The organism is Pedobacter cryoconitis, from assembly GCF_014207135.1.
In the GTDB taxonomy this organism is placed as follows: Bacteria; Bacteroidota; Bacteroidia; order Sphingobacteriales; family Sphingobacteriaceae; genus Pedobacter; species Pedobacter cryoconitis_D.
In genome coordinates, this window is the sequence record NZ_JACHCC010000012.1 from 115,343 (window position 1) to 230,685 (window position 115,343).

The following is a 115,343-nucleotide window of genomic DNA, read 5'->3' on the forward strand; positions in this document are numbered from 1 at the left end:
CAGCATCTGACTGACCATTCAATAAGGCCAGATCCGTAATCCATTCGTGTAGTTTACGATCTGTGTGATGATCTGGCGGAGGGAGGATCAGTGCTATTGTTTCACTAAGATCCCCGACGCTATGATAACATTCTGCAAACAACCATGCCGGAATACCACTTAATTCAACAGCCCATTCCCTTATCAATGCAGTTGGTACAGGTCTTCGTGGCTTTTTACCTGTAAACATCGCAATGACATAAGGTTTATCCTTTTCATCTGCTGTACTGAAATAGCTAATCAGGGCCGCGATTTTATCGTTGGTCTTGTTGCTCATTTCAAGCTGCTGTATCAATTCTGCAAATCTTTTCAAATCAAGTCTCTTTTAGAACCTCTTCTTCTTCATTTCCATAACGGGTGACTACTTCCCGGGCGGATATCCCTTGTTCATTCAGATATTTAGAGAAGGGCGAAACAAAACCATGGGTTACATAAACCTTCCCGGCCTCAGTATTTTTAATGGCGGTAAGAAGACCCGGCCAGTCGGCATGGTCACTCAAGGCAAATCCAGCGTCAGCAGATTGCCATCTGCGCCCGGCTCTGACAGACATCCAGCCAGAACAAATTCCAGTCGAAGGATTAAGCAGGTTTTTCATCCATTTGCCATCAGCAAGAGCAGGAGGGACAATAACTATCCCTTTTTGTAACTCTTCTTTTTTTATATCGGGAGTAATTTTTATCGTCGCCGGAAGTTTAACCCCCGCATGAATGAAAGCTTCATTCAGATTAGCAATTGACTGATGGACATAAATAGCCTGATCACCAGTTAGATTTTTAATCAGCCGCTGTGCTTTCCCAAGACTGTAGGCAATCAGCACACTGGTCTTTAACTGATTATTATTATCTGTAACCCAGTTTCTGATCTGTCTGAAGATTTCTGCCTGCGGTTGCCATTTATAAATAGGGAGCCCAAATGTGCTTTCAGATACAAAAGTATGACACCTGACCGGTTCAAATGCGGTACTGATTCCATCGTATTCTGTCTTGTAGTCACCCGAGATTACACAGATTTCACCCTTGTATTCCAGTTTTACCTGTGCAGATCCGATAACATGTCCTGCCGGAAAGAGACTCAGTTTAACGCCATTAATACTGATTTCCTTTCCATAAGGTAAGGTTTGTACTGGTAAATCAGCTCCTAACCTCTGTAGCAGGACTGGTTTGGTCAGATCGTGACATAAATACCCTTTGTTACCTGGTTTAACATGGTCCGAATGACCATGAGTAGTTACAGCGAGATTCACAGGCTGCCAGGGGTCGATATAGAAATCTCCCTGTTTACAATATATGCCTTTATTGGTGAATGTGATTAATGCCATCGGGTGATACAACAAAGCTGAGACTCATAAGTTTGAATAATCCAGCAAAGCAGATTCGATCTGAATGCCATAAAAAAGGGGATGATAGCTTAGCCATCATCCCCTTTTTTATGAATTAATTCAATTATTTGCCTCCAGGAGGGCAATTTTGCTGAAGAAATTTAGTGTAAGTTTTAGCCAGATGCTGACTGGTCCCGCTACCTTCATTGATTGAATGGGTACGGTTAGGGTATGACATTAACTGGAACATTTTCTGATTTTTGATCAGTTCATTGATCAGCATTTCAGCATTCTGATAATGTACATTGTCATCACCAGTACCATGAACGTAAAGTAGGTTTCCCTGAAGATTTTTAGCATAAGTTACCGGTGAACCTTTAATGTATGCCTCTTTGGTTGTTAAAGGAGAACCCATATAACGTTCCTGATATACATTATCATAAGTCAGCTGATTTCCCACTGCGGCAATTGCAATACCTGTTTTGTAAATCTGAGGATACTGGAACATCAGGTTAAGCGTCGAAGATCCGCCTCCGCTCCATCCCCATACAGCAACTCTGTCTTTGTCTACAAAAGGCCAGTCCAGGATTTTTTTAGCTGCCATGGCCTGGTCACGGATATTTAAGGTACCGATACTTTTATAAATTGATTTGCGGAATTCGCGGCCTTTTGGAGCGGGCGTACCTCGGTTTTCTATCGAAATATAGATATATCCATCCTTAGGCATGTTTCCAGCATAAAGGAAGTTGTAGCCTGCACCGTAGGTATCTAATACTGTTTGTGCTCCAGGTTCACCGTAAACATAAAATACAACCGGATATTTTTTAGTCTGATCAAAATTGTCAGGTTTTTTCATCCAGCCATCCAGTTCTATACCATCTTCAGTTTTTACTTTGAAAAATTCCACCTTATTTTTTGGCTGCTGAATTTTAGCCAGCTGATTAGTCAGACTCCCTTCCATTGTAAAAGGGTTTCCTGTATCTAATCTCATCCATTCACTGATAGGGTAAATGTTAGCACTCTGATAAGTGTGGTTGGCAAATATGCCATTTGGAGAGATATCATAACTATGAGTTCCCGGGAAGATAGAAGGGGTAACCCTTTCCAGTGTGCCTTTTCCATCAAGCTTTGTTTTATACAGGTATTTCTGAGTAGCATTGTCTGGCGAAGCAATAAAATAAAAAGTGTTATTCTTTTCGTCTACCAGACTGCTTTCAATGACGTCATAATTTCCTTTGGTAATCAATGTTTGTTTCTTACCGTCTTTACTGATGCGGTACTGATGGCGCCATCCGTCTTTTTCACTCACCCAGATAAATTCCTTTCCATTATTGAGCCATTGCCATTCAGGCGCTGCGTCAATCCATGCTTTGTCAGTTTCTGTGTAAATGTTTGTTATTGTTCCTGATTGCGTATTGGCTACAAATACGCGGCTGGTATTCTGCTCCCTGTTAAGCTGCTGAAGAATCAGATCCTTTGTATTAGGTACCCAGTCCATTCTTGGGATATAATTCTGGATTTCACTACCAGGAACCTTTACCCAGGTTGTTTGCGCTGTATTTACATTCACTACCCCAATTTTGCAAGCTGAAGGATCTTCACCTACAATCGGATATTCAACCGGTACAGTATAAGGATATATTGAATCTGTGTTATTGATCATCAGGAAGTTTTTAATTTTCCTGGCATCGATTTGCCAGTAAGCAATTGAACTGCCATCTGGGCTCCATCTGAAGCCATCCCTGCAATCAAATTCCTCTTCATATACCCAGTCAAAAGTTCCATTGATAATTCTGGCTGTGCCGTCTGTGGTCAGTGCTTTGTCAGTTCCGCTGGCCAGATCTTCAACATATAAATTATGTCCGCTTACATAAGCTACTTTACTCGCGTCCGGAGATAATTTAGCAAACATCAGAGATGAAGCGGGTTTGTCCTTTCCAATCTGTGTCAGTCTATTGGTTTTTAAATCTGCCAGCCAGTAATCACCGCGGGTTTCATAACGCCATACTTTTTTACTATTAGTGTAAATCAGCGCTTTTGTACCGTCAGCTGAAAGTACAAAATCTTTTATCCGGATCGGCTGGCTCTGGCCTGCAGGGGTAAGCAAAGAATTGCTTATTAATGTTTTAGTTTCGTTTTTAGGTAAGGTGATTATTGCAATACCGCCATCCGAAATCTGATAATAACCATTTCCGTCTTTGGTCCAGTTGATTCCTTCTTTATTTGGCTGTGCAAAGGCTGTAGCTGCACAGAAAGAAGTAATCAATAAGACGAAGGTCAATTTTAAAATAATGAGTTTCCGCTTCATTTGATTTAATAAATTTAATTTAGGTAAGAGTTTAATACTCTGTCCGGATAAGCTGATTTTTTCTATAATTCGTATAGAATTTCAGGTGTTTCCTGCTTCTCAAATGTAATACATTGTTTGTTATCGTTAAAGGAGATTTCATTGTTTAGCAGAAATTGATAGAATATTTCGTTTAAGATTCTTTTTCCATGTAAATACCTAATTCACTTTCTATATTGTTCGGGCTGGCTTTTAATGCAGTGATAATTCTTTGTTTTTCATCCTCAGTTTTATTCTGGCTCAGTTTTTTACTCGCCTGAAAAGAAGTAACTTCAATTTCAAAGGCGACAATTCCATTGAGCATTTTTAATTTGTAAGCCTCAGGCAGGCTATTCCACTGAGGAAGATAGTCAGCTTCGTAATTATGAATAGTTTTTTCTATAATCTTCATAGTCTGTTCCCTGTCACTGATCACCTTTGCTTTTCCATAAGCATGGACTGCAATATAATTCCAGGTTGGAACATTCATTTCTTTATCATAATGTTTGGGAGATATATAAGCATGTGGTTCTGTAAAGATTACCAGGGTTTCATGTGCTGAAAGCTCGGTCCATTGCTGGTTTGCTTTGGCAAAATGCGATGTCAGTATTGTTTTTCCTTCTTTTTTGCTGATCACAAAAGGCAGATGACTTGCATTGGGCCGGTCATCTTTCGTAGTCACAATGGTTGCAAAGCTATATTTACAAATGAAATCAATAATTTCATTTTCATCAGTAGTCAGGTTCAGTTTAGAGATATACATAGCCAGTAATTAGGGGGAGAATATTAAAGATAACGATGTTTTTCTTTTATAAATACAGGATAAACGACATTTGATATCATAAAAAAAGCCTTCTGTGATTATCAGAAGGCTTTTTTTATTGTTTTTATAATCTACTGACCACCCATTGCTCTTAGCGCTTCCATGGTTGTCACTTCGTAGTTTGCTGGTACTTCCAGTGAAACCGGACCAACTTTATCTTCTGTCAGGTCTTTAATAGTTACTATAGCTTTCACATTGTTCTGGATACGTGTGAATTTGATAGGAGTTCCTTTTACATCTTTGAATTCAGCACCAATAATTCCTAATGGTAACTGGATTTCAGTAGTAGCCCAAAGTTCATATGGAGTGCCTTTGTCATCTTTATAAGTATACTTCTCTGTGTTATAGTTTCCTATTTTTTGTTTTTCACCAGTAGCTTTGAAATCACTTAATACAGGTGTTTTACCCATAGTCTGTTCGGTCTCTTCTTTAGTGGTTTTTACTGCATATTGTTTTTGCATAGGGGGGATATCAACTAATACCAGTCCATTTTTGTTAATCCCATCAGAGAAGATAGTGATTTTAGCAGGTCCCTGCTGTATTTCGATTTTAAATATATCTCCGCTGAATTTAAATTTAGTTTCTGCAGGAAGCTGTGAAGCCATCGACTGCTGATCAGGAGTCAGTTCATAAGTAATGCCATAGGTAAGTGTACCTTCATTTACCTTTTTCTGTGCATGGGCAATTACCGCCGTGCTGATTAGTATTACTGCCAGTACACTTGTTTTAATCGATTTTAACATATTTTTAGTTTTTATAGTTTACCATTTAATTTTTTCCTTGCTGATAAAAGAAGCGATACCTTTTTTAAAGTCTTCACTTTCTCTTACCCTTGCGTTGATCTTTACGGCCAGGTTCAGACTTTTTTCCAATTCTGGGTTAGTTGTCTGTCCTATAAGTTGTTTCGTTACCATCAGTGAGTTTCCTGAAGTTTCCTCACATAGCTTTAGCGCAAAATCCTGTACCCTCTGACTAATTTCTTCTTTATTTGTTACATAAGTAATCAAATTATAAGCCAGAGCCTGTTCCGCTGAGAATAAATCGCCACTCAGCAGTATTTTTTTTGCAATTGTTTCACTTGTTTTACGCATCAGAAAACAAGAGACAATGGCCGGGACAAAACCTAGTTTGACCTCTGTATAGCCGAAATTAGCTTCCGGTACGGCAAAAGTAATATCGCAAACTGTCGCTAATCCGCATCCTCCTGCAATTGCATGTCCTTCTACCTGTGCAATAACAACCTTGGGTAAATAATAAATTGTTGTAAAAAGCTTCTTCAGGTTCTCACTGTCCTGAACATTCTCTTCATGTGTATTGTTTTGTAATTGCTGCAAATAAGCCAGATCCGCACCTGCACTGAATACTCCACCTATTGCTTTTAATATAATGACTTTCACTTCATCATCATCAGAAGCCTTTAGCAGTGTTTTTGTAAGGGCGCTTACCAGTTCCGGGTTAAATGCATTCCTCTTATCAGGACGGTTCAATGAAATGGTCGCAATACGATTGTCGACTGTATATAGTACAAGAGGTGATGTCATGAATGGGCTTATATTTTTTGTTTTATATAAATCAAATATCCCTTATTTTTTCTTAAAACCAGTGTTGAACTCCTAAAATTTATAGTGTCTCTTTGATAATTCTGAATAGCATAACTTTTATTTGTTGCATCAATCCATAATTTGTTGAAACTCACGTCTTGTCTGAATTCATCCATTTTGATCCTTGGATTTCCGTGGATCCAGACGGCATTAAACAAAGGCCTGAGTTTTATTCTTTGTCCATTAAAACTGCTGTCGAGTAGTAAAACACGATAGTTCCCAAAGACCAGCTGGTGCTCATTTATAGTCAGACCATATTGGTGGATTGTGGTGTTCCACGGAATACAAATAACCGAGCGGATACCCGACTGATCCAGTGCAGGCTGTATATGGAATTTAAAAGCTTTATCTCCCGTCTTTAAATCAGTGACCAGTATTGCATGTTCTCCATTGATGAATCCCGCTGCGTAATTCCTGTTCAGGCTGAAGAGGATTATCTTTTGCTGATGCCGCGCAATGATTTTATCATTTATCCTAATACCTTGTAGGGATGCTAAAGACAGTAAGGAAATCGCTAAGAAATGCTTCTTTTTATAAGTCAGGGAAAAGAAAAGAAAAAACAGGAATGAACAAAGCAGAACCAGTCCGGTCCTGGATAACCATATAGCGCTGATGCCTGAGTAGGGGAGAGCTGCAATTTTTTCGAGTCCACGGTTCATCAGTATGATTAAACATTCAAACAAAGGTGAAATCCAGTATAAGTGAAATATTAAGAGGAAGATACCTATGTACATTAAAAGTATAACTGGAAGTGTAATGAACAGATTACTGATGATGAAATAGACTGGAAACTGATGGAAATAGTAGCAACTCAAGGGAAAAGTAAAGACCTGTGCTGCGATAGAGATTGATATCAGATTCCATAGTTTTTGTACCAGCTGATACCTGGAACTAACCAGTTGCTGTAATTTTGGCTGTAAATAGACCAATCCCAGGACGGCCATATACGAGAGTTGAAAACCTACATCCCAAAGCAAAAACGGGTTGTAGAATAACAGGCAGAATGCCGAAAAGAATAAGATATGATAGCTGTTTGTTTCCTGATGAATTGCTTTTCCCAGCACATAGACAGAAAGCATGATTGCGGAGCGTAATACTGAGGCTGAATATCCTGTCAATAGCGTATAAAACCAGATTGTGCAGAGGACGAGTATAACTTTGACCCATTTCATGAACCGTTTGCTGTTCATCCATCCCAATAACCAGTTCAGCACAAAGTAGATAATCCCCACATGCATTCCTGATACTGATAATGCATGGATGGTTCCTGTTCTGGAATAAGCAGCTAATGTTTCTGCATTCAGATCTGCACGATAACCCAGGATCAGCGTAGAGGCTACTGCAAATGCATCATCATTTTTGATCAGACGCCGGTACTGGTTTACCTGCTGTTTCCGGAGTTTCAGGGCAAAGCCGATCAGGGCTGTTCCGCTGTACTGTTGCAATGGGATCAATTCTTCAGGAAGAAGGAATATCTGGTAGTGAATATGCTGCATAGCCAGCCAGTATCTGAAGTCAAACTCCGCAGCATTGTAAGGTGGTTCTATCGCACGATATGCTGCCGGAATTAAATAAACTTCACCATAATGAGGGACCGTCGGGTGGAAGCTGGCTGACCGGATAGTGACGAGTATCGTGCCGCTCGATCTCTGTTTTTTATTAACCGTATAAACATTCATTACGCTTGCTTTGAACCTTATCATACTGCCTTGCTGCTGTGGCTCACTGCTTATAGATATCTTCAGAAATTCGGCTGGTGAACGTGAAAAGTTGTTGGAATTCTGAGTTTCGTCTGCACGCTGGTATGTCTGAATTCCAAACGTAAAAAAGAGTAAATTGATCAGAACTCCAATAAGTTGTTTATGATTATATACTTTAAGTAATCTGTATAATAGGTTGAATATTAATAGTAAAATAATCAGTATAATTGTGATTTGAAGTGCAGGCAAATTTAATTTGGTATAATCTGTTCCTTGCAAAACCCAAATTCCTATGCAAAATGGGAGCAGAATTCTTCCAAAAACAGCCGTTGTATTTTGCATGGTATTCAGAACTGATAACGTAGCTGAATCTTGAGTTCAGACTTGCTGTTGCCAGAGATTTCATCCAGTCCCGTGCCTATACTGGTCTTACCAGGATAGTGATAAACCGCATACCTGCACCATGCCCTGAGCTGTCTGGAAAACCTGTAACTTACATTGAGAAATGTCCTGATCCCTTCACCACTGTAAACCCCGGATCCTGTTCCATGCAGTACATCATCTTCGTATGCGTAAATCCTGCTGTCAGCCGAAGCAGTAGAAAAGAATGCTATCCTGAGATTAGTCGAAAACCGTGAAGAAAGTGGATGGTAGTCCACATCCTGATAAACCATATATCCATATTCGATTGTCCGTTTACCTTTTCCGTAACGGCTGATTTCGGTCCGGGTTTGCAGTTCAGTTTTTTTATTCAGTTTCCATCTGGCCTCTATCCTGTAATTATCTTTCCTGACTTTAACCAGTGGGTTTACAGGCAGGGATGTTCCTTCATTCTGTTCATAATGTTTTGTCTTCAGACTCAGTGTAACTAAGAATGCTGGATTTGGTTTGGAATTTAAGCTGCCTGTGAGCTCGTATCCGGAAGAAATATCGTCAACTCTGTACTTTGCCCATGGAAATCTGAAGAAGTCGCCAGAGGCTGTTATCGTCCATTTCTTTGAAGGACGGATATGGATACCTCCATAGAGCCCCTGTTCATTTGCTGTGTTTGCCCCTTCTCCAAAACCTTTATTGTAAAAGCTGACATGTTCTTTTGCATAACTTCTGTAGAGTACGACCAGAGACACTACCGGAGAAAGGCTGGCCATGGCCCCGTTTAGTGTAGCTGTGCCACCTGGTCTGCTCAGGGCAGTCTCACCGAAAAAGTAGATGTTTTTGAAAGTATAGTTATAATGGATTCCAAGATTATTCAGTTCGCTGCCTTTGAAACTGTATTTCTTATAAAGCTGACTGCCGGTAATAAATTCATGCTGATAATCCGAGAAGGAAGTCGTCAGACCGATGTCCAGATTATTGTTGTTGTATGTTAAAGCTGCACCATAAAACAAGAGGGGTAAGGTTCCCTTGTTCCGGTTTTCGGCAACCGTCCGGTGTAAACCATTTGTGCTGATAGCCGACAAAGTATAAGTTCCTTCTGTCGTTTGTTTTAATGCAGCATCTAAATTTCTAATTGATATAAATGAAGTTAATTCTATGTTTTTTAATATGGTATAAGTAACACCTGCCCCTCTGAAAAAGGAATATTCATTTGCTGAAGCATAAGGTTTGAGCCCGGTGTCCTTTTTGGCTACCCCTGCCACATCATCACCTTTTCCAAAGGAAGAGCCAGACCAGAGGCTCAGTCCTTGTCCAAACTGAAGACTATAATCTCCTATGATTATCTTTTTAAATCTACCGGTTTTATAGCGGGCAAGACTTCCCGATATAAAGTCAAAGCCACTTTTCACCGGCTCACGGAAAAAGGTCTCACCCGGATCTTTCTCTGCTATAATGGAAAGTGTCAGCAGGTCATTATAGTTGTACTTGTATTTGAACAATAGTCTGGCTGGGCTACCCAGGTACCGGCTTCCTGATTTCTCTTTAAATCCCTTTTGTTTTTCAAGTAAAGACCCGTATCTCAGTAATAACTCACTGGCACCTTTAGTCAATTTATTCAGGTCATAGTTGTTTACCTCCCTGACTATAACAAAAGGCAGTAGCCTGGTGATCGTAAGACTGTCAAAACCGTCTACTGATTGAAGTTCCAGTATGTCTTTTAGTTTTCCGTTTTTTCTGAGCCAGGTGAAAAAACTGCTGATTTGTAAAGGAGAGAGAAGGAAGAGTTCTTTGAGCTGATCGCGGCTTGCGCTATTCAGATCCAGCGGATGTTGACTATAGAAAGAGAGACGTTCTGTCAATTCAGAGAGGTCGTCGTCGTCTTCCGTAAAAACACCCGTTATGGCAGAGACGATTTCTTTGATTCCGGTTTCTTCCTGTGCCGAAGCCTTATAGGAGAGACTGAAAAAGACCAGGGTTATAAATAGTCCGAATGCAGGTGCAGGAAGCCGGTCACCTGATAATTGGAAACATTGAATCGGAGAGAAAATTAGCTTTGACATCATTATGCCAAAGTAATATCTATCCGATTAAATTAGTTAACTTGTTGATTAAATTTCTTCGTTTAGTTTTAATAAGAAGTCTTTTAGCTTCTCCAGGGAAGCTATAATCTTCTGATTCTCTTTAACGTCCGCACTGTTGTTTTTTAAATGATCTTTTGCACCCTTCAGTGTAAAACCTTTATCGTCCACCAGGTGGAAAATGATCTTTAAATTCTCAATGTCTTCAGGTGTAAAAAGGCGGTTCCCTTTTTTGTTTTTCTTAGGTTGCAGGACGTCAAATTCCTTCTCGTAAAAGCGGATTTGTGAAGCGTTTACACCGAACATTTCAGTCACCTCACCCATCGTGTAATACATTTTATTAATTTCCCGTTCCTTGTAAGGCATACTTCTGTGTTGATATTTAGTAGATTATAGCTTTTATGTAAAGCATTCAAATGTAAAGGGATTTTAGTAGAATACCGCAATAAAATTTTAATTTTGTTGGATAATTCTACTACGAATGACAGCAAAAGAAATCAGACGCGCTTATTTAGCATTTTTTGAATCGAAACAACATCATATTGTTTCATCCGCACCGATCGTTGTGAAGAATGATCCTACACTGATGTTTACCAATGCCGGTATGAACCAGTTCAAGGACATCTTCCTGGGAGAGGCCGTGGCGAAGTATCCAAGAGTAACCGACACGCAACGTTGCTTACGTGTTTCCGGTAAACACAATGATCTTGAAGAAGTGGGGATTGATACCTATCATCACACCATGTTCGAGATGTTGGGTAACTGGAGTTTTGGAGACTACTTCAAAAAAGAAGCTATTGCGTGGAGCTGGGAATTATTGACGGAAGTTTATGGTATCCCTAAAGATAAATTATACGTTTCCATTTTTGAAGGAGACGAAAAAGAAGGGCTGCCACGGGACACCGAAGCTTACGATCTATGGAAACAGTATGTACCTGAAGACAGGATTATACTTGGAAATAAAAAAGACAATTTCTGGGAGATGGGTGACATGGGGCCATGTGGGCCATGTTCTGAAATCCATGTGGATTGCCGTCCGGATCACGAACGTGCAGCCAGCAGCGGAAAAGATCTGGTGAATGCCGATCATCCGCAGGTTATAGAGATTTGGAATAACGTGTTTATGCAGTTCAACAGATTGAAGGATGGTTCGTTACAGCCTTTACCTGCACAACATGTTGATACAGGTATGGGCTTTGAACGTTTAGTTCGGGTGCTTCAGAATAAAGCTTCAAATTATGATACTGATGTTTTTCAGCCACTGATTCAGTTCATCGCGAAAAAGTGTGGTATAGCTTACGGAGCTGAGGAGAAAACTGATATTGCTATGCGTGTAATGGCCGATCATATCAGGGCAATTGCCTTTGTGATTGCCGACGGACAGCTACCTGCAAACAATAAGGCGGGGTATGTGATCAGAAGGATTTTAAGAAGAGCTGTGCGGTATGCTTATACTTTCCTTAACCTGAAAGAACCTTTCTTAAATCAGTTAGTACCTGTGCTCGCAGAACAGTTCGTGGGAGTTTTTGAAGAATTGGTTTTACAGCAGGACTTTGTACAGAAAGTGGTTTTGGAAGAAGAGGTTTCTTTCTTAAGAACACTGGCTACAGGAATTCAGCGTTTTGAAAATTATACGGTTAAGCAGGCAGAATTCCTGATGTCCGAAAATGCAATCGATCTGGAGAAATCTTTTGAAGATGCCTGGGTTTACAGTATACTGAAAGACCAGATGGTGATCTCAGGTGAGTTTGCTTTTGAATTACAGGATACCTACGGATTCCCGATTGACCTGACCGAACTGATGGCCAGGGAGAAAAAGTGGACGGTAGATATGGATGAATATCAAAAGAGCCTTCAGAAACAGAAAGCCAGATCAAGGGCAGCAACAGCAATTGATACAGGAGACTGGATTACTGTACATGATGATCCGGAGACGGAGTTTGTCGGTTACGATCAGCTTGAAATCGAAACAAAAATCTTAAAATACAGACAGGTTACTGCAAAAGGAAAAGAGCAATATCAGATTGTATTACAGAAAACACCTTTCTATGGAGAAAGCGGTGGTCAGGTAGGAGATACCGGGCGACTGGAGGATCACAGCAGGTTGTTCTCTGTTGAGATTACAGATACAAAAAAAGAGAACGGGGTGATTGTGCATTATACAGATTCATTACCTGAAGATGTAGATGGTCAGTTCTGGGCTGTTGTCGATGAAGATAAGCGTGTACAGACGAATAATAACCACTCGGCGACCCATTTACTTCATGCAGCATTAAAAAGCGTCCTGGGGGATCATGTGAATCAGAAAGGTTCTTTGGTTAATGCTGACTATCTCCGTTTTGATTTTTCTCATTTTGCAAAGATCACAGATGCTGAGCTAGCTGAAATTGAGCATATCGTCAATCAGCGGGTAAGAGCTAATATTCCTTTGAAAGAGCAGAGAATGGTTCCATACCAGGAAGCACTTTCCAGTGGAGTGACTGCTTTGTTCGGAGAGAAGTATGGCGAAGTAGTCAGGATTATCACCTTTGACGACAACTATTCGAAAGAACTATGTGGTGGTACACATGTACAGGCAACTGGCCAGATCGGGTTTTTCAAGATCATATCTGAGAGTGCTGTAGCTGCAGGTGTAAGACGTATAGAAGCTATTACTGCCGACCGTGCAGAGGAATTTGTTTTGGAACAGAATCAGGAAATCAGTCAGTTAAGAACTTTACTTAAAGGGAATAAAGATCTGACTGCTGCGGTGAATGCCTTGATTGAAGAAAATAACAGGCTTAAAAAAGAGGCTGAAAAAGCTGTGATTGAACGTTCTGGTAATCTTAAACACGAAATTGTTCATCATATGAAGACAATCAACGGCATTAACCTTATTGCTGTGCATGTTGATCTGCCAAATGCTGACGCAGTCAAAAATCTGGCTTTTTCAATTAAAGATTTAGTTGATAATCTGTATCTTGTATTTACCACTTTAATTGATGATAAACCAGGAATCAGCGTAATGTTATCCGATAATCTGGTTGCAGAAAAAGGTTTAAATGCTTCCAATATTGTCAGGGAACTGGCTAAGGACATTCAGGGCGGTGGCGGCGGACAGCCTTTCTACGCTACTGCCGGTGGAAAGAATAAAGATGGATTAAGCAAAGTTTTAGAGAAAGCTGCGACTTTAATTCAATAGGATCATCTCTGATCATGGTCATTTGGCCGGATAACTAATTGAAAAGGTTATCCGGCCATTTGTATTTTGAGGGTTTTTAAGAACAGAGACTGCGATTTGAGTAAGTACATGCTGATCTTTCCGGGCTTTGTACCAGTATTGTGTTCGGTGCTGGAATAGGGTTGGTATAGCTCTGGGCTATACCAACCCTATTTCAGCACCGAACACAACACAGAGAATAACCAGACGGTAACCTTATTTTACAGCTTTATTTTTTGTATTCTCACTGCATTTAAGATAGCCAGTAAAGCGACTCCAACATCCGCAATTACAGCTTCCCATAGTGTGGCCACGCCGCCAGCTCCCAGGATCAGTACAATAATTTTTACGCCCATTGCCAGAGCAATATTCTGCCATACGATACTTTTGGTTAGTCTGCCTATTTTGATTGCAGTTACAATTTTTGAAGGCATATCGTTTTGTATGACAATATCAGCTGTCTCAATAGTCGCGTCACTTCCTAATCCGCCCATTGCTATCCCAGCGTCAGCCAGTGCAACTACCGGAGCATCATTTATTCCGTCCCCGACAAATGCAATATGACGTCCTTCCTGTTTAAGCGCTTCTACCTTTTCAACTTTGTTTTCAGGTAACAGATCTCCGAAAGCACGGTCAATGCCCAGTAATCTTCCCATCTTAGTTACAACGGCCTGTTTATCGCCGCTAAGCATGACAGTCCGGATCTTCATCTCATGCATTTCCTTCACCGCCTGCACAGCATCTTCTTTTAATTCATCAGCAATAGTTATAAAACCGGCATAACGGCCATCTATAGCTATAACTACTACTGTATCTTCCTCTTTTGCGGCTTCATCAGCATAACTGATGTTAAACTGATCGAGTAATCTGGTGTTACCAGCCAGTATCTGTCTGCCATCTATTAAGCCCTTAAGGCCTTTGCCTGGAACTTCTTCAACTTCACCGATTATGGTATTCTGTAATACATCGCCCGCCTGTAAAGTAACTGCCACTGCAATAGGGTGAGTTGACTTACTTTCGATAGCAGCTGCTAAACGAAGCAGTTCTTGTGTGTCTCCGTTAACAGCTACTATACGCTGTACCTTGAAAACCCCTTTGGTCAGCGTTCCGGTTTTATCCATCACCACTGTATTGATGGTCGTCATCACATCCAGGAAATTAGATCCTTTAAACAAGATGCCGTTTTTTGAAGCTAAGCCTATTCCGCCAAAATAACCCAGAGGAATAGATACCACCAAAGCACAAGGGCAGCTGATTACCAGAAAAACAAGGCCACGGTATAACCAGTCTGCAAAAACATAATCAGTAACAAAGAAATAGGGAAGGCCAACGACAAGTACGGCTAAAGCAAATACAATAGGCGTATAGACCCTGGCAAAGCGGGAGATAAACAACTGAGTTTTCGATTTCCTTGCGGTTGCATCCTGTACCATTTCCAGTATCCTGCTCAGTTTACTGTCTTTAAATAGCGTAAGTACTTTGATTTCAACAGCAGTGTTCAGGTTAATCATACCAGCTAATACACTTTCCCCTTTTGTTTTAGAGTCTGGTTTACTTTCCCCGGTCATTGCAGAAGTATTAAAAGTTCCTTTTTCGGAAACCAGTTCACCATCTAAGGCAACTTTCTCTCCTGGTCTTACCTGGATCATTTCGCCAATCGCCACTTCCGAAGGCGCAACTGTAACTACTTTTCCCGCTCTGATCACGTCAACTGTATCCGGGCGGATGTCCAGTAACGCCTTAATACTGCGTTTTGCGTTGGCTACGGCAGTGTCCTGAAACCATTCACCTATCGAATAGAAAACCATTACTGCTACACCTTCACTATAAGAGCCAATCGCGAAAGCACCAATAGTCGCTACACTCATCAGGAAAAATTCATTAAAGAAATCCAGGCGTAGAGCTTTTTTTAAAGCCAGTTTTAAGACGCCATAACCAGCCAGCAGATAAGCTGCGCCAAAAATAAGCAAAGACACTAGATTAGTTGGTTTAATGGCGAAACCATATTCCAGGGTAAGCATGATTGCTAATATAGCCAGGGACGACAATAGAGGTAACTGACCTTTCCAGCCAGAGTTCTCACCTCCGCCGTGATCATGGTCATGATCGTGATCGTGATCGTGGTCGTGGTCGTGATCATGGCTATGATTGTGGCCATCATGTTTATGCACATGTGGTTTATGTTCTGCTTTTTGTACCGCTTCGGATTTTTCGATTACAATTGTTTCTGTATCACAGCAGGTCCCTATATTTTTTTCGTCTATCATAGTAGATTTTGTCAAGGTTTTTCAAGCTAAGTTTTTTAGCTCAGTTTCGATGAACAAAAGTACGATTAATGACAGCGCAATAGCATTGCAAACTAGCGGACGCACTTGTTGCAGACACCTTTGACGATCAGATTGACCTCTTCAGACTTAAAACCTTCCGGTAATGCAATTTGTGGGATATGGTGTTTAGGCAGGCAGGAAGTTTCCTTGCAGGTATTACAATAAAAGTGAACATGCAGGTCATGATGATGGCCTGCTTCGCAATCATTCTCGCATAAAGCATATTTGGTCGCCCCCGAACCGTCATCGATACTATGGACCAGACCTTTTTCTTCAAATTTCTTTAAAGCACGGTATAAAGTAATCCTGTCTGAAGGATCCAATCCTTTCTCCAGATCAGTCAGACTGATTGCGGCTGTTTGTTTCAATAGGAAATCCAGAACCAATAACCGCATTGCAGTAGGGTTGATGTCTTTTTGCGTCAGGATATTCTCTATGTTTTCAGTCATGATCAGATTTTGTTGTTGCAGGACGTGAATAGTTCAAAAAAAAAGTACCGCGACCCAAAGATCGCGATACTTTATAAAACTGACAGATTATTTCAGTAAATTATTCGTAAAATCTGTTAACCCCGTTCTCTGTTACCTCTTCCGTTACCATGGTTCCCTCTGTCTCCATGATCGTTTCCTCTTCCCCAGCCGTTATGGTTTCCATTATCCCTGTGACCATTTCCTCTGTCCCATCCGTTATGATTACCATTGTCTCTGTGGCCGTTTCCTCTGTCCCAGCCATTATGATTACCACGGTTATAATTTCTTCTGTCTACAGTGCGGTAATTATTTGTTACATACTGTGTTCTGTAATAATTATGTCTTCTCCACGGATTTGCATAGTTGTTGATGACTACTTTTCTTCCACCATATAAATCGTAACCTCTGTATCTCGAAGGTAGTGAACGTGCATATATCCATCTGCTTCCACTTAAATAAACAAACTGTCTCGTTGGTACACAATAATAACTATCCACATCAGGCAGGTAATAATAATCTACATGATTGTAGCCCCTTGGGCCCCATTGCGGTTGTGAACCAATGTTAATACTCAAACTCACCTGCGCTTTAGCCGCTGGTGCAGCTGCAAGGGTGGCAATCCCGATAGCAACTATTAAAAGTAATTTTTTCATAATAACTCAAATTTGTGTGTGTATATGAATTGTCAAAGTTTGTGCCAGTATTATAATTGCTCCCTAAATCTGCTGGCATAAACTTATTTGGTTATATTTGTGAGACAGTAATTCACCATGTTTTTTAATTTATTGCCTTTAAATGAGTACGAAAACTGCTATTTCTCCCTCAGCATATGAATTGGTATCCGGCTTAGAAATTCACGTTCAGTTAAATACACAATCAAAAATATTTTCTTCGGACAGCGCTGCGTTTGGCGCTAAACCCAATGCCCATATTTCTCCCGTTTCACTGGCTTTACCAGGTGCATTGCCAAAAATGAATAAAGAGGTAGTGGGGAAAGCAATCCGGATGGGACTTGCTCTTCACTGTACTATTAATCAGACGAACTACTTCGACAGGAAAAATTACTTCTATGCCGATCTTCCCAAAGGTTATCAGATCACGCAGGATAATAAACCGGTTTGTCAGAATGGGTACATTGACCTTGTACTGAGTGATGGCTCGACAAAAAGGATAGGGATTAACCGTATCCATATGGAAGAAGATGCTGGTAAAAGTCTGCACGATCAGGATGATAACTATTCTTTTGTTGACCTGAACAGAGCAGGAGTACCCCTGATCGAAATTGTGACAGAACCAGATATCCGTTCTGCTGAAGAAGCTTCAGTTTTACTGACCGAACTGAGAAAACTGGTAAGGCACTTAAACGTAGGTGACGGGAATATGGAAGAAGGTAGTTTTCGCTGTGATGCCAACATTTCAATCCGTGAAAACGGAACTACAGATTTTGGTACCCGTTGCGAAGTGAAAAATCTGAATTCTATCCGTAATGTGCGCAGGGCGATGGAGTTTGAATTTAATCGCCAGCAGGAGATCATTTCGGGCGGAGGTACAATTATTCAGAGTACGCTTACTTTTGATGCCGATCAGGGAACGACCGCACCAATGCGGACTAAAGAGATGGCTAATGATTACCGTTATTTTCCGGATCCCGATCTGCCACCTTTATATATATCAGATGAATGGCTGGCTGCTTTAAAAGCAGAAATGCCCGCATTGCCCAATGAAATTACAGCAAAACTTAGGGCAGATTTTGGTCTGAGTAATGCTGAGGCCGTTCTTTTTACAGAAGATACTGCATTGCTCGATTACCTCAATGCAGGCCTGAATCTGGTCAGAAGTCCTAAAAGTCTGATTAACTGGCTTACCGGGCCGATTAGGGCATTATTGAATGAGCAACACCTGACTATATCCGGATTTGAAGTTAAACCTGCACAGCTTGCTGCAGTCATTAATCTGGTCGAAGACAAAAAAATAACGCAGCAGATTGCTTTGCAGCAACTGATCCCGGCTATTCAGAAGGCCCCCGGATCAGATGCAGCTGATCTTGCCGGACAACTCAACCTGCTGATCGTGGAGAACAATAATGAGCTTTCTGATTTCGTTGATCAGGTAATAGAAAAGTTCAAACCACAGGTGCAGGCTTATAAATCCGGTAAAAAAGGAGTTCTCGGACTTTTTGTAGGCGAGGTGATGAAGCTGGCCAGGGGTAAGGCAGATCCACAGAAGATCAATGAACTACTGCTTGAAAAATTAAAATAACAATACCTTTATAAAGTATAAGGATAATGAAGACATTAATAACCACACAAATGAATAAGATAGCCACTCTTTTAGTCGTATGCGCTGCATTTGTTGCCTGTAAAGACAATACCAAATTTGAAATCAGCGGTAAGTTTGAACATGCCAAACCACAGACAAAAGTTTATTTATATGGAATTAATAAAGCCAGTGAGACAGCATTGGATTCCACTGTATTATCTAATAAGGGAGAATTTAAGTTTAGCAGAAGTACTCCTGAAGTAGATTTCTTCAGAATCAAGATTGACAACAGTGAATACATGCTGATTGCGAAAAATGGTGATATGATCAAACTGGAAGCAGATCTGACAGATAAGACATTAGCCTATAAGTTATCTGGTGCTGCCGAAGCAGATAAACTGGAAGAGCTGAATAAAAATAAAAATGAATATGTTGCTAAAATTGCAGCTATACAGGCACAGTTCGAAGAGAATGTAACCAGCCAGCCACAAAACAGAGAGGCGATAGCCAACCAGATGAGACCTGCTTTAATTAAAGAAAATGAAGGTCTGGTAAATTATATTTTGAAATTCGCGATGGACAATACCAATTCACTGGCTGGATTTTATGCCATTAATTCTTTAAACCCGAGTGATTATGAAAAGGAATTAATTGCCTATTCAGAAAAAATCAAAAGCAATTTTAATAAAAATGAAGCTGTCACAGACTTTCTGGTAAGAATGGCGAAATTAAAATCTGTACAGATTGGTCAGCTTGCTCCCGATTTCACCATGAATACAATCGATGGTAAAACCGTTAAACTATCAGATTTAAGAGGTAAATACGTTTTACTTGACTTTTGGGCTTCGTGGTGTCAGCCATGCAGACAGGAAAATCCAAATGTCGTAAAGGTTTATAATAAGTATAAAGACAGAAAGTTTACGATCCTTGGTATATCCCTGGATAAAGACCCGGTTGCATGGAAACAGGCAGTAATTGCTGACGGATTGACCTGGACACACGCCAGCGAATTAAAAGATTTTGAAAGTCCTACAGTAAGAATGTATCAGGTTGAGGCTATTCCAAGCTCATTTATACTGGATCCTACAGGTAAAATTATAGCTAAAAACCTTAGAGCAGAAGAACTCGATCAGTTTTTGAATAAAACTTTACGTTAACCCTAATTCAATGTTAAACTATGAGGTGTCGTTAACAATTTGTTAACCCATGTTTAACCTAGTTATGCAAATGATTACTTAATTTCGTAACAAATATTTAAACACATGAGCGCCGTAAAACAAAAGATTCTGATAATTGATGATGAACCTGATATTTTAGAGTTAGTTGAATACAATCTTAAAAAAGAAGGTTACCAGGTTTACCTTGCCAGTAACGGACAGGATGGGATAGCGGTTGCAAAGAAAGTGCATCCTGATTTGATTATACTGGATATCATGATGCCTAAAATGGATGGAATTGAAGCCTGTCGTCTGATGCGTGCTATTCCTGAATTTAAAAACACATTTATGGTTTTCCTTACAGCCAGAAGTGAAGAGTATTCTGAAATTGCTGGTTTTAACGTAGGTGCAGATGACTATATAGCTAAACCAATTAAGCCCCGTGCCCTGGTTAGCCGTATTAATGCGATCCTCAGAAGAAACGTAAGTAATGACGAGATTTCAGAAAACAAAGTTGAAATCGGTGATCTGGTTATTGACAGAGAGGCATATCTTGTTTATCAGAGCGGGCAGAAAGTAGTATTGGCAAAGAAAGAATTTGAATTGCTGTATCTGCTGGCTTCTAAACCTGGTAAGGTATACACCCGAGAGTCTATCCTGAAAAATATCTGGGAAGATTCAGTAGTGGTAACTAACCGGACTATAGATGTGCATATCCGTAAGTTAAGAGAAAAATTAGGAGAAACCTACGTCGCAACTGTAAAAGGTGTGGGCTATAAATTCGAACTTTCTTAATCATTTACATTCTTATTTCAAATGGTATGGGATGAAATTGTACTTTTGTACTGTTTTATAAATCCACACCATTGAAATATCCTTCATTCAAAGACCTCATTTTATTCGAAGACGATAATCATATCGTTGTTAATAAGCCGCCATTTGTAGCCTCATTAGACGAGCGTGGCGGCTCCGGAGAAGTTAATATACTTCGCCTTGCCAAGCAATATTCGCCTGATGCACAAGTTTGTCACCGTTTAGACAAAGAAACTTCAGGCGCTATTATAATTGCTAAAAACCCGGAAGCTTACCGTTCTGTATCTATGCAGTTCGAAAAACGAAAAGTTAAAAAGACGTATCATGCCGTTGTTGACGGGTTGTTTACCTTTAATGAACTTTTTATAGACCTGCCGATCTTAAATGACGGAAACAGGAGTGTAACCATTGATCGTAAAGAAGGGAAACGGGCAGAAACCATTTTTAATTCCATCAAATTTTACAGGCATTATACCTTAATGGAATGTAAGCCAATTACAGGGCGTATGCACCAGATCAGGATTCACCTGGCTACCCAGCGTGCTGCAATTTGTGGAGATACACTATATAAAGGTAAACCTGTTTTTCTTTCCAGTATCAAAAAAGGATACCGCATTGCGAAAGATGACGAGGAACAGCCTATTATGAAACGTTTTGCCCTTCATGCAAAACATGTGATATTTAAAGGACTGGATGGTGAGGACATTGAAATCGATGCGCCTTATCCGAAGGACTTTGCTACGCTGATTAAATTATTAGATAAATTCGATTGCTAAATACCCAATAGAATGTACGTAAGACTGGTCAACTATCTCGATACCCTCAATCAATACCGAAGGACAAAAATTTCCAACAGAAATTTCCTCGTGATCGCGGCCCTGATAGTTGGCGTTTTAGCCGGACTTGCTGCCGCGCTGCTGAAAACCATTACCCATCATATTGAAGATTTCCTGCAGGATGGTTTTCACTGGCAATACAAGTACTATTTATTCCTGGTATTCCCGTTTATAGGGATATTACTTTCTGTGATGTACGTCAGGCGTTTTATCCGGAAGGGGAAATTTGAAACTGGTTTAACCCCTTTACTCTACACGATTTCCAAAAAATCAAGCAGGGTAGAACCCCATAATATCTATTCCCAGATCATCACTGCTGCGTTAACTGTAGGTTTCGGTGGTTCAACCGGGCTGGAAGCACCAATTGTAACCAGTGGAGCTGGGATTGGTTCTGTCGTAGGACGCTTTTTAGGGCTCTCTTACCGTGAAACTACCATGTTGCTGGCCTGTGGTGCTGCTGCGGGTATTGCGGGCGCATTTAACAGCCCCATAGCAGGGATAGTTTTTGCTATTGAGATCCTTTTACCTGAATTTACGATTCCGGCATTTATCCCACTTTTACTTTCTTCCGCTACAGCAGCCGTAGTCGCCCGTTTCTTTTATAACGAGCAGCTGTTTTTCCTGGTTACTGAAGGCTGGAAATTTGGTTCACTGATCTGGTATGTGGTACTGGCTGTTCTGATTGGTCTTTTCTCCATGTATTTTACCAAAGCCAACTATTTCATCAAGGGAGCGTTTTATAAAATCAAACATCCTTATCAAAAAGTAGTAGTAGGTGGTATTGTACTGGGCGCCATGGTATTTTTATTTCCTACTTTATACGGGGAAGGTTATGTGACCATTAAAAATCTTTTAGGTGGAAATTATACTGCTGTAATTACCAATAGTATATTCTCTGCTTATAGTAATATTCCTACAGTTGTTATTTTATTTACTGCGATTACTGTCTTTGCCAAATCCGCTGCGACCCTGGTTACTTTAGGTGCCGGAGGTAACGGAGGTATTTTTGCACCCAGTTTAATTATGGGTGGGCTGATTGGTTTTCTGCTTGCCTTTACCATCAATACCCTGGGGATTGCTCACGTGAATGTTTCTAATTTTATTGTTGCTGGCATGGCCGCTTCCCTGAGCGCGATTATGCATGCTCCGTTAACAGGGATATTTCTGATTGCTGAGATTACTGGCGGATATGTTTTAATGGTGCCTTTAATGATTACTTCAGCACTGGCTTACCTGATTAACAGAAGCACCAATAAATATTCAATTTATACCAAGCCACTGGCTGAAAGCGGTGAATTGATGTCCCACGAAGATAAGGATACCACTGTGCTGCATATGATGAAGCTGAAATACCTGGTAGAGAAGGATTATCTCGTGTTAAATGAAGAGGAGACTATTGCTGAAAAACTGCCTGAAATCCTGCAGTCTAAAAGAAATATATTTCCGGTAGTTGCTGAAGATAAGTCTTTCAGGGGGCTGATTTATGTGGAAGACGTCTTGAGAAAAGCAATTAATAATCCTTCTAATGTTGATTTAACAGTCCTTGACCTGATGCAGGCAGCTCCCGAACTGGTTTACATTAACGATTCCCTTAAAGTTGTGCTGAAGAAAATGGAAAAAGAGAACGCCTGGTTATTACCTGTTCTGAATGAACAGGACGAGTACATCGGTTTCGTTTCTAAAACAGCAGTGTTTAATAAATATAGATCTTTATTGAGCCGTCAGGCCGATTATATGGAGTAATCAGCTCTTTTGATTTCGAAAACCATCAGTGCTGATTTTTTTTCGATTTCTTTCGTAGCCCTTCACAAGTCTTTTATCCCGTAAATAAGCATACATTAGAGAATAATTTAATTATCAATATTAGAATTCTCTAATGTACATACACATATAGATTATGCGGTCTATCTTTGTTGAAAAAATGCTATGAAGATTTTAGTGATTGAAGACGAGCCCAAAGTTGCAGCATTTATAAAAAAAGGGCTTGAAGAACAGCTTAATCTTGTTACGGTTGCTTATGATGGTAATATGGGCTTAAAAATGGCCCTTGAAAATGACTATGAACTCATTATACTCGATGTTGTTTTACCATACATTAACGGACATGAGGTTTGTAAACAAATCAGACAGTTTAAGAAAGAAGTACCTATTCTGATGCTTTCCGCATTAAATACAGTAGATGATAAAGTTCAGGGTCTGGAAAACGGCGCCGATGATTATCTGACTAAACCTTTTCACTTTGCCGAATTACTGGCACGTATCAAAGCCCTGGGCAGACGCCGTGACCAGGTGTTGCCGGGCACCATTTATAAAATAGATGACCTGGAGATGGACTGTTACAAAAAAACAGTTATCCGTAATGGGAAAGCTATATTCCTGTCCGCTAAAGAATTTACCCTGCTTGAGGTACTGATGGCCAATAAAGACCGTGTGCTTTCCAGGGTTTATATTGCCGAAGCAGTCTGGGGAATTTCGTTTAACAGAGGTACTAACCTGATTGATGTTTATATTAACTATCTGCGTGCAAAAGTAGACAGGGGATATGCGAAACAATTAATACATACTGTAATTGGTATGGGATATATCATTAAAGACTGATCATTTTGCAAAAGCGGGTACACCTCATGAAAGTTAAAAACAGGCTATCTCTGCAGTTTACATTTATGTTTGCTATCCTGTTGCTGGTAGTATTAACAGGTATCTATGTATTTGTCGAGCATAACCGCGTAAAATCTTTTATCACTAAATTAGATGAGCGGGCAGTTATTGTAGCCCAGTTCTACCTCGCAGAGGACAATTTATCCAAAGATACTTTCAGAAAAGTCAGTCAGAAATTCCCACAGTCCCTTTCCAGCGAATCCATCCGGATCTACGATGATAAATTTCAGCCTAAATTTATACCTGAAGGTTCTGTTGGCTGGAAACGCAGTTTCCTTTCACAAGTAGTTAAAAGAAAGATTCTCCATGCCAGACAGGGTGAAATGCAGATTACCGGAATCTACTATCCGGATAACTCGGGGAACTTCATTATTGTCGTTTCGGCAATTGATGAAAGAGGTTTGCAGGATATGGAACAGTTAAGACTGATCATCTCCGTGTTTTTTATCACTTCCCTTTTCATTACATTTTTTATCGGCCGTGTTTTTGCCAATATCTCCATTTTTCCAATTGTAAAGATAACAGACAACCTCAAAAGGATCAGGGCATCAAGTTTACATCACCGTTTACCTATCAATATTTCAAAAACAGATGAAATTGATAATCTGTCTTCTACTATAAATCAGCTGCTCGAACACCTGGAGCAGTCTTTCGAAAACCAGAAATCTTTTGTGGCCAATGCCTCACATGAGCTCAGGACACCTATTACCTCCATTTTGGGAGAAGCAGAGATCACTCTGGTTAAAGAGCGCAGTCCCGCAGAATATAAACACACCCTCGAAGAAATCGTCAGCAGTGTGGAAAGACTGAATTACATTATTGACAGTTTAATGGAGCTGATGCAGACCAATCTGGATAATAAAGATTTCCAGTTAATCCGCGTTGATGAGCTGATCTGGGAGATTGTAGATGAACTGGCTTTCAGGACACATGTTGAAAATATAAAGGTGGCATACGATTTTACTATAGAACAGTCCAGGATTACCTTATTGGGAAACCGACAGCTGCTGTTTATTGCCATTAGTAATATCCTTAAAAATGCGGTTAAATTTTCAGAAGACAAAGAAGTATACTGTACAGTGAGTAATAACAACAGCCATGTGATTATTACTATCAAAGACAGTGGAATTGGGATTGCCGAGAGTGACCTGAATAAAATATTCCAGCCCTTTTACCGCTCCAGCAATGCAATGGGTTTTCCTGGTTATGGGATTGGGCTTTCACTGACAAATAATGTAGTCCGGTTACATAACGGAAGCATCAATATCAAATCCGAGCTGGGGCAGGGGACTGTTTTTCAATTATATTTGCCTTTAAGTTAAATATTAGGCTGGTATTAGAGAAGTTTAATGTGCTTTTAATAACTATATAATGGTAAATTTAGTGTGTTTTGATATACTTAGCCTAATTTTGTCTCAAATTAATAGAATATGCAATTGAAATTTGTTCGTCCTATATTTCTTATAAATCTATGTCTGTTTTCAAGCATTGGTTTGTTGAAAGCGCAGGATGGTGTGCGTGATACTTTAAGAATAGATATTAAACAGGCCGAAGAGCTGTTTATCAAAAACAACCTGAGCCTTATCGCCAGTAAATATAATATTGATAACGCCAAAGCACAGGTCATTACAGCCCGGTTGTTTGATAATCCCCAGGTTGGTTTTGAAAATGTATTATACAACCCGGATACAAAGAAGTTTTTAGATATGAGTAAGGATGGCGGACAGCAGGCTGCTAATATCTCTCAGCTCTTCCAGACAGCCGGAAAACGTAACAAGAACATACAGTTAGCTAAAATAGGAGTAAAGCAGGCAGAGTACCAGTTTTTTGATATGCTGCGTACATTGAAATACACTTTGAGAACAGATTTCTATAAAATCTATTTTCAGGAGCAATCTGCAAAAGTGTATGCTAAAGAAATTAATTCCCTGGCAAAAACCCTGGTTGGTTTCCAGCAGCAGTATGCTAAGGACAATATCGCTTTGAAAGAGGTCCTTCGTATTCAGTCTCAGTTATATACCCTTCAGTCAGAATTAAATGATCTGAAAGACGGTATTGATGATGTACAAAGTGAATTTAAACTGCTGATCCGTACCGATGCGAGAAAATACATCATTCCGACACTGGACTTTAATCTGGATGGTAAAAGCGTTTTACAGCAGGTTACCTACACTAATTTGCTGGATTCAGCTTATACCAATCGTTATGACCTGAAAGTCTCACAATCAGCGGTAGACTACAGCAACCTGAATTTAAGACTTCAGAAAGCAATGGTAGTGCCCGACATTACCATGTCTGTCACCTACGATAAACAAGGTAGTTATATTAAAAAGTATACCGGATTAGGTATCAGTATTCCGATTCCATTGTTTAACCGTAACCAGGGAAATATCAAACAGGCCAAAATTGCGATAGACGCGAACAAGTTAGCCGTAACCCAGCAGCAGGAACAGATTCAGAGCGATCTGGATAACAGTTACCAGAGTGCTGACAGGCTGGAAAGACTGTATAATAGTTTTGATCCCAAGTTTAAGACAGATTTTAACCATTTAATTGAAGAAGTCTACAAAAACTATCAGAAACATAATATCAGTCTGCTCGAGTTTCTGGATTTCTACGACTCTTATAAAACCAATACGATACAGTTGAATAATCTTCAGTTAAACCGTATCAGTTCGTTAGAGCAATTAAACTACATAACAGGTACTCATTTTTTTAATAAATAATATAATTACTATGTACAAATATAAATTTCTAGCTATTGCAGCTGCTTTGGGTACTTCTGCATTACTATTTCCGGGCTGTACCCGTCACACTGAAGAAAAACCAGTGGATACCAAGTTTCAGGTTACAGACAGCCTGCTGAATAGTTTGCTGATAGATACGGTGAAGCAGGCCAATGCACTATCTGAAATTACACTGACCGGTTCAATTGCACCTGATGAAAACAAGATGGCTAAAATATATCCTATGGTCAGTGGTATTACAGAGAATGTACATGTGTTGCTGGGAGATGTGGTTACCAAAGGCCAGACCCTTGCCGATATGCGCAGTGTGGAAGTCGCAGGTTTCTCTAAAGATATGATCAGCTCTGAAGCAGATTTACGCAATACTAAAAGGATACTGGAATCGACCGAAGATATGTATAAAAGTGGTCTGGCTTCCGGTAAAGACCTGGAGCAGGCAAAATCTGACTATAAGAAAGCTGTGGCAGAAAATAAACGTGCGGGTTCAGTGATGTCGATTAACCAGACCAATAGCCGTGGTTATGTGATTAAAGCACCAATCAGTGGTTATATTGTGGAGAAGAACATTACCAGTAATATGCAGGTACGCGCCGATAACAGCCAGAACCTGTTTACTATTGCCGATTTATCATCTGTGTATATCCTGGTTAATATTTATGAATCAGATATAACCAGTGTACAAACCGGTTACCCGGTTAAAATTACCACCTTGGCTTATCCTGGCAAAGTGTTCAGCGGTAAAATCGATAAGGTCTATAATATGATTGATCCGGACATGAAAGTGATGCGTGCACGCGTTAAAATTGATAACCCGGGTAACTTGCTGAAACCTCAGATGTTTGCCAATGTGGTAGTCAGTGCAAAATCCGATCAGGATCTGCCGGTAATCAATACCAGGGCTATTGTGCTCGATAATGACAAGAATTATGTTGTTGTAAGAGATGGAAAGGCAAAAGTACATATACAACCAATTACGATAAGCAAACGTCTGGAAGACCGTGCTTATATCAGTGCAGGTTTGAAACCAGGTGATCAGATTATTGCTTCGCGGCAGTTATTTCTGTACGAATCTTTGAAAAAGTAATTGATCTTAACAACAAACACAGATGAATAAAGTAATTAAAACTGTACTCACATTTGCCCTGAAGAATAAACTCTTTATATTCTTTATGACATTTTTGTTGCTGGTTGGAGGCTATTTTAGCTTTAAAAGCATCGCTATTGATGCATTCCCCGACGTAACCAATACTTCTGTTACCATTATTACCCAATGGCCAGGCCGGAGTGCCGAGGAGGTCGAGAAATTCGTGACCCGTCCCCTTGAGATCGCCATGAACCCCGCAGAGAAGAAAACAACTATACGTTCATCCTCTCTGTTTGGGCTTTCAGTAGTTAAAATAACCTTTGAAGATGATGTAGACTATGCTTTTGCCCGTCTTCAGATTAACAATCATATCAGCGGTGCTGATTTACCCGATGGGGCAAAACCTGAAGTAGAACCTCCTTACGGACCTACTGGTGAAATCTTCCGCTATACCTTAAGCAGTAATAAAAAATCAGTACGTGAACTGAAAACGCTCGAAGAATGGGTTGTAGAACGCGAAATACGTTCAGTTCCTGGTGTCGCAGATGTGAATAGTTTTGGTGGAGAAACCAAAGCTTATCAGATTACGATTGACCCTGAGAAAGCGGTACAATACGGTGTAACACCTTTACAGGTATTTGATGCCGTATCCAAAAGTAATATTAACGTCGGTGGAGATGTGATAGAGCAGAGCGGACAGGCTTATGTAGTGCGTGGTATCGGTTTACTGAATAACATCAGCGAAATCAAAAATATCATTGTAGATAACGTAAAAGGAACTCCGATTTTTGTTAAAAGCATTGCCGAGGTTTCAGAATCGAGGCTGCCGGCACTGGGTCAGGTTGGCCGCGACGGAGATCCGGATGTGGTCGAAGGCATTGTCGTTATGCGTAAGGGAGAAAATACAAGTGAAGTGATTAAGAACCTGAAGGTAAAAATCAACGAACTAAACAGTACTATTTTACCTGATGGCGTAAAAATCAATACTTTTTATGATCGTGAAGACCTTGTTGATTTTGCTACACACACCGTGTTGCACAATATGGCAGAGGGGATCATTTTTGTAACCGTTATCGTATTCCTGTTTATGGCAGACTGGCGGACAACAGTAATTGTTGCCGTAGTCATTCCATTAGCTTTACTGTTCGCTTTTATTTGTCTCAAATTAAAAGGAATGTCAGCGAACTTACTCTCGATGGGGGCGATTGACTTCGGGATTATCATAGATGGGGCCGTCGTGATGATGGAGGGTATCTTTGTGGTACTGGATCATCGGGCCAAAAAGGACGGCATGGAGAAATTCAATAAGCTGAGTAAGCTTGGAATGATCAAAGAAGCTTGTCTGATAAATGGTAAAGGTATATTCTTTGCAAAATTAATCATCATCATCGGGTTGTTACCTATTTTCAGTTTTGAAAAAGTAGAGGGAAAAATGTTCTCTCCGTTGGCCTGGACTTTAGGTTTCGCTTTATTGGGGGCATTGATTTTAACCTTCACACTGGTACCCGTAATGGCAAGTGTATTGCTGACCAAAAACGTAAGAGAAAAACACAATATTTTTGTAGAATGGATTACCAGAAATTCCATGCGGTTCTTCAATTTATGTTTTAAAAGAAGAAAAGTAGCCTTCCCGATTGCGATCATTGTATTGGCAGTCAGTTTATTCTGCTTTAAGTTTTTAGGAACAGAGTTTTTACCTCAGCTGAATGAGGGCTCTATTTATGTAAGGGCAACCGGGCCGCTCAGTACTTCACTCGAAGAGTCTGTAAAACTGGCCAATGATATGCGTAAAACCTTCAGAAGTTTTTCAGAAGTGAAGCAGGTTATTTCCCAGACCGGTCGTCCCGATGACGGAACAGATGCGACAGGTTTTTATAATATTGAATTCCATGTTGACCTGTATCCGCAGGATGAGTGGAAAAACAAAGAGAGCAAAGCCGAATTGATCGAGCGGATGCAGGAGAAGCTGAAGTTCTTTCCAGGGATAGATCTGAACTTCTCTCAGCCTATATCTGATAACGTAGAAGAGGCCGTATCAGGAGTGAAAGGTTCTATCGTAATCAAATTATTCGGGGATGACTTTAAACTGATTGAAGCTAAAGAAGAAAAGATCTTCAAGATTATGAAAGGAGTAAAGGGGGTAGAGGATTTAGGTATTATGCGTAACCTCGGTCAACCAGAATTACAGATTAATCTGAACCAGGAGAAAATGGCCCTTTATGGGGTAACTACTGCTGATGCCAACGCGGTGATCGAAACAGCTATTGGTGGTAAGGCAGCAACCCAGATTTATGAGGGAGAACGTAAGTTTGACTTACGTATCCGTTACCCTGAAAACTTCAGGAATAATGCTTCTGCCATCGGCGATTTACGTGTGCCAACTTTATCCAATAACAAAGTGCCTCTTCGTGAGATTGCGGACATTAAGAAATTGGTAGGCCCGAGTATGATTTACCGGGATAAACATAAAAGATATGGTGCAATTAAGTTCTCTGTACGTGGACGTGATATGGGTAGTACCATTAAAGAAGCCCAGGATAAAGTGAACGCAGAAGTAAAACTGCCTAAAGGTTATACCATGGAATGGGCTGGTGATTTTGAGAATCAGCAACGTGCCACCACCCGTTTGACACAGGTAGTACCTATCAGTATATTGCTTATTTTCTTTGTCCTGTTTATCCTGTTCGGTACCATCAAAGATTCATTACTGGTCTTAAATAACGTTCCTTTTGCCATTGTCGGCGGCGTATTTGCTTTATTACTTACAGGAATTAACTTCAGTATATCATCGGGTATAGGATTTATCGCGCTGTTCGGAATTTGTGTACAGAATGGAGTAATCCTGATTACGAAGTTTAAATCCAATATCAGGGAAATGCGCTATAATCACCCCGAATGGACATTCATTGACGCTTTGAGACTAGGTGTTGAATCAAGGATCCGTCCGGTTGTGATGACCGCAATGATGGCTGCCATTGGATTGTTACCAGCAGCGATGTCAACAGGTATTGGTTCGGAAACATCTAAACCACTGGCAACAGTAGTTATCGGTGGATTGATTTCAGATACGCTATTTAACCTATTTATATTCCCTATTGTATTCTACTGGGCATATCGCAGGAAACTGACGAAAGTTTAGACTTTCAGACAGTATATGAGGTGTCCGGGATTTCCGGACACCTTTTTTTATGGATCAGGAATTCCATATTCCGGTAGCCACAGTTCTGTTCACATAAGCACTGCAATTTGCAGGTTCCCTGTGAATTGCTTTTTGAACCCCATCACCCAGACGGGCATTTCTTCCATCCATGACCTGTGTAAACAGATAAGATAACACATAGCTATGAATACTTTTGGCGTATGATCGGCATAAGTGCTTTTGATTTCTGTTAAAATCTCTAAAGATTAATCATAATCCTGTAATGAAACTACGGAAACCGGAATTAGTTACAGTCTATAAATTTAAAACTTTAGTTTTGCAAAAAAAAACCGACGCTCAACTCCCAATGAACAAGAAGAAGCCATTAGTTAACATACCTCCTGTACCTGCTGTATTATTATCGATTATTAGCGTACAGGGAGGTGCGGCAATTGCTAAAGGTATATTTCCTGTACTTGGGGCTGCAAGCACCGCATTAATCCGGATTGGGCTTTCAGCAGTTATCCTGATGATGGTCAACCGTCCCAACCTGAAATTGCTGACTGCAAAACAATGGAAGGCAGTTATTCCCTATGGGATATGTCTGGGTGCGATGAACCTGGTATTTTATCTGGCCATTAAAAGAATACCATTGGGCTTAGGGGTTACACTCGAATTTGTCGGACCATTGATGCTGGCTATATTTGGCTCGAAACGGATCGTGGATTATTTATGGGTTTTGCTGGCAGCTGCTGGAATCGCTCTGATTGCACCCTGGGGAAACAAAGGAATTGACCTGATTGGTATTTTCCTTGCTCTTGCGGCCGGAGGTTTCTGGGCAAGTTATATTGTATTGGGGGGCAGGATCTCTAAGCTGATGAACGGTGGGGATGCGGTTACAGTAGGGATGTTATTCGCTACGCTTGTTGTTCTCCCATTCGGTATCGGAAGCGGGGGATTGGGGCAGATGACACCTGTTTTGTTACTGCTTGGTATAGCTCTGGCGCTCTTATCAAGTGCAATTCCGTTCACACTCGAAATTAGTGCATTACGTCAGATGCCAGCCCGCACATTCAGTATTCTGATGAGCATTGAACCAGCTGTCGCTGCATTAAGCGGGCTGGTGCTTTTAGATGAACATCTGAACCTCTATCAATGGATTGCTGTTGCATTAGTGATTATTGCCAGTGCCGGCGCGACATTGACGGCTAAAAAAGCCTTACCTGCCGAACCTGTTATTTAGCAGGAGAATTTTCCAGACGTTTTCCCATCCAGTACGCAATCAATAAATTGGGTATCCAGCAAAGCCAGGAGACAGTTCTGTAGGCCGGAGTGAAATCATGCATTAAAAAAACAAGCAGCGGAAGCCAGATCCTCAGTGTTACTGCTGCAAAACAGGCTGCATAACTGTATAACATCATTTGCTGATGCAGCAGGACCTGTTTCCTGATGATATAGCTATAGGCAAGCCAGGTTGTGCCCAGCCAGATGATACCCAAACAGGTAAATCCTATGGAAGTGATCAGCCCTCCTGTCGCGTGATAGGCAATTTTCAGGCTGGCCACCGCACTCAGCAGACTTGCTATCACATAGATCTTTCCCGTTTGCCGGTGTAATTTTATATTTTTCTCTCTTAAGTTCCGGCTGAATTGTGTCCATCCGATTAATAAGGCAATTCCCCCTGCAACGATATGGATATAAAAAGCAATATTCCAGAACACGTTACTTAAAAGTTCCGCATCCTTAGATTTCAGCAGGGCAAACTTTCTGTCCAGGACGAAATACAATGTAGGGTAAAGACCAATTAAAATACATGCGAGGGCGAATACCAGCCAGATTATCTTTTTAGTTCTCATTTTTTATGCAGAAAATTTTCCTGTTCTTTTTTTAACCTGTCATTATATGCACTATTTACGTATGCATCATTGATACGTCTGTGTCTTTTGTAGTAATTCTTAAGTATTTTGTCCCTGGCCAGTAAAGAAAGAGTCTGTAAAGAGACTGGTTCGTAATTATCCCCGTCAGCACTTTTCCGGGAAAATAAATAGGGTGGAAGAGCTGAGAAATAAATTGTCCATTGCTCATTTTCCAGGGTACCATATAAAATATCAACTTCATCCTGCGAGGCTTTGAGATCTTTATGCTGGATTAACAATAATAAATAACACTTGTCCCTTTTCTGATTAAAAAAGACAGCATCATCTACTTTCCAATTGCTTTTTCTGAGTTTTTGAACACCTTGCAGATCTGAAGAAATCCATGTACGGAGACTGTGCTGTGTACTGAGCTGTACCTGATGATAAACGTCCGTTTTTTTGAAAACATCCAGCTGGGCATTATACAATGCCCTTTTCTGATCGGGATTAAGACAACCTGCAAGACCTGTAATTGAAATCAATACTAACAGGTACTTTCTTTCAAACTTATGGAGCATCGGTTTCCGGTTTATTAACGGTTCAGTGTCAAGTTTTTATACAGGTAATTTAAGAAGATATATTAACTAATTGAATTGAAAAGAAATTAAAATTTTAAACAGGCTTTAAAACGATTACAGAAAGGTAACACCCGATTGTTTATAGAGCTCAAATGCTTTGTGACTGATGTCTTCTTCAGTAATCAGATAAGAAAGTTCTTCCAGACGGCATACCGCATACGGATCTTTGGTATCCAGTTTATTGAAATTGCAAAGCACAGCTACCTGGTCAGAAGCGCTGATCATTGCCCTTTTAAGCTCGGCTTCTTCTTTATAAGTTGCTGTAACACCTTTTTCATCTATAGAGCAGGCACCAAGGAAAAAGATATCTGCACGATATTGCGCTGCACCTTTTACGGCCTCCAGCCCATATAAGGTTTCTGTTGCACTGATAAATTCTCCTCCTAATACTATGGTTTTGATGCCATTGTAATGCGCCAGAAGAGGGATAATCGCCATATTATTCGTAATAACAGTCAACCTGATATCTGTTGGGAATAAAGAGACAAGCGTATAAACCGAAGTCCCTCCATCCAGGAAAATGGTTTGTCCATTACTGATCAGACTCAGTGCTTTCAGGGCAATGACCTCTTTATCCTGGCTCAGGTATCCGATCCGTTCTTTAAAAGTAAGGGGGTTTTCAGCTCTTGGTATAGCGCCCCCACGTACTTTGGATAACAGACCATTTTTTGCAAGTTCTTCAATGTCGCGTCTGACCGTATCTTCAGAAATATTCAGCGCAGTACTTAGACTACTGAATTCTACAATTTTTTCCTGATCAAGTTTACCCAGTATATAATTAAACCGCTGTTCCTTTTTCATTGATCAGAATTTTTTAAAATAGTAAGATACACTGACTACCAGTAATAATAGTGCAATACAACATAAAGCAATAGGGAGGGAGCTGAAATAGGCAATTAATCCAATTCCGGCAGGTCCTGCCAGTGAACCTGCGTAACCCATTGTGGTCACCGCAGGTAAGGATACTGCTGCAGGTACGTTTTTTAATTTGCCGGCAGCACTGAAGAAAACAGGGACAATGTTCGCGGCACCCAGACCAACCAGTGTAAAGCCGGCCAGGGAAAGCCATCCCCATGGACTGGTTACTGCGACGATAAAACCTGTCGCCGAAATTAGTGAACCGAAACAAACGATCTTTTTCGGCTGTAATTTATCTACAAATTTGTCTCCTAACAAACGCATGGCTGTCATGGCAATAGAGAAAGCGGCATAACCTATCCCAGCAATAGCAGGGTCGAAGTTTTTAATATCCTTTAGAAATACTGCACTCCAGTCAAGGATAGAGCCTTCGGCAAGAAAAACGACAAAACACATCAAACCCAGGAAAATTACAGTGGATCCCGGCCAGGAAAATTTCACTTTTTCCTGATCTTCCGTTACCGGTTGTTCAGGCAGCAGATAATGATACTGGCTCAGCGCAATAATCAGTAATAAAACAGAGACTACGCAGGCCGCAATAAGCGGAGATAAACCGGATTTGATCATCCCACCAATAAAAAGCGGTCCCAATATTCCCCCCAGGCTATATAATCCATGGAAAGATGACATAATATGCTGCGTATAATGCCGCTCAATCTGAATGGCCTGGGCGTTCATGGCAACACCTATCGCGCCTATAGCTGCACCAAAGGAGAATAATGTTGCACCCATCGTTACTGGGGTATTCATAATTAAAAGCAGGGGAAGAATGATTGCAATCAGGAAACTTGCCACAAGGATTGTTTTTTTACTTCCAAATTTATGGATGAGAATCCCGGTTACAGGCATTATGACCAGTGCCCCGGTACCAAGCATCAATAATAGCAGGCCCAGGTTGGCATCATTAAATGCCAGACGGTCTTTAGTATAAGGGACCATAGGTGCCCAGCTGGCGGTTCCTAAACCAGAAACCAGAAAAAAAAGCATGGTCGATCTGCGTGCAGCAATCAGCGTTGGTTTTATTATTTCACTCATAGTTATGCGAAATTAAGCAAATTTGCATAATGTTGCAAAACAGAATAGTGATTTTAAGTATTCAGCGTATAGAACTCTCTTGTAGTATGTTTTAATGCATGCAAAGAATTGATTTCAGTGACAATGAAAAGAAGTAAAGACATTTTTATCGGATCAGACGGTTTCTGAAAACCGGGGATGGCAAAATGCGGCATTTGCTTTTCGTTGACTACCCCTCGGTAATGCTCATAAATCCCTATACTGTTGAGGTTTAATGTTGTCAGTAGTTTGAGGATCTGGTAGTTGTTGGTATCGTCGTCTTTGCCATGCAGATAAACCAGTAGTTCCTTCTGCACTTTTAAAACATAACTATAAACTGAAAATGAAATTTCATCATCCGGATACTGATCTTCAAATCGTAAAACAGCTATCAGGTGAGTAACGATTGTAGCATTGATACTTCTTTCCAGTAGTGACTTCTCTATGAAAATATGATTTTCTCCCTGTTGGGACTGATGTTGTTCTATGAAACTGTCAGGAACTTTTCCTTCCATTTTAAAGAAATCCTTTAACTGCGTATGCAGCAGCAGGAGTATAGTCACGCAAGCATTATATAGTCTTTGTAAAACTACTCTTCCTTCATCCTCATCATTTGCATCTTCCGGGAGATTAGTTAAGAACTGGTGGAGCTGATCTATCATGACCACCAGTGCATGCTGATGATAATGGAAATAATCTGTTAAAAATATAGCTTCTTGTCTGAGACTGATTTCTTTGAATGTATCACAGATGCGTTCGGTCTCCAGTGCAATATTTTCAATAAAATTATGTTGACTTTTCATCCAGCTTTCAAGCCTGTCATACTGAAGTAAGGCATTGACCATCGACTTGAATTGCTGCAGTTCATATTTCATGGTATTTCTGACGTTTATTGAAAAATTGAGTGTTAATTTTTAGTTGTTCCTTTTTCAGGTGCTTCATAAGCCCATTGTATGATATGGCGAATGGTTCTGACAATTTCTTCTCTTCCTGAAGGAGCATTGATATCAAGGCCACAAATGGTACCTCCGTTAATTTTGGCTTGTAAAACCAGGTAATAAATACCTGAAACCAATAAAGCACTTACACCTCTGAAACTAATCCCGGAATCTTTAAAATGCGGATCAGTCAGTTTTAACAGGCTGGCCCCAATATTTCCCCTGATATTACATATGCTGGCTATCAGAGAGCTTTTAGAAGTCAGTTCTTCTAAAATAAGACGCTGCATATCTTTTTCTTCATAAAAGAAAGTAAACTGGCGTTCCAGGATAGCGGAAATAATTTCCCTGGCTCTATCAGGAGTTTGGATGTCGTTAAATTCCTGCATTTTACCAGCAAACCTGAGCCAGTAATCTTTTTCCAGTATATAGGCTTCTACCAGAGCGTTCCCATCTCCGAAATAGCGATAAATGAGTTTTTTGTCTACACCAGCCTTGTTTGCAATTTTGTTCACACCTAAACCTGAATATCCTTTTTCTGTGATAATTTCACCTACTGCCTGCAACAATTTTCTTTTAGTTTGCTCTTTGTTCCTGTGTCTGACATTATCTTTACTTTCCATAGCCGGTAAGGGGATTGATTCACGCTTAATTATTCAATAATCTGCCGCTTGGAGCTACTGTTTTTTTGACATGAATGGCCCTGATCAGACTTGCTATAGGTGAAATGATTCTCATCGGAAGGAGTTAATGATGTTTCCTAAAAGGCAATATAGTGCATATTTTATTCAAAAGTGGTGACTTAGCATTTTTTTTACTATTTAGGTCTTTTATCGGTTTATTTAAAATCTGGCAAATTATTTTGTTCATGTATTCCCGGAAAAGACTGAAATTTTATTCTCTGTATATCTATTTACCAGGCTGAACTATTCAGTAAAAATAATCTAATAAATTAGTAAATGGGTGATTTGAAATTAAATTCAAAAGAAATTAAGAATCCGATGAATTAGGGGTTAATCCAGTGTATGAATGGAAAACAATATTTAATATACGCAAAGTAAAATTTATCCGTTATTTTGTACGATGAGACGATTTTTTACCTTTAAGACGATGATTTGCGGAGTTTTTATACTGACCGCTTCCCTAAATAGTTCTGCCCAGAAAAATGAGCTGAGAAAAAAACTACAGACGATTGTTCACGCGCATAATTCGACCATTGGTTTTTCGCTGGTAGATCTTCAAAGCGGCGATACGCTTACAGTGAATGGCGGACAGCATTTACCGATGCAGAGTGTTTACAAATTTCATCTTGCCCTGGCAGTTTTAAATCAGGTTGATCAGGGAAAATTACAACTGGATAAAAAGATACTGATTAAAAAAAGCGATCTTTTACCAAACACCTGGAGCCCGCTGAGAGACAAATATCCTAATGGAGAGGTCGAGGTGCCGTTATCAGAAATTTTAAGTTATACAATTTCTCAAAGTGATAATAATGGTTGTGATATTCTATTCCGCCTGCTGGGAGGACCTGCCCAAGTTAACCGGTATATCCATAGTTTAGGGATTAAAGAAGTCTCGATTGTGGCTACTGAAGAACAAATGCACAAGAATGAGCAGGTACAGTTTACCAACTGGACGACGCCACGTGCAGCTACACAGTTGCTGAAATTATTTTATGGCAAGAGTTTACTTTCCGAAACTTCACACGAATTTTTGTGGAAAGTTATGGCAGAGACTACTACAGGCCCGAACAAAATTAAAGGATTACTTCCTCCCGGTACTCCTGTTGCCCATAAAACAGGAAGTTCCGGAGCAAATAAAGCCGGATTAACCGCTGCATCAAACGATATAGGGATTGTAACATTGCCTAACGGAAAACATTTTGCAGTTGCAGCATTTGTATCGATGAGTAAAGAAGATGAAAAAGCAACTGATCTGATTATGGCCGAACTCACTAAAGCAAGCTGGGATTATCTGAACACAAAGAAGTAGCAGAACAGTAGACAGCTATTTAAAACCGTTGATCAGTTTAAGCTGATCAACGGTTTTTTTTTGAATGAAGCGATCGCATCATATGGCTATGTTAAATGTCATGCAGTTTATAAGAATTATATGATTGAATCGCTACTTTTATGTTCTATGCAGAATAGCTGGACAGAAATCAAAAATCAACTGGAGAAAATTTCGTCAACTGTTGCAGATAGTTTTAACAAACCTGCTGGTGACGAAGAAATTGCGCTATTGGAGATGCATTTGAAGCAATCACTGCCAGGTTTTTTTAAAGAATATTTAAAAACTTTTAACGGGCAACTGCATAACGAATTTAAACTGCCTTTTGTTGGGTACAATTGCCTGTTAAGTATAGCCGAAATCATTGATATCTATAAAAGGCTGCTAGACTTATTTGGAGATGAACCTAAAATTGATTGGGTTCAGGAGAATAAAGTTCAACCAGTTATCTGGGATAAATCCTGGATTCCATTTACAGCTTCTGAAACAAATACTAAAATTGCTCTCGATCTTAATCCTGGTATAAATGGTGTTTATGGTCAGGTTATTCAACTGTGGCCAGGCCAGGATCTGGAAGGTGATCATATTGTGATTGCAAGTTCATTTGAAGAGTTTAGTGAAAAAATATTAAGTTATCTAAAGGAAAAAAAATACAAATTGGAAGAGGGAAAAATGACCTTTACTGACAATTGGATAATATAGTTTTATGAAAAAAGGAAGTTTACTACTAATGGTACTGTCGCTAAGTACGTCCTTATACGCCCAAACAAATGACTTTACCGGGAGTTATAATGGCACAAAACCAGAGATCGCGATGGAACTGCTGATCTTACCCGGGAACAGGTTTATTTATTCATTGAGCTATGGGGCTGTTGATCAGTTAATTCTCGGTAACTGGAAAGTTGAAGGACAAAAAATATTTCTTCAGGAACAGAGAGATGATACAGAGCCATTTGTCGTATATGGTCGGAATAATGAACAATTAAAAAAAGGTAAACTCTTTATTTTTAGAGAATACGCGCAAAATACCGGGATTGGTTTTAGTTTCACTGATACTTTTACGACGGATAGTTTTAAGCTGTTAAACAGCAGTACACAGTCCTATTTTAACCATGTCAACCGTTTGAACGTAATTTCAAAACCGGTAACCAGTTTTTTCCTTTCCAATCCGATACGTGGAACTTCAGGCAGGAGCGCTGTTTATAATTTTAATCCGCCCACAGAATGGAATGAATTTTTATTGCTTTATGATGGAAATACAGACAGAGAATTGTTTACAGCCAGTTTTGTCCTGAAGGAAAATGTATTGTATAGTATAGGTCCGGAACAAAATGAAAGTCGTTTTGGTGCTAAAGAAGCGCTTCCTGCCGACTTCGATAAGATCTATTCCAGAGCCGCTTTAGGGAGACCTGAGTCCATTTCTCTACCAGATAGTCTTGATAATATTCATACCTATCATACACTGAAACCGCTCAAACATTTTATTTCTGTACTTCATATTCCTGAAACCGGAGCTTATTTTGAGACTAAAGATAACGATATAGCTTCTCCGGTTACTGATAATGTAAACCCGGCGTCCAATCCTCAAAAAAAACGTACGGTTAAAAAGAAGCAATAACCGATGGAATTATAGATTGACCTTCTTTTCAAAAATAAACCGAAAACCAGATATGCTGACCAAAACCAGAGGGATAAACCCCTTGAAAATAACCTGTCTTGCCACTTTATTTTTAATTTTTCTATGTTGCACCAAAACCAGGGCAGATGAGGCTGTCAGGGCAGGTGTGGTCCATATCAAAGGAAAAATCAATCAGCTTAATCAAAAAGCCAGAAGTTTGAACAGAGATTCTACCAATCAGGCTATTGCTTATGCTTATGAAGCCTATTTACTGGCTTATGAAAACAAATTTAAAATACAGGAAGCTGATGCACTGAGTGTACTGGCCGAAGGATATTTATACAATGATATTTACGATCTGGCTTTAGAATATGCCTTTAATGCGCTGGAAATTTATAAAAAAGAAGGAAATCAGAAACAGATTGGTGCCATCTATACGCTACTGGGCTGGATTTACTACGACGTAGAAAATGCAGAACTTTCCCTGAAATACCATACCCAGGCCTATGAGTTGTATAAAAAGACAGGGAATGAAGCTCAAAGCGCGACTTCCTTAAACGGGATCGGGTTAACCTATCAGTTGCGGAACGAATTCAAAAAGGCAGATGGTTATTTTAAACGAGTACTTTCTATCGCCGGTAAGTATAAAAATAAAGCATTGGTCAGTGCCGCTTACAATAACCTGGGGATAGGCAGTAATAATACCAATGAATATCTGCAGGCAATTAACTATTTCAATCTTTCCCTGCAGTTTTCTACCGGCAATCTGCTGTCGCTGGCAGAAGTGAATAACCAGATGGCTTTTTCGCTCATCAGGCTGGGCCGGTATCCTGAAGGTCTGGAGGCTTTAAAAAAGGCCAGGGGATACATAGACCGGTCAACCTCCAATTCAAGAAAGGAAAACCTGCTTGATAATTATAAAGTATTTTCACAGCTGTATAAACTTACCGGCGACTATAAACAGGCCTATATCAATATTGATAAGTACAATACCGTAAGAGAAGAGTTCCTCTCTAAAAATAAGGTAAATGCTTTAATTACCCTGACGATGAAGCGCGAAGCCCAGGAAAAGGAGCGGGAGATCAAGGCACTTTCTCTGGAGAAGAGCCTTAAATCCTATCAGCGCAATACGCTGGCTATTATTATTGTCCTGCTATTCATTATCGGATTTCTGTTATATAATAAACTGAAGACCAGACAACGAAAAAAAGCCGAACTGGCAGAGATAAAACAACAGCTTATTCAGAAAGAACTCGAATTGACTGTTTCAGATAAGATGGCACTTAATAGTAAATTAGCTTTCAATAATACTGAACTGAAAAGTTATGCCCTTTATTTATCCCACAGAAATGAGCTGATTACAAGCTTTATAGAAGACCTTGGTGCAATTGCACATAGCTGTCAGGAAGAGTTATCTTCCAGATTACAGAAGGTGATCAGTAAATTCAGATATGATATCAATATTGAGAAGTATGTAGAAGATTTCAATTTACAGATTGAAGCAAAATACCAGGACTTCTTTTATAATCTGAAACAAAAATTCCCGACATTAACTCAGAATGAAATCAGGTTATCGGCCCAGATCCGTTTGAACCTGACTATTAAAGAAATAGCTTCATTGAACAATATCTCAGTGAAGTCGGTCGAGATGGCCAGGTACCGTTTACGCAAACACTTCCTGCTCCCTCAGCAGGAGAACCTGAACGATTTCCTGAAATCATTTTAAACCCTATCCAGGGTATTTAAATGGCCGTTGTAGAGGTCGTGTAGGGGTAAGCTCCCGGCGATGTAGGGGTGGTAATATCGTTTTTAGCATCCGCTAATATTAGGTTTGATTAATCAACCAAACCAAATATTATGATTAAAAATTTACGATGGCCCATCCATTTATTATTGGGGCTGTTTGTTGCCATGTTTGCAGTAACATCAGCATTCGCACAGCCCGGTTTAATTAAAGGACAGATTCTGAATGAGGCTGATCAGCCCATTGGCGGAATTAATATAACAGTTAAAGGCACTACAGTCAGTACCAGATCGGGTGCCGACGGGAGTTTTTCGATCAGGGCTTCAGCAAAAGATATCCTTGTCTTTTCGGCAGTCAGTTTCAAAACACAGGAGATCCAGGTTTCCCCCGGTCAACCGATACTGGTGAAATTGCTCATGGACATGAAAGGGCTCGACGAAGTTGTGGTAATCGGTTACGGTACCCAGCGCAAGAGTAACCTCACTAGTGCAGTCAGCTCTGTCAGCGGAGAAAAATTACAGCAGGTAGCTTCAAGTAACCCTATCAATGCTTTGCAGGGCAGGGTTGCTGGTCTGACAGTCAGCAGTCCAGGAGGAAATCCCGGACAGGTAGCCGATGTCCGTTTGCGGGGGATAGGTACTTTTGGTGCCCACCAGCCCCTGTATATTATTGACGGGGTCCCCGGAGATCCCTATTTTCTGAGTAATACAGACATTGCTTCGATGGAAGTACTGAAGGATGGCGCGGCAGCCTCTATTTACGGTTCAAACAGCGCAAACGGAGTTATTCTCATTACCACTAAAAAAGGTAAGAAAGGAGCGCCCCTTATTGATGTTTCGAGTTATTACAGTATAGTTAATCCAACTAATAAATACAGTTTTCTGGATGCAGATGGTTATAAAAAAGTGCATACCCAGATGTATACCAATGCAGGCATACTGCCAGCTGCTTTTCCAGCTTATCTGACCCAAAGTAGTACGGCCAATACAGACTGGCAGAAACTCATTAACCGTCAGGGGATTTCACAGAATTACAATGTAGGACTAAGTGGAGGAGGAGATTATCTGACTTATGCCCTGAGTGGTGACCTGACAGATGATAAAGGTACTTTTATCGGGTCCAGCTTCAACAAGAAATCACTGAAGTCGAGGAATGATTTTACTAAAGGCATCCTCACTGTCGGAAGTAATATTATTTATTCGGAAACCAGTACACAGGCCGCTAAATTTGATACCAAGGACAGCTATTTCCAATCACCCTTACTACCTGTAATGGATAGTAATGAGAAATACGGTTATGCATTGACAGTAAATGGCTTGCCTAAATTTCAGAACCCCATTGCTGCCGATCATTTCCTGGATGGGTATACTAAAACCAAATATCTCGCCGGAAATATCAGGATCGGTCTGAAATTGTATAAAGGTTTAACTTATACGGCCAATCTCAATTATATCAGTAGTCAGACAGAGGATTATGCCCATAATCCGCCATACCGTGCCAATGCGAATGACCCTTTGGTTTCATATCCAAAAGTATATAACAGGATCTCAAATTATAAAGAACAGCTGATGGAGCATTTGCTGAATTATGATATTGATTTTGGTAAACATAGCATTAAAGCAGTGGCAGGTTATACTGCACAGGAAAAGACCAATAGATTTTTAAGTGCCACGGTAGATGGAAAAACTATTATCAGGACTGTGGTGAATGGTAAAATTGTAGAGACTGAAGTGCCGGGAGGATTCAGTGACCCTAATTTCAATACCATTACAGCCGGTTTGGGCGGAACTTTTAATGCTGCCGGTTCAAACAATAAATATGTACGTCTTTCCACTTTAGGAAGGATCAGCTATGCCTATGACCAAAAATACCTGTTGCAGGTTTCGGCCAGAAGAGACGGTTCATCTGTATTTGGCGAAGACAGACGTTACGGTGTATTTCCTTCAGCATCAGTAGGCTGGAATATCTATAAGGAATCTTTTATGCCAGAATGGAAATGGCTTAATAATTTGAAAATCAGGGCGAGTTACGGAGAGTTGGGGAATGAAGGCGGACTAGGGTTCTATGATCATCAGGCTTTAATTACCACTGCCAATACCTGGTCAGGTGGTTATGTCCAGGGATCAGGATCAACACCATGGCCTGGTTCTGCGAGTTACTCTTTGCTGAACAGGGACCTCCGCTGGGAAACTATTAAATCCCGGAATCTGGGACTGGATTTTGGCCTGTTCAATAATCAGTTAACCGGTGCCCTGAATTATTTCAATAACACAACCGATGGATTACTGATAACCAAAGAAGTACCCCCATCATCAGGGCTGGATAATCCAATCCTGAATGTTGGTAAAATCTCGAACAAAGGATTAGAACTTGAAACCAACTACAAATTCTCCCGGAATGACTGGCATTTTGACCTTGGTGGAGCATTCAGTCTGCTCAGGAACAAGGTGTTGAGTTTAGCCAACCAGGATCAGGTTCTCTATGGTACAGGTTTACGTTATGGAACCGATCATATTCCTACCCAGACCAGAGTAGGAAAAGAAATCGGGGCTTTTTATTTATATGAAGCAGAAGGGATCTTTCAGTCGGATGCCGAAGCTGCCAACTACAAAAATGCCAAAGGACAGGTTTTGCAGCCTAATGCTAAAGCAGGAGATATTAAATTTAAAGATGCCAATGGCGATGGAGTGATCGATGAGTCTGATAAAACCTATCAGGGATCTGGTTTTGCCAAATACGAATACAGTCTGAACCTGGCCATCAATTACAAAAACTTCGACTTGTCACTTTTCTGGCAGGGGGTAGGCGGCAATAAGATTTACAACGGGAACCGTTTTGAACTCGAAGGAATGGATGCTGGCAGAAACTTCCTGACCACGACACTCAATGCCTGGACACCACAAAATACGCAGACAGACATGCCACGTGCAGTGCTTGGTGATCCAAACAGAAATGCACGTGAATCAACCCGTTTTCTCGAAAATGGGGCCTATCTGAGACTGAAACTAGTGCAGTTAGGTTATTCCCTGCCTCAAACCTTGCTGAAAAGGATGAAGATTAACAGACTAAGAGTCTATCTCAGCGGACAGAACCTGATTACCTTCACTAAATATACAGGTCTTGATCCCGAAATCGGCACATTCAGCGCACTGGACACTGGTGTAGACAGGATGATGTACCCTCAGAACAAGAGATTACTTGCAGGTCTTCAACTGACTTTCTAACCTAAAATATTATCAGATGAACACTCATAAAATATATATACTCTGCTGTATCTGGCTTTTAGCCATAGGCTGTAAAAAAAGCGAACTGAATCAGCAGGTTCCAGATCAGTTAACGGTAGATAATTTCTGGACAACCAAAGACCGGGCACTTTCAGGGCTTGCGGCCGCTTATTCACAGCTGGAAGGATTTGTGGCCTGGGACAATTATGTAGAGGCACGTTCGGTAAGAGAGTTCTACAGAGAGGACTATGTTATTCCCGGATCAGATGCCTACAATTATCCCTGGTGGACTGAAAATTACACTTTTGAATTTACTTCCGGAAACTATGCCATTGATCTGCTCTGGCGGGAAAACTACAGGGGAATCAATTTTTCCAACCAGGTGATTGACCATGTCGGTGCCATGAGTAGTAGTTCTATTGACGATGTCAGTAAAAAACAGATTATCGCCGAAGCAAAATTTCTGCGGGCTTATTACCACTTTAAACTGTTGAATAATTTCAGTCAGCTAATCATCAGGGATAAGGTCCCAGCCTCAGAGGCAGAGTTATCCAAAGCTTTTTCTTCCAGGGCCGAAGTCTACGATTTTATTCTGAAAGACCTGAAAGATGCAGAGCCCGATCTGCCTTTAAGATCTGCCAGGCCAGCTACCGAACTGGGCCGGGTGACCAAAAATGCTGCACAGGCTTATTTAGGCAAAGTTAATCTCTACCGGGCCGGAGACGACAAAGCGAATGCTACGGCTTATCTTAAAGAAGCACATGACTGGTTACAGAAAGTGATTCTTTCCGGTCAGTATTCGCTGGATCCTAAATTCCTGGAGATGTTTAACGGGGTAACCAAAAACAGTCCGGAATCACTTTTTGAATTGCAGCAGTCGGCCGATGCGACCAGCGGAGCTTATTACCGTTCTTACCTGAGCGATTGGGTAGCGGCATCCGAAATTGGAGGTTATGGCGAGATTTATGGAACACCACGTTTACTCGCTGAAATGCTGAAAGAAGGTAAAATTGCCAATGGAGCTTATGATACCAGAGTTTATCAGACCTTATATTTTAATGACCCTTACTTCAATGACAGTAATAACCCGCAGGTTTATGGAAGTACTTATGACAGTCAGTTCGGCGCGGGTGCCCAGACCATCGCCTTCAGGAAGTGGATTCCGGCAACGCCCGACAGGATAGGGATGGCCAATGCGATTAATTTTCCGCTGATGCGTTATGCCGATGTGTTGCTGATGTATGCCGAAGTTTTAAATGAGCAGGGGAGTTCAGAAGCTGTGAATTATATCAACCAGGTCAGACAAAGGGCAGGTTTACCCGGTGTAGCAACAGGGGACAAACAAACCGTATTTAATCAGATCATTCATGAAAGAGTCATGGAATTTACACTGGAAGGCAGTCGTTTTTATGATTTAAGGCGCTGGGGTTTACTCAGTCAGAATATGCAGGCCGCTGGCAGAAAATTCAGTATGGATAAAGCATTTTATCCGACACCACTGAAAGAAGTCATTAACAATCCGGATGTCAAATAAAGTCCCTATGAATTTAAACAAACTGATTCTCTTGCTGAGCTGTTACCTGTTTTTAACACCAGGTAAACTGCATGCGCAGCAAGCAGACTGGGAGAACCCGAAGGTCCCCTCATTAAATACAGTATATCCCCATGCCTGGTTTATGCCGGATCAGCCAATGATCCGGTCACTGGATGGTTTATGGCGGTTTAAGATCGTTCAGAACCCTTCTTTAAGACCAGTGGGTTTCTTTAAAAATACAGCACAGACTAAAAACTGGGCGACCATTAAGGTCCCTGCGCACTGGCAGACTGAAGGTTTTGATAAATACATTTTTACTGATGTGGAATATCCTATACCACCCAATCCGCCTTTTGTTCCCCGGGATTATAACCCTGTAGGGTCCTATCAGAAAGATTTTACTATAGATCCTTCCTGGAAAGGCAAACAGGTTTTTATTCACCTTGGAGCAGTAAACTCATTTTTTTATTTATGGATTAATGATCAGTATATGGGCTTCAGTAAGGATAGTAAAACGCCATCAGAATTTGATATTACCAGGGCGTTGAGGAAAGGTAAAAACACAGTATCGATGCAAGTGTTCAGATTTAGTGATGCGACTTACCTTGAAGGGCAGGATATGTGGAAACTAAGTGGCGTGGAAAGAAGTATCTTTCTGATTGCCAGACCAGGGTTCCATCTGTTTGATTTTAAGGTGAAGGCAACGCTTGATAAAACCTATAAAGACGGGCAACTGGAGCTGGATGTTAAATTTAACAGGAAACCAGGGCAAGATGAGGCTAAGGGAAAAGTTAATATTTCCCTGGCAGACCCTTCGGGTAAACTGGTTTATCAGTCCCATCAATGGATACAGCATTCGCAGCAGCTTCATTTATCAGAAAAAATTGAAAACGTGAAGAGCTGGAACGCAGAACATCCAGAATTGTATACTTTAAAAATTGCGCAGTTGAATGCAGCAGGGCAGATTGTAGAAAGCCTGACGCACCAGGTTGGTTTCAGGACAGCAGAGATTAAAAATGGCTTGTTTCTGATTAATGGAAAGGCTATCAAGATCAAAGGGGTAAACCGGCACGAACACAACATGATTACCGGAAAAGTGATCACTGAAGCTGATATGCTTCAGGATATAAAGATCATGAAACAGCTGAACATTAATGCGATGAGGTGCAGCCACTATCCGAATTCCGAAAAATGGTATGCGCTGTGTGACCGCTATGGACTATACGTGATTGATGAAGCCAATATAGAATGTGATGGGATGAGTTTAACCCCTTTGAAAACGCTATCTGATAAACCAGACTGGAAGAATGCCTATCTGGACAGAATTACGCGGATGTGGGAAAGGGATAAAAACTTTACCTGTATTATTACCTGGTCGCTGGGGAATGAAAGTGGTTTCGGAGAGAATCTGATTGCCGGATATAACTGGTTGAAAACAAAGGACCAGACCCGCCCTGTACAATATGAGGTGGCCAAACCAGACCGTTATTCTGATATCTATTGTCCGATGTATAAATCGGTCACGGTCATGGAAAATTATGTGAAAACCTGGCGCGAAAGACCGATGATCCAGTGTGAGTATGCCCATATGATGGGAAACAGCGGTGGTAACCTGAAAGACGACTGGGACCTGATCTATAAACACCCACAGTTGCAGGGTGGTTTTGTCTGGGATTTTGCAGATCAGACTTTTGCCCGTAAAGATGACCAGGGAAATCCGATCTGGGCCTATGGCAGAGATATGGGAAAAGTGGGTTTAACCAGTGATACCAGTTTTTGTGCCGATGGTTTATTGAATGGAGACCGTAGTTTCCACCCTCAGGCCTACGAATTGCAAAAAGTATATCAGAATATCAGCTTTGAAGCGACAGATCTTAAAAACTATACTTTTAAAATAAAGAACCGGTTTGATTTTTCAACACTGTCAGCCTATGGCCTAAGGTGGTTTATTAAAGGAGATGGTCAGTCTGTAGCTCAGGGTGAAATTCCAGAAACAGCCTTATTACCACAACAGGAAAAAGCGATCAGACTGAACGTTCCGGATTTTGTTCCAAAACCAGGGACTATCTATTTTCTGACTCTGGAAGCCTATTTAAAAGAAGCCTCTGCTTTGTTACCTGCTCATTTTGTGGTTGCAAAAGAACAGTTCAGATTACCTGTAGCTGTGCCCTTTGTTCCGGCATTGTCCCAGCATACCGAAAAACTGAATATAGAAACTACCAGCGATCAGTTAATTTATCAAAGCGGCGAACTGAATATTGGGTTTAACCAGCGTACAGGTTTACTGGAAAGCTATGCTATTGCTGGTCAGCAATTGATTAAAAACGCATTGGAACCCCATTTCTGGCGTGCAGCGACAGATAATGATATCGGAAACAGTATGCAGATCAACAGTAAAATCTGGCAGACTGCCTTTCAGACAGCACAATTGAAATCTTTCAAAAATGAGCTTCCATCACCAGATAAAGCAGTGGTTATAACTGTGCATTATCTGCCGGTAGTTGAGCTGACCTGTACCACTATTTATACCATTCATAGTGACGGGGATGTAGACGTAAAATATCAGATGAAAGCCGGTGCAGGCAACTTTCCTGAACTGCAAAGGGTAGGGATGAGGGTAATTCTCCATCCTGAATTTGATCAGGTGAGCTGGCTGGGCCGGGGACCTTTTGATAATTATTCGGACAGAAATTATGCCGCCCATACTGATCTATATCAGATGAAAGCAGATTCTTTGTTTTTCCCTTATCCACGGGCACAGGAAAGTGGTTACCGGACTGGCGTGCAATGGGTTGCCCTGTTAAATCCTGCGGGAGTAGGTCTGATGGCTATAGGTGAACCTGAAATCAGTACCGGAATACTCCATTTTGATCTTCATAAACTGGATTTTGATAAAAATGCCCCGCAAAATGTTCATGGAGGATCGATGACTAATGATCCGTTGATCTGGTGGAATATCGACAGCCGGCAGACAGGCCTGGGCGGTGATAACAGCTGGGGTGCAAAAGCTCATGAGCAATACCGGCTTCCTTACCAGGATTATACTTATTCCTTTACCCTGAGACCTATATTCAAAAACCAGGTTCTAACAGAAAGAGCAAAAAAATAGCATAATATATTTGATGAAGCGATTATTATTTGTTGTACTCAGCTTTAGCCTGAGTACAACTTTCGGACAGAACCAGAGAGATTTATTTCCTGACGTATTAAGATTAGGTTACGAGGTTAAGACACCCACGCAGATTGAAGCCAATGTGTTTTCAGATCTGGGTGCCTGGCATGCTTATACTTTGCCTTCAGCCCCAAAAGATTATGGGGCATTTATAGGCCCGATGGTGATGGATATGAATGGGCAGTGGCTGGCAAATACGCTGGCGAAACTCAGATTCAGCATTGACGGTGAAGATTCGGATCCTGGTCAGGGGAAGATCAGTCAGCATTATTATCCGGGATTTTTACAACAGGATATCCGGATGGCTGATTTAAGTATCAGTTTACAGCTTATTTTTGTATCAGACAGAACAGCCATGATCCGGACGAGGATTACCAGCCAGTCTTCGAAACGACATAGAATCGGGCTGTCCTGGTCTGGTTCCTGTCTTTTAAAGGATACCCATTTAAAACAGCAGGGAGATCAGATCTGGATAGATTTTAACCAGGGACATAGTTTCCTGCTCAATTTTCCTGCAAAAGATAAACTCAGTTATCAACTGACAGGCAAAGGATATACTGCAGTTTTACCTGAGCGGATATTGGAACCGGGTGAAGTTTTTGAGACTACCCATACAGAAAGCTATTATCTGGACAAAGCAGAAATTCCTGTCAAAGCAGTAGCTTATAACTTTAACCAACAGTTTCTGGATAACCAGAGCCGTTGGGATCAATATCTGGATAGTTATTTCAATGCACCTGGTGTAAAACTGGCTGATAGTATTCAGCGCAGACTGGCTGTTAAATCTATTGTAACCCTGATGACCAACTGGCGGAGCAAAGCAAAAGATCTGCTGCATGATGGTGTGTTCCCTTCTTTGAATTACCAGGGTTTTTATGGGTTCTGGAGTTGGGACAGCTGGAAACAGGCAGTCGGTCTCAGTTATTTCTTTCCTGCACTGGCCCGGGAAAATATGCTGGCTATGTTCGATTATCAGGATCAGCACGGAATGATTGCGGATTGTATTTATACCGATCAAAAGGAAAATAACTGGCGCGATACCAAACCTCCACTCGCTGCCTGGGCAGTATGGGAAATTTATCAGCGCAAACCAGACAGGAAGTTTCTCGAAAGGATTTATCCCAAACTGGTCAGTTATCACCGGTGGTGGTACAAGAACAGGGATCATAATCAAAACGGACTTTGCGAATATGGATCTGCAGACGGGACAAGAGTAGCAGCATTGTGGGAAAGTGGAATGGACAATGCAGTCAGGTTTGACCAGGCTGTATTATTACAGAACAATGCCAGTGCCTGGTCGCTGAACCAGGAGTCGGTAGATCTCAATGCCTATTTGTATGCAGAGAAGAGTTACCTGGCAAAAATAGCTTTGACCCTGGGACTGGATCAGGATGCAGCCAACTGGAATGCACAGCTTTCTCCTTTAAAAAAGCTGATCAATGATACTTTTTATCAGGAGGCAAAAGGGTTTTATTATGATAAAATGCTGGATGGGAGTTGGGTAGAGGTGACGGGTACCGAAGGATGGATACCACTATGGGCAGGGATTGCAAGTCAGAAACAGGCTGCTTCGGTACTGAGGATGATGGAGAAAGAAAATAAATTCAATACCCCTGTGCCAATGCCAACCTTAGCTGCAGATCATCCGGCTTTTGATCCGTTAAAAGGATACTGGAGAGGTCCAGTGTGGCTGGATCAGGTTTATTTTGGGTTAAATGGTCTGCATCAGTATGGCTACGATAAGGAAGCTTCAGAATTTTTAATTAAGTTACTACAAAATGCAAATGGGCTGACAGGCAGGGAAGCGATCAGGGAGAATTACCACCCGGTAAGTGGCAAGGGCTTGAATGCCATTAATTTTAGCTGGTCAGCAGCACATCTTTTACTCATGCTTAAAGAAAATACGTTATGATACTTTCCGCGAAATATATTCAGGAACTACTACACAAATATTATGCAATGGAGGTTTCCGTTGAAGCCACAACTGGTTATGAAGATCAGAATTTTCTGCTAAAGGATCACCAGGGAAATAAGTTTATCAGTAAGGTGACGACCGATGACAGCCAGCTTTATTTTCTGGAAGCACAGCTCAGAACAATGGAGCATCTGGCAGCTTCACCTGTCGGTTCATTTATACAGAGGGTAGTGAAAAATACAACGGGGGAGCATTTGACCAGGATTTCTGAAAACGGAATCAACCTGTCTATGCGGGTATTAACCTATCTGGAAGGTGGTCTTATTGCAGATCTGCTGATTCCACAGGCTGAGATTTTTGACAGCCTGGGTTATCTGCTGGGCAGTATGGATAAACATCTGGAAGGTTTTGTACATCCTGCGGCCTACCGTTATAACGATTGGGATTTAACGCAAGTGCTGGACTGCCGGGAAAATCTGAAATACATCAAAGATCATGAAAAGCGGACTTTAGCGGCCTATTTTCTGCTTCAGTACGAAATGGAAGTTTTGCCTTTACTTCCGCAATTAAGAAAGGCTGTGATCCACAATGATGCCAATGATTATAATCTGCTGATCAATAATGGTCAGGTTACCGGCATTATAGATTTTGGGGATATGGTAGAAAGCGCGCTCATCAATAATCTTGCGGTGGCCTGTACTTATGCCCTATTCAGACAGTTTGAACCCCTGGAAGTAGCGGAGAGACTGGTTAGTAGTTATCATCAGGTGTATCCCTTAACCAGGCCGGAGCTATCTGTCCTGTATTATCTGATCGCTGCAAGATTATGTAAAAGTGTAACAACTTCTGCTTTCCAAAGAACGAAAAGCGAAAATAAACATCATTTTGTATCAGAAAATGATGCCTGGATTTTGTTATACCAATGGATTAAAATTAATCCGCTACAAGCCCATAACCGCTTTAATCTTTGTTGTGGCTATCCTTCTGTTTTTGGGGAAGATGACGGTTACAGCAATTTAAAAGAACAAAGAAAAATGCATATCGGGGCCAATCTCAGTATCAGTTATCAGAAGCCGCTTAAAATAATCAAAGGCGCTTTGCAGTATTTATATGATGATCAGGGTAATACTTATACAGACTGCGTCAACAACGTAAGTCATGTCGGGCATTGTCATCCACGGGTGGTGATGGCGATGCAAAAACAAGTGGCCAGGCTGAATACGAATACCCGTTATTTACATGATAGTCTGGTTCAATATGGAAAGATGATCACTGATACCATGCCTTCTAAACTTCAGGTCTGCTATTTTACCAATTCAGGGAGTGAAGCCAATGATCTGGCTATCAGGATCAGCAGAATGATGACCGGTCAGAAAGATATCATCGTGCTGGACCATGCTTATCACGGAACCTCAACTGTTGCGATGGAACTGAGCCCTTATAAGTTTGATGGGCCTGGAGGAACGGGACAACAGCCCTATATCCATAAAGGAATGAACCCAGATCTTTATCGCGGTCATTACCGTTATGGAGATGAAGACGCCGGACAAAAATATGCAGCGGCTATCGGCGAAAAGATTGATGAACTGAAAGAAAAGGGGACTGGGATAGCTGCTTTTATCTGTGAGACCTTATTAGGTGTAGGCGGGCAGATTCCTTTACCTGAAGGTTATCTGAAAGCTGTTTACCAGCGCGTCAGAGAAGCGGGAGGCTTGTGTATTGCTGATGAAGTACAGGTTGGATTTGGCAGAGTGGGAGAGCATTTCTGGGGTTTTGAATTACAGGATGTTGAACCGGATATCGTGGTTCTGGGCAAACCGATAGGAAATGGCCATCCGCTGGCTGCGGTAGTCGTTACTGCCGAAATTGCGGCGGCTTTTAACAATGGGATGGAATATTTTAATACTTATGGAGGGAACCCGGTTTCTATGGAAACAGGCATTGCAGTTTTGCAGGTTATACAAGATGAACAATTGCAGCAAAGAGCAAGAGAAACTGGTGATTATCTGGTGGAACAGCTCAGGGAACTGATGGAAAAATACCCGCTGATTGGGGATGTCAGAGGAAAGGGTTTATTTGTTGGTGTGGAACTGGTCAGAGACCGGGAAACCCTGGTTCCAGCGGTTCCTGAAATCAACGAAATTGTAGAACAGATGAAAGACCGGGGATTCTTGTTAAGTACCGATGGGCCTTTGCACAATGTGTTGAAAATCAAGCCTCCGATGCTGTTTAACCGCGAAGATGCAGCTTCATTTGTGGCTCATTTAAATGATGTGCTGCATGGCTATTCATAGGGCTTTTGCAAAAAAAACAATTTAGGGTGTAATAAAATAAGGAGTCTGCTGACTAAGGTTTTAAATCAACAGAATCATGAAAACAAAAAGCTTAATTATCCTGACTATCAGCACTCTTCTACTGATGAGTGTCACCTTGTATGCTAAAGCCGATCCAGCTGCCTTTCAGGTAAAGGTGACCGGTAAAGGCCAGCCTATGTTATTTATCCCTGGTGCTACCTGCAGTGGCGAGGAATGGAAAGAAACCGTTGCACGTTACAGTAACCATTATCAATGTCATGTTTTTACACTGGCTGGTTACGCGGGTGCTGCACCGGTAGAGTCAAAAGATTACCTGGATACCTATAAAACCGAAATCATTAAATACATCCGGGACAAAAAACTGAATAAAGTAATTCTGGTCGGTCATTCGATCGGTGGTTTTTTGTCACTTTGTATCGCTTCGGAAATGCATGACCACCTGGAAAGAGTAATTATAGTAGATGCAATGCCCTTTTTTGCAGCAGCGTTTAACCCGAATGCCAAAGCCGGATTTAATGAAGAAATGGCTAAAAATATGCTGGCAGGTTATGATAAAATGGATACGGAGAAACTGAGATCCAGTCAGCGGGGTATAGCTAAGTATTTATGTGCCGATTCTACTCAATGGGCAAAAATAGCAGAATGGGGAGTCCAGTCAGATCACCGGACTATGGCCTATACCATGAGTGAAATGCTTGGAAAAGATATCCGTCAGCAAATCTCATCCATTCAGGTTCCTGTACTGGTCCTTGCTGCTTTTATGCCAAAACCAGGTTCTCCTTTATTTACCAGCGAACATGTAACTGATATTTTTACCAAACAGTATCAACAATGTAAAACCTGCGTCATTCACGTAAGTCCTTCAGCGAAACATTTTATTATGTATGATGCACCTCAGTGGTATTACCAGGAAATTGATACTTTTATTAAAGCGGGCTAAATATCTTAGATCAAACCTATGTTAGCTAAACAGGAAATATTGTTTAATGAGTTGGTTAAAGCACATCATGCCAGTATTTACCGGATCTGCCGGGCATATCTTTATGATGTGTCCCATGCGGATGATTTATATCAGGAAATCTTGTTTCAGGTCTGGAAAAGTCTGCAGAATTTTAAAGGGGAATCAAAAGTTGGTACCTGGATCTATCGTATAGCCGTAAATACAGCAATTAGTTTTAACCTGAAGAACAAAAAACAACAGTTCGAATCCTTACCGGATTTTATCCAGGTACCATATGAAGAAACACTTCAGCAAAAACAGGAGCAGGAAACCCAGCTGGATCAGCTGCGTTACTGTATCAGTCAGTTGGAAACACCTGACAGGCTGGTAATTTCTTTAGTACTGGAGGATAAAAGTTATAAGGAAATTGCAGAAATCACAGGAACTAATATTAACAATGTGGGGGTTAAGATTAACCGTATCAAAGCGCGTTTAGTTAAACTCATGGAAAATAGAAAAGGAATATGAATTTTGAAGATCTGCAGAAAAGCTGGCAAGGTCAGCCTGTAAATGTCATCACAGATACCAGTAAACTCAAATCTTCTCTGCAAACCAGGTGGGAGAAGTATCAGTCTAAGCTGTTTAAACAAAAGGTGTATGGAAGTATTTTGCTCCTGGTTACACTGGTTGGAATCGGATGGGTTTATCTTGCCTTTCACGAGCTGTTCAGATGGCCCTTTACTGTAAGTATTGCTGCGATGTATGCTTTAATACTGGTTTATATTTTTGTAAGCTGGAAAAGTTATGCGTTTAAAAAAGAAAATCTGGAGAGCTCCAGTGCAGGATATATCAGTTATCAGCTGGATAAATTAAAGTGGCAACGCAAAACGGTTACTTTATACACCTGGATTTACCTGGTTTTACTATGGCTATCTCTGGTGATGTATATATCAGAAGTCGCGGCTAAAGGAACGGTCTTTTTTCAGTGTATGGCTGTACTGGTTGTTACAACTTACATTCTGGGTGTACACTTGTGGTACAGATATAAAAAGCAAAAGAAAGTGCTTTCTGAAATTGATGAAATGACTGCTGATCTGCAACAGATCAGGCAAGAGTTAACGGATTAAACCTGATGCTCCCGCCAAACGGAAAAATTTGACGGGTAGCCAGATTTATAGCGGTGGCCATCAGAAGGCTGTTGAGGTAATCAACTCCTTCAGACTTTCAAGGTTTCCCTTTACTGCATCCATTTTTTGATAAGCCAGATCATAGGCATCCTGGCCCAGGAAAAGATGTAAAGGAGGATTGGGCTCGGTAGCTACCTGAATAATAGCTGCTGCGGCTTTTTCAGGATCTCCCTGCTGGTTGCCGTCAATCAGGTTCTGATGCTGATCCTGTGATTCGCGAACTGATTGGTAAGCATCTATCTGATGTTTCGGTACATTTAAAGAATCTGTAGACAAGAAACTAGTGCGGAAATATCCTGGTGAAACTATAGTCGCATGAATGCCAAAAGGTTCGGCTTCGGCGGCTAAGGCCTCAGTGAAACCCTGAACTGCAAACTTTGTCGCACAATAGATTCCAAATCCCGGGAAATAACCTGTAAAACCACCTATTGAAGAGATATTAAAAATGTGTCCGGACAACTGTCTGCGCAAATGCGGCATGACCTTGCGGATTACATTTAATGAGCCGAATACATTGATGTCAAAATTTGCCCTTGCTTCTTCGTCACTCAATTCTTCCAGACTGCCTGCCAATCCGTAACCAGCGTTGTTCACCACGACATCTATACGGCCGAATTGTTGAATTGTTTGGGCAATGGCCTTTCCGACACTATCTTCAGATCTCAGGTCGACATTTAAAGGCAGGTAGTTCGCAGAAGGTTTTGCATCGGCACCTTCATTGAGCTCTTCGATACTTCTGGAGGTCGCAGCCACCTGGTGACCCTGATCCAGTAATTGTTTGATTAAGGCAAGACCAAGACCTTTGGAGGCTCCGGTTACAAACCATACTTTTTGATTATCCATTTTGATTTTTTTATAATACAAATGTATCTCAAAGCAACAGGCAGGTGTTTACATAATTCAAGCCATTAATTGCAAAATTCAAACCATCAGGTTAGGAGTCTGTTTAAGAGCCTGCTTAAAATTCAGAATCTTTTTCCAATGATCACCGAATAGCACCGCAAATTCATATATTCAAATCGATTTATGATTTCGGGAGAAGATGATAGAAATTATTGGGAACAAATGCGGCTTGGTGACCAGGACGCTTTGTTTGGTTTGTATAATAACCAGTATTTTCATTTAATCCGTTTTGGTCTGAAAATCAATCCTGATGATGAGCTGGTAAAAGACTGTGTAAATCAGGTTTTTCTGAATCTCTGGGATAAAAGAGCGAAGCTGAACCCGGTGGAAAACGTAAAATCATATCTGATGACATCGCTTAAAAGATGTATGCTCGATCAGCTGGCCTATATTGACCGGACAAATCACGCCCTTCATCAAATGGGTGAAACCAGCGAATCCAATGAGCTTTCCTATGAGGAGATCATGATTGGTGTACAGCAGGATGAAGAGCTGAAAAATAAATTGAAAATCGCAATCGGACAACTTACGCCAAGACAGTTTGAACTGATTCAGCTTAAATTTTTTGAGGGACTCAGTTATGACCAGATCGCAGAGCGAACTTCTCAGACGGTAAAAACCGCTTATAATACGGTTTACGACGCTATCAAAACACTTCGGAAGATCCTTAAGTAATGGTCGGGGAAATCCCACCATCGGACTGTGTTATAACTATGCTGAGGCCACGTTTTCCCTAAGGCAAAAGGTGGCCTGAACGTGGGGTAATGGTGGCCTAATGGTGGCCTCATCTCGAACAGTACCCAGAGCTCCTGTTTTTTATTTGAAAAAAACATCAGATTTCCTTAGGAAAAATCTCCTGTTTCTCCGTCTGTAAGATAAAAAGAAGATATGATGTTTCCGGAAAATGATTTTTTAACAGAAGAATTGATTTGTAATGAGTCTTTTCAGGACTATTGTCTGGGAAAAAGTCTGGAAAATCATGTTTTATGGGAAAACTGGATTAGTGCCCGTCCTGAAAGAGCTGCTGATATTGAAAATGCCAAACAATTAGTCAATATACTTGCCGTCAAACAAGGTAGCAGATTGGAACAGGTAAAAGAACTGAAATCGGGACTTTTACAAAAAGCATCCTTTCAGCATTTACTGACCAGGAACGATCAACTGAAAATACCAGTTCAGATCCGTCCACGTTTTTATAAATACAGTGGTATTGCAGCTGCAATTGTGTTTTTACTGGGGTCTTTGTTTTTTATGCTGCATCGTAACTTAACGGTGAAAGAGAGTCAGTCTGCAAGTGCATCTTATTTTGCCTCCGGGAACCAACCTCGAAAAACAATTGTGCTGGCCGATGGGACGGTAATTACCCTAAACAAACACAGTGAAATCCGTTTGGCAGCTAATTTCAGTCCGGCGCAGAGAGAATTATGGCTGAGTGGCGAAGCATTTTTTGAAGTCAGACATGATGCCGCTCATCCCTTTACTGTACATACTTCATGGAATGATATCAGAGTGTTAGGTACAAGTTTTAATGTCAAAGCTTATCCTCGGACCAGTGCTATTGAAACGTCCCTGATCCGTGGTAGTGTTCAGGTTGTCTCAAAGCAACATCCGGGTTATTCCGTTCTATTAAAACCTGATCAGAAACTGGTCTACCGGAACCTGCCGGCAGGTCAGCAGGCAGATCTTAAAAAGATATTTGCCGTATCCGTGTTGCATGGAGCTCATCCGGCTCACAGTACTGAAGAAACGGCATGGGTACAAAACCGGATGACCATTGATAACGAGCCATTTGCAGAAGTTGCAGCGAAACTTCAGCGCTGGTATGGAATCGAAATCGTCATTCAGGACGAACTGGTGAAAAATTACCGGTATTCCGGAACCTTTGAAAATGAGAGTATTACCAAAACTCTTGAGGCCCTGCAGGTTGCTTATCCTTTTGAGTTTAAAGTTGAACAAAACAGGATAGTCATCAATAAATAAGCAGCGGACCACAATAAGCTAACCACCAATACAATTTATATCAACAAACCTTAAACCAACCAATATGAGAAAAACCTTACTTCTTACGCAGTCTGGTAAGTTTTTAGTCAGCAGCAGAATGTTGCTGCTGACTAAACTTACCGGCTTTATCTTACTGATTATGTGTATGCAGGTCTCCGCTTCGGGATTTGCACAGCAGAAAATCAGTATTACGGCAGAGCATACCAGCATCCGTAATTTATTAAAGACAATCGAAAAACAGACGGATTACCGCTTTGTTTATAGTGACCGCATCTTATCAGGTGATGAAAAAGCTTCTTTAAATGTGCATGATGTTTCGCTGGATGAGGCTATGCAACTGATCTTAAAACAGACAAACCTGACCTATATGCTTAAAGAAAGTAACCTGGTCGTTATTTATTCAGGGAAAAAAGGGCAGGACATTGTTGTTTCAGGTCGTGTAGCAGATGAAACTGGTTTGCCAATACCTGGTGTCTCTGTCCGGTTAAGCGGCACATCGGTCATAACCAGTACAGATAGTGAGGGGAAATTTTCCATCCGTGTTCCCGATCATTCGGCTATGCTCGAATTTTCTTATGTAGGTTATGTCAGACAAGTAGTTGCTGCCAGCGGGAATGTCCTGCAGATTGTGCTCAAAACGGACAACAGAAATTTACAGGAGGTGGTTGTCACTGGTTATACCAATTATAAACGGACTCAGTCTGCCAGTGCAGCAACTTTAGTTTCTGCCGATAAAATTAACGATGTACCGGCACTGACTTTTGACCAGATCCTGCAGGGGCGTGTAGCCGGAATGAGTGTGATATCCAGTTCCGGTCAGCCTGGACAGAGTGCAGCAGTGGTTATTCGTGGGGTAGGTAGTATCAATGGTTCTACAGATCCTTTATACATTATGGATGGAACACCGATTGAAGCCAGTTATTTTCAGACGATTAATTCGGCTGATATTGAAAATGTAACGGTATTAAAAGATGCCTCTGCAAAAGCACTTTATGGGTCAAGGGGATCTAATGGTGTAATCCTGATTACCAGTAAAAGAGGAAAATCGGGTAAAATACAGGTTCAGTATACCTCTCAATATGGTTTTTCTAAACTGACTGAACCCAAATTCACGATGATGAATACCACGCAAAGACTTGCTTTTGAAGAAGGTGTCGGCGTAGATTTTGGAAGAACACTCGGGCCGGGATGGACTTATTCTCCGAAAAATCCTGATTATATTTCTGGTACAGCTGCTTTCAGACAAACCGCAGATCATATTCTGGATAGCCTGAGACATATCAATATTGACTGGAGAGATGAGTTTTACCAGCAAAGTAAATTCCAGGAACAGCAGGTGAGTGTGAGCGGAGGAAATGAAAATGTCCGGTTTTATAATTCCCTGAACTATTATAAACAGGATGGTATTGCCAGACGTACCGGTCTGGAAAGATATGCACTGAAAAGTAACCTTGATTTTAAATCAGATAAATTTTCCGGAAATGTCAACCTGAATATTGGTTATTCTAACCAGAGTTTCACTGAAGGGGAAGGCAGCAGCAGGGGTGGGACAGCTATGTCGGCTGTTTATTATGCCTTGCCTTATGAAAATCCTTATGCACCCGATGGTACTTTGATTCATCCGGGGAACCAGGATAAATACTTCATCCTGGATCAGCGCGAAGGCAGTCAGGCACTGGAACGTTTACTGAATTCTTCAAGTAAAACTGACCAGTTAAAATCTATTATTGGGGTGGGCCTGGCTTATCAGTTATTGCCAGAGCTGAAAATTACCACCAAAGCCGGAATAGACTATAGAAATTCAACTGACCAGGCTTATATCAATCCCGACTCTTATTACGGGTCAATCAATAATTCCAATACGCTTGGCGGAAAAGGAAGATTTGATGAAGGTACCCGGAGAAATTTCAATATCAGTTCTACTACAGGGTTGACATATGCTAAAACATTTAATCAGAAACACGATTTTGAAGCTTCTGCTTTTTATGAATACAACTATAATAACTATAATGCTTTTGGTTTCTCGGGCTTTGGTTTAGACGGCCGTCTGCCGGAAACACCGGCAGGAATTACCAATAGTGCAGATTACCTGCCTAACGTAAATGGTTCAAAAACAAGCAGTGCCCTGGCCTCATTTATGGGCGTGGCAAGATATACCTATGATAACAGGTATACACTGACCGGAAGCTATCGTTATGATGGTTCTACCAAGGTGGCTCCTCAAAACAAATGGCGCGGGTTTTACTCTGCCGGAGCTAACTGGAATGCGAAAAATGAGGTTTTTCTAAAGCAGAATGAGCTGATCTCAGATTTGAGTTTCAGAGTGAGTTACGGTACTTCAGCGAGTCCTTTCGGAACAGGCGATTTCCTGTATCTTCCAGCCTATAGCACTAATGTAAGTTATGGAGGGGCACCAGGGATCAGCCCTACTGCTGCGGGCAACCCTAATTTTGACTGGGAATATGTTAAAGAATTCAATACAGGTTTTGACCTGACTTTATTTAAAAGCCGCAGATTACGCTTATCGGCCGATTATTATAACAAAATTACCAACAACATGTTCATCGATCAGCCGCCTTCGGCTACTTCCGGATTTTCTGTGCTGAGTTTAAGTACGGGTAAGATGAGAAACAGAGGTGTTGAATTTGACCTGAGCGGTGATGTGATCAAAACCAGGGATTTTACCTGGACGCTGGGCGTGAATGCAGGTTATAATAAAAATGTAGTGTTGCACGTATCAGATGTGGCTGATTCTTATCCGGATGGTGATACAAGGATTTTACAGGTAGGTTTACCTTATGGATCATATTATGCGCCACAATGGGCAGGGGTCAATCCGCAGACAGGCGAGGCGCAGTATTACAATAAGGATGGCAGCATTACCACCACCTACAATTCCAATACGCAGAGTGTGGCTAAATCAGGCAGTTTATATCCTTCCTTTACCGGTGGTTTTAATACAAGTTTAAGCTGGAAAGGAATTACCGCCAGTGCCTTGTTCTCTTTTGTATCCGGGGTATCCAGATGGAATAATGAAGATTTTTATAATGAAAATCAGCGTTATGCGACCAGTAATCAGTCGATCAGAATGCTGGATGACCGGTGGATGAAACCAGGCGATGTGAAAACCCTGCAACGTTTTGACATTCCAAGGAATTTCACTTCCAAAGATATTCAGGATGCTTCGTTCCTGAGACTCAGAAACGTGAATATCAGTTATACCTTACCTAAGGCTTTATTGGAAAAGATCAAAGTGGTTAAAAATTTAAAGGTTTTTGTACAGGGCCAGAACCTGGTGACCTGGACTAAATGGAGAGGGCTTGATCCTGAAAATAACGGAGTGGCCGGGCTTTTCCAGTATCCTAATGCAAGAACATATACTGCGGGAATTAGTGTTAACTTTTAAAATTACGACCATGATTAATCATAACTATATCAAATATACACTTATACTTTCTTTGTCGGTACTGCTGTTTTCCTGTACCAAACTGGATGTCAAACCAACAGACATTATTGATGCCAGCAAAGCTTACAGAAACCTGAGTGATGTAAATCTGGGTTTATTAGGGGCTTATGCTAATTTAGATTATACGTTGATCGGAGTCAATTCTGTGGTCTCAGATGAGGTCATGCTGCCTACCGAAAATACGGTCAGTAATACCGATGCCCACCGGTGGCTTTATACGCCTGACAACGGTTCAGTAACTTCGGCTTATCCGGGTTATTATGTTACTATTGACCGGGTAAACAGGACGCTTGCCGGGCTGGACGGAATAACCGTTGCTGCGGCTGACCAGCCTTTGAGGGATCAATACAGAGGTGAACTGCTGGCACTAAGGGCATTCTGTCATTTTGAATTACTCAGGATGTATGCTTCGGCTTATCAGAGCGGTGCCCTGGGAGTTCCTTATATGAAAACGTCTGTAATCAGTTACCCTGCCCGTGATCCATTTGAGGTAGTAGTCGCTGATGCTAAAGCTGATCTTGTAGCAGCTAAAGCGCTGCTTCCAACTTCTTTTACTGATAATACCCGTTTAACCAAAACAGCAGTCTCTGCGATCCAGGCCAGGTTAGCTTTATATGCTAAGAACTGGGCTGAAGCGATTACTTATGCGACAGAGGCTATTAATCAATCGCCGCTGGCAACTATAAACCAGTTTCCTGGAATCTGGACAGATGTGGCCAATAATGAGGTGATCTGGAAATTGAAAAGAGTACTCGGAGACCCGCGTTCAGATAACCTGATCGGGGAATTATATTACCGTCAGTCAGGAGGGATTGTACTGTATGCCCCTTCTTTTAAACTGATTAACACCTTTGATACCTCTAATGACGTACGTTATGCAGCCTATATCAGGTTTGATGATACCAGAGGTGTCAATACTTCCAAATACCTGGTTAATAAATACGCAGGGGCAGCAGCTTCACCAGGTCTGGCAGATATTAAACTCTTCAGAACAGGTGAAATGTACCTGATCAGGGCAGAAGCTGAAGCTGAAACTTCGGGAGATGCCGCCGGGGATATCAATGTTTTACGCAGTGCAAGGATTAATGGTTATAATCCTGTAACTTTCAATGGTAAAGATGATTTAATCAATGCAATTTATACGGAACGGTTCAAAGAATTAGCTTTTGAAGGTCACCGGTTCTTTGATTTGAAAAGAAGAAACCTGCCAGTACAAAGGTTACCTGAAGATGCGATCAATACTTCTGGTGCAGTTACCTTATTACCTTCACAGGCACAATATGCTTTGCCTATTCCTGCACTGGAGATTTCCGTTAATAAAAACACAGTTCAAAATCCTAAATATTAAAAACCAAACACATGAACCAAAATTTGAAATTGCTCACTATACTAATTTTATGTTTAGTGGCTAATGTAACTTTCGCACAGGAAAAATATGTCATGGTCATTCACGGCGGTGCCGGAACCATTACGCGGAAAAATATGACCCCGCAAAAGGAAGCAGCCTATATCGCTGCATTGACCAAAGCACTGCAAACCGGTTATGATGTACTGAAATCAGGAAAAACGAGTCTGGATGCAGTAGAGGCTACTATTCATATCATGGAAGATTCTCCATTGTTTAACGCTGGAAAAGGTTCTGTGTTTACGCATGACGGACGTAATGAAATGGATGCAGCGATCATGAATGGAAAAACGCTGATGGCTGGAGCGGTTGCTGGTGTAACTACAATTAAGAACCCGATCTCGGCAGCAAGGGCTGTGATGGAAAAATCGGAGCATGTCATGATGGTTGGTCCGGGTGCAGAGCTATTTGCGAAACAGGCTGGCGTTGAAATCGTTAATCCTAAATATTTCTATACTAAAGAACGCTGGGATGGCTTACAGCAAGCTATTAAAGAAGATTCGACCAAGGCTGTACTGGATCACGGGAATAAAAAAAGCATGAAACTGGGCACAATTAACCATGACTATAAATTTGGTACAGTGGGAGCTGTTGCACTGGATCAGGCAGGTAACCTGGCTGCAGGTACTTCGACCGGAGGGATGACCAATAAGAAATATGGACGTGTAGGGGATTCGCCGATCATTGGTGCCGGTACTTATGCGAATAATTTAACAGCGGGTATTTCCTGCACAGGCTGGGGAGAGTTTTATATTCGTAATGTGGTGGCACATGACATTTCTGCCCTGATGGAATATAAAAACCTGCCGGTAGCAGAAGCAGCCAAAATAGTTTTGGACAAGGTGGGTAAAATGGGAGGTGATGGCGGTCTGATTGCTTTAGATGCCAAAGGAAATGTAACCATGCCATTTAATACTGAAGGTATGTACCGTGGGACAGTGACTGAAGGTGGTAAAATTGAAGTGCTGATCTATAAATAAAAGCTAATCATGGTTAATAGAATTGATTTATACCTGCGGTATGTACTGCTGGTGGGTTTACTCTGCGCAGTAAACATTGGAATTTGTCAGGTTAAGAGTAAGCCTGTTTTACCTAAAGGGAGTCTGTTTATTATTGGTGGTGGGGACCGTTCTCCTGAACTCATCAGAGAGCTCATCCAGACAGCGAAGCTGGGGACAGCGGATTATATTGTTGTGTTGCCTATGGCAACCGAAGAACCTGAAGCTTCTTTTGAGGCGATTAAGGCACAGTTATCTGCCGCTGCAAAAAACAAAATCTATAATTTTAATTTTCAGGGTGAGCGGGTGAACGATAAAAAATGGCTGGACTCTCTGGAAAATGCAAAACTTGTCTTTATTACCGGTGGTGATCAAAGCAAATTTATGAAAGTAGTTTTGAATACTCCGGTTTACGCGGCCATTCATAAAGCCTATGAAAAAGGGGCAACTATTTCTGGTACAAGTGCTGGTGCAGCGGTAATGAGCAGACATATGATAACCGGGAACCAGTTACTGGATACCAGCTACCGGGAAACTTTTAACAAATTACGGGCGGATAATATCGAATTTGAAAGTGGAATGGGTTTGCTGGATTCGGTGATTATTGACCAGCATTTTTTAAAACGGAGCAGATATAACCGGCTGCTTTCTGCTCTTGCGGCTTATCCTTCCTATGAATGTATTGGTATAGACGAAGGAACCGCGATTATTGTTCATGGTAAAAAGATAACAGTGGCTGGTGTAAGTCAGGTGGTTAGAATAGCTGATCCTAAAGAACTAAAAGTTGGCGCAAACCATCTGATCACTGTAGAGGATTTACGGTTTAGTTTATATGGGGCGGGTGATCAATTCAATTTAAAATAGGTTTTTTTTGAAAAAATAATATCCTGTTTGCTAAATTTGAGATATGAGCATTCGGGAAGCATATAACAACTGGGCAATACAGTACGATACCAATCAGAATAAAACACGTGATCTGGAAGGGCTGGCATTAAGAACAGTTCTGGATGATATTTCTTTTGAACGTTGTCTGGAGATTGGTTGCGGAACAGGTAAGAATACAAGTTGGCTGGCAGAAAGGGCAAAAAGGCACACTGCGGTGGATTTTTCTGAGGAAATGCTGGCCAAAGCCAAAGCTAAAAATAAAGGAAGCCAGGTTGATTTCAAGCAGGCTGATATTACTGAACCCTGGTTATTTACAGATGGAAAATATGATCTGATAGGCTTTAGCCTGATTCTCGAGCATATTGAAAATCTTGACCATATCTTTAAAGAGATAGTAAAAATAATGGATGCAGGCGGTTATGTCTACATAGGCGAACTGCATCCATTTAAACAATATTCGGGCTCTGGTGCGCGTTTTGATACGGCCGAAGGACAACAGGCAGTTACCTGCTTTACACATCATATTTCTGAATTTACCACTCTCGCTAAAAAATACGGATTTGAAATCATCACGCTGAATGAATATTTTGACGATGATCAGTCCGGAACTCTTCCAAGAATATTAAACCTGTTATTGAGAAAAAGGTAATATGAAGATTTTTGCGGAAACCGAAAGACTGATTTTAAGAGAAATTGTAGCTGCTGATAAATATGGGATGTATGAGCTGGATACTGATCCGCTTGTCCATAAATATCTGGGTAATCAGCCTGTCACAAGTATGGAGCAGGTGGAAGAAGCTATTGAATTTATCCGAAACCAATATGTGACCAATGGGACTGGCAGGCTGGCTATTGTGGAAAAGGAAACCAGTTCTTTTATTGGCTGGGCAGGGTTAAAGCTGATGAAGGTCAATTATAATAATCATGTGAATTATTATGACGTAGGTTACAGGCTGATCAGGAAATACTGGGGAAAGGGATTTGCCACTGAAGCAGCTAAAGCTTCGCTGGATTATGGTTTTGAAAGTCTTAACCTGGATACAATTTACGCCATAGCGGATGTGAAAAATACAGCGTCAAGAAGTGTACTGGAAAAAATAGGTTTACGGTGTACGGCACAGTTTGACCTGGAAGGAGATGAACATGACTGGTTTGAAATTACCAGAGAAGAATGGAAAACAACTGATAGCTTATGATCAATTCAATTTATACAGCTGAACATTATAAATGGGGTACGGATTGTGATGGCTGGCACCTGCTCCAGTCACCTGGTTTAAGTCTGATCCAGGAACTGATGCCTCCTGATACCGGCGAAGTTCTGCATTATCATGAAAAAGCAGAACAGGTCTTTTATATCCTGGATGGCGTGGCTACCTTTAAACTCGGGGAAAAGATCTGGACTATGATTAAAGGAGATAGCATTCATGTGCTGCCCGAAGTGAAACATCAGATTACAAACCGGAGCAGTTTACCACTGAGTTTTCTGGTCATCTCTGCACCAAAAGCACATGGGGACAGGGTTGTTGTCGAAGAATAATATGAACTTAATGTATTTTTCTTCCGTTGTTTTTGTTAAATTTATATTAATAAATAGCTTTTTGGCCTGAGACAATTCCTTTGTACTATATTTGTAACAAATTTGTTTCTAAATAGATGGCTCTTTAACGCTCAAAAAATAATCAGACCCTAATCATCATTTCTTCCCTAAAGGTATTAATCTTATATACCTGAGTGGGGGTATGGACAGATTCTGGCGTCTACTAAGAATATATTATACACTTTATGCAGGTTAGGGTACTCACCTTTTTTTTCTTCCGGTTGTTTAATGCTAAAAGCATGCTGCGTAATGCAGGTGTTGTGTTAGTGCTGAACCTGTTGTTTGTTAACATTGCCAGTGCACAGCACGCCAGGGTCATTACAGGCAAAATAACTGATGCACAAACCGGTGAGGCTATTCCCTATGCGACCATATTTGTAAAGCTTAAAAATGGAATGGTTAAGGCGACGGCTTCAGACTTTGATGGTTTGTATAATCTGACACTACCCGAACATCTGGCTACAGATTCTGTCTATACAGCCTATGTCAGCTATTTACCCGGCAAAAAGGTACTGCCTAAAGCACCTCATACTATAGTTGATTTTCAGCTGGCTGTGAATGGAAGGTTGTTAAACGGGGTTACCATTACGCCTAAAACTTATGTGAACCCTGCCTGGGAGGTCATGGAACACATGGTAAAGAACAAACCCCAAAACGACCAGAAGTACTTAAAGAGTTATGCATACCAGAGCTATAACCGTATTGAAATATCAGTTACCAATATCAGTGAAAAGTTAAAGAAAAATAAGGTAATTAAACAGGTAATGCCTTTAATGGAGAACCTGCAAAAGATTGCGGGTGAGGAAGGTACACCCATTTTGCCTATTTTTATGTCAGAGACGGTTTCAGATTATAAATACAATACGAATCCGGAAAGGAAAACAGAACATGTCCTGCGGACAAAGGTGAGTGGCGTAGGGATCGAAGATGAAACCCTGATTTCTCAGCTGGTAGGTTCTACATTTTTACAGTATAATTTTTATAATAATTATCTGAGACTGGCTAATAAAGATTTTATATCTCCAACGAGCGACAATTGGAAAACATTTTATAATTACGAACTGGTTGAAGCTTATGATAAGATCAATGGCAGGGAATGTTATAAAATTGAGTTTAAGCCTAAACGTTCGCATGACCTTGCTTTTGACGGGGTGATGTGGATTACGCGTGACAGCTATGCCTTATACCAGATTGACTGTAAGGTTTCGCAGGATGCGAATCTGAACTTTTTAAATAAAGTCAGGATACAGCAAGCCATGGTACAGGCTGAAGGGACTACAGCCTGGCTACCCGGACAAACAAGGATCGTTGTTAATGTTGGAACCACGCAGAAAAAACTCTCGGGTTTTATCGCCAAGTTTTATCTGTCCAATAAGAATATAGTTGTCAATAAAGATTATCCGGCCGGGGATTTTAAAGAAAGCCTGGTGATGAGTGATGATGCCAATAAAAAGGACGATCAGTACTGGGTGAAAAACCGTGCTGATTCAGTAACGGCTACTGATAAAGCGGTTTATAAAATGATTGATACGGTCAAAAATCTGCCATTGGTGAAAACTTATGCAGATATAGCTGGCATGTTAATCAATGGATATTACAGGGTAGGTAAAATCAGTTTTGGACCCTATCCCTATACTTACAGTTATAATGATCTGGAAGGTAGTGTATTGCGGATCGGCGCGACGACCAATGCCCGTTTTAGTGATAAACTGATTCTGAGCGGTTTTCTGAGTTACGGTTTCAGGGATGAAAAATTTAAATACAATGCTGCGGTAGACTATATTTTCTCCCGCAAACCATGGGTTCAGGCCGGAATTTCTTATCAGCATGATATTGCGCAAACCGGTTATCAGTTTGAAAACTTCATGAACCGGGGCAACAATGTTTTCCTGGCTGCTATCCGGAATGGAAATGTAATCAGGAGAGGACCATTTGTCCAAAATGCGGCGAGTACTTATATTCAGACGGATCTTTCTCCTACGGTAAGGGCTAAACTGACCCTTTCTCACCGGACCTTCGATCCTTTGTTTAATTTTCATTACCGTGATAAGGATGATGATCAAACTTATAATCGGTATGAGGTTTCAGAAGTTGGAACTGAATTGCAGTGGACACCGGGCAGACGTATGCTGGAATCTTCGAAGCTAAACAAAAGACTGGTTGTCGGTAACGGAAATAATAACCCGATCCTGACTTTCCGTTTCATCAAAGGATTGAAAACGGTTTACGGAGATTTTAACTATAGTAAATACTTCTTTAATATTAGTCAGCGGCCCAGGATGGGGATTTTCGGGATAGGTGATTATTCTTTTACAGCAGGTTATATCCCGAGCGCATTGCCTTATCCTTTACTGGAAAATCACCGGTATAATTTTAATACCATGCGTTTTTTAGAATTTACCAGCGATAGGTTTGTTTCCCTGAACTATACGCAGCATATGGAAGGTCTGATTACGAATAGTATCCCTTTGCTGAAGTCATTGAATATGCGTACTGTAGCCGTATTAAATGTATTGGAAGGAGCACTTTCTGATAAAAATAACGAAGCTTTTGTCAGAGGCCGGACTAATCTGAACAAGAGTCTGGGCGGTGTTCCTTATGTGGAAGTTGGTTATGGCGTGGAAAACATTTTTAAATTTATCCGTGTAGATTTCCTGCATCGGATAACGCATCGGAATCACCCGGCTGAAGCTGGTTTACCGTCATCAAATTTCGCTATCAGAACAACTTTGCAGTTCAGACTGTAGGATTATGGGCGATGCCCCAGTCGGAGAGGGACTGGATGACCTGATCGAGTGAAATCCCTAAAGAGGTTAATTCATAGCTGTATAGTTGTCCTTTGGGGGTTGATTTTTGTTTCAGGATGAGCCCGCTTTTTTCGAGTTCTTTTAGCTGAAGGGCTAATACACGTTCTGTAATTGCAGGAATCTGGTCTTTTAATTCAGAAAACCGTTTTTTTCCTTCCTTTAGTTTGACTAGCAAGGTGAGTTTCCAGCGTCCGCTCAATACGGATAAGGTATAAGCGGCATCGCATAAACCGTGCAGGGTCTGCTCATTAATATAATTGGTTGAAGCTGTTTTTCTCATCGCTTACAATTTTGTAAGTTCATTCATGCAGGTGTTTACAGCTGTAAATTTGCCAATAAATTCTTAAATTATGACAACACCTAAAAATGATATTGGCGTATTGGGGCTGCATCATATTGCCATCAGGGCACAGGACTTTGAGCAGACGGTAGATTTTTATACCAGGGTTCTGGATTATAGTGTAGCACATACCTGGTCTTTGCCTTCCTTTAATCTTAAACAGGCGGCTATGCTGAAGTCGGCGGATGGCCTGAGTTTTATAGAAATCTATGATCGTGAAGCTGATATCCCGGCACAGGGAAGACAAAAGCAGAAAGGGGAAGAGTTTGTTCAGACTGCCTTGCTGCATATTTGTCTGACTGTGAAAGATTCTCGTCTGGCTTATGAAATGGCTATTGCAGGTGGAGCTACCTCGTGCCATGAACCAATGACTCTGCATTTGGGCGATCCTGCAATCACTGTATATAACTCTTTAGTCTACAGTCCGAACGGTGAGGTTATCGAATTCCTGGAACGGGCAGCTTTTTAACCATTAACAGACCGGAAATCAGGTTTGTATGATTTCCGGTCTGTCTTCTTTATCCCTTTTTTAAATAATGGAGGACCTGGTCAATATTTTTGTCTGGTGGAAAAACCGGGTAAAAATATTTCACAATGATTCCATCCTCAAATATCAGCGTCACCCTTTTCAGGTATTTCAGTTCAGCTATCAGGTGGAGGGGCAGGTTCAGAGCCCTGGTAAAAGCCAGATTTTCATCACTTAATAAATCAAAAGGGAGATGTAAACGTTCTTTTGATTCGAGCTGATCTGCTGGCGATTGTGTACTCATGCCATAAACCTGTGTGTCGAGCTGCTTCAGTTCCTGGTAATGATCGCGGAAAGAACAGGCTTGTGGTGTACAGCCTCTTGCACCAGGAATGGCATCCCAGCCATCTGGAAGTGGAATATGCTCCGGTCCGGTCATCGGGTAGCAATAAATAACCAGACGACCTTTCAGGGAAGAAAGATTTACAAATTCTCCATGAGTAGCTTTTAAAGCCAGGTCAGGGATTTTCAAACCTAAAAGATGATCACAGGCACCGTCATCAACAGGAACGGGTAAATTGGGTGGCAAAATTTCCAGACTTGTCATAGCAGGTTAATTAACGGGGATTTCAAATAAACTGAAAGAACCATGTTCGTAATGTTTGGGTAAACCGCTGGTGTCTTCCAGTTGTGTTACCCCGAGATAATTAAATCCACAGCTGATATAATAATTATTGAGTTTTTCATTGCCGCTGCCGGTATCCATTCTGACAAATGAGCGTTGGTTTGCTCTGGCAAAAGCTGTAGCCCAGCTAACGATATGTTTGACATAAGAATTACCTCTTAATGCAGGATTAGTGGCAATGCGGTGAATGTAAACCGCCGGATCCTTATCTTTTTCCTTCCAGATCAACGGGTCCTGGTGAGCAATACAAAAGGTGCAGGCCAGCTGACCATCTACCATGATTTTAAAATGTCTGTTCTCTTCCATTTCCTTTTGGATCAATGATCTTTCAAAGCCCTGCCAGTACAGGCCTCCACCAGTTTTTTTCTGATACTCGGTGGCCTGATCATAAAGATCAAAAATTGCATCTATGTCTTTTGGTGTACTACGTAATATGTATGTAATATGTAATAAGTCCATAACTGAATTGTATAGTGCAAATTTAAACGAAATAGAATTATCAATGCAGATGCAGTTTTGTTATATTTGTGCATAGCAGTTTGACGTTATGCAAAAGAAATCAGTTCAGAAATACCATCTGTATCAGAAAATAGCAAATGGTCTGGAGTTACAGATCAGGAATAATGTATTAGCCATAGGCGATAAACTGCCTTCACTCCGTGATTTCTGTAAGTTACATGGGACAAGTCAGACGACAGCTATAAAGGTATATTATGAACTGGAAAGTAAGGGTTTGGTGGAAACCAGACCCAAGTCTGGTTATTTTGTCAGTGGGTCGCTGAAAAGAAATCCGGGATTACCTAAAACAAGTCAGCCAGGCACTGAAAGCAGCAATATGCCGATTGAAGTGCTGCTGGAAAAGGTTTACAGTAATGCAGGGCCAGTTGACATTGCTTTGTCTAACGCTGTCGTTGCCGATGAATTACTGCCAATCGCTAAACTGAATAAAGGTTTAGTACAAGCTATGCGTGAACTAAAAGGAAGTGGAACCGCTTATGGTGAGTTACAGGGAAATGAAAGATTAAGAAGGCAGCTGGCAAGACAGGCTTTTCATATGCCGGAACTGAGCCATGAAGATATCATTACGACTTCTGGCTGTGTGAATGCAATTTCGTATGCTTTGATGGCTTTAGCTAAACCCGGAGATACCATCGCGGTCGAAAGTCCGGTTTATTTTGGAATTCTGCAATTGGCCAGAAGTCTTGGGCTGAAGGTGATGGAGCTACCGACACATCCGCAAACCGGGATAGAGATAGATGCGTTAAAAAAGGCCCTGGAAGCCAATAAAATTGATTTATGTTTGCTAATCAGTAATTTTAGTAATCCTCTGGGCAGCCTCATGCCAGATGAACACAAGAAAGAAGTGGTCAGACTCATTCAGCAATACAACATTCCGCTGATAGAAGATGATATTTACGGGGACATTTATTTTGGGACCAGCAGGCCCAATACCTGTAAAACATTTGATGAAAGCGGACTGATTTTATGCTGCAGTTCTGTTTCTAAAACACTTGCTCCCGGTTATCGTGTAGGCTGGCTGGCTCCCGGGAAATTTAAAACTGAAATCCTGCGGTTGAAACTTTTTCATTCAATCACTTCTACTAATATTACCCAGGAAGTCATTGCGAATTTTTTAGAGACTGGGCGTTATGAACATCATTTGCGTAAACTGAGGAATACTTTACATACAAACAGTCTACAGTATATCCGGGCGATTAATGATTATTTTCCTGAGGGAACAAAAGTCAGCAGGCCGCAGGGAGGGATAGTTTTATGGGTAGAGTTTGATCAGAAAATTGATACGCTTAAAATGTATGATCAGGCTATCAAAAGAGGAATCAGCATCGCCCCCGGCAGATTGTTTACTTTGCAGGATCAGTTTTCCAATTGTATCAGGTTGAATTACGGAATGTCCTGGAACAGCAAGCTGGAGAAGGGTTTAAGAGACCTGGCCGATATAGCAGGAAGCTTAAATCATGGATCTTAGCTAATACGTTATAAATTTATAAATTTGGCTCATATGACAAAACTATGACATCTAAATGGGGATGGTTCTCGTTTGTAAGTTATAGTATATTCTTCCTATGAAATTATTTAAAGTGCATTTTTCTAAAGGGAAAGCTCATTCGCCCCAACAGATACTCGTCTCTCAGTTCCGTATGGAACGGAATTGTAACGAGCTGGGAGAATTAAAATGGCTGATTGTATTTGCTGAAGATCAGGAAACGGCTATTGAACTAGCCACAAAGAATTATCAGAATTTGTCATTAACCCTGGTTAAGTATTCAAGAGATTCCTATAAAGCATATTTACAGGATTTTGTAGCTTAACTGAAAAGGGGCCCATTTTAATGAACCCCTTTTCAGATGGGTAATTATTCCAGTTCAAAGATGGCCTGAATTTCTACTGCAGAGTTCATGGGTAAGGATGATGCACCTACTGTTGCTCTGGTATGCATTCCTTTTTCACCAAAGATTTGCACCAAAAGATTGGACGCCTCATTCATTAAGACTGCATGTTTGGTATAACCGGCTGGTGTATAAAAATATCCTGTTAATTGTACCGCTTGTTTTACCTTATCGAGGTCTCCACCTACAGCCTCTTTCAGCACTGCCAGCACATTTAACAAGGTCTGACGCGTGGCTTGTTTAGCTTCTTCTTCAGTAACTCCGGTGCCGATCAGGCCAGGGTGGTCAATTTTCCCATTGTTCAGTGCAATCTGGTTAATGAAAATTTGTTTGCCAGAAATCCGGTAAGGTTTGTAGTTACCGACAGGGGCAGGGGCATTGGGCAAAACGATATTCAAGGTTTTTAATCTGGCCGCTGTCAAACTGGTTTTGGGCTCCTCTTTTGGGGCTGAGGTAGTTTGGCGGGTATCAGTAGCTGTGGTTAGCTGATAACCCTTTGCGGCTTTTGCTAAAGCATATCCCTGTAATCTGGCAATATGTAGCTCTCCTTTTGATGGTCTTTCGCTGTTGGGAATGCCAGCAAGCGAAGAGGCACCAAATGCGGTATTTCCCTGAGGGATGGTTTTATCTATTTCCTGTGTGCCCATAATGCCTGTAGGTACGATCATCATGCCATGTACAGCAAGGGTATTCCAGAATGATAATATCGCAGCTTCTCTGCCCGCACCGCTACCAGCCGACATAAATACAGTTGAAGGTTTCCCCTCTAATTTGCGTGCAGTCCAGAGCTGAACAGACTGATCCAGAAAATAACGCATATCTGCACTCATATTACCGAAATGGACTGACGAGCCAAAAGCTATGCCATCATAGGCGGTTAATTCATCGATAGTCGCATAAGGAATGTTGCCGAAAGGTTGTTTAGCTTCATTGTCGAGTGGTTTGATTCTTGGTACTTGTCTGAGTATGGCTCTGGTACCTGGAAAATCTTCAATTCCGGCAGCAATTTCTTTAGCCATTTTATAAGTGCCTCCGTTAACAGTACTGAAAAGTACAAGTATTTTGACAGTCGTTGGTTCCTGATTCATTTTGTGTTGCGCTTTTAGAAATGACACATTGAACAAGCAAAACAAAAGTATCAGACTTGTTGTTGTTGTCTTTGAATTTATTATATTCATTACATATTTAATTTAAATGATGCGGACAAAGGTATTGAACATAGCATGTCTTTAAATATCAATATTTGCCAATAGCATGTTATAATACGACAAATGGAGAGATCAAGGTTCTGCCACCTTACGGTAGATCAAGTACAAAAAGAAGCCTATGTATGGCATGAAGCTGACTGGAAATTTTCTGATTTATGGCACTCGCATCATATGGGGCAGCTAATTTTTGTAGAAAAAGGGGTTCAGTATTTACATACACCCGAAAGAACATATTTATTACCTACGCATCACTGTGCCTGGATACCTCCGGGTTTGCTGCATAAGACTTCAGCTCCGGTAAGCCCCGTGCATCTGCGCTGTATCTTTTTAAGTAAAACAGCTGATCACCAGTTTTTTAATGAACTGAATATTTTCCATACTTCTAAAGTATTGAGAGAAATGATTCTTTTCACTGAACAATGGTCAAGACTGGAAGAAAAAGATGCATTGGAATTTGATTTTCTGAAGGCACTGATAGGTATTCTGCCTTTAACCTGTGATACTTCTTTACCCTTAGTTCTTCCGGTTCCTCAGAACCCAAGGATTGCAAGTATGATCAGTTATCTGACAGAAAACGTGGCTGAAGATATCAAAATACCTGAAGTGGCAGCTAATTTTAATCTTTCGGCACGTACCATGGAGCGGTTGTTTAAGCAGGATATTGGAATTACAGTAGCGGGTTATATCAAATTATATAAAATCATTAAGGCTGTCGAGTTGCTTTCTGTTTCTGGAGAAAGTGTGAAAAGTGTAGCGGTTAAGGTGGGGTATGACAGTGTTTCTACTTTTAGCAATACCTTTTTTAATGTTCTGGGGGTGAGGCCGCAGGAGATGACCGTTTCATGAGCTGAGTCAGGTACGCTAACCAGTATACCAGAACTGCCCCCATTGTATAAGCAATCAGGTCAATCCAGCTGAACTGGCTGCCTAGCAAGAGATGGGCTGTGCTTGAATTGCTTAATCCCAGCCGGTCGACAAGATGAAAGTACTGGGAGATTTCTATCAGATAGGCAAATGCTAAAACTGCTGTTAGTAAGGGTTTTACTGGGACGGACACAAAGGTTTTGACCAGACAGTAGAGAAAGATAACGATCAGAAAATCTCCGCCATATGGACGGATCAGCCAGTCATGGGCATAACGGGCAATCAGAATTTCTGTGATCAACAGGAGCAGGGTTAGCCCGGCGAAGGATTTATGGAATTTGAGCATAGCTTAATATTTTAAAGGAAACCTGCAGAAGCAGGTTTCCTGGTCTAATCAATTGAATCTATTCTGATGTTACTATTGGTGTCTCTGGTTCGGTCAGGAGGCTTTTGTTCCAGTCTATCTTTGAAGACAGGTACATCATGGCTGCTACTATAACGAACAGTCCTATGCTTCCGAAAAGTAAAGCCAGATCCTGTAACTGGATAATCACATAGATAAATCCGTAGAAGATGGTCAGGATAGCCACAAATATGAGTGCTGGTTTTTTATTCTTTAACAGCGAAGCTATAAAAGCACCGACTAAAGAGATCGTAGCCAGGGAAGCAATCAGGTAAGCCAGATCAAAACCCATCTGCTCGCTGAGTGAAAGTAATAAGGTATAGTAAATAATCATAGCTACCCCAATGAGTAAATACTGCAGCAAATGAACTTTTCTTTTATTCAGTAATTCTGTAAAGAACAGAGATACAAAGGTCAGCAGGATAATCAGGATAGCATATTTACCTGAGCGCATAGTTTTCTGGTACTGGTCAACCGGCAGAATAAACTGTACGCCAAAGGAAGCATCTTTTCTGGAAGAGTTTTGAACTGTTTTGCTTCCGTCCGCAACAGGGTCAAGGAGTGAAGCTTTTTCTTCTATCCATTGCTGAGAAAATGGTCTGTTGAAATAAGGCATTTTCCAGGTGGCAGAAAATCCGTCTTTAGAAATGTTTCTTTGTTCAGGAAGATACCGGCCTGTAAACTTTGGGTTATTCCAGCTGCCTTCTATTTTTACAGTAGTACTTTTACCTATATGCAGGAAGCTGATTTCGTTGCTGCCACGCAGATCGAGGTCAAAACTAAAATCCAGAGCAGTATTTTTTACGGAGCTCAGATCTGGCAGGATCACCAGGTTATTCGTAAACAGACTGAGTGAAGTGAAATCGGGTTCAACTGCATAATTGGTATTAGCCAGTTTAATCACCGGATTATTTTTAAGACCTTTCAGATCGCTCAGGCCGATGTCAACTTTGGCTTTATCCCATTGTACCAGATCAGGATTAATTCCTGATTTTTTTAATTCCAGAGCGCTGAATTTGCCATTAACCCTAACTTTGGAGTTATAGACTACAGCATCAAATATACCACGATGGAGCAGTTGTGGTTCTGCTTTACCGACTATATCCAGAACCTCTGGCATAATATAGATATTGGTTAGTACTTCTTTATAACTTACTTTTCCTGTGCTGTCTTTGTGGTTCACCATTGTTTTATAGGGGAGGACCAGTACTGGGCCTTCGATTCGCTGACTGCCAGACCACTTATCTGAAATTTCTTGATTGACTTCTTCCTGTCTGTTCTGACGTTCTACAATCAGGCCCTGTATCCAGCTGGATGGAATGAGCAGGAGCAGGGTCAGTACTCCAATTAAACTTAATTTGACTAATACGGATTCGCCGAACCAGCTTCTGAATCCTTTGTTTGATGTTTTTTGTAAATCTTCCATGTTTTATAGTTTAAAAGTACTTTGAGTTTCAAAGTGTAAATAGAAAAAAAATATTACCTCTTTTGTTGTTTAATTAAATTTTCAAGGGCTTCGAGATGTTTTTTAAAAGCATGTATGCCTTTTGTCGAGGCAGCGTATTGGGTATTCGGTTTACGACCGATAAAACTTTTGTTAACGGTAATGTATTCTTCCTTCTCCAGCGCTTTTAAATGGGATGCCAGATTCCCGTCAGTTGCGTTCAGCAGTTCTTTCAATGCGTTAAAATCATAATAGTCATTGGCAACCAGTACGCTCATGATCTGCAGGCGTAACCGGTTTTCAAATGCTTTATCAAAAGAGTCTAAAGAGATTTTCACTGGTTGTATTTAAAGTGCATGATTGAACCATAAAGGATATGCAGAATACCGAAACCAATAGTCCAGAATATAATTCCATAACCAGGCAGGAGCGCTGCAATCAAACCGAGAATGATTTCACTGAATCCTAACCATTTTACATCCGAAAGCGTGTAATGACTGCCGGCAATCAGTGCCAGTCCATAGAATATAAGAGAGGCTGACGCTACGATTCCATAGTCACCACGAAGGATCAGGATCAGGATGAAAAATCCACCGGTAACCAGGGGAATAGCCATATTAACCAGAAGCCGTTTACTAACCGGGTTCCAGAATTTTTCTCCTTTTTTACGGGCCTGACGGATGGTCAGCCAGATTCCGGTCACCAAAGATAGTACCAATACCAGGGCAGCGATTAAACTCAGTTGCCATAAAATTTCAGGTTCATTGACATAACTGCTTCTATAGGATATATTATATCCGCGGTATACAGTTTTATAACCTAAAAAGGCTCCGATTAAGGCATATACTCCAGCCATAATGCCTGATAAACCACTTAGTGAAATAAACTTGGTGGAACGTTCCATCAGGTTACGGATAGAACTGAGTTCTGAATAAATATCTTTTTCTTGCATTTTAAAAGAACTTTGAGTTGCAAAGTAAAATATAAAGATTTGATTATGCAAGAATTATTTTTCACGAGGGAATTTTAAACTGTAAATTGTTTAATCAGACAGATGTGACCTGGCATTAGGTTGCTCTTATACAGAAAGTTATATTTGCATGATAATAAGATGCAAAAAAAAAGCAAGCATATTCCTGTTAACACATTGCCTTCTGGAATCAGAGAAGGAATATTTATTGCAAAAATATCGTTTAATGGGCTCCCTGATGCTGAGGAGGTTGTACGACCACACCGGGACAACGGACATTTATTTATCCTGCAGGAAAAAGGAAAAACCCATATTGAAATTGACTTTCAACAGCATAGTATAGAAGCATCATCAATTATCTATATACATCCTGATCAGATACATCGTGTGATAGCGTTTGAAAATGCAACGATCATTAGCTGGATAATCACCAGTGAAAATCTACAGCAGGAGAACCTGAAGTTACTGGCAGACCTGACACCTGTGAGTGCTTTGGCTTTAAAAACAGAGACTCTCTCTATTATTTCAGAAACAGCTTCTCTCTGCATACAATTTTCTGAAAGAAAACACGAGAAGTTATTTAATTCTATTCTGAAAGAAAGTTGTAATACTTTAGTCGCATTAGTGGTATCTCAGTATTTAGCTCAAGTTAAAACCACAGATAATTATTCGCGTTTCGAGGTGATTACCAAATTATTTAAATCCTCTTTAGAACACGATTTTACAACTGTGAAAAGTCCTGCGGCCTATGCTAAATGTCTGAATATATCTACTCCCTATCTGAATGAATGTGTCAAAACCACAACTGGGTATTCCGTTTCATATCACATACAACAGCGTGTTGTTTTGGAAGCAAAACGCCTCCTTTTCCATTCTGATAAATCTGTAAAGGAGATCGCAGGCGAACTTGGCTATGACGATTATTCTTATTTTACCAGGTTATTTGTTAAACTTACCGGGATGACACCATTAACTTTTCGGACTAAAAACTTCGATTAGTCCTATACTCACTTCGTATCGGCATTGTTTAGGCCTGGTATAAGATGTTCCTTTGTATCAATTAAAAATGATATAAAAATGGAAATATCAAAAGCAATAAATCTAATACAAAATAAAGAAATAGCAATCGTAGGTGGTGGCCCGGGGGGGCTGACATTGGCCCGGTTATTACAGCTTAAAGGGGCCAGTGTCAGGGTTTATGAACGAGACTTTAGCAAAGAGGAGCGCGTGCAGGGTGCAATCGTTGATTTGCACTTTGAATCGGGCCTGAAAGTTATTGAAGCTGCCGGTTTGATGGATGCTTTCAAAGCTAATTACATGCCTGGGGCTGATAAGTTCCGTATGGTTGATCAGGAAGGAAGTATCATGATGGATGAGCATAATCAAAATTCTGAAGCCGGTTTTGGTGACGAACACTTTAGACCGGAGATTGACAGAGGAGCGCTAAGGAACATTTTGACAGATGCTCTTCTGCCGGATACTGTTGTCTGGAATAGTCAGTTTGTGAGCATGGCGCAGGTCAATAATATCTGGGAACTCAATTTTAAAAATGGCAAAAAGGCTACCGCAAGTATTGTGATCGGGGCCGAAGGATATCGCTCAAAAATACGTTCCTATATAACTGACATTGAAGCACTATATTCGGGCGCAACCATTATTCAGGGTGAGATAGATTATCCTGAAACAGAATGTCCTGAAATTTATGCATTGGTTGACAACGCCAATCTCATAGCAATGGGCATCGGAAAAACCATAGCTATGCAACCAAGGGGGGATGGCGGGCTGACGTTTTATGCTTCTTCTCTTTACCCTGAAGGCTGGATCAAAAATAGTGGTATAGATTTTAATGACAGGGAAGAAGTGTGTGCTTATTTAGTTCAATATTACAAAGAGTGGAATCCGATATTTTTTACACTTTTTAAAGCATGTAACCATTTTGTGCCAAGGCCACTGAATTATTTCCCTTTAGACCAGGACTGGGAGACTCAATCGAATCTCACCATTATTGGAGATGCAGCTCATTTGATGCCTCCGTCAGGTGAAGGAGTAAATACAGCGATGCTGGATGCTTTGGATTTAAGTGAGTGTCTTACTGGTGGTGAATTTCAAAACATACAAGCCGCCATTATTGCATATGAAAAACGAATGAGAGCCAGAGCAACTATATTAGGACAAGAAGCACTTGAAGGGATAAAAGATTTTGCCTCCCCTTCTGATGAATCGGTTAAGAAGCTGATAGAACAGTTTAACCGAAACTGATTATTAAAAGATGAGGGAGCTTAAATGCCATTTTAATTTTTGTTAATTACTTTAATTATATTTAAGCAGCGATTTAAAAATATCAATATTTATATACTGATGAAAACAATTATGTGTTTGGTTCTTATGGCTATTACTTCATCATCTTTTGCACAAAATACCGGAAAGCCGGTTAAATTTATGAATCCTGCTACTGTTCCTGCAGCTAAAGGGTATTCTCAGGCTGCTGAAATTGATCTTGGAACGAGTAAAATGTTGCTTATTTCGGGACAGGTTTCATTCGATAAGACCGGAGAACTGGTTGGAAAACTTGATTTTACCAAACAGGCAGAGCAGGCTTTCATCAACATCAAAAATATTGTAGAAGCGGCCGGCGGATCTATGAATGATCTGGTAAAACTTAATTTTTATTTGCTGGATACGGCTCATATTGTAGAATTGCGTAAGGTAAGAGATCAATTTATCAATACTGTAACTCCTCCAACCAGTACACTGGTACAGGTCAGCAAACTTTTCAGAGATGATGTCCTGGTTGAAATCGAAGCAACAGCAGTTATCGCTAAGTAGGAGAATATTGCTTTTTAAATAAAGTCTATGGAATTAGTGGATTATTGTTTATGTTTGTCGGATATTTGAAAAATGACATTATAATCAATCCCTAATTTTACAAGCATGAAACCTGTTTTCTATCCCCCTCTTAACGCGGCAATCCGTTGTTGTCGCTCCTAAATTCTTATTGCCCTTAAGGGCCTGAAATCCTTTATTTCTTAATTTTTAATAAACCGGCGTATTTGACCGGGAGGATTTCCTATGTCCCATAATTTATCAAACACACAATTGATCATGAATTCAAAATTTACTAAAAAATTATTATTTGCGGCGGTCCTGCTATTTATACCGCGGCTATTATTTGCACAAAACATCACACTTACCGGACAAGTCAGCGCTGCGGGTGATGGCCTGGGGATTCCAGGAGTTTCTGTTTCTCTGAAAGGAGGGCAGGGCATTACAATGACTGACAGCGATGGTAAGTATAAGGTCAGTGTCCCTCAGTCAGCTGTATTGGTTTTCAGGGCCATTGGCTATTTAACACAGGAAGCTAAAGTGAATGGGAAAGGAACATTGAATATACAGTTGTCGGAGAATGTTTCTGCGCTGGATGAAGTGGTTGTTTCGGGACTGGCCTCCAGTATCAAAAGGTCTAACCTGGCTAATGCAGTAACTACAATTTCCAGTAAGGATCTGACTGGTACAACACCTCCGCAGACCTTGGATAAAGCGTTATATGGAAAAATACCCGGTGCCAATATCCGCGCAAACAGTGGTGCGCCGGGTGGCGGTATCTCCGTGCAGTTAAGAGGAATCAGTTCTTTGCAGGGAGCTTCTCAACCCTTATATATTATCGATGGGGTCTATTTAAATAACAGCACTTTAAGAACTGGCCGTAGTACTTTAACGGGAGCTAGCCAGGGTGAAGATGACGGAGCAAACCGGATTGCTGATCTTAATCCAGATGATGTGGAAAGTGTAGAGGTACTGAAAGGTTCATCAGCTTCTGCTATCTACGGAACAAGGGCAAATGCTGGTGTAATCATTATTACGACCAAAAAAGGTAAGGCAGGTAAAACAAGGGTGAGCCTGAGCCAGGATGTAGGTTTCTCCAAAATCCAGCGTTTTGTTGGCAGTGCAGCCTGGGACGAGGATAAAATTAAACTGTATTTTCCTGCTTCAGCCCAGACAGAAGAGCTAAAACGTTACCATGATGCAGTGGCTAATCATGGAATTACGGATTTTGAAAAGCTGATCTACGGTGAAACACCTATCCTGTGGAATAGCAATCTAAGCATCTCGGGAGGAAATGCCCAAACAAAATTCTATGTTTCCGGGAATGCAGCAAAAGAGGATGGAATTATAAAATATACCGGGTTTAATAAGAAATCAATCAGGTTAAATCTGGATCATCAGTTTAATGACTGGGTAAACTTCTCTATTACCTCTAATTACCTGAACTCATCGAGTGATCGTGGTTTTACAGGAAATGAAAATGAATCAGGAACAAGTCTGGGTTATATCATCGGCTATCTGCCAAACTATTTTAATCCCAGACCAGTTAACGGGGTTTACCCAGATAACCCTTATTCGGAAAATCAGAACCCTTTGGAACTAAGGGATAAAGCAATTAATAATGCAAGGATAAACAGGTTTATCCAGTCTGCAAATCTGAATGTTTATTTATTACAGAAAAAAGAATCGAGTTTAAAACTGGCGCTGCAAGGAGGAGTCGATTACCTGGGAAGCCGTACTAAACAATATTTCCCTGATAATTTACAGGCTCAGCGGAGTCTGCCGAATCCGGGTGATATCGTTTTGGGTAATGAAACTGATATCAACGCAAATGTCCAGGCCTTTTTAATTTATGGACAACAAGTAGGTAAAACTCATTTTAATACGCAGGTTGGAGCTGTGTTTTTACAAACGCAGGCAAATGCTGTATTAAACAGAGGTAGAGGACTGGTTGCTGGTCAGCAGAATATTTCGCAGGCGGCTATACAGTCACTGCTTTCGCAGAATGACCAGAAAGTGAAAGATTTTGGTACGGTTGCACAGGAAGAGATTAATTATGATGATAAGGTGATTACCACGCTGGGTATACGTTTTGATAAATCGACACTGAATGGTAATGCCAACAAGTTTTATGCTTTTCCTAAGGCCTCGGTTGCGGTGAATCTGACCAAGTTTGACTGGTGGAAATTACCAGCAGTAAGTCAGTTGAAGTTACGTACTGCTTATGGGCAAACGGGCGGGGTTCCGAGTTTCGGCGATATCTATACTGCTTTGAATCCGGTAGTCATTGGCGGCCAGGTAGGGTCTGTGGTTTCTGCTACGGCAGGAAATCCTGATATTAAACCGGAGCGTGCAGGAGAACTGGAATTAGGGGCGGATATCGGGTTCTTACATGACCGGATCTTACTGGAAGGTACTTATTATAATAAAAAGGTAACTGACCTGATCCAGACGTTAACGCTTGCTGGTTCTGGCGGGGTGACAACGAAAAAGGTAAATGCTGCTGACCTGGTGAATCACGGGGTGGAATTTGCCTTAAGTGGTACGCCTTTTTCAAGTAAAAACTTTACCTGGACGAGCCGCTTACTTTTCTGGAAGAATACAAGTAAAATTACAAAGCTTAAAGTACCTTCTTATACGACCGGGGTTTACGGACCAAGTTATGGTACTTACCTGATCAAAGAGGGCTTTTCACCAACTACTATCGTGGGTACACCGCAGACCGCTTCTGGTGATTATACTGTCTATGGGGATTCTCAGCCTGATTTTCAAACTTCCTGGACTAACACGATTTCGTTTTTAAACGGGTTTACTTTTTCTTCTCTGGTGGACTGGAAAAAAGGAGGGGATATCATGAACATCACTTTGTACAATACAGATAACGGCGGTACTTCGCCCGACTGGAACGGGGATTATAACCATAATGGTATTCCTAACGGAAAAGACAGACAAGGCACCGGAGCAGGTGTTTATGTGCAGGATGCAGGTTATGTAAGGCTGAGGGAAGTAGCGCTGAGCTATAGTCTGCCTCAGGCTGTGACACAGCGGATTTTCAGAAAGGCTTTGCAAAGCGTACGTTTTGGAGTTTCTGCAACCAATTTATTCCTGATTACCAAGTATAAAGGATATGATCCTGAGGTTTCGAGTTTTGGAACGAATGCGATCAATACGGGGACAGATCTATTCAATTACCCTTCGTCAAAGCGGTTCCTGTTTAATGTAAGAGTGGAGTTTTAAACAATAATATAGACTAATGAAAAATCAAATTAAATATATCACACTGGTTTTTGTTTTACTGACCGGTGGCTGTAAACTGGATAATCTGCCTGATCCGAATAATCCTTCTATTTCGAGTGTGACCAATAATGCAAGTACTGCTCAGTTACAGAATCTGGTTTCCGGACTGGAATCCAGAAGTAAGGATTATGTAATTGCTGCGCAAAATGCCTTTGGTACTTTTGCCAGAGACGTATGGTACTTTGACTCTAATGATTCCAGACATATCCAGTTCTGGCTAGGGCTTGGAGGGAGAAAACCGGACGGAGATTTTTACGGGGTAGCCAGTATCTACACCAGTCCTTATCAGGCTATCAAACAGGCTAATGTTCTAATCAGTGCTGTCAATAATACTTCGGTAATTACTGCTGAACAAAAGCTGGCCTATACTGGATTTGCGAAGACTATACAAGGTTATCAGTACCTGATCCCGGCAAATGCTCAGTATAAAAACGGGATCCGGATCGATGTTTCCAATGAATTGAAACCTGGTCCTTTTGTGTCTTATGAAGTCGCTCTTTCAGAGATACAGCGTATCCTGAATGAGGGTTATGCAGATTTAACCAAAGGAGGTACCACTTTACCTTTCAGACTAACTTCGGGTTACGCGCCTTTTAGCTCACCTGCCGGACTGGCTAAAGTTAACCGTGCACTGGCAGCAAGAACGGCGGTTTACCAAAAAGACTGGCAAGGTGCATTGAATGATCTGAACCTTTCGTTTTTTAGTCTGACAGGTGATCTTGATCTGGGGCCTGCCCATGTTTATGGCGCACCTCCGGAGCCTTTTAATCCGTTTTTTTATGTGCTGAATGCGAATGTAAGTAATCTGCCGGTCGTACATCCGTCTTTTGTACAAGATGCATTACCTGGTGATGCACGGGTTGCTAAGAAAATATTTGTACGGACTACTCCATTGATTAATACGGTAGGAACAGTTCCATTATCCAGTTTATATCAGGATAAAAGATGGGCAAGTAATACTTCGCCGGTTCCTTATATCAGAAATGAAGAACTGGTCTTGATTTATGCAGAAGCTTCTGCTCAGCTGGGGCGTTTTGACGATGCGGTAACTGCAATCAACAGAATCAGATCTTCGGCTAATCTTTCTCCATACAGTGGAGAGAAGAATCTGGATGCATTGATTACTGAGATTTTATTCCAGAGAAGGTATTCGCTATGGTTTGAGCCTGCCGGACACAGATGGTTTGATCTGAGAAGATATAACCGGTTGAATGAAATTCCGGTGGCCCTGGATCAGGGAAGTGTATTTACCCAACTGGAAAGACCCTCAAGTGAGGTTAACTGGGACAACTTTAATAAATAGATGATCAAAAATGCTTTACGCAGGTAAGTGCGTAAAGCATTTTTCATGAAAATCTGGCTATTTATCTAACCAGACTACTTTCTGTGCGGATTGATGAGGTTTGCCGATAATCTGGCTGTATAGTTCCGGTCTGCGGGCATTGAGATAGCGGTGACCACCTGCCTGCGTTAGTTTTTCAGGGGTTAAAACGGCGGTTACAAAGTCGTTACCCAGGGTCTTACATTCGTTCAGTATATCACCAAAAGGGTCAATAATCATGGAGCATCCGTTTTTCAGCTGGTCATCATCCATTCCAATCGGATTGGAGAATACCGTATAAATCGCATTGTCATAGGATCTTGCCGGAAGCCATTTCATTAACCAGTCGCGGCCTTTCATCCCTTCAAATTCCAGTCGGAGAGAAGTAGGATCATTTTCTCTGTTTTCCCAAAGCTCAGGATTGACAAAGCCTGCTCCCGGTCGGGTAGAAGGAGTACACATGGTGACATGTGGCATAAATATAATATCCGCACCAAGCAATTTTGTAGCTCTGACATTTTCGATAATATTGTTGTCGTAACAGATCAGAATACCACATTTCCAGCCATACAGTTCAAAAATGCAGTAGGCATCTCCCGGATTTAAAAATGGATTTATAAAAGGGTGCAGTTTTCTGAATTTAGCAATCATGCCAGTTTTGTCTACACATACATAGGCTTTAAACAGGTTATCTGCCAGATCTTTTTCAAAAAGCCCGGCCAGAATAGCGATATCATACCTGGCTGCAATAGCAGTAAGTGCTGTTATACTTTCTCCTTCGGGAAGGATCTCCGCCAGGTCAAGCATTTGTGTTTTGGTCAGATTCCTTGCAAAAGTGTAACCTGTAATTGAACATTCGTGAAAAGCAATGGCTTTTGCACCATCCAGTGATGCTTTTCTGGCAAGCTCCTCTATCTGGGACAGATTATACTTTTTATCTCCGCTTTTGTGCTCAAACTGGGCAGTTGCGATTTTTAAGTTCTCCATATTCATCTATTTATTTATTGTTTTCATTTGTCAGATGGATCCAACATGATTAAAATAATCATTGCCCTGTGTGCTTAATAATTATTTTAATCATGTTGGATTCATCTTATTTGAAACAAACATAGGGCTTTGGAAAACCGGAAAAATGTACAAATCCGACAGGAAGTTTTTTAGGAGGTCAGGAGAAAATTGATCGCCAGCGGGTTATTATTCCGGAGATATTGACCGGGAGTCAGGCCAGTGTATTTTTTGAATTCCCGGATCAGATGGGGCTGGTCATAATAGCCAGCTTCATAACCAATTTCTGTAAGGTTTCCGGTTACAGATTTAGACCTCAGCTGTTTTAAAAAGACATGTAGTTTAACAATACTGCTGAATCTCTTCGGACTGATCCCAATACCTTCTATAAAGGCTCTTTCGAGCTTTCTTTCGGTACAACCAGTCACATCGGTCAGTTTACTGACGGGCATCAGGCCTTTAGACTGAATGATCTGGCTGAGAGAAAAATTGATTAAGAATTGACTGGAAGGCTGGTTCCGGGTGATTAGTTTACCGAAAAAGTCTTCGGCCAGCCTGATCTTATCGGTGATGCTCAGGGAATCTGTTAGTCTTTCCTGAAGTGTTGCTCCCAGATCACCAAAGAGATCTTTAAGAGCTATACAATGATCATTTAGTTCTACTGACGGAACAGATAAGAGGTTATTTAACCCATTGGGGTGGAATACCACAATCATTAAAGAAGTATCGCCTTCGCAATAAAGGTCTCTGAAAGAATTGAGCTGTCCGTAGATAAAAGCCGGGGGGAGATAGTCGGGCTTTTCAAGCCCGCCCAGCTTAGAAATCAATCTGTTTCTGAATGAAAATACCATACCTGTATTTCCATCAGAGAATAAACGGAGTTTTTTTATTTCCTGATTTTGAGTATCTAAAAAAAGATAGTGTTTAATAAATACTGATAATGCTATGGAAGGTGATATTTGCATTGCTTCACAAAGGTAGCTATTCGTCTTCCCAAATCACAGCATTTATTTTCCATCCTGCCTGGGTATTGACAAACTGAAATAATTTGTGACCGTCTGATTGAAAGGACTTTCCGTTGTGCAGGCCACTTTTGCTGTAAGTAGAAAAACGCTGTGCGATATGGCCGGTTATTTTTGTTTCTTCGGCTGTTTCCCACTCTTCAAAAGACTGTAGTGTCCCGTCTGAAAGGATGATTTTCCGGGGTTCAATGAAGGTATCCAGATTGTAAATTTCTTCTTTAAACTCGGTTTTCTTAATAATCAGTGTTTGTGGCAGACAGAGTTTATGGATCATTTCCCAGTCAGGTAATTGCTGCTCTTTATTGGTGAAAATGCCGAAAAACTGAGTGGTTAAATTATCCAGTATTGATTTGGTCGTTTCAATCGCATACAGGAATAGTTTTTCGTTGTTAATTTCCATTTCATGCTGGAATTTTAAACCGAGTTTTTCAAGCAGCTGGATAGAACGGGTGTTGCTGGTGACCGTAGAAGCCATAATCCGTGTGTGTGCAGGATCATTTATCAGTACATCCAGAAGACTCTTTGCGGCTTCATAAGCATAACCTTTTCCTTCATATTCTGGCAGGAAAGCGAAACCGATATCATGATGGTCAAGATAGTCCCTTTTGATCAAAGTGATAACGCCTATAGGAAGCTTCTGGTCTTTTAGGTTGACCACCTGGTAATTTATAGCCGGATTATCTATCAGTCTCTGAATATAAGCTAAAGCGTCTTCTTTAGTTTTTACATTTCTTTCGCCAATAAACTTAAGCCAGCCTTGTGTATTAACCAGTTTCTGGATAAAGTCAGGATCTGTTGTGTCCAGGTCAGTGAAATATAACCTGGAAGTGTCCAATTTATTTTGCATCAGCAGATTTCTTTTTTGGATTTAAAACGTCAAAAGCCTTATAAACACTATTGTGAAGAATAGTTAAATGGTTTTCTGCGGGCATGGGATTAAAGATCAGGTTCAGATTTTTATCGGTTGATTTTTTTAATACCTCGGCAAACTGACGGGCATCATTCTCCATTACTTTTCCTTCGGTACCCACAGAGAGATATACATTTATTTTTTTATCTGCCAGTGTTTTAATCAAATCCGGGGCTGCTTTTAACAAGGACTCATTGTCCCACCACAGACTTGGGCTGATAATCAGGTAAGTATTGAAAAGCTCAGGCTTTTTAAGTAATACTTCGGAGGCCAGTAAACCTCCTAAAGACTGGCCAATGATAGTTTTTGAATCATTGGTCCGATATTGTTTGTTGATATAGGGTTGAAGTTCTTTTTCAATAAATGACATGAATCTGGCCGAACTTCCGGTTGTAGGAAAGTCTTTTTTGTCTTCAGCGACAGTAGTCGGAAAAGTAAAATCTCTTTTCCTGTCTATATTTGCAATACCTACCACTATGGATTTAGGCAGCACTTCTATCATCGTAGAATACTGAACGAGTCCGGCAATATGGATAAAGTCTTCATTGGCAGATCCGTCGAGAAGATAAATAACCGGATAGGTCTGTTTAAGGTCTTTGTCGTAACCTTCTGGTAAATAGATGTTCAGTGTCCGTTTTTCTGAAAGCTGTACGGATTGGATTTCGGTAGCGATACCCAATTGGAATGGTTTGGTAGAAAGCGTTGTAACGGTCGGTTTTTCCTGGCCTTTAGAAAGATTGCTTAAGAGGAGAAAAGATAGTAGTAAGAGGGATATTTGCTTCATAGGATAAAGCTACTCTTTTTACAATCATTTAAAAAAACGGATGTCAAAAAACAGCCGGATCAGGTTTGCTGATCCGGCTGTTTTTTGATTATTCCGGTAGTTTTGTGACTGGAGGAATGATATGTATTTCGCGTTGCGGATAAGGAATCCCTATGCCGTTCTGATCAAGGGCTTCTTTAATTAATTGAAAATTGCGGTGATAGGTAGGCCAGAAATCTGCATTAGCAGACCATGATCTGATTGTCAGGTTGACTGCATTGTCTCCTAATGAAGCTACCAGAACAACTGGTTGCGGATCTTTCAATACCAGCGGATCGGCCTGAAGCGTAGCAATGATGATTTTTCTCGCCTGGTCTATATTAGCCTGGTAGGAGATTCCGATGCTGTATTCCTGCATCCTGTTCTCATTATCCGAGACATTGTTGATGACAGCATTGGCTAAAGGGCCGTTTGGTGCATATAATGTAGTTCCGTTTTTTGCTCTCAGCGTAGTGTAGAGTATATCTATCTTAAGTACAGTTCCATCTACATTGTTGCTGGATGAAATAAAGTGGCCGACTCTGAAAGGTTTAAATAGCAGGATCAGTACACCACCTGCAAAATTAGAAAGACTTCCCTGAAGGGCCAGACCAACGGCCAGACCTGCAGCACCTAATATGGCTACAAAGGATGTTGTCTCAATGCCCAGGGTAGAGGCAACTGTAACCAGTAAAAGCACGTAAAGTATAACTTTTAAAATACTGACCAGGAAGTTGGTCAGGGAAATATCTATTTTGCCTTTATGAAGATGATTATTCAGAAAACGGACTAAAAATTTAATCAGCCACAGACCGATCAGTAAAGTTGCAAGCGCGAGTAAAAGGGTAGGGACTTTTAGAATGAATCCGTCCAGGAGGCTCCATAAAGTGTTTTGTATTTTATCCATATTGTATTGTTTTTCTATAGCGAAGGGCTATTTTTGTGTATTTGGCTATTCAATACATTTATAATGCCATTATCTTTTATTTAAAACAAAAAAAGCTGTCCGGTGTTAGCGGACAGCTTTTTTTAGTTATTGATATTCTTATTGTTGTTGAGCTCTGTCTGGGGAAGACCAAACAGATAATAACTGCTGTTTGGTATAAATGCGGTACCATCCGGAAACTTTAAACTGGTATGTTGTTTTGCGGTTACGATTTTACTCGTGCCATCGGGTTTGATGATAGTTACCTTTAAAGGTTGCCCGTCTGCACCTAATGCAGGTAGTCGTTGTACGGCAGACTGGGTTCTCAGGATATCTGATAAAGCAAAACCTTCACCCCATAGTTCTTTTCTTCTTTCAATCAGAATAGCAGCGATGACATCGTCTTTGGAGCTGGTACCCAGTGTATAAAGCTCTGCCTGTCTGGCTCCGCGTAATTCATTCAGTAAGGCAACAGCATTGGTCAGATCCGAATTCCTTGCATAACCTTCGGCTGCAATCAGGGTCATTTCAGCCGAACGCATCATGACAATATCCCCGGTCTGATCTTCCCGGAATTTGAATTTCTGATAACGCAGATAACCTTCTCTGCTGGGTAAACCATCCCACAGAAATAATTTTGATCTGATGTCTTTCGTGTCAAACAGATTCTTGAAGTTTGGATCAGCCATAAAACTATAGTAATACGAGGAAGGACTGCTTACATCCAGAAAGTTGAAAGTATAACTGGCATTACTCTGATCAGGCCGCTGGCCATGTCCCCAGATCCATTCGCTGTTTTTCAGATCATTAAATCCGGTAGCATAATCGTCTGCTGACATATAACTGTATTTTTTCTTTGCTTCCAATGCGTTTGAAGCAGCCAGGTCCCATTTACCCATATTGAGATAAGTTCTGGCCAGCAGACCATGCACTACATCAATATTGATTTTGTATTTGGTGGTCGCAGGACGACTGTAAGCAGGAAGTAACTTTTCGGCTTGTGTAAGATCGGCTAAGATTAACTGATAGACTGCTTCTACAGTTGATTTGGGATTCCCTTTTGTCAATGGCGTGGTTGGCTCGGTATAAATTGGGACTACTTTGGCCTGTGGGTTAACCTGATAATTAAACTGATAATAGGTGACCAGATTTAAATAGCTGTTCGCTCTTAGAGCCAATGCCTGACCTTTGATCTGTGCTTTTTTAGCATCAGTACCACTGGATGCATCAATTTTTGCAATGATGTTATTACAGTTATTAATTACTTTATAGAGAATAGTCCAGATTGCGCCTAAACGGGTCTGGTTATTGGCTAATGTAAATTCGTAGGCATCTCTGTAACCATATTTATTGGTAATCACTGCGACATCATTACCCATCGCATCACTGGTTCTCAGAATAGTGGTATAGCCCGGATTACTATAAGTGAAGAAGCTGTCCTGCATGTATGACCAGGTACCATTTAACACTGTTTCTATATTATCTGCACTGTCATAAATCAGGGATTCTGCAACAGAGGTCGTGGGTTTTGTCGTCAACTCCTTTTTGCAGCCCAGCACGGGAAGCAAAAAAGCCGCAGCGACTATATAAGTTATATTTTTAAGATTCATCTTGATCGTGATTAATGATTTAGAAAGTAAGGTTAACTCCGGCCGAAATGGTACGCATTGCCGGATAACGGTAATAAGTAGTACCATCAATAGTCTGTTCAGGATCCATACCCTGGTGTCCGCTGAAGGTGAACAGGTTTTCGCCGGTTAGAGTGAATTTCAGATTGTTTAGCCCCCATTTACTGGCTAGTTTTCTAGGAATACGGTAACCTACAGTCAGGTTTTTTAAACGCGCGTAGGAAGCGCTGTATAAAAACCTGGTAGAAGCCTGTGTCCATCCTAAATTATCTGTGGTTAGTCTGGGTACATCCGTCTGTCTGTTGTCTGGTGTCCAGTGGTTGAGCATTTCTGCCGACCAGGTACCACCTGTACGGTTTCCATTATGCATCAGGGAAAGGTAATCGTTGTCGAGTATTTTCCCGCCAAGACTATAAGCGAGCAGGGCAGAGACTTCAAAATCTTTATAGGTGAAGGTATTAGTTATACCACCAAGGACTTTTGGTAATGCACTATCCTGTACATATTGCTGGGCTTCGGTATAATTTGCTGTCGTTACTTTATTGCCATTTGCATCGTTTTTATACCATAACGGGTTTCCATTGGCAGGATCTACTCCAGCCCATTCTTTCAGGTAGAAATCATATACTGAACCGCCCACACGTTTGATTTTTGTGGCTGTTTTGATATCACCGTTAGGTAAAGATGTAATTGTGTTTTTATAATGAGTAGCATTGATATTGATCGTCCATCTGAAATCCGCAGTACGTATCGGAACCGCATTTAACTGGACTTCAAAACCTGTGTTTTTCAGTGCCCCGATATTGGCATCAATAGAAGAGAAGCCGGTTGAAGGAGACATCGGTAAACTGAACAGCAGATCTTTTGATCTTCTGTTAAAGTACTCTATGGTACCGCTGACGCGATCTTTGAAAATTCCAAAATCCAGACCAAGGTTAAAGTTTAAATTGGTTTCCCATTTCAGATCTGGTGTAGGTAGTCTGGAAGTGATTAATCCGTTTTCACCCAGATTATTCTGGATGGCATACAGGCCTTCATAAGCGTAGTAGACACCGATGTTGTCATTTCCCTGTGCGCCATAACTTGTTCTTAAGGTCAAAGTACTCAACCAGGTGCTTTGTTTAAGGAATTCTTCTTCAGAAGCTTTCCAGGATGCACCTAGTGACCAGAAGGTTCCCCATCTTTTAGCAGGAGAGAACCGGGATGACCCATCGGTCCGGATAGAGGCAGAAAGCAGGTATTTCTTTTGATAATCGTATTCTGCTCTTCCCAGGAAACTCAATAAGACGTAATCGACAGATGAACCGCCGAAATCTCCTAATTGTGAAGCGGCATCTGGTTCATCTAAACCTGGCAATACGAAACGGGAACGGCTGCCGGAGATGTTTCTACTATTGTATTTGTAAATCTCCTGTCCGCCCAACAGGTTCAGGTGATGATCCTGGGCAAAGGTTTTTTCATAGGTGAAAATATTGTTCCAGGTCCAGGAATAGGTCCTTCTGTTTGATTTGCTGACAGAACCTTTGGTTTCTGCATCAATACCTAATACCGGATTGGAATAAAAGTGGTTGTTGGTATTGGTGAAATCTCCACTGTATGTCGTTTTAAACTTTAATTCCGGTAGGATAGTCGCTTCCAGGAATGTTCTGGCAGAAACATTGTCTTTTAAAATCTGTGATTTATCAAGTCCTACGGTAGCGGCGAGATTAGTTCTTGGAGAAACTGCACTCGGACGGTATTCTCCAAAGTCAAAAACCTTGTTTCCGCTGGCATCGGTTTTATAACTTCCATCTGGATTGCGTTCATAGACCGGGTAAAAACTTGGAACAGTACGCGAGAAGTTGATTACGTTGGCTGTATTGCTGTCTTCAGAAACAGGATAATCCTGTAAACTGTTTGACGCAGAAATATTCAATCCTGCTGTCAGCCATTTTTTAGCTTTAGTGGTTAGATTGATTCTGGCGTTATAGCGTTTGTAACCTGAACCCAGGGCTATACCTTTATCATTAAGGTATCCGCCCGAAATATAGTACTGCCCTTTTTCATTCCCGCCACTGAAACTCAGGTCGGCTTGTGTACGGACTGCACTTTGTTCCATAGCTTTGCCCCAGTTATCATCCCATAATGGTTTTGCACCTGGAAGTATTTTACCATCCAGTCCTACCGGAGAAGGATATGCCGGGCCATAAGGGTTGATCCCCAGATCACTGATCAGTTGTTCGCCAGCCGCTTTACCAGCCTGAGCATCAGTAAAGGTTGGGTTGCTGGCTAATTGTTTATTTTTAACTGCCAGCCAGTAATTTTCAAAATACTGATCTGTAGTCATCTGTTTATAATCTTTTACGGCACGTTTTGAGAATCCCTGGTTAAAGTTGAAACTGATTTGTGTCTGATCATTCTTTTTACCGGTTTTGGTGGTGATAATGATGACTCCGTTTGCACCTCTTGAACCATATAACGCACTTGAGGCTGCGTCTTTCAAAACACTTACAGACTCAATATCGTTGACATTGATTGCACTCAGGTCGCCAGAGAATGGATTCCCATCTACTACATACAATGGATCGCTGGATGCATTGATGGAACCAATTCCGCGGATTTTTACATCAGCAGTAGTACCAGGCTGGCCACTGGCAGAGGTTACCTGTATTCCTGGTGCCAATCCCTGAAGGGCTTTGGTAATATTGGAAACCTGTCTGTTCTGTAATTGTTCACTATTGATTTGTGATACAGCACCTGTTATATCTCTTTTTTTAGCAGTACCATAAGCGACAACTACAACCTCATCGAGACTGTTGGGTTCTTCGCTAAGCACAATGTTCAGTGTAGTGCCTGCTTTGACGGCAATTTCCTGAGTCGTATAACCCAGGTAAGAGAAGGTCAGGGTTTCCTGAGCGGAATTCAGGCCGATACTGAAATTCCCGGCAACATCTGTTGTTGCAGCGGATTTTGATCCTTTAATTAAAACACTAACGCCTGGCAGTGGCTGATTAGTTCCTTTCTCGGTTACTCTGCCCGAAACCTTATAACCCTGCTGGGCATAGGTAAAGGAAGAGAAAAACAGGAGAAACAAGAATAGTAATTTTGATTTCATCTGAATAAATTGGTTTTTTATGGGTGTTACGAGCGGAATTTTTAGGCAATAGCTTTTTATCCCCCTTTGGAGGGGTGTTTATTAGCTAGAAATGGGTAGGATGTAGGGCTTAGCCTTTACAACGGCACATGGAATAGACCAGCTGCTGCTTATGGAGGAGACGACTTACTGTAGAGTCAGTTAACGAAAATGCAAGGTTAAGTAGCGCAAGAATCATGGGGTATCGTTTTTGTAAAAATTAAGTTCAGCAAAGATAGTAAAACTATACTAAATAGGTAGACTTTAAAGAATTATATTTACGTAACCCGGATAATGACCTGATGAACATCGTTAATTTCATGATGCTCACCAGGTTAGATAAATTAGTTTAGAGGAGTTTTTTCGCCGCTGTCATCAATTTTATACCAGGTATTATCTTGAAAAAGGGCACCGGCATGTTGACCGCTGTGCTCATCGACATCAAGTCCCAGTACTTTTCCATTATAATAGAAACCCACGTTAGTACTGATGATGGTATGTCCGACAAGGACTTTTTTAGCCTTATAGAAAGAAAACGTCTGGTCAATATCGCTGTCAGTTGCTTTAGGATCTTTAAAATATCCCCGGTACCAGAAAGGTGAAAGTTTGCCGTCGAACAGTGTTTTGATATTTTTATCTGTATACTGATCTGGCTTTTTATAGTTATCATAATTCTGGCGGCACAGGCTATTGAGGGCTGAAAGACTCATCTTAAGACCATTTACAGCGGGAGAAACCCCGCCATGCAAACAAAGATAATCACCTATTTTCTCTGCTATATTTTTACTTCTCAGCCAGCGTCCAAGTTCGGTGTCTGCTGTATAAAGGTCATTGTAACTCAATCCCATCAGATCTGCATTGTCCAGATATTTTGGCCTTAGATAACGAAGATCACCGTTCAGGTTCATGAATTCATGATCGCCCAGTATCGTATGAAGATAACCGCCCTTTAATTTGGCATCCTGCTCTAACTTATAGAGCAGCCAAAGCGTAGCCGGTACCTCTTCACCTCTGTCAAAAAGATCTCCGCAAATGACCAGGTGGCCATTTCCAAAGATCCAGTTGTACTGCTCGTCAATGACTTTGTTGGCTATCAACAGGCCTCTGAATGCTGCAAATTCACCTTCTATGTCTGATAAGGCAAGAATTTTTGTAGGCTGGGTATAGGAAACAGGTTCATTCTGGATCTGGTCTCTTAGCTTAACCGAAAAGTCCCATGCAGGGTGATCCGTAAATTTAATATTTACCGGAACAGCTGATTTGTTTGTTTCCGGATAGGTTTGGCTTTTGGCTACCTGTTCGCCATTTTCCAGTTCTATCGTCCGGACTATTATCTTTCCGTTGTTGTAAAGGATGTATGGACCATCATACAGATTGTTTGAAATGTCATTCACCTTTTTCTGAGCTGAAGTGTTTAATTGACCCGCCAGCTGATCCTGGTTAATGCTGTTTTTCTTACAGGACAGCATGGCTGTAAAACAGAGAAGGAATGAAATTGTGGTAATGATAAAATAATTTTTTTTCATAAGATAGATTTTAATTTTCATAAAGGTGTTGTTAATAAGTTAATATGATATAATTAGGTTGTTATTTAATAGCTATTGGTTGTTGTTTTATACTATTAGTTATGCTGTTTAAGTTTTGGATATTCGTTTTTTAGGGCAGGCGAGACCGTCAAACCTTTCATTTAATAGATTGTTATATATCAAATTCAATAAATCATACCTGATGAAAGCAATTACAGTAGAAGTATTTAAGGGTAATCCGGCATTAACCGAGATTCCAAAACCAGTCTTGAAACCGGGACAAATATTAGTTAAACTCAAGGCAGCCGGGCTGAATCCAACAGACTGGAAGATTGCAGATGGATTGCTTGATGGAAAAATGAAACATGTCTTTCCACTGATTTTGGGTGTAGATGGTGCAGGCGTGGTGGAAGCTATAGGAGAAGGGGTAAGTTTATTTAAGACCGGAGATAAGATATACGGGCAGTTTTTACATCAGCCGGTAGGTGAAGGGACCTATGCCGAATACATTGCTGTACCAGAAACAGCAATCATTACCAGAATACCTAAAGGTTTGTCTTTTGAGCAGGCGGCAGCACTTCCTGTCGCGGGTATGACGGCATTTCAGCTGGTCAGAGAACTCCATCTGATCAGAGGTCAAACCGTACTAATTGTAGGTGCAACTGGTGGAGTTGGTACATTTGCAACGCTTTTTGCCAATTTAAACGGATTTAATGTATTGGCTACAGCCCGAGGAGAAGCTGCTGAAAAGGGGATCAAAAAACTGGGGGCAAAGGTGACCTTTGATTATACCCAGGGTGATCTTGTAGAGCAGGTGAAAAGGGCCTATCCGGATGGAGTGGATGCTTTAATAGATCTTGTCAGTGATGCTGCGGCATTTGATCATTTATCTGGTGTGGTTAAGCCAGGAGGTGTTGCCCTGACAACGGTATTCACTGCTGATCCTGAAAAGCTAAAAGCCAAAAATTTAAAAGGTGGCAATTTTGAAGTAAAGGGCAGTGTATCGGTGCTCGAATCTGTTAATGAAATGATTGAAGTGGCCGAAAATATAAGCATTCCTATTCAACAGGTTTCGTTGGAGGAAGCTCCCGAAGCTCTTGCCAGAAGTAAGGAAGGCAGAGCACTTGGTAAAACAGTAATCGTTATTTAACCGGTTGACCGGTAAACTCATTTTCGCTTTTTGCGATCACTAAAGTGCAGGCAGCGTTCCCTATCGTATTGGTAATGGAACGCGCCTCATTCAAAAATCTTTCGACCGCTACAATAAATAATAATCCTTCGGAGGGTATTTCCGGTATAATATAAATCGCAGAGCTTAAAGCAATAAATCCTGCACCTGGCACCCCGGATGCGCCTTTGGAGACGAGCATTAAGATCAGTATAATCCTGAAATAAGCAGCCATGTCCAGCTGAATGTTATATAACTGAATGAGGAACATGGTGCACAAACCCAGGTATATAGAGGTTCCGATCAGGTTAAAAGCATATCCGGTGGACAGGACAAATCCGGTTACGGGTTTACTGCAACCATAATTTTCGAGCCTGGCGATCACCAGTGGTATAACTGTCCTGGATGATGAGGTACCAAAAACAATCAGGATTTCTTCACGGATTAAAACAAGCAATTGCCAGATACTGAATTTAAAGTAACGTAATAGCAGGCCCAGAAATACGAATACAAAAATGATAACCAGCAGGTACATGACGGCAACCAGTTTACTCATAGGCAGAATGGAATGCAGTCCAAAACTGGCAATCGTATAGGCCATGCCACTGAATACGGCCAGTGGGGTAAGACTGAAAAATAAAGTAATAATCCTGAAAATGATATCCCTGACCTTCTCCAGCTTCAGGATATATTTCTCTTTCTGGGGTAGTAAATGGAGTAAAATACCAATGACCGTGGCAATGATTAAAATCCATAATACATTTTGTACAGGCAGAAAAGTATTCCAGCCAGGTTCGGGCTCATGTCCTGGCAACTTAAAATGGGTAAGTAAGAGTTCCTGCAGGTTGCCTTTGCTGATAGTACCGGGTTTAAGCAAAGCTGCAAGGGCCAGGCCGAAAACAATAGCCAGGGTAGTGAGTACCTCGAACAGGACGATTGATTTTATCGCAATACGGCCTAATTTTCTCAGGCTGGCAATACCGGCAATACCCGAGGTAATAGATAAAAAGATAACGGGAGCAACAAACCATTCTGTAATACTGATAAACAGGGTGCCTATAAAACGCTGTTTAATAGCAAAAGCAGGGAAAAGTATCCCTGCTGTGATGCCAGCAATCAGTGCGATGAGTACCTGGAAGGCCAGGTTGGTAAATATCTTCCTTAATCTATCAGGCATTTAACAATTTTTCAGAATGGTTCGTAAGTTATCAAAAATCTAATAAAATTATCATTTTATAGATCAAAGGGAAACTACACCAAACAAGAATGCGCCGGCCAGCATGACCAGACAGGTAATACTTGCCCATTTGAGTGTGAAATGTAAATGATCAGCAAAACTTACTCCGGCCAGACCAACGAGCAGGTAAGTAGATGGGACCAGCGGACTCAACAGGTGAACAGGACCTCCAAACAGTGCAGCTCTTCCTACTTCAGCTATCGGAACATTCAGGTGTTGTGCGGTTTGCCCGATTAGCGGCAAAATACCAAAATAATAAGCATCGTTACTCATGAAGAAGGTTAATGGAGGGGTGGCCAGACCGGTAATCAGGGGTAAATGGTTACCCCATTGTGTCGGAATCGCACTGATCATGGTCATGGCCATCGCGTCCATCATCTTTGTCCCGGATAAAATGCCGGTAAAGATACCAGCAGCGAAGATCATTGCTGATACTGATAAGGCATTGTCAGCGTGTTTGCGTATCCTGTCGTGCTGCTCTTCCAGTTTAGGGTAGTTGATAATGATTGCAATGGCGAAAGCAATCATAAACATAACTGTAAGAGGCAGCACATTCAGAACCATAGCTATCAGTAGGGCAGCAGTTAATAGAAAATTAAAGATCAATAGTTTAGGACGTTTCAGGCTTTGATCACCTGATTGTCCGGATTGTAAATGCATTTCGTTTTCGGCAGCAAATTCTGCTGAATTGATATCAATTCCTGCCAGGCGCATTCTTTTTCTTTCCTGCATTCCGAAAATTCTGGCCATAATAATAACCCAGGTTGCACCCAGAACTAAAGAAGGAAGAACGGGAATAAATAATTCTGCAGAACTTAAATGTAAAGAGGTCATTGCTCTGGCGGTTGGTCCTCCCCAGGGTAATACATTCATGACTCCTCCCGCACACATAATGATGGCGGTTAGTTTAAGAGGAGGGATACCTAGTCTTTTATATAAAGGCAGCATTGCTGAAACTACAATCAGGTAAGTGGTTGCCCCGTCTCCGTCGAGCGATACCATCAGGGTAAGAATGGCGGTACCGATGGTAACTTTCAAAGGATCTCCTTTGACGAACTTGAGTATTTTGGAAACCAGCGGATCAAATAATCCTACATCAATCATGATACTGAAATACATGATTCCAAAGATGAGCATCACGCCTGTAGGGGCAATCTTTTTGATACCTTCCATCATCATGTTACCTAATTCGTTGCCAAAACCGCCAATTAAACCGAAAATAATGGGTACAATGATTAAAGCAGTCAAAGCGTACATTTTTTTGCTCATGATCAGGAGCATAAAAGTAATGATCATTAAAAATCCTAAAAAAGCAGTCATATGGTTATGGTAAGGGTTCTTAAATTTTGTTTTTTCTGGTGAAATCGAAGCTCTTGCGCAGGGAGAGTACTCCGAAATTGAATATGCCGCCAGATTCAAACTGGCTCATCCAATAGGTTTCTACTTCAAACGTATCGGTGATTTTATAACCTGCACCTCCCCATAAACGGTAGCTGTCAAAAGCAGTTGCTTTATCCAGGTTCATCCTTATTTCGTTTTTTCCTATCAGTGTCCACTTACCGGTTTTTACATCACCCAGTTTATAGTTGGCTGTAAGCAGGTGCCTTGCCCGGAGAATAAAGCGGTCTGAAAAAAGAAAACGCTCTTCGAAACGATATCTCTGAGAGAGATCAAGCCTTTCACTTAGTTTATGGCCTATAGTTACCTGCTGGAATACTCTGTGTTCGAGGATAGTCTTTTTAGTTGTCCCGGTTTCATCATAGGGAGATATTTCGAGATACATATAACCACCTCCAAACTGTACCGGTGCATTTTTTAGTTTGTAATCGGCATAGGTATTGATCAGAAAAAGCCGGCTGTCGGTGACATCAACATCGTAACTTCTGTACTGAACCAATGAAGTGATTGTCCATTGGGGAGCAATTTTAGATCTGGTCAGGAACATATAAAATTGGTTGAACTTCCCCGGTTGGGCAATGGCAACAGTGCTGAATGACAGGGTCAGGATCATTGCAGCAGCTACTTTTAGCAGTAATAGCCTCATAGTTTTAATTTGGTTAGAATTCTTTGCTCGTCACGTTTAAACAAGATTGAAATGTTTGCCCGTGAGTTCTAATATGATGGTATATGCTTTAGATAAGAAATAAACTCAGCGAACTACCATAAACCCAGATGAACGACACGTTCTTAAGATGGAATAACCTTGTATTTATTATAACTTTGAAGATGACCATGCTGTTCAACATTATCTTTCTGGTACTGATTCTGAGATTATCTTTTGAGAAAAAGATAATTGAAGGGGTATTGAAGAAAGACTGGCCGGTATTACTCCTGGTGCAGCATATTTTGTTCTGGATGATCTTCTCTTTTGTTAACGTCTATTTTTATAGCTCGTTTGTTGATTTTCCCTATAGTCTGTATTGTATTGTAATAGCGCTGATCAGCTGTGCTTCAATTTATTATATTAGTTTTGATAAACTGGTTCCTGCATTTTATATCACTAAGAATTATGCACAGTATATACTTTATACAATACTGATATTTGTGGTTTTCAGTCTGACCCGTATCCTGATTGAACCTGGAATGATAGCTGGGCCAAATCCGAAGATAGAACAGGGACTGCTGTTTATTTTTATTTATACTTCGCATGGGATCTGTATCCTGGTATCGAGCTTGCTTGGTATATCAAAGCATAAGTTTATGATTGAAAATGATCTGGTGATACTCGAACGGATCAAAAAGGAGGCAGATATGAACCTGCTGAAATCTAAAGTGAACCCTCATTTCTTACTGAATACATTGAATAATATTTATGCGATAGGGGATAATATCAATGAATTGCAATCTCAGTCTGTACTGAACCTAAGCCAGTTATTACAGTATACTATTTATGAAACTGATCACCGGAGAATCAGTGTGGCTAAGGAAATGCAGATGATCCGTGCGCTGACGGGTTTATACCAGCTGAAGCATGGTAATCTGTTGGATATCAGGTTTGATTTTGACGAAGAAGACTGGATGGATGAGATAGAGGTACCGCCGGCAATCTTTTTGACATTATATGAAAATGCGCTGAAACACTCTGCAATTGGAAATGATCCGGTAGCCTGGATCAGTGTAAAGTTGTTTCTATCCGCGGACAAACTACATTTTGTCTTGCATAATACTATTGCTGTTCCGGGAGAAATAAACATACATTATGAATATAAGGGCATAGGTTTAAACCTGATCAGGCAGCTGATGAATATAGAATTTGGTATGGATAATTATGTTTTGCAAACAGAGACTGAAAGCGGGGTTTATCAGGCAGAAATTATATTAAAATTATGATCAGATTAAAAACTGTTTGTGTGGATGATGAACTTCCTTCTTTAAAACTGCTGAAGGAATATAGTGAGATGATGCCGGATATTGAGCTGCTCAGAACGTTTTCCAATCCAAAGGAAGCTATCGCTTTTTTAGAGAAAACAAGGGTCGACCTGTTATTGCTGGATATCAGAATGCCTGGGTTTAACGGGCTGGAGTTATTACAGCAGTTAACCTATAAACCACTATGTATTTTTATTACGGCTGATATGGGTTTTGCGGTGCAGGCTTATGAACTGGATGTGATCGATTATCTGATTAAACCGGTACCTTTTGTCCGTTTTGAGAAATCAGTGAATAAGGCGATAGAGTATAAAAGGTTCACTGCTTTTAATGCAGCCGATGAGCACATCATCATGTTTAAATCGGATTATATGATCCAGCGGATGCGTCTGGCGGATATACTCTGGGTGGAAGGTTTCGGGGAATATATTAAACTGGTGGGCCGTTTTAAGAATTTTACCTTGCTGCAAAGAATGAGTGAATTTGCAGAGCAGTATGCTTATCTGGGATTTATAAGAATACATAAATCTTATCTGGTGCTTGCCCAGGATATCGAATCTTATTCTTCCAGCATGGTGAAGCTGAAACTGGGACATGAATTACCGGTTGGTAGAGTGTATAAACAAAATGTACAGTTACGGGGTTAAAGTTCTGCGGAAACTAAAACTACTTTTTGCTGACACAGGAAAAATAATATGAACAAAGGGCCATCTGTTTTTGTATATATATTTGTTGTAACACTAAATAATTGAAAAAAGATGAAAGCAGTAAAATCGTATGCGGCATATAGCGCAGATAAACCACTTGAGCCCTATCAGTTAGACCGTCGTGAGCCAGGGGCTGATGATGTGGAAATCAAGATTTTGTATTGTGGTGTATGTCACTCAGATATACATACGGCAAGAAATGAATGGTCAGGAACAATATATCCTGTAGTTCCAGGACACGAGATTGTAGGAAAAGTTACCCGTGTAGGGGATAAAGTAAGCCGTTTTAAAGTAGGAGATACTGTTGGGGTCGGCTGTTTTGTAGATTCTTGCGGACATTGCAGAAATTGTGCGGAAGATAATGAGCAGTATTGTGAAAACGGTCATTCACAAACCTATAACTCTATGTTACAGGACAAGAAAACCATTACTTATGGTGGTTACTCGAGTCATATCGTCGTGACAGAGAAATTTGTATTAAGTGTATCGGATAAATTACCGCTCGAAAAAGTTGCACCATTGTTATGTGCAGGTATTACAACTTACTCACCTTTAAAACACTGGAATGTTAAAAAAGGGGATAAACTGGCCGTAGTAGGTTTAGGAGGTTTAGGACACATGGCCGTGAAAATCGCTTCTTCTATGGGCGCTGAAGTCACTGTTTTAAGCCGTTCTAAAAGTAAAGAAAAAGATGCCCAGGAGTTAGGTGCACATCATTTTGAAATTACGACAGAAAAAGAAACCATGAAGAAACTGGCAAATACGTTTGATTATATTATCGATACGGTTTCTGCTGATCATGATTACAATGAATATCTTGCTTTATTACGTACAAACGGAGTAATGGTCTTGTTGGGTGTACCACCAAAACCTTCTGATGTACATGCTTTCCAGCTGATTGGCGGTCGCCGCAGTCTGGTAGGTTCATTGGTTGGCGGAATTAAGGAAACTCAGGAGATGCTGGATTATTGTGCAGCGCATAATATCACTTCTGATGTGGAGATGATTGGTATAGATCAGATCAATGAAGCTTATGAACGCACGCTTGCTGGTGATGTTCACTATCGTTTTGTGATTGATATGCAATCATTGAATTAGGGTTTTATCCTGTTAAAAGGAGAAATCTGCGCGTTATTTTCCTGCCGGTTGCTATTTAATCATGGAGACGGCAGGAAATTAATGCGCATTTTTTTTAAAATGTAAAGTTGTTCTGGTCTTAAAATCTGGTTTCAGGCTAATTTTATTTTGTGTGGTTGGTAGAAATATATCATTAATTTTAAGGGATATTGCATTTTCTTTCAAATATAAAGATTGACAGTTAAAGTCTATAAGTATAATAGACTATAGATGATTATGCTTACTTTTGCGGCGAACATGATTGTATTAAAAAATATAACAAAACTATTTCATCAGAAGAACAGGGAGATCACAGCCCTTTCGGAGGTGTCATTAACGGTTCCCAAAGGTAAAATCTATGGGGTAATCGGTTCTTCGGGTGCAGGAAAAAGTACCCTGATCCGTTGTGTGAATCTGCTGGAGAGACCTACCTCTGGAGAAGTTATTGTCGATGGTGTCAATCTGGTTAGCTTATCAGGAACTGAACTAGCTAGAGAGAGAAGACAGATCGGGATGATTTTTCAGCATTTTAATCTTTTATCATCTAGAACAGTCGCTCAAAATATAGCTTTTCCGCTGGAACTGGATCGTGTGCCTAAGGATCAGATTGAAAAGAGGGTTTCGGAATTACTGGCTCTGGTAGGTCTGGAAGATAAAGGAAAAGATTATCCGGCAAATTTATCGGGAGGACAGAAACAACGTGTCGCTATTGCCCGTACACTGGCAAGTAACCCAAAAGTGTTGCTGTGTGATGAAGCCACAAGTGCTTTGGATCCAGCGACTACGAAATCTATACTTACTTTATTAAAAGATATCAATAAACGTCTGGATATCACAATATTATTGATCACGCATGAAATGGATGTGGTGAAGAGTATCTGTGATGAAGTGGCGGTAATTAGTGCAGGGAGATTGATAGAACAGGGAACAGTCAGTGAGATTTTTGCTCATCCTAAAGCTGATCTTACCCGTGAGTTTATCGCTTCGTCGCTGAAAATAAATATTCCGGAGAGTTACCTGGAAAGGTTGAAACAGACTCCTTCAGCCGATAGAAAACCTTTATTAAAACTGGAGTTTACAGGTCAGTCTGTGGATGATCCGGTTCTTTCGGAAGTGAGCCGTCTTTTTCAACTGAATAACAATATTATTTATGCGCAGATTGAATATGCAGGCGGTGTGAAATTCGGAGCAATGGTCATCGAAGTTTCCGGCTCGCAGGAAGACAGTCTGAAAGCAATAGCCTATTATGAAAATAAACAAATTAAAGTGGAGGTTCTAGGGTATGTCTGATGCAATGATTTTAATGATGTTCAAAGGAACATGGGAAACCATAGTGATGACTTTTGTATCTGGCTTCTTTGGGTTTGTAATTGGTTTGCCTACGGGAGTAATGCTGTATCTGACCAGGAAAGGTCAGGTGCTGGAAAACAGAACGCTGAATAATGTAGTTTCTGTACTGGTGAATGTTTTCCGTTCAATTCCTTTTATTATTCTGATCGTCTGGATGATCCCTTTTACCCGGATGCTGGTAGGAACTTCTATTGGTATAGAAGCTGCTTTGGTACCTTTGAGTATTGGTGCGGCTCCTTTTATTGCCAGAATGGTAGAGAACAGTCTGATTGAAGTACCAGGCGGATTGGTTGAAGCGGCCAGAGCAATGGGTGCAACTCCTTTTCAGATAGTTTACAAAGTATTATTACCTGAAGCCATGCCTTCGCTGATCAATACGGCTTCTATTACTTTAATTACGCTGGTTGGTTATTCAGCAATGGGTGGAGCAGTAGGTGCGGGTGGATTAGGGCAGATTGGGTATCAGTATGGTTATGTCGGTTATGATGTATTGGTTATGAATACGGTACTGGTGGTATTAGTTGCCCTGGTATTTGCCATACAGTTTACCGGAGACCGGATCTCAAAGCGGGTAGATCATAGAAAATAAGCAGATATTAAAGATAAAAATAACAAGATACGAATGAATACAAGAATTAAATTGCTGGCAACAGCTGCTGTTATTGCTTCAGTAACCTTATTCAGCTGCGGTGGCGGAGCCAAAAAGAATGATCCTAACCATATCAAAGTTGGGGTAGAGTCCGGACCGGAATATGCTGTGGCACAGGCTGCACAGAAAGTAGCTAAAGAAAAATTTGGTCTGGATGTGGAACTGGTACAGTTCAATGACTTTGTGATGCCCAATGAGGCGCTTCATCAGGGGGATATTGATGCCAATGTATTTCAGAACAAGCCATATCTGGATGTACAATCCAAACAACGTGGATATAAATTTGTAATCCAGGGTAATACCTTTGTTTTCCCGCTTGCTGGTTATTCGAAGAAAATTAAAAAAATTGATGAACTGAAAGACGGAAGCACTATTATTATTCCGAATGATCCGACTAACGGAGGCAGATCTTTACTGCTTTTACAAAAAGCTGGTTTACTGAAATTAAAAGATGGTGTTGGTTTATTACCTACTGTAAACGATATTACAGAGAACCCTAAGAAATTAAAAATTCTGGAACTGGAAGCTCCTCAGCTACCAAGAGCGCTTGATGATCAGAATGTTACTATCGCTGTCATCAATAATACTTTTGCGACGGGTGTAGGACTGGTAGCGGATAGGGATGGACTCTTTGTAGAGGATAAAAAATCTCCTTATGTGAACATTATTGTGTCCAGAGAGGACAATAAGGATGATGAGAAAATCAAGAAGTTTGTAAAAGCTTTCCAGTCTGATGAAGTAGCCGAAACTGCTGCTAAAGTGTTTAAAGGCGGAGCTGTTAAAGGCTGGTAAACTTTCCGGAATAATTATAAAAGCTGGTTGTCTGTTGAGGATAACCAGCTTTTTTTATAATCCATTCTGATAGGCTTTTTTCATGTAAAACCTGACTTCTTCATTCAGATCTTCCTTTGCATAGATCCGGAGATGGTGGTTAAAATCATTGCTTCCGGGCACTTGTTTGATCTTACGGAAACAGAGATTATCTTCATAAACCTGTTTAAAAGGGAAAACCACATCAATGAAATCTTTACCCATTTGTATGATATAGGCAAAGTTGATCCGGGCTGAAAAAGCAATCATGGTTTTTGTGGCGTGGTGATTGACTTCTCCGATCTGGCGGAAGACCGTATCCAGTTCTTCGAAAAGGGCAATGGAGTGTGCAGATTTTTTGATTAAAAATTCTTTTATTTCAGGGTCCCTGGATTCCATCGTCTGAAAAGATAATTGTTTAGCTAAGGTATCTAATTCAATTTGACTTTACCTGGAGACAAACCATATTTTTTACGGAATGCGGTGCTGAAATGTTGAACAGAGGCATAGCCCAGGTCGTCCGAAATGGCTTTAATTGTAGTACCTGAAAGTAGTTGCTCCCGGGCTTCGGATAGTCTGACATCGTTCAGATAGCCAAATACGGTGTTACCAAAAACTTCTTTAAATCCGTTTTTCAGTTTAAATTCATTAATCCCGGCAATTTTTGCCAGTTCTGTTAAGGTTGGTGGTTTTTGCCTATGGGTAGTCAGATAAGTTTCTGCGTACTGAATACAATCGCGTTCGTAAGCAGATTTAAGGACGGATCTGGATTTGTTGTTTGCTGACTGTTCAAATGCCTGTGCCTGTAAACTGAGGAGCTCTATACATTTAGATTGGAGGTAGAGGACTTTTAGTTTTCCTGAAAGATTACAGCTCATGATCTCACGAATACACTGATGTATAGGAAAGGTCATTTTTAAATTGGTTTCAGAAATATCAGAGAAATGGTGCTGATCTACTTTTTCGCAGAACCTGGATAGCAAATCTCCGCTATCGGCAACCAGCCCGAGAAAGTAATTTTTGCTGAAATGGACTTCAAAGAATTGATGTTTCTTGTCGATACTGTACTGACCGGTTCCATCAAATTCAGGACTGTAAATTATATTATGTTGCAAGGCATCAAACTGATGAACATGGCCATTAATATGGTTTTTCATTATTCCACCTCCAACGAGCGAGAAATGTAATTCCACAAAATCGGGTTCATTGGTTGAACGGAACCTGATCTGTCTTTTCTTTAACCTCATGTCGCCATAAACAATGAAAATATCCGGCAGGGACAACTGAATGAGTTCAGCATCAAAGAAAGGAAGATTATAACTCTCTTTATGTTCCGCTACTGTAGACAGCAACGGGTCTGAAAAGTTGATGATCGCACCAATCTCAGTCCATTTACCTTGCTCATCACTTAAACATAGTCCCATATTTAATCCCTTTGGTGTAAAAATCTATCCTTCTGATGTAAATGTCTTTTGCTGAATAGAAAGCACTTTTGTACAAATCTAAGATTATTTAGAAATATTATAAATAATCTTTCTGAAGGTTCTAGTTTAATTGAATATGAGTACAGAAAAAACTAAAAATGGCATTGGCAGATTATTGCAGATTGCCGGAAAAGAAAAGATGCTGTTAATGTTGTCTGCCTGTTTTGCAGTGATACATGTACTGCTGACAGTGATCCCGTATATTTTAGTTTATTATATAATCAGGGCTATGCTGACGCCCCCGGTCGACTTGCAACTGATCTATGGTTATATCCTGAAGGCCGTTCTCGCTACACTGGGATCATATGTTTTATTATATGTTTCTGGAATGGTTTCGCATATCGCTGCATTTAATATTTTATATGAGTTACGCCGGCAAATGGCCGAGAAACTGGGCCGGTTGCCGATAGGATTTATTAACCGGAATAATTCTGGCGCCTTAAAAAAAATAATGGCTGATGATGTAGAAAGGATAGAAAACTTTATCGCGCACAGTATCCCTGATTTTGTGAAAGGAGTTGTTTTACCGGTTGTGACTCTGGTTTACCTTTTTACCGTAAACTGGTTCCTGGCTTTAAGCAGTTGTATACCCATTGTTTTACTGGGTGTACTGATTCCGGTGATGTTCAGTAAAGAACGGAATGGGATGCTAACGGCTTATCACCGTTCACTGGAAGAGATGAATTCGGGTATTGTAGAGTTTGTAAGGGCAATGCCGGTGATTAAAATATTCGGACATACTGCTGATAGTTTTGAGCAGTACAGTGGCTCTGTTTATGGCTTCAGGGATATGGTCTTTGAATTTATCCGCAGTTCTGCACCAGCCTACAGTATCTTTATCAGTTTTATCAGCAATGCTTCTCTGCCAGTACTGGCGCTGGGTTTCTACTTGTATTTTAATGGAGGACTAAGTCTGGCGGTGTTGTTTTTATTTCTGATCCTTGGGGTTGGTTATATCCGTCCTTTGTTTGCACTGGGTAATCTGGGTTCTCAGATCTCACTGATTAATCATGGTGTCAGGAGATTAGATGAAATCTTATTCAGCCAGGAACAGGAAACTATGGGAACGCAAAAAATGACAACCGATTTCAGCATTGAGTTTAATTCGGTCTCTTTTAGCTATAATGAACAGACAAGGGCACTGGATAAGGTCAGTTTTGTTATCCCGCAAGGAAGTATTACTGCTCTGGTGGGACCATCCGGATCTGGTAAATCAACAGCTGCCCAGCTGATTTCGCGCTTCTGGGATGTCAGTTCAGGGAGTATCACTGTAGGTGGTCTGGATATCCGGGAAATTGATCCGGCTGAGCTGATGAAGCACGTTTCGGTTGTTTTTCAGGATAGCTTTATGTTTCAGCAAACCATTTTTGAAAATATCCGCATGGGTATGGAAAAAACTGAAAAGGAAATTGTGAATGCTGCAAAAGCAGCACAGTGTCATGGTTTTATTTCCGGGCTTCCTAATGGATATCAGACGCTCTGGGGAGAAAAAGGGGTACATCTGAGTGGAGGGGAACAGCAGCGTATTCAGTTAGCGAGGGCTATCCTGAAGAATTCTCCGATTCTTATTCTGGACGAAGCTACAGCTTTCAGTGACCCTGAAAATGAATATCTGATTCAGCAGGCATTCAATGAACTGATCAGTGATAAAACGGTTATTGTAATTGCACATCGTTTAAGTACTATCACCGGCTGTGACGAGATCATTGTACTGGATAAAGGCTCGGTTGCGGGGATTGGCAAACATGAAGAACTACTGGAAGATTGTTCTTTATACATCAACATGTGGAATGCGCATACCAGAGCTAAGGAATTTACCCTCTCAGAATATTAGTATATATAAAATGATAAAAAATCTCTTCTTCGTCTTTAAAACGGCACCACAGGTAGTTCGTAAAAGTATATTACTCGAATTATTTCATGGTGTCCTGATAGCTGTTCCTACAGGTTTTCTATTACTGATTATTCAGGAATTATTTACCGGAAATCCGGATAAACAACGTCTCTGGAGTTTTGTATGGCTTATGAGCGGGCTGCTGCTGATCCAGTTTTTCGTAGCGGCAAAAACTATAGTCAACAGTAATCTGATGACTTATACTTTATCGACTGGTCTGAGAATCAGGCTGGGAAATCATTTGCAACGTTTATCAATGGGAGTCTTTAAAGAGCGTGATCCTGGTGATCTGGCTTCGGTTGTTTTACAGGATGTGGCCAATTTTGAGATGATCTTTGGGCATACTATCGGCAATATGGCTTCGGCTTTATTTGCTACTGTAATCTTATCTGTGTTTTTATTGTTTACTGACTGGCGTCTGGCACTGTTCCTACTGCTTGCTTTGCCTGTAGCCTGGGGGATGATCAGAATTGCAAATTACTTAATTGTCAGTCAGGGAGAGAAACATGTCCAGGCAAGAAATCAGATTGGTGCGCGCTTTCTTGAATATGTACAGGGAATCCGTCATATCAAATCGTTTGGCATGACAGGTAAGAGCTTTGTCAGCCTGGATAATGCGCTTAATGATTTTCGTAAAGCAAGTATCCGTACCGAAGTTATCCCGGGACCGATGGTTGTTACTGCGGGGTTGATCCTGGAAGTCTTTTTCCTGCTGATGGCAGGGCTTGCAGTTACTTTCTTTGCTCAGGGAAGTCTGTCAGCTCCGGCTTTGATTACTTTTTTAATTGTAGGTTATCGCCTCTATGAACCTACTAAAATTATCCTGGTTGATTATGTGATTCTGCGCTATATGAATATTAGTATGGAAAGGGTAATTGAGGTGCTGAATATCAAAGAGCAGCCTGCAGGAAAAAGGTTAAAACCCAAGGATTTTACTGTCGCTTTTGAGCATGTCAGTTTTGGTTATCAGCAGGAGAAAAATGTATTGAATGATGTTACTTTTCAGGTACAGCCTAACAGTATGATGGCGCTGGTAGGGCCCTCCGGTTCGGGGAAAACCACTATTACTGCATTAATCGCCAGGTTTTGGGATGTGCAGCAGGGAAGCGTGAAGATAGGTGGCGTGGATGTAAAGGATATGGAACCGGCCCAGGTTTATGGTTTAATGAGTGAGGTATTCCAGGAGGTATACTTATTTGATGATACCATTTATAATAATATTCTGTTCGGAAGACCAGGTGCACAAGAAGAGGAGGTCATTAAGGCCGCAGATCTGGCGCAGGTACTTGATTTTGCCTGGGAGCTTCCCGGTGGGTTACATGCCAAAGCCGGGGAAGGGGGGAATTTACTTTCGGGTGGACAAAAACAGCGAATAAGTATTGCCAGGGCCCTGCTTAAAGATGCACCAATTGTGTTATTGGATGAAGCTACTGCATCTCTGGATCCTGAAAATGAGATCCATATTCAAAAGGCCATTCAGGAACTGGTCAGAAATAAAACGGTAATTGTTGTGGCGCATAAGTTATCTACTATACAACATGCAGATCAGATACTGGTACTAAAAGAAGGTGAGGTGCAGGAGCGTGGTACCCATGAAAAACTGATTGGTAATGAGGGTTTATACCATCATCTCTGGAAGATTCAGCAGCAGTCCGGGGGCTGGAAAATAAAACATTAAATTAGTCTGATCGGGCAGTTGATTAACTTAATCAGCGGCCCGATCAGACTAATATTTTTAAATTTTACTTTGTAGTTTATGTACCGATCAGGAAGTTGAGATCAGCTGCTGCTAAAGTGGGTTTAAATTCGATAACCTGGTAATGACCAAAGTCATTCTTTTTAAAAGGGTCCTCTGCCAGGATCTCTTCCAGTTGATCTCTGCTGGTCAGATTTGAAAGGATGACACCGCCGATTCTAGGCTCTTTTCTGCCTGAAAGGATAAAATTTCCCAGTGCATATTGTGCTTTAAGAAAGTCTACATGGGCTGCGAGTTGAGTTTCAATTAGCTCTATTGAAACTTTATAGGTTATTGATATGATAAACATAGGCTAGGTGTTTTTGAAAGATTATCAATTATCTTTCAGAACCAAATATAATTGATATGCAGGAGTAAATCAGAAAAATGGTATTAATTCCAAAAAAATAAACGTTTTAGGTAATAAAATGCTTAAACAGGAGGGGGATTTTGGATTGGGTGCGCCTGATAAGCTTATTTAAGCAAACGTTTGCGTAATAATAATCGGGCTTCCGGCTTTTTGACTTGCAGGAATAACTTTATATTAGGTATAAATCAGATCATTGTATGAACGGAATATGACGGTCAGGAATTATTGATAAGTTAATATTCAATTAATGGTTCCCGGCTATTTTTGCGATCTGAAAAACCAAAGCGCTTTGACCATGCCCGACACTTTTAAAAGTGATTTTTTTACGCTGCTTGATCTGGACAAAAATAGCGCATTTGAAGAACTATTTGACGAATTCTGGCAGCCATTATACAGACGGGCCTATAGTAAGGTACAAGCCGAAGATCTTGCAAAAGATTTAGTACAGGAGGTTTTTATTGCCTTCTGGGATAATCTGGATACGTTAAAACGAGATCTTAACCTGGCTGCTTATCTGCATGGGATTTTACGGAATAAGATCCTTAAGGTTTTTGAAAAAGATGCAGTAAGGTTAAGGTATGCTTTGCAGATTTGTCCGGCAGAACTTTCTTCGGATTTTTGCGCGCATGAGCTGCTTTTAGAAAAGGAGCTTAAATCTATCATCGACACCGAAGTGAACCGCATGCCTTCGAGAATGAAGGAAATCTATGCCATGAAAAAGGACAGCAATTTTTCGATTAAACAGATAGCAGAAGAACTTGGTCTTTCTGAACAAACGATTAAGAACCAATTGCAGAATGCCTATAACCGTTTAAGGTCGAAGCTAAAGGAATATAATCCGGATCTGATCGGATTATCAATTATCCTGATTAAAGTGATGTTTTTTTAAAATTCATCTAGTACTTTCTGTTTCCTGAACGGATAGGTAAGAAACGAAGGTTAATTGGATACGGAAGAATTTAGCAAACTTATAGCCAGGTATAACAATAATACGGCTAGTGCGGAAGAAAGGATGCAGGTGGAACGTTGGTATGAACAGCTCGAAGGCAAAGCTATTTTGTCTGAAGACGCTGAACTGAAGGGTCAGATTTATGGCGCCGTCAGAAAACATATAGAAGAACCCGCTCCGGTTTTACATAAAAAGGAAAGAAAAATATATACCTGGATCGCCTGGGCTGCAGTATGGTGTGTTTTGTTCAATATCGGTCTGCTTTATTTCCAGGCGAAAAGGTTCCAGGTTTCATCTGATACCTTTTCGGTACAAAAGAAAGGGATTACGCCTGGAACTGACAAGGCTATATTGACCTTAGCAAATGGAACTAAAATCAATCTTTCGGATGTTGGAGCTGGTCAGCTTGCTGAACAGGCGGGTGTAACGGTCAGCAAAACGAAGAATGGTGAATTGATTTATAAGGTTATCGGCGATAATCAGGCAACTACTAAATATAATACGATCTCTACACCCAGAGGTGGACAATATCAGCTTTTGCTGGCGGATGGAACCAGGATCTGGTTAAATGCCAATTCTTCACTGACCTTTCCTACTTCATTTCCTGCTGATAAACGTAAGGTCAAATTTAAAGGGGAAGCTTATTTTGAAGTGGCAAAGGATAAATCCAGGAGATTTATTGTAGAGTCAAATGAAACTGAAGTTCAGGTTCTGGGAACGCATTTTAATATCATGGCTTATGATGATGAGGCTGCACAGATCACGACTTTACTGGAAGGTTCCATCGAGCTGCGCAAGGGAAATGAAAAGTCTCTTTTAAAACCTGGTCAGCAAGCCCGGACAATGGGTGCCACCAATCAGATCAATGTAAAGGATATAGAAAATCCTGAACAGGTTATTGCCTGGAAAAACGGATATCTGCAATTCGAAAAATCAGATCTGCAATCTCTGATGAGACAAGTATCGAGATGGTATGACGCCGATGTGGTCTATCAGGGTAAAATCCCTAAAAAAGAATATTCAGGTAAAATTCCCAGAAGTGTCGGTGTAAAAACGCTGATAGAGATGCTTTCTTATTCGGGGATTCATTGCCAGGTCAAAGACAATAAAATAATCATTAACCTTTAAACCCAGATTTATGTAACAGAATTACTTTTAATGATGAGAAAAATCGGTTAACCTATAAAAAACGGGAAGTGTTCGAACCACTTCCCGTCAATAATGGGGTTAAGTTCCGTGAGGACAATCGTCCCTGATCCGGAAAGCAAA

At 40.9% G+C, this 115,343-nt stretch carries 96 protein-coding genes (1 of these 96 cut by a window edge); 54 read left to right on the forward strand and 42 right to left on the reverse strand.

Annotated features, from left to right (window positions below):
* The 9 genes from HDF25_RS21090 to HDF25_RS21130 form a co-directional block, all read right to left on the reverse strand.
* Positions 1 to 352 carry the 5' portion of an ATP-dependent DNA ligase gene (locus HDF25_RS21090; protein WP_184628381.1) on the reverse strand. Its footprint begins 1,256 nt before the window's first position, so 352 of the gene's 1,608 nt are visible here — the first part of the coding sequence; its start codon is at positions 350 to 352; its stop codon lies beyond the left edge, outside the window.
* Between the two features lies 1 nt (position 353).
* Positions 354 to 1,358: a ligase-associated DNA damage response exonuclease gene (locus HDF25_RS21095; RefSeq protein WP_184628382.1), complete on the reverse strand. Its 1,005-nt coding sequence runs from the start codon at positions 1,356 to 1,358 to the stop codon at positions 354 to 356.
* Positions 1,359 to 1,482: 124 nt separating this feature from the next.
* Positions 1,483 to 3,666 carry a S9 family peptidase gene (locus tag HDF25_RS21100; protein WP_184628383.1) on the reverse strand — a complete coding sequence of 728 codons (2,184 nt, stop codon included), beginning with the start codon at positions 3,664 to 3,666 and terminating at the stop codon, positions 1,483 to 1,485.
* Positions 3,667 to 3,838: 172 nt separating this feature from the next.
* Positions 3,839 to 4,447 (reverse strand): FMN-binding negative transcriptional regulator, encoded by a 609-nt coding sequence (locus HDF25_RS21105; RefSeq protein ID WP_184628384.1) that lies wholly within the window; start codon positions 4,445 to 4,447, stop codon positions 3,839 to 3,841.
* Between the two features lie 131 nt (positions 4,448 to 4,578).
* On the reverse strand, positions 4,579 to 5,250 hold the full coding sequence (locus tag HDF25_RS21110) for a DUF4412 domain-containing protein (protein WP_184628385.1): 672 nt from the start codon (positions 5,248 to 5,250) through the stop codon (positions 4,579 to 4,581).
* An 18-nt stretch (positions 5,251 to 5,268) separates the two neighbouring features.
* Complete coding sequence (locus HDF25_RS21115) at positions 5,269 to 6,048, reverse strand: enoyl-CoA hydratase/isomerase family protein (protein ID WP_184628386.1); 780 nt, start codon at positions 6,046 to 6,048, stop codon at positions 5,269 to 5,271.
* A gap of 8 nt (positions 6,049 to 6,056) precedes the next feature.
* Complete coding sequence (locus HDF25_RS21120) at positions 6,057 to 8,150, reverse strand: ComEC/Rec2 family competence protein (RefSeq protein ID WP_184628387.1); 2,094 nt, start codon at positions 8,148 to 8,150, stop codon at positions 6,057 to 6,059.
* A 5-nt stretch (positions 8,151 to 8,155) separates the two neighbouring features.
* On the reverse strand, positions 8,156 to 10,249 hold the full coding sequence (locus tag HDF25_RS21125; protein WP_260409430.1) for a helix-hairpin-helix domain-containing protein: 2,094 nt from the start codon (positions 10,247 to 10,249) through the stop codon (positions 8,156 to 8,158).
* A 45-nt stretch (positions 10,250 to 10,294) separates the two neighbouring features.
* Positions 10,295 to 10,630, reverse strand: a complete 336-nt coding sequence (locus HDF25_RS21130; protein WP_184628388.1) for a MerR family transcriptional regulator — start codon at positions 10,628 to 10,630, stop codon at positions 10,295 to 10,297.
* Positions 10,631 to 10,745: 115 nt separating this feature from the next.
* Here HDF25_RS21130 and alaS point away from each other — a divergent pair, with 115 nt between their 5' ends.
* The gene (gene alaS / locus HDF25_RS21135) at positions 10,746 to 13,445 is read left to right on the forward strand and encodes an alanine--tRNA ligase (protein WP_184628389.1); all 2,700 of its coding nucleotides are present in this window, start codon (positions 10,746 to 10,748) and stop codon (positions 13,443 to 13,445) included.
* 239 nt (positions 13,446 to 13,684) lie between these two features.
* Here alaS and HDF25_RS21140 read toward each other — a convergent pair whose 3' ends face one another.
* The 3 genes from HDF25_RS21140 to HDF25_RS21150 all read right to left on the reverse strand — a co-directional run bounded on the left by HDF25_RS21140 (position 13,685) and on the right by HDF25_RS21150 (position 16,913).
* Positions 13,685 to 15,730, reverse strand: coding sequence for a heavy metal translocating P-type ATPase (locus HDF25_RS21140; RefSeq protein ID WP_184628390.1), 2,046 nt, complete (start codon positions 15,728 to 15,730; stop codon positions 13,685 to 13,687).
* Between the two features lie 92 nt (positions 15,731 to 15,822).
* A complete protein-coding gene (locus HDF25_RS21145) occupies positions 15,823 to 16,239 on the reverse strand; it encodes a Fur family transcriptional regulator (RefSeq protein ID WP_184628391.1) in 417 nt (138 codons plus the stop codon).
* Positions 16,240 to 16,355: 116 nt separating this feature from the next.
* A complete protein-coding gene (locus tag HDF25_RS21150; protein ID WP_184628392.1) occupies positions 16,356 to 16,913 on the reverse strand; it encodes a hypothetical protein in 558 nt (185 codons plus the stop codon).
* A gap of 142 nt (positions 16,914 to 17,055) precedes the next feature.
* On the opposite strand from HDF25_RS21150, the gene gatB reads away from it, so the two are divergent.
* The 10 genes from gatB to HDF25_RS21200 all read left to right on the forward strand — a co-directional run bounded on the left by gatB (position 17,056) and on the right by HDF25_RS21200 (position 30,953).
* Positions 17,056 to 18,519: an Asp-tRNA(Asn)/Glu-tRNA(Gln) amidotransferase subunit GatB gene (gene gatB / locus HDF25_RS21155; RefSeq protein ID WP_184628393.1), complete on the forward strand. Its 1,464-nt coding sequence runs from the start codon at positions 17,056 to 17,058 to the stop codon at positions 18,517 to 18,519.
* A gap of 26 nt (positions 18,520 to 18,545) precedes the next feature.
* Entirely contained in the window at positions 18,546 to 19,676 is a 1,131-nt protein-coding gene (locus HDF25_RS21160; protein ID WP_260409431.1) for a TlpA disulfide reductase family protein, read from the forward strand.
* Positions 19,677 to 19,781: 105 nt separating this feature from the next.
* Positions 19,782 to 20,471: a response regulator transcription factor gene (locus HDF25_RS21165; RefSeq protein WP_184628394.1), complete on the forward strand. Its 690-nt coding sequence runs from the start codon at positions 19,782 to 19,784 to the stop codon at positions 20,469 to 20,471.
* Positions 20,472 to 20,542: 71 nt separating this feature from the next.
* Positions 20,543 to 21,265, forward strand: coding sequence for an RluA family pseudouridine synthase (locus tag HDF25_RS21170; protein ID WP_184628395.1), 723 nt, complete (start codon positions 20,543 to 20,545; stop codon positions 21,263 to 21,265).
* Between the two features lie 12 nt (positions 21,266 to 21,277).
* Positions 21,278 to 23,068 (forward strand): chloride channel protein, encoded by a 1,791-nt coding sequence (locus HDF25_RS21175; RefSeq protein ID WP_184628396.1) that lies wholly within the window; start codon positions 21,278 to 21,280, stop codon positions 23,066 to 23,068.
* Positions 23,069 to 23,251: 183 nt separating this feature from the next.
* Positions 23,252 to 23,923, forward strand: a complete 672-nt coding sequence (locus HDF25_RS21180) for a response regulator (protein ID WP_184628397.1) — start codon at positions 23,252 to 23,254, stop codon at positions 23,921 to 23,923.
* Positions 23,924 to 23,949: 26 nt separating this feature from the next.
* Positions 23,950 to 25,305, forward strand: a complete 1,356-nt coding sequence (locus tag HDF25_RS21185) for a sensor histidine kinase (RefSeq protein ID WP_184628398.1) — start codon at positions 23,950 to 23,952, stop codon at positions 25,303 to 25,305.
* 108 nt (positions 25,306 to 25,413) lie between these two features.
* Positions 25,414 to 26,709: a TolC family protein gene (locus HDF25_RS21190; protein WP_184628399.1), complete on the forward strand. Its 1,296-nt coding sequence runs from the start codon at positions 25,414 to 25,416 to the stop codon at positions 26,707 to 26,709.
* Between the two features lie 10 nt (positions 26,710 to 26,719).
* Entirely contained in the window at positions 26,720 to 27,814 is a 1,095-nt protein-coding gene (locus HDF25_RS21195) for an efflux RND transporter periplasmic adaptor subunit (protein ID WP_184628400.1), read from the forward strand.
* Positions 27,815 to 27,836: 22 nt separating this feature from the next.
* Complete coding sequence (locus tag HDF25_RS21200; RefSeq protein WP_184628401.1) at positions 27,837 to 30,953, forward strand: efflux RND transporter permease subunit; 3,117 nt, start codon at positions 27,837 to 27,839, stop codon at positions 30,951 to 30,953.
* A gap of 54 nt (positions 30,954 to 31,007) precedes the next feature.
* Here HDF25_RS21200 and HDF25_RS21205 read toward each other — a convergent pair whose 3' ends face one another.
* Complete coding sequence (locus HDF25_RS21205; RefSeq protein ID WP_184628402.1) at positions 31,008 to 31,151, reverse strand: hypothetical protein; 144 nt, start codon at positions 31,149 to 31,151, stop codon at positions 31,008 to 31,010.
* Positions 31,152 to 31,290: 139 nt separating this feature from the next.
* On the opposite strand from HDF25_RS21205, the gene HDF25_RS21210 reads away from it, so the two are divergent.
* A complete protein-coding gene (locus tag HDF25_RS21210; protein ID WP_260409432.1) occupies positions 31,291 to 32,196 on the forward strand; it encodes an EamA family transporter in 906 nt (301 codons plus the stop codon).
* Here the strand turns inward: HDF25_RS21210 and HDF25_RS21215 are convergent.
* From HDF25_RS21215 to HDF25_RS21240, 6 genes are all read right to left on the reverse strand, one after another.
* Positions 32,189 to 32,809: a DUF2306 domain-containing protein gene (locus HDF25_RS21215; protein WP_184628403.1), complete on the reverse strand. Its 621-nt coding sequence runs from the start codon at positions 32,807 to 32,809 to the stop codon at positions 32,189 to 32,191. The genes HDF25_RS21210 and HDF25_RS21215 overlap by 8 nt on opposite strands.
* Positions 32,806 to 33,387 (reverse strand): hypothetical protein, encoded by a 582-nt coding sequence (locus tag HDF25_RS21220; RefSeq protein WP_184628404.1) that lies wholly within the window; start codon positions 33,385 to 33,387, stop codon positions 32,806 to 32,808. The genes HDF25_RS21215 and HDF25_RS21220 overlap by 4 nt, the downstream gene beginning before the upstream one ends.
* A gap of 114 nt (positions 33,388 to 33,501) precedes the next feature.
* Entirely contained in the window at positions 33,502 to 34,248 is a 747-nt protein-coding gene (locus tag HDF25_RS21225; RefSeq protein WP_184628405.1) for a DeoR/GlpR family DNA-binding transcription regulator, read from the reverse strand.
* A gap of 3 nt (positions 34,249 to 34,251) precedes the next feature.
* Positions 34,252 to 35,400, reverse strand: coding sequence for an MFS transporter (locus tag HDF25_RS21230; RefSeq protein WP_184628406.1), 1,149 nt, complete (start codon positions 35,398 to 35,400; stop codon positions 34,252 to 34,254).
* Positions 35,401 to 35,453: 53 nt separating this feature from the next.
* Positions 35,454 to 36,293: a hypothetical protein gene (locus HDF25_RS21235; RefSeq protein WP_184628407.1), complete on the reverse strand. Its 840-nt coding sequence runs from the start codon at positions 36,291 to 36,293 to the stop codon at positions 35,454 to 35,456.
* 32 nt (positions 36,294 to 36,325) lie between these two features.
* Positions 36,326 to 36,979: a TetR/AcrR family transcriptional regulator gene (locus HDF25_RS21240; RefSeq protein ID WP_184628408.1), complete on the reverse strand. Its 654-nt coding sequence runs from the start codon at positions 36,977 to 36,979 to the stop codon at positions 36,326 to 36,328.
* A 487-nt stretch (positions 36,980 to 37,466) separates the two neighbouring features.
* Here HDF25_RS21240 and bla point away from each other — a divergent pair, with 487 nt between their 5' ends.
* The 12 genes from bla (at position 37,467) to HDF25_RS21300 (ending at position 55,955) form a co-directional block, all read left to right on the forward strand.
* Positions 37,467 to 38,348 (forward strand): class A beta-lactamase, subclass A2, encoded by an 882-nt coding sequence (bla, locus tag HDF25_RS21245; protein WP_221450991.1) that lies wholly within the window; start codon positions 37,467 to 37,469, stop codon positions 38,346 to 38,348.
* A gap of 120 nt (positions 38,349 to 38,468) precedes the next feature.
* Complete coding sequence (locus HDF25_RS21250; RefSeq protein WP_221450983.1) at positions 38,469 to 39,068, forward strand: SMI1/KNR4 family protein; 600 nt, start codon at positions 38,469 to 38,471, stop codon at positions 39,066 to 39,068.
* Between the two features lie 4 nt (positions 39,069 to 39,072).
* The gene (locus HDF25_RS21255; RefSeq protein WP_184628410.1) at positions 39,073 to 39,984 is read left to right on the forward strand and encodes a hypothetical protein; all 912 of its coding nucleotides are present in this window, start codon (positions 39,073 to 39,075) and stop codon (positions 39,982 to 39,984) included.
* 52 nt (positions 39,985 to 40,036) lie between these two features.
* Positions 40,037 to 41,710, forward strand: a complete 1,674-nt coding sequence (locus HDF25_RS21260; RefSeq protein WP_184628411.1) for a tetratricopeptide repeat protein — start codon at positions 40,037 to 40,039, stop codon at positions 41,708 to 41,710.
* 131 nt (positions 41,711 to 41,841) lie between these two features.
* Complete coding sequence (locus HDF25_RS21265) at positions 41,842 to 44,952, forward strand: SusC/RagA family TonB-linked outer membrane protein (RefSeq protein ID WP_184628412.1); 3,111 nt, start codon at positions 41,842 to 41,844, stop codon at positions 44,950 to 44,952.
* A gap of 16 nt (positions 44,953 to 44,968) precedes the next feature.
* On the forward strand, positions 44,969 to 46,486 hold the full coding sequence (locus HDF25_RS21270; RefSeq protein WP_184628413.1) for a RagB/SusD family nutrient uptake outer membrane protein: 1,518 nt from the start codon (positions 44,969 to 44,971) through the stop codon (positions 46,484 to 46,486).
* 7 nt (positions 46,487 to 46,493) lie between these two features.
* Positions 46,494 to 49,595 carry a glycoside hydrolase family 2 TIM barrel-domain containing protein gene (locus HDF25_RS21275; protein WP_184628414.1) on the forward strand — a complete coding sequence of 1,034 codons (3,102 nt, stop codon included), beginning with the start codon at positions 46,494 to 46,496 and terminating at the stop codon, positions 49,593 to 49,595.
* A gap of 13 nt (positions 49,596 to 49,608) precedes the next feature.
* On the forward strand, positions 49,609 to 51,570 hold the full coding sequence (locus tag HDF25_RS21280; protein ID WP_184628415.1) for an MGH1-like glycoside hydrolase domain-containing protein: 1,962 nt from the start codon (positions 49,609 to 49,611) through the stop codon (positions 51,568 to 51,570).
* Positions 51,567 to 53,867 carry an aminotransferase class III-fold pyridoxal phosphate-dependent enzyme gene (locus HDF25_RS21285; RefSeq protein ID WP_184628416.1) on the forward strand — a complete coding sequence of 767 codons (2,301 nt, stop codon included), beginning with the start codon at positions 51,567 to 51,569 and terminating at the stop codon, positions 53,865 to 53,867. Before HDF25_RS21280 ends, HDF25_RS21285 begins: the two co-directional genes overlap by 4 nt.
* A gap of 76 nt (positions 53,868 to 53,943) precedes the next feature.
* Positions 53,944 to 54,828: an alpha/beta fold hydrolase gene (locus tag HDF25_RS21290; RefSeq protein ID WP_184628417.1), complete on the forward strand. Its 885-nt coding sequence runs from the start codon at positions 53,944 to 53,946 to the stop codon at positions 54,826 to 54,828.
* Between the two features lie 18 nt (positions 54,829 to 54,846).
* Positions 54,847 to 55,356 (forward strand): RNA polymerase sigma factor, encoded by a 510-nt coding sequence (locus HDF25_RS21295; protein ID WP_184628418.1) that lies wholly within the window; start codon positions 54,847 to 54,849, stop codon positions 55,354 to 55,356.
* Entirely contained in the window at positions 55,353 to 55,955 is a 603-nt protein-coding gene (locus tag HDF25_RS21300; RefSeq protein WP_184628419.1) for a hypothetical protein, read from the forward strand. The genes HDF25_RS21295 and HDF25_RS21300 overlap by 4 nt, the downstream gene beginning before the upstream one ends.
* A gap of 60 nt (positions 55,956 to 56,015) precedes the next feature.
* On the opposite strand, the gene HDF25_RS21305 is transcribed toward HDF25_RS21300, so the two are convergent.
* Positions 56,016 to 56,858 carry an SDR family NAD(P)-dependent oxidoreductase gene (locus tag HDF25_RS21305; RefSeq protein ID WP_184628420.1) on the reverse strand — a complete coding sequence of 281 codons (843 nt, stop codon included), beginning with the start codon at positions 56,856 to 56,858 and terminating at the stop codon, positions 56,016 to 56,018.
* Between the two features lie 183 nt (positions 56,859 to 57,041).
* On the opposite strand from HDF25_RS21305, the gene HDF25_RS21310 reads away from it, so the two are divergent.
* The 10 genes from HDF25_RS21310 to HDF25_RS21355 all read left to right on the forward strand — a co-directional run bounded on the left by HDF25_RS21310 (position 57,042) and on the right by HDF25_RS21355 (position 70,017).
* Positions 57,042 to 57,593 carry an RNA polymerase sigma factor gene (locus HDF25_RS21310; protein WP_184628421.1) on the forward strand — a complete coding sequence of 184 codons (552 nt, stop codon included), beginning with the start codon at positions 57,042 to 57,044 and terminating at the stop codon, positions 57,591 to 57,593.
* Between the two features lie 213 nt (positions 57,594 to 57,806).
* Positions 57,807 to 58,898, forward strand: a complete 1,092-nt coding sequence (locus HDF25_RS21315) for a FecR family protein (RefSeq protein ID WP_184628422.1) — start codon at positions 57,807 to 57,809, stop codon at positions 58,896 to 58,898.
* A 64-nt stretch (positions 58,899 to 58,962) separates the two neighbouring features.
* The gene (locus HDF25_RS21320; protein WP_260409433.1) at positions 58,963 to 62,325 is read left to right on the forward strand and encodes a TonB-dependent receptor; all 3,363 of its coding nucleotides are present in this window, start codon (positions 58,963 to 58,965) and stop codon (positions 62,323 to 62,325) included.
* A 10-nt stretch (positions 62,326 to 62,335) separates the two neighbouring features.
* Entirely contained in the window at positions 62,336 to 63,733 is a 1,398-nt protein-coding gene (locus HDF25_RS21325) for a RagB/SusD family nutrient uptake outer membrane protein (RefSeq protein WP_184628423.1), read from the forward strand.
* Between the two features lie 11 nt (positions 63,734 to 63,744).
* Positions 63,745 to 64,770 (forward strand): isoaspartyl peptidase/L-asparaginase family protein, encoded by a 1,026-nt coding sequence (locus HDF25_RS21330; protein WP_184628424.1) that lies wholly within the window; start codon positions 63,745 to 63,747, stop codon positions 64,768 to 64,770.
* A 9-nt stretch (positions 64,771 to 64,779) separates the two neighbouring features.
* Entirely contained in the window at positions 64,780 to 65,652 is an 873-nt protein-coding gene (locus tag HDF25_RS21335; protein WP_184628425.1) for a cyanophycinase, read from the forward strand.
* Between the two features lie 43 nt (positions 65,653 to 65,695).
* Positions 65,696 to 66,322 (forward strand): class I SAM-dependent methyltransferase, encoded by a 627-nt coding sequence (locus HDF25_RS21340; RefSeq protein WP_184628426.1) that lies wholly within the window; start codon positions 65,696 to 65,698, stop codon positions 66,320 to 66,322.
* Between the two features lies 1 nt (position 66,323).
* Positions 66,324 to 66,869 carry a GNAT family N-acetyltransferase gene (locus tag HDF25_RS21345; protein ID WP_184628427.1) on the forward strand — a complete coding sequence of 182 codons (546 nt, stop codon included), beginning with the start codon at positions 66,324 to 66,326 and terminating at the stop codon, positions 66,867 to 66,869.
* Entirely contained in the window at positions 66,866 to 67,210 is a 345-nt protein-coding gene (locus HDF25_RS21350) for a cupin domain-containing protein (RefSeq protein ID WP_184628428.1), read from the forward strand. The genes HDF25_RS21345 and HDF25_RS21350 overlap by 4 nt, the downstream gene beginning before the upstream one ends.
* A gap of 299 nt (positions 67,211 to 67,509) precedes the next feature.
* On the forward strand, positions 67,510 to 70,017 hold the full coding sequence (locus HDF25_RS21355) for a DUF5686 family protein (protein ID WP_184628429.1): 2,508 nt from the start codon (positions 67,510 to 67,512) through the stop codon (positions 70,015 to 70,017).
* Here HDF25_RS21355 and HDF25_RS21360 read toward each other — a convergent pair.
* Entirely contained in the window at positions 70,007 to 70,357 is a 351-nt protein-coding gene (locus HDF25_RS21360) for a winged helix-turn-helix transcriptional regulator (protein WP_184628430.1), read from the reverse strand. The two genes, HDF25_RS21355 and HDF25_RS21360, sit on opposite strands and share 11 nt — an antisense overlap.
* A gap of 70 nt (positions 70,358 to 70,427) precedes the next feature.
* Between HDF25_RS21360 and HDF25_RS21365 the strand changes: the two genes are divergently transcribed.
* Entirely contained in the window at positions 70,428 to 70,886 is a 459-nt protein-coding gene (locus tag HDF25_RS21365; RefSeq protein ID WP_221450984.1) for a VOC family protein, read from the forward strand.
* 49 nt (positions 70,887 to 70,935) lie between these two features.
* Here HDF25_RS21365 and HDF25_RS21370 read toward each other — a convergent pair whose 3' ends face one another.
* Together HDF25_RS21370 and HDF25_RS21375 are read right to left on the reverse strand one after the other, a co-directional pair.
* The gene (locus tag HDF25_RS21370) at positions 70,936 to 71,490 is read right to left on the reverse strand and encodes a peroxiredoxin (RefSeq protein ID WP_184628431.1); all 555 of its coding nucleotides are present in this window, start codon (positions 71,488 to 71,490) and stop codon (positions 70,936 to 70,938) included.
* Between the two features lie 6 nt (positions 71,491 to 71,496).
* Positions 71,497 to 72,027, reverse strand: coding sequence for a GNAT family N-acetyltransferase (locus HDF25_RS21375; protein WP_184628432.1), 531 nt, complete (start codon positions 72,025 to 72,027; stop codon positions 71,497 to 71,499).
* Between the two features lie 88 nt (positions 72,028 to 72,115).
* On the opposite strand from HDF25_RS21375, the gene HDF25_RS21380 reads away from it, so the two are divergent.
* The gene (locus HDF25_RS21380; protein WP_184628433.1) at positions 72,116 to 73,555 is read left to right on the forward strand and encodes a PLP-dependent aminotransferase family protein; all 1,440 of its coding nucleotides are present in this window, start codon (positions 72,116 to 72,118) and stop codon (positions 73,553 to 73,555) included.
* A gap of 97 nt (positions 73,556 to 73,652) precedes the next feature.
* Entirely contained in the window at positions 73,653 to 73,898 is a 246-nt protein-coding gene (locus tag HDF25_RS21385; protein ID WP_184628434.1) for a hypothetical protein, read from the forward strand.
* A gap of 44 nt (positions 73,899 to 73,942) precedes the next feature.
* Here the strand turns inward: HDF25_RS21385 and wrbA are convergent, their stop codons facing one another.
* A complete protein-coding gene (wrbA, locus tag HDF25_RS21390; RefSeq protein ID WP_184628435.1) occupies positions 73,943 to 75,064 on the reverse strand; it encodes an NAD(P)H:quinone oxidoreductase in 1,122 nt (373 codons plus the stop codon).
* Between the two features lie 183 nt (positions 75,065 to 75,247).
* Between wrbA and HDF25_RS21395 the strand changes: the two genes are divergently transcribed.
* Positions 75,248 to 76,030, forward strand: a complete 783-nt coding sequence (locus HDF25_RS21395) for an AraC family transcriptional regulator (RefSeq protein WP_184628436.1) — start codon at positions 75,248 to 75,250, stop codon at positions 76,028 to 76,030.
* Here the strand turns inward: HDF25_RS21395 and HDF25_RS21400 are convergent.
* Genes HDF25_RS21400 through HDF25_RS21415 form a run of 4 tightly spaced genes read right to left on the reverse strand, consistent with a single transcriptional unit; the run spans position 75,987 to position 78,847 of the window.
* Entirely contained in the window at positions 75,987 to 76,394 is a 408-nt protein-coding gene (locus tag HDF25_RS21400; RefSeq protein ID WP_184628437.1) for a DUF2809 domain-containing protein, read from the reverse strand. The genes HDF25_RS21395 and HDF25_RS21400 overlap by 44 nt on opposite strands.
* A 58-nt stretch (positions 76,395 to 76,452) precedes the next feature.
* On the reverse strand, positions 76,453 to 77,877 hold the full coding sequence (gene creD / locus HDF25_RS21405) for a cell envelope integrity protein CreD (RefSeq protein ID WP_184628438.1): 1,425 nt from the start codon (positions 77,875 to 77,877) through the stop codon (positions 76,453 to 76,455).
* A gap of 53 nt (positions 77,878 to 77,930) precedes the next feature.
* Positions 77,931 to 78,233 carry a winged helix-turn-helix domain-containing protein gene (locus HDF25_RS21410; protein ID WP_184628439.1) on the reverse strand — a complete coding sequence of 101 codons (303 nt, stop codon included), beginning with the start codon at positions 78,231 to 78,233 and terminating at the stop codon, positions 77,931 to 77,933.
* A complete protein-coding gene (locus HDF25_RS21415) occupies positions 78,230 to 78,847 on the reverse strand; it encodes a hypothetical protein (protein ID WP_184628440.1) in 618 nt (205 codons plus the stop codon). The genes HDF25_RS21410 and HDF25_RS21415 overlap by 4 nt, the downstream gene beginning before the upstream one ends.
* Positions 78,848 to 79,006: 159 nt before the next feature.
* On the opposite strand from HDF25_RS21415, the gene HDF25_RS21420 reads away from it, so the two are divergent.
* The 5 genes from HDF25_RS21420 to HDF25_RS21440 all read left to right on the forward strand — a co-directional run bounded on the left by HDF25_RS21420 (position 79,007) and on the right by HDF25_RS21440 (position 86,288).
* Positions 79,007 to 79,864, forward strand: coding sequence for an AraC family transcriptional regulator (locus HDF25_RS21420; protein WP_184628441.1), 858 nt, complete (start codon positions 79,007 to 79,009; stop codon positions 79,862 to 79,864).
* A 78-nt stretch (positions 79,865 to 79,942) separates the two neighbouring features.
* On the forward strand, positions 79,943 to 81,124 hold the full coding sequence (locus tag HDF25_RS21425; protein WP_184628442.1) for an FAD-dependent oxidoreductase: 1,182 nt from the start codon (positions 79,943 to 79,945) through the stop codon (positions 81,122 to 81,124).
* A gap of 99 nt (positions 81,125 to 81,223) precedes the next feature.
* Positions 81,224 to 81,691, forward strand: coding sequence for a RidA family protein (locus tag HDF25_RS21430; protein ID WP_221450986.1), 468 nt, complete (start codon positions 81,224 to 81,226; stop codon positions 81,689 to 81,691).
* 276 nt (positions 81,692 to 81,967) lie between these two features.
* Complete coding sequence (locus tag HDF25_RS21435) at positions 81,968 to 84,925, forward strand: SusC/RagA family TonB-linked outer membrane protein (RefSeq protein WP_184628443.1); 2,958 nt, start codon at positions 81,968 to 81,970, stop codon at positions 84,923 to 84,925.
* Positions 84,926 to 84,941: 16 nt separating this feature from the next.
* Entirely contained in the window at positions 84,942 to 86,288 is a 1,347-nt protein-coding gene (locus HDF25_RS21440; protein WP_184628444.1) for a RagB/SusD family nutrient uptake outer membrane protein, read from the forward strand.
* A gap of 57 nt (positions 86,289 to 86,345) precedes the next feature.
* Here HDF25_RS21440 and HDF25_RS21445 read toward each other — a convergent pair whose 3' ends face one another.
* The 8 genes from HDF25_RS21445 to HDF25_RS21480 all read right to left on the reverse strand — a co-directional run bounded on the left by HDF25_RS21445 (position 86,346) and on the right by HDF25_RS21480 (position 97,236).
* On the reverse strand, positions 86,346 to 87,293 hold the full coding sequence (locus HDF25_RS21445; protein WP_184628445.1) for a nitrilase family protein: 948 nt from the start codon (positions 87,291 to 87,293) through the stop codon (positions 86,346 to 86,348).
* A gap of 170 nt (positions 87,294 to 87,463) precedes the next feature.
* Positions 87,464 to 88,276 carry a helix-turn-helix domain-containing protein gene (locus tag HDF25_RS21450; protein ID WP_184628446.1) on the reverse strand — a complete coding sequence of 271 codons (813 nt, stop codon included), beginning with the start codon at positions 88,274 to 88,276 and terminating at the stop codon, positions 87,464 to 87,466.
* 16 nt (positions 88,277 to 88,292) lie between these two features.
* Positions 88,293 to 89,180 (reverse strand): GNAT family N-acetyltransferase, encoded by an 888-nt coding sequence (locus HDF25_RS21455; protein ID WP_184628447.1) that lies wholly within the window; start codon positions 89,178 to 89,180, stop codon positions 88,293 to 88,295.
* Positions 89,170 to 90,027, reverse strand: a complete 858-nt coding sequence (locus HDF25_RS21460; protein WP_184628448.1) for an alpha/beta hydrolase — start codon at positions 90,025 to 90,027, stop codon at positions 89,170 to 89,172. Before HDF25_RS21460 ends, HDF25_RS21455 begins: the two co-directional genes overlap by 11 nt.
* 88 nt (positions 90,028 to 90,115) lie before the next feature.
* Entirely contained in the window at positions 90,116 to 90,952 is an 837-nt protein-coding gene (locus tag HDF25_RS21465) for a mechanosensitive ion channel family protein (protein ID WP_184628449.1), read from the reverse strand.
* Between the two features lie 122 nt (positions 90,953 to 91,074).
* Positions 91,075 to 92,580 (reverse strand): RagB/SusD family nutrient uptake outer membrane protein, encoded by a 1,506-nt coding sequence (locus tag HDF25_RS21470; protein WP_184628450.1) that lies wholly within the window; start codon positions 92,578 to 92,580, stop codon positions 91,075 to 91,077.
* A gap of 19 nt (positions 92,581 to 92,599) precedes the next feature.
* Positions 92,600 to 95,692 (reverse strand): SusC/RagA family TonB-linked outer membrane protein, encoded by a 3,093-nt coding sequence (locus HDF25_RS21475; protein ID WP_221450987.1) that lies wholly within the window; start codon positions 95,690 to 95,692, stop codon positions 92,600 to 92,602.
* Positions 95,693 to 96,054: 362 nt separating this feature from the next.
* Positions 96,055 to 97,236, reverse strand: a complete 1,182-nt coding sequence (locus HDF25_RS21480) for a metallophosphoesterase (RefSeq protein WP_184628451.1) — start codon at positions 97,234 to 97,236, stop codon at positions 96,055 to 96,057.
* Between the two features lie 202 nt (positions 97,237 to 97,438).
* Here HDF25_RS21480 and HDF25_RS21485 point away from each other — a divergent pair, with 202 nt between their 5' ends.
* Positions 97,439 to 98,386, forward strand: a complete 948-nt coding sequence (locus HDF25_RS21485) for an NADP-dependent oxidoreductase (protein WP_184628452.1) — start codon at positions 97,439 to 97,441, stop codon at positions 98,384 to 98,386.
* Here HDF25_RS21485 and HDF25_RS21490 read toward each other — a convergent pair.
* From HDF25_RS21490 to HDF25_RS21500, 3 genes are all read right to left on the reverse strand, one after another.
* Positions 98,379 to 99,581 carry a cation:dicarboxylate symporter family transporter gene (locus HDF25_RS21490; RefSeq protein ID WP_184628453.1) on the reverse strand — a complete coding sequence of 401 codons (1,203 nt, stop codon included), beginning with the start codon at positions 99,579 to 99,581 and terminating at the stop codon, positions 98,379 to 98,381. The two genes, HDF25_RS21485 and HDF25_RS21490, sit on opposite strands and share 8 nt — an antisense overlap.
* 63 nt (positions 99,582 to 99,644) lie before the next feature.
* Positions 99,645 to 100,961, reverse strand: coding sequence for a CitMHS family transporter (locus tag HDF25_RS21495; protein ID WP_184628454.1), 1,317 nt, complete (start codon positions 100,959 to 100,961; stop codon positions 99,645 to 99,647).
* A gap of 19 nt (positions 100,962 to 100,980) precedes the next feature.
* Positions 100,981 to 101,685 (reverse strand): DUF2490 domain-containing protein, encoded by a 705-nt coding sequence (locus tag HDF25_RS21500; RefSeq protein WP_184628455.1) that lies wholly within the window; start codon positions 101,683 to 101,685, stop codon positions 100,981 to 100,983.
* Between the two features lie 128 nt (positions 101,686 to 101,813).
* Here HDF25_RS21500 and HDF25_RS21505 point away from each other — a divergent pair, with 128 nt between their 5' ends.
* The 6 genes from HDF25_RS21505 to metQ all read left to right on the forward strand — a co-directional run bounded on the left by HDF25_RS21505 (position 101,814) and on the right by metQ (position 107,624).
* Positions 101,814 to 102,971, forward strand: a complete 1,158-nt coding sequence (locus HDF25_RS21505) for a sensor histidine kinase (RefSeq protein ID WP_184628456.1) — start codon at positions 101,814 to 101,816, stop codon at positions 102,969 to 102,971.
* Positions 102,968 to 103,657, forward strand: a complete 690-nt coding sequence (locus HDF25_RS21510) for a LytR/AlgR family response regulator transcription factor (RefSeq protein ID WP_184628457.1) — start codon at positions 102,968 to 102,970, stop codon at positions 103,655 to 103,657. Before HDF25_RS21505 ends, HDF25_RS21510 begins: the two co-directional genes overlap by 4 nt.
* 111 nt (positions 103,658 to 103,768) lie before the next feature.
* The gene (locus tag HDF25_RS21515) at positions 103,769 to 104,815 is read left to right on the forward strand and encodes an NAD(P)-dependent alcohol dehydrogenase (RefSeq protein WP_184628458.1); all 1,047 of its coding nucleotides are present in this window, start codon (positions 103,769 to 103,771) and stop codon (positions 104,813 to 104,815) included.
* Positions 104,816 to 105,070: 255 nt separating this feature from the next.
* A complete protein-coding gene (metN, locus tag HDF25_RS21520) occupies positions 105,071 to 106,123 on the forward strand; it encodes a methionine ABC transporter ATP-binding protein MetN (RefSeq protein ID WP_317618241.1) in 1,053 nt (350 codons plus the stop codon).
* Positions 106,116 to 106,772 (forward strand): methionine ABC transporter permease MetI, encoded by a 657-nt coding sequence (metI, locus tag HDF25_RS21525; RefSeq protein WP_184628459.1) that lies wholly within the window; start codon positions 106,116 to 106,118, stop codon positions 106,770 to 106,772. Before metN ends, metI begins: the two co-directional genes overlap by 8 nt.
* Positions 106,773 to 106,805: 33 nt before the next feature.
* The gene (gene metQ / locus HDF25_RS21530; protein ID WP_184628460.1) at positions 106,806 to 107,624 is read left to right on the forward strand and encodes a methionine ABC transporter substrate-binding lipoprotein MetQ; all 819 of its coding nucleotides are present in this window, start codon (positions 106,806 to 106,808) and stop codon (positions 107,622 to 107,624) included.
* Positions 107,625 to 107,678: 54 nt separating this feature from the next.
* Here metQ and HDF25_RS21535 read toward each other — a convergent pair whose 3' ends face one another.
* Positions 107,679 to 108,041: a DUF5655 domain-containing protein gene (locus HDF25_RS21535; RefSeq protein ID WP_184628461.1), complete on the reverse strand. Its 363-nt coding sequence runs from the start codon at positions 108,039 to 108,041 to the stop codon at positions 107,679 to 107,681.
* Between the two features lie 32 nt (positions 108,042 to 108,073).
* Positions 108,074 to 109,066, reverse strand: coding sequence for a helix-turn-helix transcriptional regulator (locus tag HDF25_RS21540; protein ID WP_184628462.1), 993 nt, complete (start codon positions 109,064 to 109,066; stop codon positions 108,074 to 108,076).
* A gap of 136 nt (positions 109,067 to 109,202) precedes the next feature.
* Between HDF25_RS21540 and HDF25_RS21545 the strand changes: the two genes are divergently transcribed.
* Both HDF25_RS21545 and HDF25_RS21550 read left to right on the forward strand, forming a co-directional pair.
* Positions 109,203 to 110,960, forward strand: a complete 1,758-nt coding sequence (locus HDF25_RS21545) for an ABC transporter ATP-binding protein (protein ID WP_260409434.1) — start codon at positions 109,203 to 109,205, stop codon at positions 110,958 to 110,960.
* Positions 110,961 to 110,970: 10 nt separating this feature from the next.
* Positions 110,971 to 112,698 (forward strand): ABC transporter ATP-binding protein, encoded by a 1,728-nt coding sequence (locus HDF25_RS21550; RefSeq protein WP_184628463.1) that lies wholly within the window; start codon positions 110,971 to 110,973, stop codon positions 112,696 to 112,698.
* A 76-nt stretch (positions 112,699 to 112,774) separates the two neighbouring features.
* Here HDF25_RS21550 and HDF25_RS21555 read toward each other — a convergent pair whose 3' ends face one another.
* The gene (locus HDF25_RS21555) at positions 112,775 to 113,065 is read right to left on the reverse strand and encodes a YciI family protein (RefSeq protein ID WP_184628464.1); all 291 of its coding nucleotides are present in this window, start codon (positions 113,063 to 113,065) and stop codon (positions 112,775 to 112,777) included.
* Between the two features lie 355 nt (positions 113,066 to 113,420).
* On the opposite strand from HDF25_RS21555, the gene HDF25_RS21560 reads away from it, so the two are divergent.
* Both HDF25_RS21560 and HDF25_RS21565 read left to right on the forward strand, forming a co-directional pair.
* Positions 113,421 to 114,014 (forward strand): RNA polymerase sigma factor, encoded by a 594-nt coding sequence (locus tag HDF25_RS21560; protein WP_184628465.1) that lies wholly within the window; start codon positions 113,421 to 113,423, stop codon positions 114,012 to 114,014.
* Positions 114,015 to 114,068: 54 nt separating this feature from the next.
* Entirely contained in the window at positions 114,069 to 115,202 is a 1,134-nt protein-coding gene (locus tag HDF25_RS21565; RefSeq protein ID WP_184628466.1) for a FecR family protein, read from the forward strand.
* Positions 115,203 to 115,343: the final 141 nt, after the last annotated feature.

Excerpts from the sequence above, each read along its gene's own strand:
- HDF25_RS21095 (WP_184628382.1), bottom strand. The coding sequence starts at position 1,358 with ATGGCATTAATCACATTCACCAATAAAGGCATATATTGTAAACAGGGA.
- HDF25_RS21100 (WP_184628383.1), bottom strand. The coding sequence starts at position 3,666 with ATGAAGCGGAAACTCATTATTTTAAAATTGACCTTCGTCTTATTGATT.
- HDF25_RS21105 (WP_184628384.1), bottom strand. The coding sequence starts at position 4,447 with ATGTATATCTCTAAACTGAACCTGACTACTGATGAAAATGAAATTATT.
- HDF25_RS21110 (WP_184628385.1), bottom strand. The coding sequence starts at position 5,250 with ATGTTAAAATCGATTAAAACAAGTGTACTGGCAGTAATACTAATCAGC.
- HDF25_RS21115 (WP_184628386.1), bottom strand. The coding sequence starts at position 6,048 with ATGACATCACCTCTTGTACTATATACAGTCGACAATCGTATTGCGACC.
- HDF25_RS21120 (WP_184628387.1), bottom strand. The coding sequence starts at position 8,150 with ATGCAAAATACAACGGCTGTTTTTGGAAGAATTCTGCTCCCATTTTGC.
- HDF25_RS21125 (WP_260409430.1), bottom strand. The coding sequence starts at position 10,249 with ATGATGTCAAAGCTAATTTTCTCTCCGATTCAATGTTTCCAATTATCA.
- HDF25_RS21130 (WP_184628388.1), bottom strand. The coding sequence starts at position 10,630 with ATGCCTTACAAGGAACGGGAAATTAATAAAATGTATTACACGATGGGT.
- alaS (WP_184628389.1), top strand. The coding sequence starts at position 10,746 with ATGACAGCAAAAGAAATCAGACGCGCTTATTTAGCATTTTTTGAATCG.
- HDF25_RS21140 (WP_184628390.1), bottom strand. The coding sequence starts at position 15,730 with ATGATAGACGAAAAAAATATAGGGACCTGCTGTGATACAGAAACAATT.
- HDF25_RS21145 (WP_184628391.1), bottom strand. The coding sequence starts at position 16,239 with ATGACTGAAAACATAGAGAATATCCTGACGCAAAAAGACATCAACCCT.
- HDF25_RS21150 (WP_184628392.1), bottom strand. The coding sequence starts at position 16,913 with ATGAAAAAATTACTTTTAATAGTTGCTATCGGGATTGCCACCCTTGCA.
- gatB (WP_184628393.1), top strand. The coding sequence starts at position 17,056 with ATGAGTACGAAAACTGCTATTTCTCCCTCAGCATATGAATTGGTATCC.
- HDF25_RS21160 (WP_260409431.1), top strand. The coding sequence starts at position 18,546 with ATGAAGACATTAATAACCACACAAATGAATAAGATAGCCACTCTTTTA.
- HDF25_RS21165 (WP_184628394.1), top strand. The coding sequence starts at position 19,782 with ATGAGCGCCGTAAAACAAAAGATTCTGATAATTGATGATGAACCTGAT.
- HDF25_RS21175 (WP_184628396.1), top strand. The coding sequence starts at position 21,278 with ATGTACGTAAGACTGGTCAACTATCTCGATACCCTCAATCAATACCGA.
- HDF25_RS21180 (WP_184628397.1), top strand. The coding sequence starts at position 23,252 with ATGAAGATTTTAGTGATTGAAGACGAGCCCAAAGTTGCAGCATTTATA.
- HDF25_RS21185 (WP_184628398.1), top strand. The coding sequence starts at position 23,950 with ATGAAAGTTAAAAACAGGCTATCTCTGCAGTTTACATTTATGTTTGCT.
- HDF25_RS21190 (WP_184628399.1), top strand. The coding sequence starts at position 25,414 with ATGCAATTGAAATTTGTTCGTCCTATATTTCTTATAAATCTATGTCTG.
- HDF25_RS21195 (WP_184628400.1), top strand. The coding sequence starts at position 26,720 with ATGTACAAATATAAATTTCTAGCTATTGCAGCTGCTTTGGGTACTTCT.
- HDF25_RS21200 (WP_184628401.1), top strand. The coding sequence starts at position 27,837 with ATGAATAAAGTAATTAAAACTGTACTCACATTTGCCCTGAAGAATAAA.
- HDF25_RS21215 (WP_184628403.1), bottom strand. The coding sequence starts at position 32,809 with ATGAGAACTAAAAAGATAATCTGGCTGGTATTCGCCCTCGCATGTATT.
- HDF25_RS21220 (WP_184628404.1), bottom strand. The coding sequence starts at position 33,387 with ATGCTCCATAAGTTTGAAAGAAAGTACCTGTTAGTATTGATTTCAATT.
- HDF25_RS21225 (WP_184628405.1), bottom strand. The coding sequence starts at position 34,248 with ATGAAAAAGGAACAGCGGTTTAATTATATACTGGGTAAACTTGATCAG.
- HDF25_RS21230 (WP_184628406.1), bottom strand. The coding sequence starts at position 35,400 with ATGAGTGAAATAATAAAACCAACGCTGATTGCTGCACGCAGATCGACC.
- HDF25_RS21235 (WP_184628407.1), bottom strand. The coding sequence starts at position 36,293 with ATGAAATATGAACTGCAGCAATTCAAGTCGATGGTCAATGCCTTACTT.
- HDF25_RS21240 (WP_184628408.1), bottom strand. The coding sequence starts at position 36,979 with ATGGAAAGTAAAGATAATGTCAGACACAGGAACAAAGAGCAAACTAAA.
- bla (WP_221450991.1), top strand. The coding sequence starts at position 37,467 with ATGATTTGCGGAGTTTTTATACTGACCGCTTCCCTAAATAGTTCTGCC.
- HDF25_RS21250 (WP_221450983.1), top strand. The coding sequence starts at position 38,469 with ATGATTGAATCGCTACTTTTATGTTCTATGCAGAATAGCTGGACAGAA.
- HDF25_RS21255 (WP_184628410.1), top strand. The coding sequence starts at position 39,073 with ATGAAAAAAGGAAGTTTACTACTAATGGTACTGTCGCTAAGTACGTCC.
- HDF25_RS21260 (WP_184628411.1), top strand. The coding sequence starts at position 40,037 with ATGCTGACCAAAACCAGAGGGATAAACCCCTTGAAAATAACCTGTCTT.
- HDF25_RS21265 (WP_184628412.1), top strand. The coding sequence starts at position 41,842 with ATGATTAAAAATTTACGATGGCCCATCCATTTATTATTGGGGCTGTTT.
- HDF25_RS21270 (WP_184628413.1), top strand. The coding sequence starts at position 44,969 with ATGAACACTCATAAAATATATATACTCTGCTGTATCTGGCTTTTAGCC.
- HDF25_RS21275 (WP_184628414.1), top strand. The coding sequence starts at position 46,494 with ATGAATTTAAACAAACTGATTCTCTTGCTGAGCTGTTACCTGTTTTTA.
- HDF25_RS21280 (WP_184628415.1), top strand. The coding sequence starts at position 49,609 with ATGAAGCGATTATTATTTGTTGTACTCAGCTTTAGCCTGAGTACAACT.
- HDF25_RS21285 (WP_184628416.1), top strand. The coding sequence starts at position 51,567 with ATGATACTTTCCGCGAAATATATTCAGGAACTACTACACAAATATTAT.
- HDF25_RS21290 (WP_184628417.1), top strand. The coding sequence starts at position 53,944 with ATGAAAACAAAAAGCTTAATTATCCTGACTATCAGCACTCTTCTACTG.
- HDF25_RS21295 (WP_184628418.1), top strand. The coding sequence starts at position 54,847 with ATGTTAGCTAAACAGGAAATATTGTTTAATGAGTTGGTTAAAGCACAT.
- HDF25_RS21300 (WP_184628419.1), top strand. The coding sequence starts at position 55,353 with ATGAATTTTGAAGATCTGCAGAAAAGCTGGCAAGGTCAGCCTGTAAAT.
- HDF25_RS21305 (WP_184628420.1), bottom strand. The coding sequence starts at position 56,858 with ATGGATAATCAAAAAGTATGGTTTGTAACCGGAGCCTCCAAAGGTCTT.
- HDF25_RS21310 (WP_184628421.1), top strand. The coding sequence starts at position 57,042 with ATGATTTCGGGAGAAGATGATAGAAATTATTGGGAACAAATGCGGCTT.
- HDF25_RS21315 (WP_184628422.1), top strand. The coding sequence starts at position 57,807 with ATGATGTTTCCGGAAAATGATTTTTTAACAGAAGAATTGATTTGTAAT.
- HDF25_RS21320 (WP_260409433.1), top strand. The coding sequence starts at position 58,963 with ATGAGAAAAACCTTACTTCTTACGCAGTCTGGTAAGTTTTTAGTCAGC.
- HDF25_RS21325 (WP_184628423.1), top strand. The coding sequence starts at position 62,336 with ATGATTAATCATAACTATATCAAATATACACTTATACTTTCTTTGTCG.
- HDF25_RS21330 (WP_184628424.1), top strand. The coding sequence starts at position 63,745 with ATGAACCAAAATTTGAAATTGCTCACTATACTAATTTTATGTTTAGTG.
- HDF25_RS21335 (WP_184628425.1), top strand. The coding sequence starts at position 64,780 with ATGGTTAATAGAATTGATTTATACCTGCGGTATGTACTGCTGGTGGGT.
- HDF25_RS21340 (WP_184628426.1), top strand. The coding sequence starts at position 65,696 with ATGAGCATTCGGGAAGCATATAACAACTGGGCAATACAGTACGATACC.
- HDF25_RS21345 (WP_184628427.1), top strand. The coding sequence starts at position 66,324 with ATGAAGATTTTTGCGGAAACCGAAAGACTGATTTTAAGAGAAATTGTA.
- HDF25_RS21350 (WP_184628428.1), top strand. The coding sequence starts at position 66,866 with ATGATCAATTCAATTTATACAGCTGAACATTATAAATGGGGTACGGAT.
- HDF25_RS21355 (WP_184628429.1), top strand. The coding sequence starts at position 67,510 with ATGCTGCGTAATGCAGGTGTTGTGTTAGTGCTGAACCTGTTGTTTGTT.
- HDF25_RS21360 (WP_184628430.1), bottom strand. The coding sequence starts at position 70,357 with ATGAGAAAAACAGCTTCAACCAATTATATTAATGAGCAGACCCTGCAC.
- HDF25_RS21365 (WP_221450984.1), top strand. The coding sequence starts at position 70,428 with ATGACAACACCTAAAAATGATATTGGCGTATTGGGGCTGCATCATATT.
- HDF25_RS21370 (WP_184628431.1), bottom strand. The coding sequence starts at position 71,490 with ATGACAAGTCTGGAAATTTTGCCACCCAATTTACCCGTTCCTGTTGAT.
- HDF25_RS21375 (WP_184628432.1), bottom strand. The coding sequence starts at position 72,027 with ATGGACTTATTACATATTACATACATATTACGTAGTACACCAAAAGAC.
- HDF25_RS21380 (WP_184628433.1), top strand. The coding sequence starts at position 72,116 with ATGCAAAAGAAATCAGTTCAGAAATACCATCTGTATCAGAAAATAGCA.
- HDF25_RS21385 (WP_184628434.1), top strand. The coding sequence starts at position 73,653 with ATGAAATTATTTAAAGTGCATTTTTCTAAAGGGAAAGCTCATTCGCCC.
- wrbA (WP_184628435.1), bottom strand. The coding sequence starts at position 75,064 with ATGAATCAGGAACCAACGACTGTCAAAATACTTGTACTTTTCAGTACT.
- HDF25_RS21395 (WP_184628436.1), top strand. The coding sequence starts at position 75,248 with ATGGAGAGATCAAGGTTCTGCCACCTTACGGTAGATCAAGTACAAAAA.
- HDF25_RS21400 (WP_184628437.1), bottom strand. The coding sequence starts at position 76,394 with ATGCTCAAATTCCATAAATCCTTCGCCGGGCTAACCCTGCTCCTGTTG.
- creD (WP_184628438.1), bottom strand. The coding sequence starts at position 77,877 with ATGGAAGATTTACAAAAAACATCAAACAAAGGATTCAGAAGCTGGTTC.
- HDF25_RS21415 (WP_184628440.1), bottom strand. The coding sequence starts at position 78,847 with ATGCAAGAAAAAGATATTTATTCAGAACTCAGTTCTATCCGTAACCTG.
- HDF25_RS21420 (WP_184628441.1), top strand. The coding sequence starts at position 79,007 with ATGCAAAAAAAAAGCAAGCATATTCCTGTTAACACATTGCCTTCTGGA.
- HDF25_RS21425 (WP_184628442.1), top strand. The coding sequence starts at position 79,943 with ATGGAAATATCAAAAGCAATAAATCTAATACAAAATAAAGAAATAGCA.
- HDF25_RS21430 (WP_221450986.1), top strand. The coding sequence starts at position 81,224 with ATGAAAACAATTATGTGTTTGGTTCTTATGGCTATTACTTCATCATCT.
- HDF25_RS21435 (WP_184628443.1), top strand. The coding sequence starts at position 81,968 with ATGAATTCAAAATTTACTAAAAAATTATTATTTGCGGCGGTCCTGCTA.
- HDF25_RS21440 (WP_184628444.1), top strand. The coding sequence starts at position 84,942 with ATGAAAAATCAAATTAAATATATCACACTGGTTTTTGTTTTACTGACC.
- HDF25_RS21445 (WP_184628445.1), bottom strand. The coding sequence starts at position 87,293 with ATGGAGAACTTAAAAATCGCAACTGCCCAGTTTGAGCACAAAAGCGGA.
- HDF25_RS21450 (WP_184628446.1), bottom strand. The coding sequence starts at position 88,276 with ATGCAAATATCACCTTCCATAGCATTATCAGTATTTATTAAACACTAT.
- HDF25_RS21455 (WP_184628447.1), bottom strand. The coding sequence starts at position 89,180 with ATGCAAAATAAATTGGACACTTCCAGGTTATATTTCACTGACCTGGAC.
- HDF25_RS21460 (WP_184628448.1), bottom strand. The coding sequence starts at position 90,027 with ATGAAGCAAATATCCCTCTTACTACTATCTTTTCTCCTCTTAAGCAAT.
- HDF25_RS21465 (WP_184628449.1), bottom strand. The coding sequence starts at position 90,952 with ATGGATAAAATACAAAACACTTTATGGAGCCTCCTGGACGGATTCATT.
- HDF25_RS21470 (WP_184628450.1), bottom strand. The coding sequence starts at position 92,580 with ATGAATCTTAAAAATATAACTTATATAGTCGCTGCGGCTTTTTTGCTT.
- HDF25_RS21475 (WP_221450987.1), bottom strand. The coding sequence starts at position 95,692 with ATGAAATCAAAATTACTATTCTTGTTTCTCCTGTTTTTCTCTTCCTTT.
- HDF25_RS21480 (WP_184628451.1), bottom strand. The coding sequence starts at position 97,236 with ATGAAAAAAAATTATTTTATCATTACCACAATTTCATTCCTTCTCTGT.
- HDF25_RS21485 (WP_184628452.1), top strand. The coding sequence starts at position 97,439 with ATGAAAGCAATTACAGTAGAAGTATTTAAGGGTAATCCGGCATTAACC.
- HDF25_RS21490 (WP_184628453.1), bottom strand. The coding sequence starts at position 99,581 with ATGCCTGATAGATTAAGGAAGATATTTACCAACCTGGCCTTCCAGGTA.
- HDF25_RS21495 (WP_184628454.1), bottom strand. The coding sequence starts at position 100,961 with ATGACTGCTTTTTTAGGATTTTTAATGATCATTACTTTTATGCTCCTG.
- HDF25_RS21500 (WP_184628455.1), bottom strand. The coding sequence starts at position 101,685 with ATGAGGCTATTACTGCTAAAAGTAGCTGCTGCAATGATCCTGACCCTG.
- HDF25_RS21505 (WP_184628456.1), top strand. The coding sequence starts at position 101,814 with ATGAACGACACGTTCTTAAGATGGAATAACCTTGTATTTATTATAACT.
- HDF25_RS21510 (WP_184628457.1), top strand. The coding sequence starts at position 102,968 with ATGATCAGATTAAAAACTGTTTGTGTGGATGATGAACTTCCTTCTTTA.
- HDF25_RS21515 (WP_184628458.1), top strand. The coding sequence starts at position 103,769 with ATGAAAGCAGTAAAATCGTATGCGGCATATAGCGCAGATAAACCACTT.
- metN (WP_317618241.1), top strand. The coding sequence starts at position 105,071 with ATGCTTACTTTTGCGGCGAACATGATTGTATTAAAAAATATAACAAAA.
- metI (WP_184628459.1), top strand. The coding sequence starts at position 106,116 with ATGTCTGATGCAATGATTTTAATGATGTTCAAAGGAACATGGGAAACC.
- metQ (WP_184628460.1), top strand. The coding sequence starts at position 106,806 with ATGAATACAAGAATTAAATTGCTGGCAACAGCTGCTGTTATTGCTTCA.
- HDF25_RS21535 (WP_184628461.1), bottom strand. The coding sequence starts at position 108,041 with ATGGAATCCAGGGACCCTGAAATAAAAGAATTTTTAATCAAAAAATCT.
- HDF25_RS21540 (WP_184628462.1), bottom strand. The coding sequence starts at position 109,066 with ATGGGACTATGTTTAAGTGATGAGCAAGGTAAATGGACTGAGATTGGT.
- HDF25_RS21545 (WP_260409434.1), top strand. The coding sequence starts at position 109,203 with ATGAGTACAGAAAAAACTAAAAATGGCATTGGCAGATTATTGCAGATT.
- HDF25_RS21550 (WP_184628463.1), top strand. The coding sequence starts at position 110,971 with ATGATAAAAAATCTCTTCTTCGTCTTTAAAACGGCACCACAGGTAGTT.
- HDF25_RS21555 (WP_184628464.1), bottom strand. The coding sequence starts at position 113,065 with ATGTTTATCATATCAATAACCTATAAAGTTTCAATAGAGCTAATTGAA.
- HDF25_RS21560 (WP_184628465.1), top strand. The coding sequence starts at position 113,421 with ATGCCCGACACTTTTAAAAGTGATTTTTTTACGCTGCTTGATCTGGAC.